General features: G+C 68.9%; 99 protein-coding genes and 6 pseudogenes (2 of these 105 running past the window's edge). 61 read left to right on the plus strand and 44 right to left on the minus strand.

The genetic code is table 11. From position 1 onward, the window contains the following. Positions 1-1,831: the 3' portion of a primosomal protein N' gene (locus tag ACJ512_RS11515; RefSeq protein ID WP_407688350.1), read on the plus strand. Its footprint begins 197 nt before the window's first position; 1,831 of the gene's 2,028 nt are visible here — the last part of the coding sequence; its start codon lies off the left edge, out of view; it ends in the stop codon at positions 1,829-1,831. 128 nt (positions 1,832-1,959) lie between these two features. Then, positions 1,960-2,448: a MarR family winged helix-turn-helix transcriptional regulator gene (locus ACJ512_RS11520; protein ID WP_407688349.1), complete on the plus strand. Its 489-nt coding sequence runs from the start codon at positions 1,960-1,962 to the stop codon at positions 2,446-2,448. A 16-nt stretch (positions 2,449-2,464) separates the two neighbouring features. On the opposite strand, the gene ACJ512_RS11525 is transcribed toward ACJ512_RS11520, so the two are convergent. Beyond that, complete coding sequence (locus ACJ512_RS11525) at positions 2,465-3,289, minus strand: class I SAM-dependent methyltransferase (RefSeq protein WP_407688348.1); 825 nt, start codon at positions 3,287-3,289, stop codon at positions 2,465-2,467. Positions 3,290-3,444: 155 nt separating this feature from the next. On the opposite strand from ACJ512_RS11525, the gene ACJ512_RS11530 reads away from it, so the two are divergent. The 5 genes from ACJ512_RS11530 to ribD all read left to right on the plus strand — a co-directional run bounded on the left by ACJ512_RS11530 (position 3,445) and on the right by ribD (position 9,605). After that, positions 3,445-5,220 (plus strand): IS1634 family transposase, encoded by a 1,776-nt coding sequence (locus ACJ512_RS11530; RefSeq protein ID WP_461479765.1) that lies wholly within the window; start codon positions 3,445-3,447, stop codon positions 5,218-5,220. 237 nt (positions 5,221-5,457) lie between these two features. After that, on the plus strand, positions 5,458-6,390 hold the full coding sequence (gene fmt / locus ACJ512_RS11535; RefSeq protein WP_407689276.1) for a methionyl-tRNA formyltransferase: 933 nt from the start codon (positions 5,458-5,460) through the stop codon (positions 6,388-6,390). Then, complete coding sequence (locus ACJ512_RS11540; protein WP_407689275.1) at positions 6,387-7,769, plus strand: RsmB/NOP family class I SAM-dependent RNA methyltransferase; 1,383 nt, start codon at positions 6,387-6,389, stop codon at positions 7,767-7,769. Before fmt ends, ACJ512_RS11540 begins: the two co-directional genes overlap by 4 nt. Before the next feature lie 103 nt (positions 7,770-7,872). Next, positions 7,873-8,583: a ribulose-phosphate 3-epimerase gene (gene rpe, locus ACJ512_RS11545; RefSeq protein WP_407689274.1), complete on the plus strand. Its 711-nt coding sequence runs from the start codon at positions 7,873-7,875 to the stop codon at positions 8,581-8,583. Next, positions 8,580-9,605: a bifunctional diaminohydroxyphosphoribosylaminopyrimidine deaminase/5-amino-6-(5-phosphoribosylamino)uracil reductase RibD gene (gene ribD / locus ACJ512_RS11550; protein ID WP_407689273.1), complete on the plus strand. Its 1,026-nt coding sequence runs from the start codon at positions 8,580-8,582 to the stop codon at positions 9,603-9,605. The genes rpe and ribD overlap by 4 nt, the downstream gene beginning before the upstream one ends. Before the next feature lie 5 nt (positions 9,606-9,610). Here the strand turns inward: ribD and ACJ512_RS11555 are convergent, their stop codons facing one another. Together ACJ512_RS11555 and ACJ512_RS11560 are read right to left on the minus strand one after the other, a co-directional pair. Next, complete coding sequence (locus ACJ512_RS11555; protein ID WP_407689272.1) at positions 9,611-11,167, minus strand: MFS transporter; 1,557 nt, start codon at positions 11,165-11,167, stop codon at positions 9,611-9,613. After that, positions 11,164-11,868: an LppX_LprAFG lipoprotein gene (locus ACJ512_RS11560; RefSeq protein ID WP_407689271.1), complete on the minus strand. Its 705-nt coding sequence runs from the start codon at positions 11,866-11,868 to the stop codon at positions 11,164-11,166. Before ACJ512_RS11560 ends, ACJ512_RS11555 begins: the two co-directional genes overlap by 4 nt. A gap of 84 nt (positions 11,869-11,952) precedes the next feature. On the opposite strand from ACJ512_RS11560, the gene ACJ512_RS11565 reads away from it, so the two are divergent. From ACJ512_RS11565 to ACJ512_RS11580, 4 genes are all read left to right on the plus strand, one after another. Further along, positions 11,953-12,552: a riboflavin synthase gene (locus tag ACJ512_RS11565; RefSeq protein WP_407689270.1), complete on the plus strand. Its 600-nt coding sequence runs from the start codon at positions 11,953-11,955 to the stop codon at positions 12,550-12,552. A 109-nt stretch (positions 12,553-12,661) separates the two neighbouring features. Beyond that, positions 12,662-13,942, plus strand: coding sequence for a bifunctional 3,4-dihydroxy-2-butanone-4-phosphate synthase/GTP cyclohydrolase II (locus ACJ512_RS11570; RefSeq protein ID WP_369739165.1), 1,281 nt, complete (start codon positions 12,662-12,664; stop codon positions 13,940-13,942). A gap of 7 nt (positions 13,943-13,949) precedes the next feature. Then, a complete protein-coding gene (gene ribH, locus ACJ512_RS11575; protein WP_407689269.1) occupies positions 13,950-14,432 on the plus strand; it encodes a 6,7-dimethyl-8-ribityllumazine synthase in 483 nt (160 codons plus the stop codon). Beyond that, on the plus strand, positions 14,429-14,890 hold the full coding sequence (locus tag ACJ512_RS11580) for a PH domain-containing protein (RefSeq protein WP_407689268.1): 462 nt from the start codon (positions 14,429-14,431) through the stop codon (positions 14,888-14,890). Before ribH ends, ACJ512_RS11580 begins: the two co-directional genes overlap by 4 nt. A 107-nt stretch (positions 14,891-14,997) precedes the next feature. Here the strand turns inward: ACJ512_RS11580 and ACJ512_RS11585 are convergent, their stop codons facing one another. Together ACJ512_RS11585 and ACJ512_RS11590 are read right to left on the minus strand one after the other, a co-directional pair. After that, entirely contained in the window at positions 14,998-16,416 is a 1,419-nt protein-coding gene (locus ACJ512_RS11585; RefSeq protein WP_461480116.1) for a PPE domain-containing protein, read from the minus strand. A 140-nt stretch (positions 16,417-16,556) separates the two neighbouring features. After that, positions 16,557-17,702, minus strand: a complete 1,146-nt coding sequence (locus ACJ512_RS11590) for a cupin domain-containing protein (RefSeq protein ID WP_407689415.1) — start codon at positions 17,700-17,702, stop codon at positions 16,557-16,559. An 884-nt stretch (positions 17,703-18,586) separates the two neighbouring features. On the opposite strand from ACJ512_RS11590, the gene ACJ512_RS11595 reads away from it, so the two are divergent. Both ACJ512_RS11595 and ACJ512_RS11600 read left to right on the plus strand, forming a co-directional pair. Further along, the gene (locus ACJ512_RS11595; RefSeq protein ID WP_407689416.1) at positions 18,587-19,900 is read left to right on the plus strand and encodes a PPE family protein; all 1,314 of its coding nucleotides are present in this window, start codon (positions 18,587-18,589) and stop codon (positions 19,898-19,900) included. A gap of 27 nt (positions 19,901-19,927) precedes the next feature. Next, positions 19,928-20,260 (plus strand): DUF732 domain-containing protein, encoded by a 333-nt coding sequence (locus ACJ512_RS11600; protein WP_407689417.1) that lies wholly within the window; start codon positions 19,928-19,930, stop codon positions 20,258-20,260. 119 nt (positions 20,261-20,379) lie between these two features. Here the strand turns inward: ACJ512_RS11600 and ACJ512_RS11605 are convergent, their stop codons facing one another. From ACJ512_RS11605 to ACJ512_RS11645, 9 genes are all read right to left on the minus strand, one after another. After that, positions 20,380-20,511 (minus strand): hypothetical protein, encoded by a 132-nt coding sequence (locus ACJ512_RS11605; protein ID WP_407689418.1) that lies wholly within the window; start codon positions 20,509-20,511, stop codon positions 20,380-20,382. A 24-nt stretch (positions 20,512-20,535) separates the two neighbouring features. After that, a complete protein-coding gene (locus ACJ512_RS11610; protein ID WP_407689419.1) occupies positions 20,536-20,952 on the minus strand; it encodes a hypothetical protein in 417 nt (138 codons plus the stop codon). Continuing rightward, entirely contained in the window at positions 20,949-21,233 is a 285-nt protein-coding gene (locus ACJ512_RS11615; protein WP_407689420.1) for a DUF211 domain-containing protein, read from the minus strand. Before ACJ512_RS11615 ends, ACJ512_RS11610 begins: the two co-directional genes overlap by 4 nt. Before the next feature lie 46 nt (positions 21,234-21,279). Continuing rightward, a complete protein-coding gene (locus ACJ512_RS11620) occupies positions 21,280-21,594 on the minus strand; it encodes a DUF6955 family protein (RefSeq protein WP_407689421.1) in 315 nt (104 codons plus the stop codon). Further along, positions 21,591-22,856 (minus strand): sulfate adenylyltransferase, encoded by a 1,266-nt coding sequence (gene sat, locus ACJ512_RS11625; RefSeq protein ID WP_407689422.1) that lies wholly within the window; start codon positions 22,854-22,856, stop codon positions 21,591-21,593. Before sat ends, ACJ512_RS11620 begins: the two co-directional genes overlap by 4 nt. Before the next feature lie 132 nt (positions 22,857-22,988). Further along, positions 22,989-23,411, minus strand: coding sequence for a PE family protein (locus ACJ512_RS11630; protein WP_407689423.1), 423 nt, complete (start codon positions 23,409-23,411; stop codon positions 22,989-22,991). A gap of 94 nt (positions 23,412-23,505) precedes the next feature. Then, positions 23,506-24,435: a sulfotransferase domain-containing protein gene (locus tag ACJ512_RS11635; RefSeq protein WP_461480058.1), complete on the minus strand. Its 930-nt coding sequence runs from the start codon at positions 24,433-24,435 to the stop codon at positions 23,506-23,508. 71 nt (positions 24,436-24,506) lie between these two features. After that, positions 24,507-25,178, minus strand: a complete 672-nt coding sequence (gene cysC / locus ACJ512_RS11640) for an adenylyl-sulfate kinase (RefSeq protein WP_407689695.1) — start codon at positions 25,176-25,178, stop codon at positions 24,507-24,509. Between the two features lie 21 nt (positions 25,179-25,199). Then, positions 25,200-25,550 carry a hypothetical protein gene (locus ACJ512_RS11645; RefSeq protein ID WP_407689694.1) on the minus strand — a complete coding sequence of 117 codons (351 nt, stop codon included), beginning with the start codon at positions 25,548-25,550 and terminating at the stop codon, positions 25,200-25,202. A gap of 881 nt (positions 25,551-26,431) precedes the next feature. Here ACJ512_RS11645 and ACJ512_RS11650 point away from each other — a divergent pair. Beyond that, positions 26,432-26,644, plus strand: a pseudogene (locus ACJ512_RS11650) (hypothetical protein); the annotation flags it as partial. A 288-nt stretch (positions 26,645-26,932) separates the two neighbouring features. Here the strand turns inward: ACJ512_RS11650 and ACJ512_RS11655 are convergent. The 6 genes and pseudogenes from ACJ512_RS11655 to ACJ512_RS11680 all read right to left on the minus strand — a co-directional run. After that, a pseudogene (locus ACJ512_RS11655) lies at positions 26,933-27,249 on the minus strand (FHA domain-containing protein); the annotation flags it as partial. 73 nt (positions 27,250-27,322) lie between these two features. Next, on the minus strand, positions 27,323-27,781 hold the full coding sequence (locus ACJ512_RS11660; protein ID WP_407689692.1) for a universal stress protein: 459 nt from the start codon (positions 27,779-27,781) through the stop codon (positions 27,323-27,325). Between the two features lie 842 nt (positions 27,782-28,623). Further along, positions 28,624-30,021, minus strand: coding sequence for an IS1380 family transposase (locus ACJ512_RS11665; protein ID WP_461479977.1), 1,398 nt, complete (start codon positions 30,019-30,021; stop codon positions 28,624-28,626). A gap of 128 nt (positions 30,022-30,149) precedes the next feature. Further along, positions 30,150-30,539, minus strand: coding sequence for a PE family protein (locus tag ACJ512_RS11670; RefSeq protein WP_407689446.1), 390 nt, complete (start codon positions 30,537-30,539; stop codon positions 30,150-30,152). Between the two features lie 32 nt (positions 30,540-30,571). After that, positions 30,572-31,498 carry a sulfotransferase domain-containing protein gene (locus ACJ512_RS11675; protein WP_407689447.1) on the minus strand — a complete coding sequence of 309 codons (927 nt, stop codon included), beginning with the start codon at positions 31,496-31,498 and terminating at the stop codon, positions 30,572-30,574. A gap of 315 nt (positions 31,499-31,813) precedes the next feature. Continuing rightward, positions 31,814-33,268: an MFS transporter gene (locus tag ACJ512_RS11680; RefSeq protein WP_407689448.1), complete on the minus strand. Its 1,455-nt coding sequence runs from the start codon at positions 33,266-33,268 to the stop codon at positions 31,814-31,816. A gap of 1,543 nt (positions 33,269-34,811) precedes the next feature. Here ACJ512_RS11680 and ACJ512_RS11685 point away from each other — a divergent pair. From ACJ512_RS11685 to ACJ512_RS11730, 10 genes are all read left to right on the plus strand, one after another. Continuing rightward, positions 34,812-36,242 (plus strand): MFS transporter, encoded by a 1,431-nt coding sequence (locus ACJ512_RS11685; RefSeq protein WP_407689451.1) that lies wholly within the window; start codon positions 34,812-34,814, stop codon positions 36,240-36,242. A 61-nt stretch (positions 36,243-36,303) separates the two neighbouring features. After that, positions 36,304-37,092: a 3'(2'),5'-bisphosphate nucleotidase CysQ gene (gene cysQ, locus ACJ512_RS11690; protein ID WP_407689449.1), complete on the plus strand. Its 789-nt coding sequence runs from the start codon at positions 36,304-36,306 to the stop codon at positions 37,090-37,092. Positions 37,093-37,146: 54 nt separating this feature from the next. Next, positions 37,147-37,803, plus strand: a complete 657-nt coding sequence (gene cysC, locus ACJ512_RS11695; RefSeq protein ID WP_407689450.1) for an adenylyl-sulfate kinase — start codon at positions 37,147-37,149, stop codon at positions 37,801-37,803. A 92-nt stretch (positions 37,804-37,895) separates the two neighbouring features. Beyond that, on the plus strand, positions 37,896-38,825 hold the full coding sequence (locus ACJ512_RS11700; protein ID WP_461480059.1) for a sulfotransferase domain-containing protein: 930 nt from the start codon (positions 37,896-37,898) through the stop codon (positions 38,823-38,825). An 87-nt stretch (positions 38,826-38,912) separates the two neighbouring features. Next, positions 38,913-39,485 (plus strand): histidine phosphatase family protein, encoded by a 573-nt coding sequence (locus tag ACJ512_RS11705; protein ID WP_407688695.1) that lies wholly within the window; start codon positions 38,913-38,915, stop codon positions 39,483-39,485. A 204-nt stretch (positions 39,486-39,689) separates the two neighbouring features. Beyond that, complete coding sequence (gene uvrC / locus ACJ512_RS11710; protein ID WP_407688696.1) at positions 39,690-41,633, plus strand: excinuclease ABC subunit UvrC; 1,944 nt, start codon at positions 39,690-39,692, stop codon at positions 41,631-41,633. Beyond that, complete coding sequence (gene rapZ, locus ACJ512_RS11715) at positions 41,630-42,553, plus strand: RNase adapter RapZ (RefSeq protein WP_407688697.1); 924 nt, start codon at positions 41,630-41,632, stop codon at positions 42,551-42,553. The genes uvrC and rapZ overlap by 4 nt, the downstream gene beginning before the upstream one ends. Further along, entirely contained in the window at positions 42,550-43,638 is a 1,089-nt protein-coding gene (locus ACJ512_RS11720) for a YvcK family protein (RefSeq protein ID WP_407688698.1), read from the plus strand. Before rapZ ends, ACJ512_RS11720 begins: the two co-directional genes overlap by 4 nt. Next, positions 43,635-44,612: a DNA-binding protein WhiA gene (gene whiA / locus ACJ512_RS11725; protein ID WP_407688699.1), complete on the plus strand. Its 978-nt coding sequence runs from the start codon at positions 43,635-43,637 to the stop codon at positions 44,610-44,612. Before ACJ512_RS11720 ends, whiA begins: the two co-directional genes overlap by 4 nt. Positions 44,613-44,688: 76 nt before the next feature. After that, the gene (locus ACJ512_RS11730) at positions 44,689-46,086 is read left to right on the plus strand and encodes a WS/DGAT/MGAT family O-acyltransferase (RefSeq protein WP_407688700.1); all 1,398 of its coding nucleotides are present in this window, start codon (positions 44,689-44,691) and stop codon (positions 46,084-46,086) included. A gap of 36 nt (positions 46,087-46,122) precedes the next feature. Here ACJ512_RS11730 and ACJ512_RS11735 read toward each other — a convergent pair whose 3' ends face one another. The 4 genes from ACJ512_RS11735 to ACJ512_RS11750 all read right to left on the minus strand — a co-directional run bounded on the left by ACJ512_RS11735 (position 46,123) and on the right by ACJ512_RS11750 (position 51,246). Next, positions 46,123-47,487 carry an HNH endonuclease signature motif containing protein gene (locus tag ACJ512_RS11735; protein ID WP_407688701.1) on the minus strand — a complete coding sequence of 455 codons (1,365 nt, stop codon included), beginning with the start codon at positions 47,485-47,487 and terminating at the stop codon, positions 46,123-46,125. 118 nt (positions 47,488-47,605) lie between these two features. Then, complete coding sequence (locus ACJ512_RS11740) at positions 47,606-48,874, minus strand: alpha/beta hydrolase (protein WP_407688702.1); 1,269 nt, start codon at positions 48,872-48,874, stop codon at positions 47,606-47,608. Continuing rightward, positions 48,871-50,424, minus strand: coding sequence for an acyl-CoA ligase FadD12 (fadD12, locus tag ACJ512_RS11745; RefSeq protein ID WP_461480117.1), 1,554 nt, complete (start codon positions 50,422-50,424; stop codon positions 48,871-48,873). The genes ACJ512_RS11740 and fadD12 overlap by 4 nt, the downstream gene beginning before the upstream one ends. A gap of 81 nt (positions 50,425-50,505) precedes the next feature. Continuing rightward, on the minus strand, positions 50,506-51,246 hold the full coding sequence (locus ACJ512_RS11750; RefSeq protein ID WP_407688708.1) for a lysophospholipid acyltransferase family protein: 741 nt from the start codon (positions 51,244-51,246) through the stop codon (positions 50,506-50,508). Positions 51,247-51,552: 306 nt separating this feature from the next. On the opposite strand from ACJ512_RS11750, the gene ACJ512_RS11755 reads away from it, so the two are divergent. The 6 genes and pseudogenes from ACJ512_RS11755 to ACJ512_RS11780 all read left to right on the plus strand — a co-directional run. Continuing rightward, the gene (locus tag ACJ512_RS11755) at positions 51,553-51,897 is read left to right on the plus strand and encodes a hypothetical protein (RefSeq protein WP_407688703.1); all 345 of its coding nucleotides are present in this window, start codon (positions 51,553-51,555) and stop codon (positions 51,895-51,897) included. Between the two features lie 13 nt (positions 51,898-51,910). Next, positions 51,911-53,668 (plus strand): DUF3556 domain-containing protein, encoded by a 1,758-nt coding sequence (locus ACJ512_RS11760; RefSeq protein ID WP_407688704.1) that lies wholly within the window; start codon positions 51,911-51,913, stop codon positions 53,666-53,668. 6 nt (positions 53,669-53,674) lie between these two features. Continuing rightward, entirely contained in the window at positions 53,675-55,096 is a 1,422-nt protein-coding gene (locus ACJ512_RS11765) for a phytoene desaturase family protein (RefSeq protein WP_407688705.1), read from the plus strand. Between the two features lie 127 nt (positions 55,097-55,223). Then, a complete protein-coding gene (locus ACJ512_RS11770) occupies positions 55,224-56,048 on the plus strand; it encodes a L,D-transpeptidase (protein ID WP_407688706.1) in 825 nt (274 codons plus the stop codon). Positions 56,049-56,206: 158 nt separating this feature from the next. Further along, positions 56,207-56,678, plus strand: a pseudogene (locus ACJ512_RS11775) (IS607 family transposase); the annotation flags it as partial. Then, positions 56,667-56,969: pseudogene (locus ACJ512_RS11780) on the plus strand (zinc ribbon domain-containing protein); the annotation flags it as partial. The pseudogenes ACJ512_RS11775 and ACJ512_RS11780, both read left to right, overlap by 12 nt. Positions 56,970-57,004: 35 nt before the next feature. Here the strand turns inward: ACJ512_RS11780 and ACJ512_RS11785 are convergent. Next, entirely contained in the window at positions 57,005-57,577 is a 573-nt protein-coding gene (locus ACJ512_RS11785) for a hypothetical protein (protein ID WP_461480060.1), read from the minus strand. 660 nt (positions 57,578-58,237) lie between these two features. Between ACJ512_RS11785 and gap the strand changes: the two genes are divergently transcribed. From gap to ppc, 5 genes are all read left to right on the plus strand, one after another. Then, entirely contained in the window at positions 58,238-59,269 is a 1,032-nt protein-coding gene (gene gap / locus ACJ512_RS11790) for a type I glyceraldehyde-3-phosphate dehydrogenase (RefSeq protein ID WP_407686317.1), read from the plus strand. 4 nt (positions 59,270-59,273) lie between these two features. Beyond that, positions 59,274-60,509, plus strand: coding sequence for a phosphoglycerate kinase (locus ACJ512_RS11795; protein WP_407686318.1), 1,236 nt, complete (start codon positions 59,274-59,276; stop codon positions 60,507-60,509). Beyond that, entirely contained in the window at positions 60,506-61,291 is a 786-nt protein-coding gene (gene tpiA, locus ACJ512_RS11800) for a triose-phosphate isomerase (protein ID WP_407686319.1), read from the plus strand. The genes ACJ512_RS11795 and tpiA overlap by 4 nt, the downstream gene beginning before the upstream one ends. 122 nt (positions 61,292-61,413) lie before the next feature. After that, a complete protein-coding gene (gene secG, locus ACJ512_RS11805) occupies positions 61,414-61,647 on the plus strand; it encodes a preprotein translocase subunit SecG (protein ID WP_407686320.1) in 234 nt (77 codons plus the stop codon). A 47-nt stretch (positions 61,648-61,694) separates the two neighbouring features. After that, positions 61,695-64,502, plus strand: a complete 2,808-nt coding sequence (gene ppc / locus ACJ512_RS11810) for a phosphoenolpyruvate carboxylase (RefSeq protein ID WP_407686321.1) — start codon at positions 61,695-61,697, stop codon at positions 64,500-64,502. Positions 64,503-64,604: 102 nt separating this feature from the next. On the opposite strand, the gene ACJ512_RS11815 is transcribed toward ppc, so the two are convergent. Genes ACJ512_RS11815 through tkt form a run of 6 tightly spaced genes read right to left on the minus strand, consistent with a single transcriptional unit; the run spans position 64,605 to position 71,501 of the window. Beyond that, on the minus strand, positions 64,605-65,006 hold the full coding sequence (locus tag ACJ512_RS11815) for an ATPase (RefSeq protein WP_407686355.1): 402 nt from the start codon (positions 65,004-65,006) through the stop codon (positions 64,605-64,607). Between the two features lie 16 nt (positions 65,007-65,022). Continuing rightward, the gene (gene pgl, locus ACJ512_RS11820) at positions 65,023-65,766 is read right to left on the minus strand and encodes a 6-phosphogluconolactonase (RefSeq protein WP_407686322.1); all 744 of its coding nucleotides are present in this window, start codon (positions 65,764-65,766) and stop codon (positions 65,023-65,025) included. Then, positions 65,763-66,674 carry a glucose-6-phosphate dehydrogenase assembly protein OpcA gene (opcA, locus tag ACJ512_RS11825; RefSeq protein ID WP_407686323.1) on the minus strand — a complete coding sequence of 304 codons (912 nt, stop codon included), beginning with the start codon at positions 66,672-66,674 and terminating at the stop codon, positions 65,763-65,765. The genes pgl and opcA overlap by 4 nt, the downstream gene beginning before the upstream one ends. 49 nt (positions 66,675-66,723) lie before the next feature. Next, the gene (gene zwf / locus ACJ512_RS11830) at positions 66,724-68,268 is read right to left on the minus strand and encodes a glucose-6-phosphate dehydrogenase (RefSeq protein WP_407686324.1); all 1,545 of its coding nucleotides are present in this window, start codon (positions 68,266-68,268) and stop codon (positions 66,724-66,726) included. After that, the gene (gene tal / locus ACJ512_RS11835) at positions 68,265-69,386 is read right to left on the minus strand and encodes a transaldolase (protein ID WP_407686325.1); all 1,122 of its coding nucleotides are present in this window, start codon (positions 69,384-69,386) and stop codon (positions 68,265-68,267) included. Before tal ends, zwf begins: the two co-directional genes overlap by 4 nt. A gap of 15 nt (positions 69,387-69,401) precedes the next feature. Further along, entirely contained in the window at positions 69,402-71,501 is a 2,100-nt protein-coding gene (gene tkt, locus ACJ512_RS11840; RefSeq protein ID WP_407686326.1) for a transketolase, read from the minus strand. Between the two features lie 371 nt (positions 71,502-71,872). On the opposite strand from tkt, the gene ACJ512_RS11845 reads away from it, so the two are divergent. Continuing rightward, positions 71,873-72,751: a heme o synthase gene (locus ACJ512_RS11845; RefSeq protein ID WP_461480118.1), complete on the plus strand. Its 879-nt coding sequence runs from the start codon at positions 71,873-71,875 to the stop codon at positions 72,749-72,751. Positions 72,752-72,762: 11 nt separating this feature from the next. Here the strand turns inward: ACJ512_RS11845 and ACJ512_RS11850 are convergent, their stop codons facing one another. Continuing rightward, positions 72,763-73,740 carry a quinone oxidoreductase family protein gene (locus ACJ512_RS11850; RefSeq protein ID WP_407686328.1) on the minus strand — a complete coding sequence of 326 codons (978 nt, stop codon included), beginning with the start codon at positions 73,738-73,740 and terminating at the stop codon, positions 72,763-72,765. Between the two features lie 19 nt (positions 73,741-73,759). Here ACJ512_RS11850 and ACJ512_RS11855 point away from each other — a divergent pair, with 19 nt between their 5' ends. Next, complete coding sequence (locus ACJ512_RS11855) at positions 73,760-74,617, plus strand: hypothetical protein (RefSeq protein ID WP_407686329.1); 858 nt, start codon at positions 73,760-73,762, stop codon at positions 74,615-74,617. On the opposite strand, the gene ACJ512_RS11860 is transcribed toward ACJ512_RS11855, so the two are convergent. From ACJ512_RS11860 to mptB, 4 genes are all read right to left on the minus strand, one after another. Then, a complete protein-coding gene (locus ACJ512_RS11860; protein WP_407686356.1) occupies positions 74,576-75,511 on the minus strand; it encodes a COX15/CtaA family protein in 936 nt (311 codons plus the stop codon). The genes ACJ512_RS11855 and ACJ512_RS11860 overlap by 42 nt on opposite strands. 141 nt (positions 75,512-75,652) lie before the next feature. Next, entirely contained in the window at positions 75,653-76,363 is a 711-nt protein-coding gene (locus tag ACJ512_RS11865) for an ABC transporter permease (protein ID WP_407686357.1), read from the minus strand. 62 nt (positions 76,364-76,425) lie between these two features. Next, positions 76,426-77,379: an ABC transporter ATP-binding protein gene (locus tag ACJ512_RS11870; protein ID WP_407686330.1), complete on the minus strand. Its 954-nt coding sequence runs from the start codon at positions 77,377-77,379 to the stop codon at positions 76,426-76,428. Beyond that, positions 77,376-79,082: a polyprenol phosphomannose-dependent alpha 1,6 mannosyltransferase MptB gene (gene mptB, locus ACJ512_RS11875; RefSeq protein WP_407686331.1), complete on the minus strand. Its 1,707-nt coding sequence runs from the start codon at positions 79,080-79,082 to the stop codon at positions 77,376-77,378. Before mptB ends, ACJ512_RS11870 begins: the two co-directional genes overlap by 4 nt. A gap of 128 nt (positions 79,083-79,210) precedes the next feature. Here mptB and ACJ512_RS11880 point away from each other — a divergent pair, with 128 nt between their 5' ends. From ACJ512_RS11880 to ACJ512_RS11910, 7 genes and pseudogenes are all read left to right on the plus strand, one after another. Next, a complete protein-coding gene (locus tag ACJ512_RS11880; protein WP_407686332.1) occupies positions 79,211-80,014 on the plus strand; it encodes a helix-turn-helix transcriptional regulator in 804 nt (267 codons plus the stop codon). Then, positions 80,011-82,584 carry a Fe-S cluster assembly protein SufB gene (gene sufB, locus ACJ512_RS11885; protein WP_407686333.1) on the plus strand — a complete coding sequence of 858 codons (2,574 nt, stop codon included), beginning with the start codon at positions 80,011-80,013 and terminating at the stop codon, positions 82,582-82,584. Before ACJ512_RS11880 ends, sufB begins: the two co-directional genes overlap by 4 nt. Further along, the gene (gene sufD / locus ACJ512_RS11890) at positions 82,581-83,750 is read left to right on the plus strand and encodes a Fe-S cluster assembly protein SufD (protein WP_407686334.1); all 1,170 of its coding nucleotides are present in this window, start codon (positions 82,581-82,583) and stop codon (positions 83,748-83,750) included. Before sufB ends, sufD begins: the two co-directional genes overlap by 4 nt. After that, the gene (gene sufC, locus ACJ512_RS11895; RefSeq protein WP_407686335.1) at positions 83,747-84,556 is read left to right on the plus strand and encodes a Fe-S cluster assembly ATPase SufC; all 810 of its coding nucleotides are present in this window, start codon (positions 83,747-83,749) and stop codon (positions 84,554-84,556) included. Before sufD ends, sufC begins: the two co-directional genes overlap by 4 nt. Before the next feature lie 69 nt (positions 84,557-84,625). Continuing rightward, the gene (locus tag ACJ512_RS11900; RefSeq protein ID WP_461480119.1) at positions 84,626-85,816 is read left to right on the plus strand and encodes a cysteine desulfurase; all 1,191 of its coding nucleotides are present in this window, start codon (positions 84,626-84,628) and stop codon (positions 85,814-85,816) included. After that, a pseudogene (sufU, locus tag ACJ512_RS11905) lies at positions 85,813-86,302 on the plus strand (Fe-S cluster assembly sulfur transfer protein SufU). The gene ACJ512_RS11900 and the pseudogene sufU overlap by 4 nt, the downstream one beginning before the upstream one ends. Next, complete coding sequence (locus ACJ512_RS11910; protein ID WP_407686337.1) at positions 86,277-86,627, plus strand: metal-sulfur cluster assembly factor; 351 nt, start codon at positions 86,277-86,279, stop codon at positions 86,625-86,627. Before sufU ends, ACJ512_RS11910 begins: the two are co-directional and overlap by 26 nt. 24 nt (positions 86,628-86,651) lie before the next feature. Here ACJ512_RS11910 and ACJ512_RS11915 read toward each other — a convergent pair. From ACJ512_RS11915 to ACJ512_RS11925, 3 genes and pseudogenes are all read right to left on the minus strand, one after another. Continuing rightward, positions 86,652-87,379, minus strand: a pseudogene (locus tag ACJ512_RS11915) (DUF5666 domain-containing protein). A gap of 124 nt (positions 87,380-87,503) precedes the next feature. After that, on the minus strand, positions 87,504-88,301 hold the full coding sequence (locus ACJ512_RS11920) for a DUF5666 domain-containing protein (protein ID WP_407686338.1): 798 nt from the start codon (positions 88,299-88,301) through the stop codon (positions 87,504-87,506). A gap of 77 nt (positions 88,302-88,378) precedes the next feature. Beyond that, positions 88,379-90,205: an acyl-CoA dehydrogenase gene (locus ACJ512_RS11925; RefSeq protein ID WP_407686358.1), complete on the minus strand. Its 1,827-nt coding sequence runs from the start codon at positions 90,203-90,205 to the stop codon at positions 88,379-88,381. A gap of 108 nt (positions 90,206-90,313) precedes the next feature. On the opposite strand from ACJ512_RS11925, the gene trxA reads away from it, so the two are divergent. The 4 genes from trxA to ACJ512_RS11945 all read left to right on the plus strand — a co-directional run bounded on the left by trxA (position 90,314) and on the right by ACJ512_RS11945 (position 93,492). After that, complete coding sequence (gene trxA / locus ACJ512_RS11930) at positions 90,314-90,673, plus strand: thioredoxin (RefSeq protein WP_407686339.1); 360 nt, start codon at positions 90,314-90,316, stop codon at positions 90,671-90,673. Next, complete coding sequence (locus ACJ512_RS11935; RefSeq protein WP_407686359.1) at positions 90,670-91,539, plus strand: enoyl-CoA hydratase; 870 nt, start codon at positions 90,670-90,672, stop codon at positions 91,537-91,539. Before trxA ends, ACJ512_RS11935 begins: the two co-directional genes overlap by 4 nt. Before the next feature lie 15 nt (positions 91,540-91,554). Then, the gene (locus ACJ512_RS11940) at positions 91,555-93,183 is read left to right on the plus strand and encodes an ABC-F family ATP-binding cassette domain-containing protein (protein ID WP_407686340.1); all 1,629 of its coding nucleotides are present in this window, start codon (positions 91,555-91,557) and stop codon (positions 93,181-93,183) included. 117 nt (positions 93,184-93,300) lie between these two features. Further along, positions 93,301-93,492: a helix-turn-helix domain-containing protein gene (locus ACJ512_RS11945; protein WP_407686360.1), complete on the plus strand. Its 192-nt coding sequence runs from the start codon at positions 93,301-93,303 to the stop codon at positions 93,490-93,492. 4 nt (positions 93,493-93,496) lie between these two features. Here the strand turns inward: ACJ512_RS11945 and ACJ512_RS11950 are convergent, their stop codons facing one another. Next, a complete protein-coding gene (locus ACJ512_RS11950) occupies positions 93,497-94,096 on the minus strand; it encodes a TetR/AcrR family transcriptional regulator (RefSeq protein ID WP_407686341.1) in 600 nt (199 codons plus the stop codon). Between the two features lie 13 nt (positions 94,097-94,109). After that, on the minus strand, positions 94,110-96,929 hold the full coding sequence (locus ACJ512_RS11955; protein WP_407686342.1) for an aconitate hydratase: 2,820 nt from the start codon (positions 96,927-96,929) through the stop codon (positions 94,110-94,112). Positions 96,930-97,169: 240 nt separating this feature from the next. On the opposite strand from ACJ512_RS11955, the gene ACJ512_RS11960 reads away from it, so the two are divergent. The 6 genes from ACJ512_RS11960 to ACJ512_RS11985 all read left to right on the plus strand — a co-directional run bounded on the left by ACJ512_RS11960 (position 97,170) and on the right by ACJ512_RS11985 (position 103,383). After that, positions 97,170-97,721, plus strand: a complete 552-nt coding sequence (locus ACJ512_RS11960; protein ID WP_407686343.1) for an Rv1476 family membrane protein — start codon at positions 97,170-97,172, stop codon at positions 97,719-97,721. Positions 97,722-97,952: 231 nt separating this feature from the next. Further along, positions 97,953-99,392 carry an NlpC/P60 family peptidoglycan endopeptidase RipA gene (gene ripA, locus ACJ512_RS11965; protein WP_407686344.1) on the plus strand — a complete coding sequence of 480 codons (1,440 nt, stop codon included), beginning with the start codon at positions 97,953-97,955 and terminating at the stop codon, positions 99,390-99,392. Positions 99,393-99,402: 10 nt separating this feature from the next. Beyond that, positions 99,403-100,131 carry an NlpC/P60 family peptidoglycan endopeptidase RipB gene (ripB, locus tag ACJ512_RS11970; RefSeq protein ID WP_407686345.1) on the plus strand — a complete coding sequence of 243 codons (729 nt, stop codon included), beginning with the start codon at positions 99,403-99,405 and terminating at the stop codon, positions 100,129-100,131. A 152-nt stretch (positions 100,132-100,283) separates the two neighbouring features. Next, positions 100,284-101,417 carry a chaperone MoxR1 gene (gene moxR1 / locus ACJ512_RS11975; RefSeq protein WP_407686346.1) on the plus strand — a complete coding sequence of 378 codons (1,134 nt, stop codon included), beginning with the start codon at positions 100,284-100,286 and terminating at the stop codon, positions 101,415-101,417. A 50-nt stretch (positions 101,418-101,467) separates the two neighbouring features. Further along, entirely contained in the window at positions 101,468-102,379 is a 912-nt protein-coding gene (locus ACJ512_RS11980) for a DUF58 domain-containing protein (RefSeq protein ID WP_407686361.1), read from the plus strand. After that, positions 102,376-103,383: a VWA domain-containing protein gene (locus ACJ512_RS11985; protein ID WP_407686347.1), complete on the plus strand. Its 1,008-nt coding sequence runs from the start codon at positions 102,376-102,378 to the stop codon at positions 103,381-103,383. The genes ACJ512_RS11980 and ACJ512_RS11985 overlap by 4 nt, the downstream gene beginning before the upstream one ends. 25 nt (positions 103,384-103,408) lie before the next feature. On the opposite strand, the gene qcrB is transcribed toward ACJ512_RS11985, so the two are convergent. Next, complete coding sequence (qcrB, locus tag ACJ512_RS11990) at positions 103,409-105,046, minus strand: cytochrome bc1 complex cytochrome b subunit (RefSeq protein WP_407686348.1); 1,638 nt, start codon at positions 105,044-105,046, stop codon at positions 103,409-103,411. Positions 105,047-105,217: 171 nt separating this feature from the next. On the opposite strand from qcrB, the gene ACJ512_RS11995 reads away from it, so the two are divergent. Genes ACJ512_RS11995 through ACJ512_RS12010 form a run of 4 tightly spaced genes read left to right on the plus strand, consistent with a single transcriptional unit; the run spans position 105,218 to position 108,494 of the window. Beyond that, a complete protein-coding gene (locus ACJ512_RS11995) occupies positions 105,218-105,787 on the plus strand; it encodes a TetR/AcrR family transcriptional regulator (protein ID WP_407686349.1) in 570 nt (189 codons plus the stop codon). A gap of 52 nt (positions 105,788-105,839) precedes the next feature. Further along, positions 105,840-106,607 (plus strand): 3-oxoacyl-ACP reductase FabG1, encoded by a 768-nt coding sequence (gene fabG1, locus ACJ512_RS12000; RefSeq protein ID WP_407686350.1) that lies wholly within the window; start codon positions 105,840-105,842, stop codon positions 106,605-106,607. A 51-nt stretch (positions 106,608-106,658) separates the two neighbouring features. Continuing rightward, positions 106,659-107,468: an NADH-dependent enoyl-ACP reductase InhA gene (inhA, locus tag ACJ512_RS12005; protein ID WP_407686362.1), complete on the plus strand. Its 810-nt coding sequence runs from the start codon at positions 106,659-106,661 to the stop codon at positions 107,466-107,468. 6 nt (positions 107,469-107,474) lie between these two features. Then, complete coding sequence (locus ACJ512_RS12010) at positions 107,475-108,494, plus strand: ferrochelatase (RefSeq protein ID WP_407686351.1); 1,020 nt, start codon at positions 107,475-107,477, stop codon at positions 108,492-108,494. 6 nt (positions 108,495-108,500) lie between these two features. On the opposite strand, the gene ACJ512_RS12015 is transcribed toward ACJ512_RS12010, so the two are convergent. Continuing rightward, positions 108,501-109,421: a hypothetical protein gene (locus tag ACJ512_RS12015; RefSeq protein WP_407686352.1), complete on the minus strand. Its 921-nt coding sequence runs from the start codon at positions 109,419-109,421 to the stop codon at positions 108,501-108,503. Positions 109,422-109,478: 57 nt separating this feature from the next. Between ACJ512_RS12015 and ACJ512_RS12020 the strand changes: the two genes are divergently transcribed. Further along, positions 109,479-109,910: an NfeD family protein gene (locus tag ACJ512_RS12020; RefSeq protein WP_407686353.1), complete on the plus strand. Its 432-nt coding sequence runs from the start codon at positions 109,479-109,481 to the stop codon at positions 109,908-109,910. A gap of 37 nt (positions 109,911-109,947) precedes the next feature. After that, on the plus strand, positions 109,948-111,081 hold the full coding sequence (locus ACJ512_RS12025; RefSeq protein WP_407686354.1) for an SPFH domain-containing protein: 1,134 nt from the start codon (positions 109,948-109,950) through the stop codon (positions 111,079-111,081). Between the two features lie 25 nt (positions 111,082-111,106). Here ACJ512_RS12025 and ACJ512_RS12030 read toward each other — a convergent pair whose 3' ends face one another. Then, a complete protein-coding gene (locus ACJ512_RS12030; RefSeq protein WP_461480061.1) occupies positions 111,107-113,566 on the minus strand; it encodes a PE family protein in 2,460 nt (819 codons plus the stop codon). A gap of 1,237 nt (positions 113,567-114,803) precedes the next feature. On the opposite strand from ACJ512_RS12030, the gene ACJ512_RS12035 reads away from it, so the two are divergent. Then, positions 114,804-115,343, plus strand: partial view of a PE family protein gene (locus ACJ512_RS12035; protein WP_461480062.1) — the start only. It continues 1,521 nt past the right edge of the window; only the first 540 of its 2,061 coding nucleotides appear in the window; it begins with the start codon at positions 114,804-114,806; its stop codon lies beyond the right edge, outside the window.

Raw genomic sequence — 115,343 nt, forward strand, 5'->3', positions numbered from 1 at the left:
CGACACCGATCACGCGGGCAAGCTCGGCTGGCTCGATCGGGTGGTGTCTCCCGAACAGGTGCTCACCCCCGAGACCCGTCGTCTGGTCGACGCCGTGGCCGCCCGCTACGCCGGCACCCGGCCGGACGTGTTGCGGCTGGCGGTGCCGGCGCGCCACGCCCGGGTGGAACGGGAGGCCCGCGAACTCCGGGCCGCCCCCGCCGCGCCGGCGCCGGTCGACCCGTCGGGCTGGGACACCTACGGCCGCGGCGCGCAGTTCCTGGGTGCCCTGGGCGAGGCGCGTGCCGCCCGTGCGGTGTGGCAGGCGCTCCCGGGGGAGGCGTGGGCGGACCGATTCGCCGAGGCCGCCGCGCAGAGCGTCCGCGCCGGCCGGGCGGTGCTGGCCATCGTCCCCGACCAGCGGGATCTGGACGCGCTCTGGGCGGCCGCGACGGCCCTGGTCGACGAGGCCAGCGTGGTGGCACTGTCGGCGGGCCTGGGGCCGGCCGCCCGGTACCGGCGCTGGCTGGCGGCGTTGCGGGGCACCGCGCGGCTGGTGATCGGCACCCGCAGCGCGGTGTTCGCGCCGCTGAGCGACCTGGGCCTGGTCATGGTGTGGGCCGACGCCGACGACAGCCTCGCCGAACCGCGCGCGCCCTACCCGCACGCCCGCGAGGTGGCGATGTTGCGGGCCCACCAGGCGCGTTGCGCGGCGCTGATCGGCGGCTACGCCCGCACCGCCGAAGCCCACGCGCTGGTGCGCAGCGGGTGGGCGCACGACGTCGTGGCGGCGCGGCCGGTGGTGCGGGCCCGCACCCCGCGGGTGGTCGCCCTCGACGACACCGGCTACCAGGACGAACGCGACCCCGCGGCACGCACCGCGCGCATTCCCTCGGTGGCGCTGCGCGCCGCCCGCTCGGCGCTGCAGGCCGGCGCTCCGGTGCTGGTACAGGTGCCGCGGCGGGGTTACGTCCCCTCGCTGGCCTGTGGCCGCTGCCGCGCCATCGCCCGGTGCCGGCACTGCACCGGCCCGCTGTCCCTGGCGGAGTCAGCGGGGGAGCCATGGCAGCAAGTCGGGCCGACTGCCGTGTGCCGCTGGTGCGGCCGCGCCGAGTCCGCGCTGCGGTGCGCGCGGTGCGGCTCGGTCTCGGTGCGCGCGGTGGTGATCGGCGCGCGGCGCACCGCCGAGGAACTCGGCCGCGCCTTCGCCGGCACGCCGGTCGTCACCTCGGCCGGCGACGCGATCGTGGCGGAGATCGGCGCCGGCCCGGCCCTCGTCGTGGCCACCCCGGGCGCCGAACCCGTCGCACCCGGTGGCTACGGGGCGGCGCTGCTGCTCGACACCTGGGCGTTGCTGGGCCGGCAGGACCTGCGCGCCGCGGAGGACGCCCTGTGGCGCTGGATGACGGCCGCCGCGCTGGTGCGCGCCCGCGGCGACGGCGGAGTGGTGGCGGTGGTCGCCGAGTCGTCCATCCCGACGGTGCAGTCGCTGATTCGCTGGGATCCGGTCGGCCACGCCGAGACCGAGCTCACGGCCAGGGCCGAAGTCGGTCTGCCGCCCAGCGTGCACATGGCCGCGATCGACGGCGCACCGGGCGCGGTCGCGGCGTTGCTCGACGAGGCCCGCCTGCCCGCGGGGGCCGATTTGCTCGGCCCGGTTGAGCTGCCGCCCGGTGTGCGCCGCCCCGCGGGCACCGCCGCCGACGCGCCGGTGACCAGGATGCTGGTGCGGGTGCCCCGCGAGCAGGGCCTGCAGCTGGCGGCGAGCCTGCGCCGCGGCGTCGGGGTGCTCAGTGCCCGGCAAACCCACGAGCCGGTGCGGGTGCAGATCGACCCGCTGCACATCGGCTAGCGCAAATAATGTCCCAGGGTGATAGTTCGATTAGGCAACAATGCGTGGGGACGATAGTGGGGGGCTGTTACACTTCTATTTCTTCAGCCCGCGGCGGCCCGTAGGAACAGTCGGAAGAGGGTGGCACGATGGCACAAGACGACATGACGACCGCCGAAGAGTCACTGGATGTGATCACCGACGCGTTGCTGACGGCGTCTCGCCTCCTGGTGGCCATATCGGCCCGATCGATCGGGCGCGTCGACGAGACCATCACCATCTCGCAGTTCCGCGCCCTGGTGATCCTGTCCAACCGGGGCCCGGTCAATCTGGCCACGCTGGCCGGCCTGCTCGGCGTGCAACCGTCGGCCACCGGCCGGATGGTCGACCGGCTCGTCGCCGCGGGGCTCATCGACCGGCTGCCGCACCCGACGTCGCGGCGCGAGCTGCTGGCCGCGCTGACCAAGCGTGGACGCGAGGTCGTGCGCCGGGTCACCGCCTACCGGCGCGCCGAGATCGCCGCCATCGTGGAGAAGATGCCGCCCCCGGAGCGCCACGGCCTGGTCCGGGCCCTGACGGCCTTCACCGCGGCCGGCGGGGAGCCCGACGCCCACCTCGACATCGAGATCGACCTGTAGGACGAACCGCCGCGACTCAGCGCTTTTCGGCGGTGACCAGCAGGTACTCCCACTGCATCGCGCCGTCGGCGAGGTATTGCCGTGCCAGTTCGACGAGCTGGGCGTCGAGTTCCTCGGTCAGCACCAGGTTGTGCCCGATGTTGGCGTAGGCCTCGATCGTCGGGCCGTAGTGGTTCTTGAAGTAGTCGTGCACCGACTCGGCACTGGTGAATCGCCTGACCTCCAGCAGTCCGCGCGTCGCCGTGACGCCCTGCACGCGGTCGCCGAGCAGCCCGCCGACGTAGCGTTCCCGTCCCCACAGCGCGGCGGGGAACACCGCCGGCGACAGGCACGGCCGGTATGGCCTGATCGTGGCCAGCATCCGGCCGAAGAAGCCTTCGGGGGTCCAGCTGATGACGCCGATCTTTCCGCCGGGCCGGCAGACGCGGACCATTTCGTCGGCGGCGCGCTGATGCTGCGGCGCGAACTGCACGCCGATCGCCGAGATCACCGCGTCGAAGGTGCTGTCACCGAAGGGCAGCGCGTGCGCGTTGGCCTCGCGATAGTCCAGCGTGAGGCCCTGGGCGGCGGCTATGGCCTGGGACCGCTGCAACAACTCGGGGGTCAGGTCGGTGGACATGACCGCGGCGCCGGACTTGGCGGCGGGCAGCGAGATGTTGCCCGCGCCGGCCGCGACGTCGAGGACACGGACGCCCGGTCCCAGACCGGTCGCGGCGACCAGGACGGGGCCCAGCGGGGCCATGACCTCCTCGGCCATCAGGGCGTAGTCGCCCAGGGCCCAGATCGCCCGGTGCGTGGACGCCAGTGCGTGGTCATTGGGGATGGTGGTGTCGAGAGTCATCAGACCTCCTTCAGAGTTAAGCCGAAGTTACTGCGGGTTTTGAGGTGGTTTGGTGGCTTGACATGCGGTATTGGGCTGTTTGACATTTTGAATGTAGTCAAAATACTGGTGTGTCGCACCTGGTAAGTGGACCGTGATCAGCTATATTGCTGATTATGTCGCGCGGTAGTGGGAAAGTTCACGTAGTCAAAGTTCGGCGGTCTCATGTGAATAAGCAAGGCCAGCAGCGTGATTACGAATCGGTGTATCTACGCCGCACGTTCCGTGACGGCGCTAAGGTCCGCAACGAGACGGTGGCCAACCTGTCGATGTTGCCCGCGGAGACGATCGCCGCGATCGAGGCCACCTTGAAAGGCCAAACACTGGTGGCGGCGGGCTCGGAGTTCGACACCGTCCGTAGCTTGCCGCATGGGGATGTGGCGGCGGTGGCGGCGATGGCGGCCAAGGTGGGTATGTCCGCCCTGCTGGGTCCGGCATGCCGGTCACGGGATCTGGTGTTGGGGTTGATCATCTCCCGGGTGGTTCGGCCGGCGTCCAAGCTGGACACTGTGTCGTGGTGGGCTGACACCACCTTGGGTGCTGATCTGGGTATCGCTGGCGCGTCCACCGACGAGATCTACGCCGCGATGGACTGGCTGGTCGGGCGCCAAGACGGGATCGAAAAGAAATTGGCCGCCAAACACCTTGACCCGCGCGTCAACCCCTCGAAGATGGCGTTGTTCGACCTGTCGAGCACGTGGATGACCGGCAGCCACTGCGAGCTGGCGGCACGCGGGTATTCCCGGGACGGCAAAAAAGGGTTGCCGCAGATCAACTTCGGGGTGCTCGGTGACCGGGAGGGCCGTCCGGTGGCGGTGCGGGTGTTCCCCGGCAACACCGCTGACCCCACAGCGTTCACCAAGATCGTGGCCGATCTGCAAGACACGTTCAAACTCGATGATCTGGTGATGGTCGGTGATCGGGGCATGATCACCACCGCCCGCATCAACGCCCTGCGTGAACTCAACGAAGCGGGTGCGAGTTTCGGGTGGATCACCGCTTTGCGCAACCCGGCGATCGCCGCGCTGGCCGCCGACCAAGGACCCTTGCAGATGAGCCTGTTCGATCAGCAGGACCTGGTCGAGATCGCTCACCCCGACTATCCCGGTGAACGCCTGATCGCCTGCCGCAACCCGGCATTGGCTGACCAGCGTGCCCGCAAACGTACCCAGCTGTTGGCCGCGACCGAGAAACTGCTAGAACCCCTCACCAAGCGGGTGGCAGCCGGCCGGCTCGCCGGGGCCGCTGACATCGGCAAGGCGGTGGGCAAGGTGTTGGGAAAATACAAGATGGCCAAGCATTTCCACACCACCATCACCGACAGCGGTTTCACCTACCACCGCAACCAACACAACATCGATGCTGAAGCCGCCCTCGATGGCATCTACGTGATCCGCACCAGCGTCGACGCCACGGAACTGACCCCAGCCCAGGTGGTGGAATCCTACAAAAACCTGGCCAACATCGAACGTGACTTCCGCAGCATCAAAACCGACGACCTGCAAGTGCGCCCCATCCGCCACCGGCTGCAAGACCGCGTCAAAGCCCATCTGCTGATCTGCATGCTGGCCCGCTACCTGCTCTGGCACCTGCGTAAAGCCTGGGCGCCACTAACATTCACCGACGAAAACCCGCCGGTCCGGGACAATCCCGTAGCCCCCGCACAGCGCAGCACCGACGCCGCGGCTAAAGCCGCCACCAAACAAGACGCCCACGGCCACCCCTTACGGAGTTTCGCTGGCTTACTCCAACACCTCAAGACTTTGACCCGCAACAGGATCCGCTACCACAACACCGACATCGAGATCGACAAACTCGCCGACCCCACCCCCGAACAACGCCGCGCATTCGACCTCATCGAAGCCACCATCCCCCTCACCATCGCCGCATAGCCAGGTAGACAAACACCACACCACCAAACCCGCCAAAACCCCAGCTCAAACCAGGAAAACCCCTACCAAAGCAGCAGTAACTTCGGGTTAAGGAAAGGGCTGCGTACTCGACTTCGTCGTCGCTAGCACCGCAGTGCGGTCATGCCGGTTGACGCTAACCGCTAGAAATAGTATGCCTCGGAAATAGTCTACGCGCGCAAGTGAAAGCGCCGGGGTGTTCTTCCCTACACTGTGCGCGTGCGCCTCGTCTTCGCCGGCACCCCCGAACCCGCGCTGCCCGCGCTGCGCCGCCTCCTCGACTCACCCCGGCACGAGGTGGCCGCCGTGCTGACCCGGCCCGACGCCGCGTCCGGCCGGCGCGGCAAACCGGAACCCTCGCCGGTGGCCCGCGAGGCGCTGGACCGGGGCATCCCGGTGCTGCGGCCCGCGCGGCCCAACTCCGCGGAGTTCGTCGCCGAGCTGGCCGAGCTGGCGCCGGAGTGTTGCCCGGTGGTGGCCTACGGCGCGCTGCTGCGCGAGGACCTGCTCGCGGTGCCCGCGCACGGGTGGGTCAACCTGCACTTCTCCCTGTTGCCCGCGTGGCGCGGCGCGGCGCCGGTGCAGGCCGCGATCGCCGCGGGCGACGCCATCACCGGCGCGACCACCTTTCGGATCGAGCCGAGCCTGGATTCCGGGCCGATCTACGGTGTCGTCACCGAGACGATCCGGCCGGCCGACACCGCCGGGGACTTGCTCGAACGCCTCGCCCTGTCGGGTGCGTCGCTGCTGTCGGCGACGCTGGACGGCATCGCCGACGGAACGCTGACGCCGCGGCCGCAGCCGGCCGAGGGGGTCAGCCTGGCGCCGAAGATCACCGTCGAGCAGGCCCGGGTGCGCTGGGATCTGCCGGCGCCGGTGGTGGAGCGGCGCATCCGCGCCGTCACACCCAGCCCGGGCGCCTGGACGCTGGTCGGCGACCTGCGCATCAAACTCGGTCCGGTGTTCCTCGCCGGCGACGCGCCGAAACCGTTGTCGCCGGGCGTCATTCACGTCGACCGTAAAAGTGTCTGGATCGGTACCGGCACCGAGCCGGTGCGGCTCGGCCGGATTCAGCCGCCCGGCAAGAAACTCATGGACGCGGTCGACTGGGCGCGGGGAGCCCATCTCGAGCCCGCCGCGCGGGCGTCATGAGCCCGCCCCCGCAACGGCGCCGGCCACGCCGCCGGCCGCTGGACCCGGCGCGTGCCGCCGCTTTCGAGGTGTTGCGCGCGGTGAGCCGGCGCGACGCGTACGCGAACCTGGCCCTGCCCGCGCTGCTGCGGGAACGCGGTATCACCGGGCGCGACGCCGCGTTCGCCACCGAGCTGACCTACGGCACCTGCCGCAGCCGGGGCCTGCTAGACGCGATCATCGGCGCGGCGGCCGGGCGTTCGCCGGACGCGATCGATCCGGTGCTGCTCGACCTGCTGCGCCTCGGCGCCTATCAGCTGCTGCGCACCCGCGTCGACGCGCACGCCGCGGTGTCCACCACCGTCGAGCAGGCGGGCATCGAATTCGATTCCCCGCGAGCGGGTTTCGTCAACGCCGTGCTGCGCACCATCTCCGGCCGCGACGAGAAGTCCTGGACCGACGAGCTGGCTCCCGACCCGGCCAAGGATCCGGTCGGGCATGCCGCGTTCGTGCACGCGCACCCCCGCTGGATCGCGCAGGCCTTCGCCGACGCGCTGGGCGCGGCCGCCGGGGAACTCGACGCGGTGCTGGCCAGCGACGACGAACGGCCCCAGGTGCACCTGGCGGCCCGCCCCGGGGTGCTGACCGCCGCCGAGCTCGCCGAGGCGGTGGGCGGCACCGTCGGGCGGTACTCGCCGTACGCGGTGTATCTGCCGGGCGGGGACCCCGGCGGGCTGGCGCCGGTGCGCGAGGGCGTCGCGCTGGTCCAGGACGAGGGCAGCCAGCTGGTGGCCCGCGCGCTGACGCTGGCGCCGGTCGACGGTGACACCGGCCGGTGGCTGGACCTGTGCGCGGGGCCGGGCGGCAAGACGGCGCTGCTGGCCGCGTTGGGCGCCTCCGGGGCGGGGGCCCGCGTGACGGCGGTGGAGCCGTCGCCGCGGCGCGCCGACCTGGTCGTCGAGAACACCCGCGGCCTGCCGGTGGATGTGGTGCGGGCCGACGGGCGGGAGAGCGGGCTCGAGCCGGGCTTCGACCGGGTGCTCCTCGACGCGCCCTGCACCGGGCTGGGTGCCCTGCGGCGCCGCCCGGAGGCGCGGTGGCGGCGGCAGCCGGCCGACGTGCCGGTCCTGGCCAAGCTGCAGCGCGAGCTGCTGGCCGCCGCGATCGCGCTGACCCGCCCCGGCGGCGTGGTCCTGTATGCGACGTGTTCGCCGCACCTGGCCGAAACCGTGGGCGTGGTCGCCGACGCGCTGCGCCGTCATCCGGTGAGCGCGGTGGACGCCCGGCCGCTGTTCGAGCCCGTCAGCGGGCTGGGGGACGGCCCCCATGTGCAGCTCTGGCCGCACCGGCACGGCACCGACGCGATGTTCGCGGCCGCGCTGCGCCGCGATGCGGGGTAGCGCGACCGCGACACGACAACCCGGCCGCGGCCGCGCTGCGCCGCGGCGCGGGGTAGCGCGGCCTGACGTGAGAGCGGGCGCGAGGCTGCGTAACCTGTCGCTCATGCCTCGCTTCACGGGACCGTCCGAAAGGCCCTGGATCGCGCCGTCGATCCTGGCCGCTGATTTCGCCCGGCTCGCCGACGAGGCGGCCGCCGTGCCGGGCGCCGACTGGTTGCACGTCGACGTGATGGACAACCACTTCGTGCCGAACCTCACGATCGGCCTGCCGGTCGTGGAACACCTGCTGGCCGCCACGACCATTCCGATGGACTGCCACCTGATGATCGACAATCCCGATCGCTGGGCGCCCCCGTACGCCGAAGCCGGTGCATACAACGTCACGTTCCACGCCGAGGCCACCGACAATCCGGTCGGGGTGGCCCGCGACATCCGCGCCGCCGGCGCCAGGGCGGGCATCGGCGTGAAGCCGAAAACCCCGCTGGACCCCTACCTGGAGATCCTGCCGCACTTCGACACCCTGCTCATCATGTCGGTGGAGCCGGGGTTCGGCGGGCAGCGGTTCATTCCCGAGGTGCTCGGGAAGGTGCGCGCGGTGCGCAAGATGGTCGACGCGGGGGAGTTGACGATCTTGCTCGAGATCGACGGCGGCATCAACGAGGACACGATCGAGCAGGCCGCCGAGGCCGGCGTCGACTGCTTCGTCGCGGGTTCGGCGGTGTACGGCGCGGACGACCCGGAGGCCGCGCTGGAGGCGCTGCGGCAGCAGGCCGGCGCGGCGTCCCGGCACCTGCGCGCGGCGAAGAGCTCATGAGCGGCGAACAGGTCAAGAACCTCGACGAGGCCATGCGGCTGGCCATCGAGCAGTCCTACCTGGTCAAGGGCAACACCTACCCGAACCCGCCGGTCGGGGCCGTGATCATCGACCGCGAGGGCCATGTCGTCGGCGCCGGCGCGACCGAGCCGGCCGGCGGCGACCACGCCGAGGTGGTGGCGTTGCGCCGGGCCGGCGGACTGGCGGCCGGCGGCATCGCCGTGGTGACGCTCGAGCCGTGCAACCACTTCGGGAAGACCCCGCCGTGCGTGAACGCCCTCGTCGAGGCGCGGGTGGGCGCGGTCGTCTACGCGGTCACCGATCCGAACGGGATCGCGGGGGGTGGTGCGGGCCGGCTGCAGGCGGCCGGCGTGCAGGTGCAGTCCGGCGTGCTGGCCGATCAGGTTGCGGGCGGGCCGCTGCGCGAATGGCTCTACAAGCAGCGCACCGGGTTGCCGCACGTGACGTGGAAGTACGCGAGCAGCGTCGACGGGCGCAGCGCCGCCGCCGACGGAACGAGCCGGTGGATCTCCAGCGACGCCTCGCGCCTGGACCTGCATCGCCGCCGCGCCACCGCCGACACGATCGTGGTCGGTACCGGCACGGTGCTGGCCGACGACCCCGCGCTCACCGCGCGGGCCCCCGACGGCTCGCTGGCGCGGCAGCAACCGCTGCGGGTGGTGGTGGGCATGCGCGACCTGCCGTCGGCGGCGAAGGTGCTCAACGACGACTCGCGCACCATGCTGATTCGCACCCATGACCCCATGGAGGTGCTCAAGGCGGTTTCGGACCGCACCGACGTGCTGCTGGAGGGGGGCCCCACGCTGGCCGGCGCGTTCCTGCGGGCCGGGCTGGTCAATCGGATCCTCGTCTACCTGGCGCCGATCCTGCTGGGTGGCCCCGTCACCGCGGTCGACGACGTGGGGGTGCCGAGCATCGCGCGGGCGCTGCGCTGGCAGTTCGACGGGATCGACCGGGCCGGACCCGATCTGCTGCTGAGTCTGGTGCCGCGCGGCGACTGACCGGGCTAACCCTTGGTGGGGGCGACGGCCTGTTCCTCGCTGACCGCGGGTTCCTCGGCGTGCTCGGTGCGGCCGCCGACCAGCAGGCCCAGCAGCGCGCCCACGACGCAGATGAACGCGGTGACCTGGAAGATGTCGCCGTACATCATCGCGAACGCCTTCAGGTACAGGGTGGCCTGCGCGGCGACCCGTTCGATCAGGGTGGCGTCGGGCGGGATCTTGGCCGTCAGCCCCGCCACGATCTGGTTGAACCGGTACAGGCCCCACGCGCTCAGTGCGGCGACGCCGATCAGCATGCCCGTCATCCGGGCCACCACCACCGCCGAGGAGGCGATGCCGTGCTGGGTGGGCGGCACGACGCGCAGGGCCGCCGAGGTGAGCGGTCCGATCACCAGGCCGAGACCCAGGCCGGCCACCAGCAGGTCGGCGTGCAGCGCGGGCACGCTGAACAGGCCGAGGATGTCGTGCCGCTGCTCCATCACGTCCTGGCGCCAGTAGTGGATCAGCCAGTAGCCGTAGGCGGCGATGAGCAGCCCCAGGAACGCGATGGCCCGGTCGCCGGTCCGGGTGGAGATCCAGCCGCCCAGCACCGCCCCGATCGGCAGCGCGATCAAAAACCACAGCAGCAACCCGGCCGCCTGGTTCTGGTCCATCTGCAGCACGCCCTGACCGAACAGTTCCACGTTGACCAGGGTCACCATCAGCGCGGCACCTGCGGTCACCCACGCGCCCAGTGACGCCAGGAACGGCCGGAAGTGCACGCCGGCGGGATCGATCAGGCGGGTGCGCGAGAAACGTTCCCAGGCCAGGAACGCCACCGCGGCCACGACCGCCGCGATCACCAGGGGTAACCCGTAGCTCGGCAACACGTGCAGGCCGTCGGGTTGGGGGTTGTACAGCCCGATGACCGCAAGGCCGAGCGCAAGCGCGAGCAGCACGCCGCCGACCAGGTCGATCTTCTCCGGCGCCTCGGTGCGTTTGCGCGACGGCAGGCTGAACTGGATCAGCACCATCGCGATCAGGGTCAGCGGCACGTTGATCCAGAACACGTAGCGCCAGTCGTGGAACAACCAGACGATGAAGATGCCGTAGAGGGGGCCCAGCACGCTGCCGAGTTCCTGGGCTGCGCCGATACCGCCCAGCACGCCTGCGCGGTTGCGCTCCGCCCACAGGTCGGCGCCCAGCGCCAGCGTGACGGGCAGCAGCGCACCGCTGGCCACGCCCTGGATGGTGCGGCCGGCGATCAGCATGTGGAAGTCGCCGAAATGCCCCGCCAGCGCCGTGACGACCGAGCCGACGATGAACAGCGCCAGGCTGACCTGCAGCAGCAGCTTGCGGCCGAACCGGTCGGACGCACGCCCCAGCAGCGGCATGGCGGCGATGTAGCCCAGCAGGTACATCGTGACGATCCAGGTGATGCGCTGCAGCTGGTTGATGGGGATGCCGACGTCACGCATGATGTCGCGCATGATGGTGACCACGACATAGGTGTCCAGGGCGCCCAGCAACACCGCCAGGCTGCCCGCGCCGATCGCGATCCGGCGCCCGGCCGCCGTGCTCATGAGCTCACCGGGGGCTTGCTGACCTGAACGGTCTCGCCCCACTTGGATAACGTCATCTGCACCGCGTTGCCCTTGCTCTTCTGCAGGTTGGCCCGCACCAGCTGGTGGTCGCCGTTCTCCTGGATCCAGACCGTCGCCGGGACCGGGCCCGACGCGCCGAACGGCGGTGCGATCTTGTTGACCGCGTCGGCTGTGACGTTGCCGCTGATCCGGATCGTGGTCTGCCCGTCGATGGTGTCGCGGCCCTCGGCCTTGGCGTCGCTGAAGTTCGACAGCGCGTTGGCCAGGCCGGAGTCCGGGTTGAGGATCACCGAGACGTCGTAGATGTCGGAGGCCTTGCCGAAATCGCTCCACTTGTTGGGCGTCAGCGTGGCGTACAGGGTCCCGTCGACGACGATGAAGTCGGCATTGATGTCCGAGCCGCCGAGCGTAATCGTCGTGTTTCCGCTGGCGGCGGTCGCCGGCGTGGTGGTGAGGTCACCGGTCAGGTTCTTGATCGGCATCCCCGGGACCTTGCCGGTCACGGTCAGCACCAGGTGGGCGCTCTTGACGTTCCTGGTGGTCTGCGCGGACTGCTTGATCAGGGTGTTCGCGTCCGGCAGTGGCCCGCCGCTCGGCTTGGATCCCGACGAACAGCCGGCGATCAGGGCGGCGGTGATGCTCAGGGATGCGAGGACGGCCAACAGGCGGCGGGTCTGCATACCCTGCATCGTAGAGGGTGGCGGTGTCGCGGCCGGTGCACCAGTCGGGTGTGGGCTCGCGTCCCCAGTCATTAGCCTGGGGCGATGTTCACCGGAATTGTCGAGGAACTCGGGGAGGTGACCGGCCGGGACGTCCTGTCCGACGCCGCGCGCCTGACCATCCGCGGGCCCGTCGTCACCGCCGACGCCGGGCACGGCGACTCGATCGCCGTCAACGGCGTGTGCCTGACGGTCGCCGAGCTGCTGGCCGACGGCCAGTTCACCGCCGACGTGATGGCCGAATCCCTGAACCGCTCCAATCTGGGCGAACTCGAGGTGGGCAGCCGCGTCAACCTGGAGCGGGCCGCCGCCCTGGGCAGCCGGCTCGGCGGCCACATCGTGCAGGGACATGTCGACGGCACCGGGCAGGTGGTGGCGCGCGCCCCCTCCGAGCACTGGGAGGTGGTCCGGATCGCGGTGCCCGCGGCGGTGGCCCGCTATGTCGTCGAGAAGGGGTCGATCACCGTCGACGGAATCTCCCTGACGGTCTCGGGCCTGGGCGCCCAACCGCAGGACTGGTTCGAGGTGTCCCTCATCCCCACGACCCGCGACCTGACCACGTTGGGCCGCGCACCGGTGGGGGCGCGGGTCAACCTCGAGGCCGACGTCATCGCCAAGTACGTCGAGCGGTTGATGTCCAGGTAGGGACGGACCCGCTGATCAAACCGCCGCAACAACGACGCGCGCGCGGTGGTTCATACTGAATGCAAGAATAGGGCTCCTCATGGGGCCGCACGACAGCAAGGTAGCAGCGATGACGAGGTTGGACTCCGTCGAAAGGGCGGTAGCCGACATTGCGGCCGGCAAGGCCGTCGTCGTCATCGACGACGAGGACCGCGAGAACGAGGGCGACCTGATCTTCGCCGCCGAGAAGGCGACTCCGGAGCTGGTGGCGTTCATGGTCCGCTACACCTCGGGCTACCTGTGCGTGCCGTTGGACGGCGCGATCTGCGACCGGCTCGGCCTGTTGCCGATGTACGCGGTGAACCAGGACAAGCACGGGACGGCCTATACCGTCACCGTCGACGCGAAAAACGGTGTCGGAACCGGGATTTCGGCATCGGATAGGGCCACCACCATGCGGCTGCTGGCCGACCCGGACAGCGCCGCCACCGACTTCACCCGCCCGGGACACGTTGTCCCGTTGCGCGCCAAGGATGGTGGCGTGTTGCGGCGGCCCGGCCACACGGAGGCCGCCGTCGACCTCGCCCGGATGGCCGGCCTGCGGCCCGCCGGCGCGATCTGCGAGATCGTCAGCCAGAAGGACGAGGGCGCGATGGCCCAGACCGACGAGCTGCGGGTCTTCGCCGACGAGCACAACCTCGCGCTGATCACGATCGCCGACCTGATCGAGTGGCGCCGCAAGCACGAGAAGCACATCGAACGCATCGCCGAGGCCCGGATCCCCACCCGGCACGGAGAGTTCCGCGCGATCGGCTACAGCAGCATCTACGAGGACGTCGAACACGTGGCGCTGGTCCGCGGCGAGATCGCCGGCCCCAACGCCGACGGCGACGACGTGCTGGTCCGCGTGCACTCCGAATGCCTGACCGGCGACGTGTTCGGCTCGCGCCGCTGCGACTGCGGCCCACAGCTCGACGCCGCGATGGCCATGGTCGCCCGCGAGGGTCGGGGTGTGGTGCTCTACATGCGCGGTCACGAGGGCCGCGGCATCGGCCTGATGCACAAGCTGCAGGCCTACCAGCTGCAGGACGCCGGCGAGGACACCGTGGACGCCAACCTCAAACTCGGGTTGCCGGCCGATGCAAGGGATTACGGCATCGGCGCGCAGATCCTGGTCGACCTCGGCGTGCGCTCGATGCGGCTGCTGACCAACAATCCCGCCAAACGGGTCGGCCTGGACGGGTACGGGTTGCACATCATCGAGCGGGTCCCCCTGCCGGTGCGGGCCAACGCCGAGAACATTCGCTACCTGATGACCAAGCGGGACCGGATGGGCCACGACCTGGCCGGCCTCGACGACTACTTCCACGAATCCGTGCATCTGCCGGGGGAATTCGGTGGCGCTCTGTGAGTCGCTTGTGAGCCCCGCAGCCGGTGTGCCGGAGGTGCCGGCGCTCGACGCGTCGGAGCTGCGGCTGGCGATCGTGGCCAGCACCTGGCACAGCACGATCTGCGATGCGCTGCTGGCGGGGGCCCGCAAGGTGGCCTCCGATTCCGGCATCGCCAGCCCGACGGTGGTTCGCGTGACCGGGGCCATCGAGATCCCGGTGGTGGCCCAGGAGCTTGCCCGCAACCACGACGCGGTGATCGCTCTGGGAGTCGTGATCCGTGGTGAGACACCGCATTTCGACTATGTGTGCGACGCGGTGACCCAGGGGTTGACCCGGGTCGCGCTGGACGCCTCGACCCCGATCGCCAACGGGGTGCTGACCACCAACACCGAGGCGCAGGCGCTCGACCGAGCCGGGCTGCCCACCTCGTCGGAGGACAAGGGCGCCCAGGCGACCGCGGCCGCGCTGACCACCGCCCTGACGCTGCGTGACCTGCGCGCCCGGTCGTGACCGACGCACCCGACCACGACGACTGGGACGTCGTACTGCGCCCGCATCGCACGCTGCCCTTCGTCTACGCCGCCGCGTTCGTGATCGCCGCGGCGCACATCGCGGTCGGCCTGCTGCTCAAGATCAGGTCGACCGGGGTGATCTTCCAGACGGCCGATCAGGTCGCGATGGCGGCGCTGGGCCTGGTCATCGGCGGCGTCGTGCTGTTGTTCGCGCGGCCGCGGCTGCGGGTGGGCGCGGCCGGGCTCTCGGTGCGTAACCTGTTGGGCGATCGGCTGATCCCGTGGCCGGAGGTGGTCGACGTGTCGTTTCCGCCGGGCAGTCGCTGGGCGCGGATCGACCTGCCCGACGACGAGTACGTCCCGGTGATGGCGATCCAGGCCGTCGACAAGGAGCGCGCCGTGGCGGCCATGGACACCGTGCGGTCCCTGGTGGCCCGGTACCAACCCGACCGGTGAGCCTAACGCAGGTACGGCACGCAGGCCGCGTTAGGCAGGCGTAAGCCGCGTCGCCGCAACGCATTTCGCCCCAGCACCGCAGCGCGCGGGCCGGCGCAGGCGCCGGGTCAGTCGTTGGCATCCCAGCTGCTGGGCAGCATCGGCATGTCCGGGCCGGCGCTCGGCGACTCGCCGGTCAGCGTGGCCAGTCCGGCCGCCTCGGCGGCGTCGGCCCGCCGCGAGGTGCCGGCGAATCCCATGGCGCCCGCGCCCGAAGCCGACGCCAGCGCCGCGGCGGCGGACTCCAATTCCGGGTATTCGTGGCGGAATCCGCGGTCGATCAGCCGCGCTCCTGGCCGACCGCGTCGCCGTACCCGTTCGGGCGTGTCCGCGGCCGCGGCCGCCGCGGCCGCGGGTTCGGCCGCCCTGGCGGCGGCGGGGGACCGGGCCCTCATCGGCGCACCCGCAGCGTCCCCGGGCGGGCCGACCACGTAGGGGGGGCTGAACGCGTGGACGGTGGGTGGCGGCGCCGGCGGCGGCGCCGGCGCCGGCGCCGCGCCGGGTGTGGGGGTCGGTGCCGGCACAGTAGCGGGCGCCGGGGCGGGTGTGGGGGCGGCCGAGGCCACACCGACCACCGGGGCCGGCGTCGTGGGGGCCGGCGCGCCCACCGGCGCGGGGGCGACGACGGCCGGGGCGGCGGGGGCCGGCTGAGCCAGCCCGGCCAGCCCCGCCAGCCCGGCGAACGCCGGGGCCGGCAGCGGTGCGATGCCCAGTCCCTCCACCACCTGGGTCAACTGCTGCAGCTGGGGCGCGAAGGTGTTGACCGCTTCGCCCGCCCAGTGCGGAAGTTCGCTGACCAGTAGGGGATCGGTCTCCAGGCGGGTGATCGCCGCGGCCGGATTGGACGGGAACCCCGACAAATCCTGCCCGATGGCGTTGGCCACCTCCTGGGCCCGGGTCGTCCACCAGCTCAACTGGTTGGGCCGTGGCCCGCTGTCCTGGTTCGACGGAGAGCTGTTGGCGGCGGACTTCTGTATCTGCGGTGCCGGGGCGGTGTGCGGCGTCGACGCCACCGCGGCGTCCGACACCGCCTGGTAGGTCGTCATGGTGGTGGCCGCCTGGACCCACATCCGCACATAGTCGGCCTCGTTGAGCGCGATCGGAATGGCGTTGACACCGAAGAAGTTCGTCGCCACCAGGACCGCGTGGACGGCGTGGTTGGCGGCCAGCTCGCCCAGGGAGGGCATGGCCGTCAGGGCGGCGGTGTAGGCCGCGGCCGCGGCCTCGTGCTTGGCGGCCGCCGCCGCGCTGTCGGCACTGGCCTGCAGCAACCACGCCAGGTACGGCACGTGCGCGGCCACGTAGGACTCCGCGCTGGGACCCTGCCACGCCCCGGCCTGCACCGCCGCCAGCGCGGCGCCGAGTTCGTCGGCCGCCGAGGCGTATTCGGCGCTGAGCGAGTGCCACGCCGCGGCTGCCGCGATCAACGACACCGGCCCCGGTCCGCCGCTCAACAGCGCCGAGTGCACTTCCGGCGGCGAGGCCATCCAGATCGGCGTGACCGTCACTGAGCCGATCTTGCCCCTGCCCGAGCAAATCCGCAATATCGACTTATCTATGTAATTGGCTCCGCATTTGCGGGACCGGTAGCCGGTGCCTTCGAGCGCCTGCGGTTTTCGGCTCCGAGTCAGTCGTCGGGTTGGCGGACGAGGAATCCGGTCACGATCAGCGTGCGTGCGAGCTCCGTTTGCTGCGCCGCGGTGAGTCCGGGCAGGTCGCCGACCTGGAACGGCCCGGTGCTGTCGGCCAGGTACCGCAGGGCGGCTTCGTGGTCGGCGCCGACGCTGATCAGCAGCTGGGCGAACTGCAGGGCGACGCCGCCGGCGCCGGTCAGCACCCGCGAGTAGAGCGGTTGATGCCTCACCACCCGCGTGTGTCCGTCGATCCCGGCGGCGGTCGCGCCCTGTCCGACCGGTGGGCACCGGCCGCGCCGGACGAGAAGGTCCTCCATCGCGCCGAGCCCTTCGGGGACGACGTCCGGGCCCGCGACGATGTCGCGCACGAGGGCACCCAGGCTCGCGCGCACGTCGGCGTCGCGCAGATGCCGCGGCGGGAGCCGGTCGTGGATACGGTCGTCGCGGAAGCTGAGCATGTGCAGCGCATGGGTGATCAGCGTGAGCACGGTCGGCGCGTGGATTCCGACGGTCAAGTGCACGGAGGTCTCGGAGCGCGTCTGTGCCGCGTGGATCTGTCCGCGCGGCAGGTACAGCGTGTCCCCGGCGTCCATGCGCAGGCGGGCCGGCGGCGGCAGGTCGTCCGCGGCGACCGCCTTGCGCTGCTGCATCTCGTGCGGCGGCACCGGCGCGTCGCCGTAGAGATCCCAGGCCTTGGACCCCTGGACCTGCAGGATCAACACGTCGTGGTGGTCGTAATGCGGGACGAATCCCCGCGATTCGGGCGGCGTGACGTAGCCGTTGACCTGGGTCGGGAAGTTCAGTTCCACCTCGATCGCGTGGGCCAGCGACCCGAGCGTGCGCACGTAGCGCTCGAGGTTGTCGGCGACGATCGTGTAACCGGCGGCGTGGCCGTCGCGGACACCGGCGGGATCCAGGCTGCCGTCGGGGCGCCGGTAGGTGTGGGGGTCCCTGTTCTCCTCGCCCTTGACCAGGCGCAGCACCGACGGCTCCGCCCGAAGGTGATCGAGGAGCCCCTCGACCACCGGGGGGCCGGGCAGCAGGCCGTCGAAGTAGCCCGGGCAGTCCCGCTTGACGTGGTAGCGCGTGGCTCCCCAGATGTCGTCGAGGAAGGTCTGCACCGGCAGCGGTGAGAGCAACCAGGCTAGCGACGATTCGACGATGACCCCTCCGCAAAACTCCGTGGTGACGTCCGGGTGGCTTTCGGGTGGCTTTCGGGTGGCTTTGTCAGCATCGCATACGTCGGTGACCGCGCGTCGGGTGCCGACGGTCTTCGTTGCCGCGGAAGCCGAGTCGGCATGGAATATGTGGTCGAAAGCCGACAGCTGGGCTGCGGTCGCAGCCGTCCTGCGCGTCAGTCGGGCGATGGGATCGAGTTGGCGGCGGATCTCCCATGCTCAGGCAACGGCTTCCGATTCCCGGTGTGTTCGGTGGTATCCGCTTGCCCGGACTGTCCGAATCTGGCGAATACTGTGGTAGACCTGGGTAACAGAGCACTGCGGTCGACGGCGCTATAGCGATGGTGCGCCGTCGGCAAACGACGCTGCGACGCGAAAGATATTGGTAAATATGGCATACCCGGCTTGACGGCGTCCACGGCTGATGGAGGTGTCGAATGAGTTCCGATGGCCGGCCACCCTCGCGCCGGTGGCGTCGATTCCGCGCCCGGGCGGAGCATGGAGCAGCGGTCGGTGCTGTTTGCCGAGCACGCGGTGCGGCCATTACGCGCGTTGACCGCGGAGTTGGCACAGCCGGATCCGTCTCTGCAACGGGTGAGGCAACGAACAGTGTGCTGGAATCAGCTGAGTCCAGTGGACGGCTTCCGGCAGGCCGACGATGGCGACCGGGTCGCCATCCAACTCTGGACAGCGCCGCCTTGCCGGAAGACGCCCGCGGTGCACGTTCGGCGCCAAAGCGTGGTTTCTGGGTCAACACGCAAACGTCGGAGCTGAAGATACGGTAGGCATAGGAAATAATGACCATAAACTTTGGAATGCTACCGCCGGAGATCAATTCCGCCCGAATGTATTCCGGGCCGGGTGCTGCCTCGCTGGTCACTTCTGCCGCCCACTGGGCCGGCCTCGCGACTGAGTTGCGCTCTGCGGCGCGGTCGTTCGAATCGGTGATTGCCGGGCTCACCAGCGGAGTGTGGTTGGGCCCCGCATCGTCGTCGATGGCACGTGCCGCGGCTCCTTATGTGATGTGGCTCAACACGACCGCGGCGGCGGCCGACGAGACCGCTGTGCAAGCGGTGGCAGCCGCAACGGCCTATGACACCGCGTTCACCCTGACAGTGCCGCCGCCGCTCATCGCAGCCAATCGTGCACAGCTCGCAGCACTGATCGCGACGAATCTGTTGGGGCAGAACACGTCGGCGATCGCGGCCAACGAGGCGCTCTACAGTGAAATGTGGGCCCAAGATGCGGTCGCGATGTATGGCTACGCCAGCTCTTCGGCAGCGGCGTCGCGGTTGAGTCCCTTCACCTCTCCGCCGCCCACCACCATCCCCGGGGGGCTCGCCGGCCAGGCCGTCGCCGCTACTGCAGGGGGAAGCCACGCGTCGATGGTCATCTCAGCACTGCCGCAGGCACTGCAATCGCTGGCTTCGCCTGCCGCGTCGACATCGTCGGCATCCGGCCTGACGTTGCCGGCCTTGGGATCCGCGCTGACAGCCTTGATCGGCTCGACGCCCGCCAAAGCGCTGCTCGAGTTTCCGTCGGTGACCAGTACTGCCGCGTCGTCGACGAGCGCGTCGGCGTCGTCGGCATCGGTGGGCGTCGGTACCCGAGGCCTGGCAGCGACGCAGGACCTCGCGACTTCGGAAGAGGCCCGCGGGATCATCCGCGGGGGTGCGCTCGGGTCACCAACCGGACCGGGGCCTGCGCCGGCCGGGTCCGTCGCGGCATATGCTCCCTCGCCGGTGACCGCGGGCCTGGGTCGCGCGCCCATGATCGGGTCGTTGTCGGTCCCGCAGGGCTGGGCCATCGCGGCGCCCGAAACCAGACTCGTTGCGACACAGCTGGTGTCGACCAGCCTTGGCGCGGCCCCGGCCGTCGCAGAATCCGGCGCCGCAAACCTGTTCAGCGAGATGGCCCTGGCGAGTATGACGGGTCGCGCGCTCGGTGGTGCCGTCGGTCCAGGCAGCCGGGAACGCCTGGCGGCCATCACCGCTCACGGTGACCAAGCAGATTCGCCGCAGAAACCGGCCGGCGTTCCGGGGACCGGGATAGCAGCCGAGCTGCGTCAACTCGTCGAGTTACGCGACGGCGGTCACCTCACTGAGCGGGAATTCGGTGAGCTCAAAGGTGCACTGATCAAACGATTGTCGAGCTCTTAGAAACCCCACGGGAAAGGGGTTCGCCGAGTGTTGAAGTTCTCAGCCGCGTTTGCCGGACTCGCATTGGCCGCGACCTGCTTTTCGCCGTCCGCCTTCGCCGACGAGTCGGAATACCTCGCCCGCCTGGATAAGGCGCAGGTCAGCCACATGTCGGCGCGGGACGCTCTGAGCTGGGGGTACACCGTGTGTGACAAGTTGCGCGCAGGCGACTCGGTGCCCGAGGTCTTGACGGTTCTCGAAGACGCTGGGGGCTTCAGACGTCGGCACGCCGGCGTCATCATCGGGGCGGCCGCCCATGAACTTTGCCCCGACCAGTACCAGACTGTGATGGATTGGGCACACGAGCAGACCCATTTGTAGTCCACGCAGGCTGCCCGGCCACGAAAGTATCGGCACCCCGTGCCGCCGGCGCACCCGCCAACGGCCGCTTGCGCGGGCATCGTCACGGCTGCGCTGAAACGCCGGCCTTGAATCCGAGGTCAGGGCACCAGGTCGACTTTCAGCCCGATCAGCGTCCCGGCAACGCCGGTGCCGACAAGGCCCAGCACCCAGACGGACCGCCGACCACCGACATGCCCGGCCAGCACCGCGCCGAGACCACCCAGAATCACCGCGGAAGCCAGAACCGCAACCCATTACACGTCCGGAAGCAACGTGCCGATGACCAACGGCAGCGCGGCTCCGGCGAAACTCGCCAACCCCGCGACCGCTGCTGTGGCGGCTGATTCGCTGAACACCAGCCGCCCCAGGGCCGTTGCCGCAAGCCGACCAGACTTGGTGAACATCAACTGCTTCTCGGCGCGCATCAGTTCACTGCGGTTCTGGGTGTATTCGGCGACGAAGACCGTGAGCACCGACGATGTGAAGGCGACGATGCCGACCCGGATGCTGATGCCGAGGTTCAAGCCCCCGCCGCGCAGAACCGCAGCGGCTGCCAGGGTGAGCGCATTGAGAATGCCGTCCGAGACGCCCAGCGCAGTCGCGAATACGAACCTGCCCGATGAGCGCAGGTTTTCCTTTTTCAAAGTTTCAACCGCACGCGCGACGATCACCGGGCTCTGGGTACGCGCTCGACGATCCGATCTCCGACCACGATCTCGTCGATGCTGTGCACTGCCGCACCGGCCTTCTCTATCATCCGGATCAACTGTTTCGCGTCGATGGAGCCGCCTTCCACGGTGACTTGGAGTCCGACTGTCTCCAGATCGATTTCCGACACAGTGATGTTGCATGCCTCCACGCCGGTGACGCCGTCGATCGCGGCGGCCAACTCCACCAGATCGGGTCGAGCGATGGCCTTGTCGACGTCTAACTGCATGCGGCGAATGTTCATCGGCTCAGGTTCTCTGCGGCCGTTGATCTTTGATGGCTCAACGGGCTTATTCGGCTTCCGCGAGGAAGCGGTCGACTATTTCTGGCCCGTTCGAGTGCATGTCGATGGACAGCCGCAGCAACCTGTCTTTGGCGTCTTTGGGGAGCAACTCGATGGAGCGAGTGGTGGCCGAGTCGTATTTGGCCGATTTGTACTGCCCCAGGATGCGGTCTTTTTGCCCCTGGGTGGCGTAGATGGGCATGACTTTCATCCCGGCGAAGGCCTCCTCCGCCAACGACGCCAGTCCGGCTTGTTCCAGTGCATTCAGGCGTTCGTCGTTGATCCAGACGTTGATCTTCACGGTGGCGTCGGTGGTGCTCATGCGTCAAGTTCCTCCAGTGGTGACAGGTTGAAGATGGGCAAGCGTTTCTTGAGGTATTCGTCGTTGACGAACGGCGAACCCTGGCCGTATTTCGCGGCGGCTTCCATGACGACATCGAAAACCTCTGGGCGCATGACCATCCGCGTGGGCTTGACCTCGTCGGTCAGGATGCTTCTGATCAGACTTCCGCTGAAGCTTTGAGCGGTGTCGGAAAAGCCGCACAAGGAGGAACTTTGGATGTCTCCGCACTCGGGGCTGTACCAGTTCTCGCGCAGGAAGACCGGCTTCAGCGAGAGTTTGTCCCGGTACTTCGTCAGAAGGTTCTGCGCGTCATAGGGACCGTAGAAATCGCCGACGCCCGCGTGATCGCGGCCGAACATGTGGTGGGAACATCCCAGATTGGTTCTCAAGATGGCGTGAAAAATGGCCTCGCGCGGGCCGGCGTACCGCATGTCCCACAGCGTGAAGGACACCATGTGCACGTCCTCGCGGAAATATCCGCTTGTGCGCAGCGCATTCTGCGCCAGCAGGATCGCCTCGTCGACATAGTCCCCGACCCGCTTTTGCCCCATGATCGCGTTGACCAGAACGCCGGTCTTCAACGTGTCGACGGGGAGATCCTCATTGGCGGCGAACCACGCCTGTTTCATCAGCGCTTCGTGGCCGGTATGGGGCACATTGCGGGTCTGGTGCGCCACTACGTGCTGCCATCCGTTTCGCTGCGCGGCCTGACGGTGGCCCTTGGGAGTCAACCAGAAACGCTTGAACGGCTCGTTGAACACCGGCTCGTTGATCAGTGTGATGTCACCGCCGAGGAACCTGTCCTGATATGCCAACATCTTTTTGACACCAGGATGCCGCGAATCGGTAGTACCGTAAGTCTTTTGGGCCATCTCCTCGCGGTCATACTCATAGATCTCGGCGACCTCGAGGATGGCCATCGGCGCGTCCATATAGTCCAGGACCACGGCGATGCCCTCGCTGATGTCGAATCTGTCGATGTCCTCGCTGGACATGTCGAACACGATCGGAATGCTCCACAATGTGCCATCGGGCAGCGCCATGTCGTTCAAAGTGCCGTCCACCTCGCTGCGACGCATGAAACCGGTCAGCGGGGTGAAGAATCCGTACGACAGGCTTATCACTTCGTGAGCAAGCGCTTTCGGGATCGGAACGCGCCGCAGCCCCCTGATCCGGGCAGCCGCGTCCGCTGTCGATACGCGATCAACGATCGGTTTGCCGTTGTGGCCAACAAAATCCATAAAAATCACCTTTTCTCGAGAACCTACTGAGACAAGCGTAATGACACGGCTGTGCGTCGTGCGGCGACCCGATCCCGCCGCGCGGGTCTGAAAACTGCCGCAGGAGCATGGCAAGTCTGATGCACACGATGCTTATGCATTGGTGCGCTCCCCGTCCGAATCGGCTTCCTCCCCCGGATTTCCGAGATTGGCAAAGCGTTGTAGTAAGGCCTGTTGCTGCGCCGCGAATTGTTTGCTCACGGCTTCGAGCATCTCGGCGTGTGTACCGAAACGAGCCGCGGTCTGGATCGAGATCACGTCTCCGGCAGCGGGATCGACTCGTGTCGGAGCGGCCACGGCACCAAGTGCCTGCCCATAGTTTTCCAGCTGCAGAGCAGTCAGCGTAGCCATGAGATCATCCAGGGAGCGTTCCGTCCCTTGGCCGCCATGGCCGGGGTTTGGCGGGCTTTCGGGCGCATCCGGCCCCGACGTGTTCGCGCCGGCGGCGGATTTTTCGGCATCAGGCGGCGACGACACGCGCGTTCCCCGTTCGAGCACGAGTTGATGTTGCTGCAAATGCGGACACCTTGCTTCGGGGATGACTCCGATCGGCTTCGCCCGCGTCGAGCATGCCCGCGTGACCGAGAGTGATCGCGATGAGGGTGCGCACTTATTGGCCTCCCGCGCCGCTTTCCAGCCACCGGGCGCATTCGTCGCCGAGTTTGTCGAGGGCTTTGCGGTCGAAGCGCTCGATCTGCTCGTCGCTCAACTCGGTGCGGAAGTCGCGCTTGGGCCCCTTGTCGAAGAAAGCCTTGGCGCTGGACATGTGCTCCCCACCGAAGGGCGCCATCTTCTCGGCCCGCCCGCTCATGTACTCGAACGAGCAGTGCTCGACGATGGCGTCCATGCGCAGCGACGCGGGGTCGACGGACAAGAACTCCGCGATCCGCGCAATCTGGCCCCGCAAATCGTTTTTGAGATCGTTGTAGTGCACCAGCAGGACGTTCGGTTCGTCCTTGAGCCGCCACCACGACGCCATGACGTCGAACAGGTCACAGCACTGGTACCCGTCGGTGTCCAGCCACACATCGAAGAACTCCCGCATGTCCGGCGGGATCACCAGCGGAGTCGGGTCACCGGACCACTCGGCGTGAATCCGGTTGATCTGCTCCATGGTCGCCGGGGAGAAGTTGTACAGATAGTTGTGGAAGCTGATCCCCAGGTCTTTCCCGTTGCGCCCGACGAACACGTAGTGCGCTTCCGGCGCGATCGGCAGGGCATCCGCGGGCAGGTGCGACTTCATGACCCGGCGCGTGCCGGTCGCCCGCTGTTCCTTGAGCGTCGCGAGCATCTCGGCATGGTCGCCCCAGCTGGAATCCAGCCACGGAGAAGTGTCGGAGAGCCCGGCGTCGTGCTCCTCACCGTTGCTCAAAATCTGCTGCAGGATCCGCTGGGTCCAGGTGGTGCCGGCCTTGAACGGGTCGGCAACCACGACATCCCTGTCGACGAAGCCGCCCTGGTCCAGAAAGTCCTGCCACACCCGGGAATCCGACAGGTAGTCCCTCAGCACCCGGGTGGGCGCGATCAGCTGCTTGCTCACGATAATCCGCCTTTCTGTTGGACCTCGAGGAGTGAAATCCGGGATGCTTTGCTCATTGCGGCACCCCCTTCCTAGTGGCTTCCACTCCGCGTCAGCACCGGAATGACACCGACCTTTTCGAGGTGAGCGATGACCTCATCGGCCAACGTGTCGGCCGACTTGGCGCCGCCGTCGAGGCGGAGTTCGGGATTCGCGGGGGCCTCGTAGGGATCGTCGATGCCCGTGAATCCCTTGATCTCTCCCGCCCGGACTTTTTTGTAGAGTCCCTTCGGGTCGCGCTGTTCGCAGATCTCTATCGGGGTGTCGACGAATATTTCGATGAAATCGCCCTCATTGAGGGTGGCGCGTACCCGGTCGCGATCGCGCCGGTAGGGGCTGATGAATGCGGTCAACGTGATGATGCCCGCGTCGCAGAACAACTTCGCGACCGCCCCGATGCGCCGGATATTCTCTTCGCGGTCCTGCGCGGAGAACCCCAGCCCGAAACGTTCGGAAAAATGGTCGCCGTGCAGCTTCTTCAATATGTCCGGACCGGCATTCAGTCCGTAACGGACGTTGTCGCCGTCGAGCAAGTAGCTGCTCATGCGGCGCTGGTACAGTTTGCGATCCACCGTATTGGCCACCGTGCTTTTGCCGCTGGCGCTCAATCCGGTGAACCAGATCACACAGCCCTTGTGGCCATTGAGTTTCTCGCGCTCACTTCGAGAAACGCTCTGGTCGTGCCAAGTGATGTTCGTGCCCACGTCGAATTTCCTTTCTGTCCGTCATACGGCATCCCCTGGCCGTCGGGCCTTCACCCAATAGGGCGTCTCGTGCTCGACGGTCACCAGCACGAGAAGGCCGACCAGGTGGATCGTCGCCGATCCGAGGTTGGCCGTCCCGCCGGTGAACCCCAGAGCAAAACCCCTGCGCCGCTGCGGATACAAACCGTCGGCCTTCGTCAACGCTGACGAGTGATTGCCGGCCCCCCGGCCCGTCAACGCCGCGCACAACACAAGCGGCCACAGCGGTAAACCGGGATGCGCCAACACGACGATGGCATCCGCGGTCGGCATCGGAAGTACCGAAGACGAGATCGTCATCCGTGTCCGGCGGCCAAACCAGTTGGCGGCCAATGCATACGGGATACGGCATGAACAGCACCATCACCGACCACAAAGGCCAAACTGAAGACGCGCCATGCACATTCACGACCGGACAGAACGGGTTGCGACGCGTGATCGCGTTGTTACCACGTGCCCACGTGGCGGTGTCTTCTGGATTCCACTCCGATATGCGCGAACGCGCCATGCGGTAGGCATCTTTCGTAGTCGATGTTGGACGGTCGGTCGGTCGTCAATAACCTGACGACAACGGGGCAAGCACGGCCGTTGGTCATTGGGCCGCTGGTCGCGACACAGGGTCGCGGGAGGTAAAACCACTGGCTACCAACCGAAGTGGGCACCGTCGGAGTACGCTTTTGAATGTCGGTCGATGTCGTGACGTCCATCCCGGCGATCGACTGCCGGACGGTGCACGTACTCGTTTAGTGAAGAATGTCCACGGCCTGTTCAGAATCCCTTCGTGTCGTCTTCGGCCGGGCGATCGCCCAGCCAAGCACTGAACTCCTACGAAGGGACCGTTGGCCGCCGATGAACGACGAGCGATTGTGGCGAGCCCCACCGCCAAGACGTGTGACCGATATCGGCCGACACAGTCATTCGTCCAGGTTAAAATTTCGCTGAACGAATACCTTGACAATACCGATCAGCTGCGGGTCGAGGCAAGGCATTTCGTCTATGCACAGGAAGTTTCCAGCTTCCCGCGGGAAGTCGCGCTCGACGTGGCAGCGCGTGGCTTCCGCTCCCCAGGTGTACGTCGCGGACACCGGCAGCGGGGGAAGTTACGTCCAGGGGCGTGGTGTATGAGCCGGTAGGTCCGGTGGGGGCGTGTCGTAACCCGGTAGAGGGCGGTCACCGCGTGATCCTTCGAACGATCAGCAAAGTCAATCGAAGGAGACAACGAGGTGCTCGCCGAAGGCGAGCGGGTACTCGTCGCTGATCCGGCCCGGTTCGACGCGTATCGGCGTCGATCTGAAGTTGTTCCATGACAGGCGTTTCGGGCTGCAAAAGTGCCGCTGCGGAAGAGCTGCCCGAGGCGGCAACGGCGATGGATGGACCCCGTCCACGTGGTCAATCTGGCCGGCAACGCCCTCGATGGGTGGCGGCGTACCCTCACCACGCTGAGCGCAGAAATTTCCAGCCCCCGCAGGAACTGATCACCGTCGGACGGAAGTGCCGCATGCGCCATGCCCTGATTGCGCCCACCCGGCGCCGTCCAGTCATGCGGAAAGTCGAGTGGCGGTGTGTCTTCGGGCGCTGACGGTTCTGGCCATGGTCCGTTCGACGTCGGCGCGGGAAGTCCTGAATGTGCGGATTGCTGCCCGGGCGGGCCGGAATGGGGCCGCCATGCCGGCGACCCATGTTCTGGTGAGTATTCGTATGATCCCTGCGCCTGGACCTTGATGGCGCCCAACCTCGAACCGCAGTATGGGCCCGTTGACGGCTCCCAGGTTGATGCGCTGTCCGTCCTGGATCTCGACAACCGTCGACCGCCGCCCGTCGACGAAAGTCCCGTTCAGTGAATCGTTGTCGATCGCCACCCATCTGCCATGGCTGAAGCGCAGCACCAAATGCGCCCGCGATTATCAGCGGGTCCGTTAGGCGCATATCCGCCCGAAGATCCCGCCCGACGACGACATCGTGACCGGGGGGCGAATGTAGCCTTGGCCGCGCCGGAGCACACGGTCAATATGGGTCCGGCCTGCACTGTCATCGCGCCCCCGGCGTGAAGGCAAGCGACCCGGGAAAGGGGAGCGCGGCGGCAGGCGCGCGCACGTGACGCGTTGTCACTCAGTGCCCTGCCGCGTGTCCGTCTTCTGGAGGGGTCGGACCACCACGACGGTGCAGGCCGCGTGTTGCACACAGTGTTGGCTGACGGACCCCAACAGCATTGCGGTGAACGCGCCGCGCCCGCGACTGCCCACGACAAGCAACTCGGCTGATCGAGAGGCCTCGACGAGTACCTCGGCAGGCTGCCCCTTCACCACGCTGGTAACGACAGGTACCGAAGGAGGAGTGCCGAGCGACTTGCTGATCACCTGTTCGAGTGTCTTTTGCGCCTCGGCGGCCGCGTCGGCGTCGGAATAGTCGACGTAATAGCCGTACGCGGATGGCGTTTGCCAACTTGTGATGGCGTGCAGTTCGGCACCAGTGAGTTGGGCCTGTTTGGCCGCCCATCGCAGCGCGCCCTCGCTGCCCGGTGATCCGTCGACGCCAACCACGATGGCTGAGCGGGCTTGGTTCATTGATCGACTCCTTTTCGGTGGAGATATTCCTGATCGCATGCTCGGCCAATGCGGCCAGAGATGCCTTCGGTACCCGATCGTAGGTGTCTGCCCGCCGCACTCCACCGGCCGGACCGACCTGAGTGCAACGTGCTGCCGCCTTCCAGAATGTTAAAGCAATTGGCCCCGAGATGAATTGAGGCAGCACTCCGAAGGCCCTACGGCCGTGCCGGCTCTCGAACCCGTGGCGGACAACCGCAGTACCAGGTCCATGATCGCGGCCGCCGGGCCCGTCATCGACGGTGGCGGTACAGATCGCTCGCGCGGCCGCCACCGTCCGGCCGGGGCGGGTTGAGGGGCACTTTCCCGGGATGTCGATTTGCCGGCGCCTCGTCGAGGCGACCGACCGGGCGATGTTCACACCGTCCGGTTGTGGACAGCCCCGGTCGCGCCGTCGACCATGGGCGTCGAGGTTTCGTCGGGTGTCGGTGGCGCCGAGGCGGCTGAGGCTGTCCGAGCGGGTTTGCGGCACTGCCGGCTCAGCCCGCGCGGGCCCGGCGCGGGTGAGGTGTGCAGCACTGGATGCGTTCACCCCGCAAAATCGCCTGCTCGTTGAGACGTTTCTGGCCTGGGATGCATCCGGGTGGCGCTGAACGCCGAAAGTAAGGATCGGAAATACACGGCCTTGTTCCCTAACCTCGATTTTTCGCACTGGTGGGGTTCGGGGGTGCTGAGCCATGAAGATCGCTGAGCGATAGCGCATTTTGGACTTGGGGTGTGTTTGGCCGTCCCGTGTCGCCGGGGTGGGCGGGCTTTCCTATGGCCGGTGGGTCTTTCGGGTCGTCGGGGCGGGTTTGCGGTGGTCAGGGGAAGGCGGCGCGGATGCGTTGCCAGGCGGTTGCGATGGCGCCGGCCCAGCGCCAGGTCGCGTCGATGCGCAGCCGTAGTTGGCGGGCGCTGCGGGTGATGCGGGCCGCGACGTGTAGGACCCGGTAGCGGAAGGCGGTGATCTCGCAGCGGGCCAGCTGCGGGGCGTCGGTGAATCCGATCAGTTGGGCCCAGGCGACCAGATCGGCGGCGGCCAGGACGATTTCGAGCCAGGCGGCGTTGGACTGGAAATCATGACAGGGCAGGTTGGCCAGGCCGGCGGCTTTGGCTTCGCGGATGCGGTCCTCGACGCGGGCGTGTTGGCGGTGGCGCAGTTCCAGACCGGCCAGCTGCCCGGGAACCATCCCCGGTGGGGTGTCGGTGATGAAGGCGGTCACCCGCATGCCGTCGATGTCGGTGAAGCGCAGCTGCGCCCCGGGGTGTGGGCGTTCTTTGCGCAGCACCAGCCGGGTCCCGGCAGGCCAGCTCGACAGCGTGACCAGGCCGGTGGCCTCGGCCACCCACGCCCCGTCACGGATCTGCCCATCGGAGTCGATCCCCGGATACCAGCCATCGCCGAGGTTGAGGGTGTCCACGGCGTCCTGGACCCGGGCATCGACGGGAAACCCGAAGGAGAACCCGACCCCGTGATCGCGGCAGGCCTGGGCAAACTTGTGGGTGGCTCCGGCGGAATCTGAGCGCACCACCACCGCCGGCGCGGCCGGGTTCTGCGGGCCGGGACGCCAATCTGCCGGCAGCGAATCCAAAGCCTGCTGAAGGACCGTGATGTGATCGGCGGCGGTGTTGGATCCGGCGTTGCCTTTGCGCAGCAGCCCGGCCAGGGCCTCACCGCCGGCGATCTGCGGGCGGTCCAGAAACGCCAGCAGCGGGTGATGGCCGAACGACTTCTTCCACGTCGGGGCCGCCTGCGCCTTGTTGTCGGAATGGTCGATGACCAGCGTGGCGTCGATGTCGATGTACAGCGGCACACCCGCCGGGGGCGCGGCCCCGGCCGCCCAGGCCGCCGCCCGCGCCGATGCCCGCGCGGTGCGAACCTTCGGCAGGTGCGCGGCATCGATGCGATGGTCAACGAGCCGCCACATCGTCGTTGTCGAGGCCTTGGCCCCGAACGCATGCTCGCGATCTCCACACAACTGGCCGACCCCGTCGATGCAGTCCGCCCCGTCGGCTACCGCCGCGGCAAGATCGGCGAACACCGCACCCGGGGCATAGGTCCACGGCCCCTTGTAAGTATCGGCCAACACCGCCGTGACCTGCGCGGATAACCCGGTCAGATCGGCCAGTTCCCGCAACAGCCCCATCCCGGCGTGCGACACCACCCCGCGACCGTCCGCCGATACTTTCACCCGCCGCGCCACCGCGATACCCTTCACGTGCGAAGTGCCTTCCGCTCGCCATATGGAAACCTAGAGAATTCCCATTATGCGTTGCAGGACAGGCACTTTCGCGCATCAACACACAGCTACGTCGGCATTCCGCGAAAAATCCGGGCTAAGGTTCCCTAAGTCGTCGGGCCGGTGTCGCCGGGACTATCGGCAGTGCCAGAATTGGCAATTTCTGCAAGGCTTTTGAGCAAGGCTTCGTGCGCTTCGGCGAACCGGGTGCTGATCGCCTCCAGCATCTGTGCGTGGGCGCCGAACCGTGCTGCGGTCAGTGCCGATACGTGGTCTCCGGCTGGCGGTGGCACGATTTTCGGAGCGTGAAGCGCCCGGACGGTCTGCGCGTAGGTGTCCAATTGTATTGCGGCCAAGCGCGACAACACCTGGTCTGCGGTCGGGGATTGCTGGATGGGTGGGGGCTTGTCGCCGGCTTCCTGGGTGCAGTCGGTGGTGCTGTTCGCCGGGTCACCCGGCGCAGCCCCCGGCATTCCGGTTTGTGGCGTTTGTGACATCTGCACTCCTAACCTCGGTAGCGCTTTTGAGTTCAACCATTTCGGCCTGCTTCCAACCACTGCGCACACTCGGTGCCCAGCTTCTGCAACGCGATGCGATCGAAACGTTCGATGAGCGGCGGGGGCAATTCGGCGCCAGAGGGCCGCCTGGCGTGGTCGCCAGGAATACGGGTAGTGCTGGATATGCGTTCGGCACCGACCATGGCCGTCTTCTCGACGCGGCCACTCACGCGTCCGAACGAGCAATTTTGAACAATGGCGTTCATCCGTGTCGACTCGAGGTCGAGAGAAAGAAAATCCGCCACCCGCTTGATTTGTCCGGGCAAATCTTCCGTGAGGTTCTGGTAGTGGATCAGGAGTACGTTGGGCGTGTCCTTCAGCTTCCACCATGAGGACATGATGTCGAAAATGTCGCAGCAGCCGTACCCGTTGGTGTCCAGCCACAGGCCGAAGAACTGCTGTGCATAGTGAGGAATAACCAAGGGGGTCGGGTGGGCGGACCAGGTGGCATAGATCCTATTGATGTCCTCGATTGTCGATGCGGAAAATTTGGAGAGGTAGTCATGAAAACTGACTCCCACGTCTTTGCCGTTACGGCCGACGAAGATGTAGCGGGCTTCGGCTGCGATCGGAAGCGCGTCGGCGGGCAGGTGTGATTTGATGATGCGTTGGTAACCGGCGGTGCGGCGCTGTCGAAGAACACCGAGCATCCGCGCGTGGTTGCCCCAGCTTGAGTCGAGCCACGGCGTCGTCTCGAAGAGCCTGTCATCTTTTTTCCGTGCGTCGCTGAGTATCTGCTGCACGATCCGTTGGATCCACAGGGAACCCGCCTTGAATGGGCCGGCGACCACGATGTCGCCTTCAACAAAACCGCCCTGGCCGAGGAAATCGTTCCAGACCGGCGAATAATTGAGGTAATCTCGCACAATTTTAGTGGGAGCAACAAGATCCGGCATCATTGTTGCTCGGCTTTGGCTTCGTGACGCAGCGGACTACGAGTTATCGACGACAACATCGAAAATTGTAGAAAATTTTGCGCACAATCAGCTGGAAAATACTTGATGGTTGACGCTCCTGGGTCCTTGTCATTTCTGGTATCGTGCCGATTGCTCCGATATGTGTCTTTCACGCCGGCCGATGGTTTCGCTCATGACGATTTTAAGTGTGTGTTCGTGGGCTCCCTTCTCATGGCGAATGTGGTGATGGTTACGTGTGCTTACGGGGTCGGATTATGGTTGTCGATGACAATTGGGAGGGCGTAAGCCAGCCGCAAGTCAATGTTGCGCCGCCTCGTCGAACGCCGGCGACGAGCCCTGCTCGATGGCGGCGGCGCGCGGCGCCTTGCCGGCATGGGTTTGCGGTACGGGTGGATTCTGCGGCCGCACATACCGCACCCACGCCACGGCGGCGGCGATGACGTAGCAGAGCACGAAGAACCACAACGCGGGTGTTGCCGTGCCGGTGCTCGCATACGATTGCCTCAGGGTCACGTTGATTCCCATGCCGCCGAGTGCGCCGAAGGCACCGGCGAACCCGATCAACGATGACGACCGCACCCGCGCCCAGTTGTGCCGGTCCTCCTCGTCGAGGCCCAGTTTTCGGCTCCGCGCTTCGAACACGGTCGGGATGAGTTGGTAGACCGGCCCTTTGCCCGCGCCGCAGAAGATGAAGAGCGCGATGAAGCTGACCGCATAGCCGATCATCGTCGGCCCGGTCGCGGCACTGCGCCCATCGGTGAGATCGGCGTGGGTGCTGATTGCCACCAAAGCGCCGCCAGCGCCGATCGCGCCGACAAATACGCTGAACGCAACGCGGCCGCCCCCGTAACGGTCGCTCAGCCGCCCCCCGGCGATGCGCGCGACCGAACCCAACAACGGACCGATGAAAGCGATCTGGGCGGCATGCAACGACGCCTGCGCGTGACTTTGGCCGCCCGCGACAAAGTTGTGCTCCAGCACCTGGCCGAACGCGAATGCGAAGCCCAGAAACGAGCCCGAAGCGCAGAGGTAGAGAAATGAGAGTAACCACGTGTCGGGGACCGGCAGAATTGCGCGCAAGTTCGCCGGGGATATGCCGGCGCGATGTGCGACAACATCATCCATGAAGATGGCCGCACCGACGCCGGCAACGGCCAGCAACACCAGGTATATCGCGCAGATCCAGTACGGCGCGCGGTGGCCGGCGACCGCCAACGCGATCAACCCCAACATCTGGACGGTTGCCGACCCGAGGTTGGCCATCCCGCCGGCCAACCCCAGCGCAAAACCTTTGAGCCGCCGCGGATATAAGCCGTCGGCTTTGGCCAGCGACGCCGAGTAGTTACCGCCGCCCAAGCCGGTGAACGCGGCGCATACAAGATATGGCCACAACGGCAGACCGGGATGGGCCAACAGCACGACGGCCCCGCCGGTGGGAACCAGCAGTATCAGCGAGGAGAACGTCGTCCAGGTGCGCCCGCCAAACCAATTGGCAGCCAACGCATACGGGATGCGCGCCAGCGCCCCGACCAGTGATGCGACGGCGTCGATCGTCAGCTTGTCGGCGGTCGAGAACCCGTAGACAGACTGCGGCATCAACAGCACCATCACCGACCAGAGGTACCAGACTGAGAATGCGACATGCACGTTCACTGTCAGCCAGAGCAGATTGCGGCGTGCTATCGCGTTGTTTCCCGCCGCCCACGCGACAGCGTCGTCCGGGTTCCAATCAGCGATGCGGGACCTTGGCACGGGTCACATACCTTCCCGAGATACGCGGGCGTGCTTGTCGCGCAGGACGTTGTGCGCAGGCAAACCCTGGACGCAGGGATCGCCCTGGGCGCGAATTGCCCGGGCAAAAGCCTCCAGGACAAGCATCGATACAAGGTGAACAGCCACGTGCGTTCCTCCGCGTCGGCCCTTGCCGGACGCTCGTCCAGCAAAGATCTGTCCGATTTACGCAGGGACCGTTGGCCATCACTCACGCGATGGACGGTTGTGGCGAGCCCCACCGCCAGGGCGAGTTAAGGTTTGGTGAAAACGCCCTTAATAGTTCCACTTCGCTATGAACTTACGGTAGGGCTCAAGTGCGCTGTTTGACAAGCCCGACGCCAACGACTTACAGCGAGTTGCCAGGTTACGGTCCCCGGCACAGGGGTTCGCCCGGTCGACGAAAGCGGACCTGCGATCGGACGATCCCCGGCGCAGCTGTGCCCCTGTTGCGCGGACGAGGGCGGCGGCGACGTGATCGATCCGCATGGACCGAAACCGGTTGCAAGCCGGGCAGATGCGGTTCGCAACCGAGGAAGCCTGCGCCGCAATTGCGTGTCCGCGGCGTGCGGGTTGTGCCCGGGGTCGGTGCGGGGCGGGTGATCGCCCAGCTGGCCCGTGGGCTGGCCAAGCAACCGGAAATCCTTGGACGCGCCAGGACCGGGTAGGCCGCGGGCACGGGCGGAACTGCGCCGCGAGCCGACGACCTCGTGGGACAACGGATCGCGCACGCCGGCCGGCCGCAACACGCTCCCCCGGTGAGGATGTGGGTCAAGATTCTGGCGGCGGGGTCCGACACGGACGTGCAGCGCCTGCAAAACAGAGGTGCCGCGTCGGCCGCGTCGGCGAGCATCCCGACAGGGCAGGCTGGACATCCGCTGTATATCGCCGAGAATCTCTCGGAGTGCCGGCGTGGAGATGCTACGGTCAAGTAATAGGTTCAGAGTGATTTTAAGTGGGCGCGCACGCTTGGCGTCGAAGCTCACGGGCGGTGGGACCCGCCTTAACTGCACGTCTTAACAAGACGGCCAATGGTTCCTGCGAAACAGATAGTGCTCGGCAGCCGCGACCGGAGCCGAGGGCGACGCAGAGGAGACTACATGGCCGTTCGACATCTCTTCGCCCGCAGCGTGTTTCGGCACAGGCATGGCCTCGCGCTGTTGCGACGTTCGAGGAAGAGCCGCGCCGACGCGCGCCCGTGGTATGGAGGAGGGCGTTGTCCGGGTCTCGTGCTGCCGGCGCTGCACGTCAGCCCGCGGGGCGGAGCGGCGCCCGGTGGCAAGGGCGCTGAGCCGCTCAGCGCGTCCTCGGGGCGGGTGCTGAAGCCGGGCTAGTTCCTCGGCGCGGGCGGCGCTAACCGCTTGCGGGCAAGCGTAGTTGACTATTGCCCGATTTGGCTGCGGCGTTCCCGGGTATGCGTGTGACAAGTGAGCCAGAGGTCCGGCGCGGCCGGCGCAGGTGTCTGTCGGCACAGCGCGATGAGCTGTTCGCCCCTCAGGTAGTTCTCAAGAAAGGTGCAATGGCGATGGTGCGTTCGCGCATCTCCGAATGGAACCCCCAGGACGAAGCGGCCTGGGATGCCGGCAACCATGCCATCGCTCGGCGAAATCTGTTCTGGCTCGTCGTCAACGTGCACGTCACATTTTCGGTCTGGTATCTGTGGTCGGTGATGGTGCTTTTTATGCCGGTCTCCGTCTACGGGTTCTCGACCGGAGACAAGCTCCTCATAGCCGCGGCGGCCTCGTTGGTCGGCGCTGTGGTGCGTATCCCTTATTCCATGGCGGCCAATTGGTTCGGGGGGCGCACCTGGACGACGTTTTCGTCGTTTGTGCTCGTGATCCCCACCGCCGGAACTATCTGGTTGCTGGCGCACCCGGGCCTGCCGCTGTGGCCGTACCTCGCGTGCGCGGCCTTGACCGGGTTGGGCGGCGGCAACTACTCGGCATCGCTGGCCAAGGTCGACGGCCTGTATCCCCAACGGCTCAAGGGTGCGGTGCTGGGCCTGACGGGCGGCATGGCCAATCTCGGGTCGGCGGCCATCCAAATGGTCGGGCTGGTGGTCCTGGCCGTGGCAGGCCATATGGCGCCCTACTGGGTGTGCGCGATCTATCTTTGTCTGCTGGCCGTCGGCGGTGCCGGTGCGGCGCTCTTCATGGACAACTTCGTCGCGCACCGCTCCGGACTGTCGTTGAACAACTTGCGCGCGATTCTTCCGGTGTCCGACACCTGGATCCTCTGTTTCCTCTACTTGTGCGCGTCGGGCTCATTTCTGGGTTTCGCGTTCGCCTTCGGGCAACTGCTGAACCACAACTTCCTGGCGGCCGGGCAAAGTCCCGGGCAGGCATCCCTGCATGCTGCCGAGATCGCGTTCATCGGGCCTTTGTTGGGGTCCTTGGCGCGCATCGCCGGCGGCAAGATCAGCGACCGCTTCGGTGGCGGCCGCGTCGCACTGACCGTCTTCCTCGGCGCTATCGTGGCCGGCGGTTGGCTGGCTGCCATCAGCACCCACCAGGACCTCGCGCACGGTGCCGGTGCGCCCGCGACCGGGCTGACGATGGTCGGTTACATCATCGGTTTCATTGCGCTGTTCATCTTCTGCGGTGCCGGCAAAGGGCCTGTTTACCAGCTCATTCCCCTGGTCTTCGCGGAACGTAGTCGCGGGTTGGGCCTCCCGGAGAGTGATCGCCGCGATTGGGCCCGGGTCCGGTCGTCGGCGCTGATCGGGTTTGCGGGCGCATTCGGTGCGCTCGGCGGGATGGGGATCAACGTGGTGCTACGGCAATCCTATGAGCTGGCCGGCACCGCCGCCCCGGCCCTGTGGATCTTCACGCTGAGCTATGTCGTCGCGGCGTTCTTGGCGTGGGCGCGCTACGTGCGTCCACGCCTGGGGCTGCTGGGCGCCGCCGCGGCGGACGCGGATCAAGGCGTCGTCGCACCGGCCGGCCAGGACAGCTGACAGGGGCATTCCCGATATGCCCCGCGGCTGCTAGCACCGAAAAGAAAGGATCGTCAATCCAATGAGTCAACGAGAAGCCGCCGACTCCGCGATGCCGTCCCTCGACGAGGTGATCGCCATCGCGGTTGAGGCCGGGAAAGTCATCCTCAAGCACCGCCAGCACCCGCACGTGAAAGAAAAAGGCGACCACGGCGACGACACCTCGCCGGTCACAGATGCAGATTTGGCGGCCAATCGGCACATCACCGAACACCTGAAGAAGCTGAATCCGAATATTCCGATCATTTCCGAGGAAATCCGGTCCGTCGATTACGAGGCGAGGAAACATTGGCGGCGTTTCTGGGTGGTAGACCCTCTGGATGGCACCAAAGAATTCATCAAAGGCAGCGATGAGTTTACCGTTAATATCGCGCTCGTGGACGAACTGGAGCCTGCGCTGGGTGTGATATATACGCCGGCGAAAGACTTGCTGTACTACGCAGAACAAGGACAGGGGAGCTGGAAACGGGACGGCGAACACGCTCCGGTGCGGATTTATTCAGAAGTTCCGGATCTCGCCAAGGGGCTGGTTGTCGTCGAGAGTGCTTCTCACCCTTCCGCCGAACTGGAAAACTACCTGAAAGACCTGCCCGTCAAGAAGCGGATCCATGCAGGAAGCTCGCTCAAGTTCTGCCTGGTGGCCGAGGGGGTCGCTGACATCTACCCGCGGATGGGCCCGACAATGGAGTGGGATGTGGCGGCCGGTGATTGCATTTATCGCAACTCGGCTCGTCTTGGCCGGCGCAGCACATCGTTCACCTACAACAAGCCGTCGTTGAGAAACGAGACCTTCGTCATCGGCTTCAAATGAACGCTGCATCATCCCACTTGTCGGCTTGGCTGTTCCGAGAAAGGACTCGCTTCAATGGGCAATGACATTACCTGGCACGAGCACAGTGTGAGTCGGGGTGAACGGGAAAAACTGAATGGCCACCGGGGTTGTGTGATCTGGCTCACCGGATTGAGTGCCAGCGGCAAGAGCACAATCGCAAATCTGGTGGACCGTAAATTGTACGAACGCGCTGCACGAAGCTACATGCTCGACGGAGATAATGTGCGCTACGGACTCAACGCCGGTCCGGATATCCTCGAGAAAATGCACGGCAAAGAATTTGCCGCGCGCTTCGGCTTGGGCTTCTCGGCCGACGACCGCGAGGAGAATATTCGCAGGATCGGCGCCGTTGCGAAACTGTTCTGCGGAGCCGGAATCATCACCTTGACCGCGTTCATCAGCCCGTATCGGCGTGATCGCGACCGCGTCCGCGCGACTCTCGACGAAAACGACTTCATCGAGATTTTCGTCGACACCCCGATCGAGGTATGTGAACAGCGCGATCCGAAAGGGTTGTACAAGAAGGTTCGGGCCGGCCAGATCAAAGGCTTCACCGGAATCGACGACCCCTACGAGGCCCCACTCAAGCCCGAACTGAGGCTCGACGGCGCCGTCAAGAGTGCCGATGCGCTGGCCGAGGAAGTGATCGCATATCTCGAAAAGGTGGGCGTCATACCGGCACAGGCATGACGTGAAGTGGTCGGGGTGAGGGCTGCAATGGAAAGCCAGGCGTGTCTCAGCAGAGACCCCGCGGGCGATGACGACAAGAAAGGCGGACTTCCGTGACAAACGAATTGCTCGCACCGACCAGGGTGCTGCGCGACTATCTGTCGGATTCGACGGTGTGGCAAGACTTTTTGGACCAGGGCGGTTTCGTCGACAGGGATGTCGTGGTTGCCGACCCGTTCAAGGCCGGCACCACCTGGACCCAGCGGATCCTGCAGCAGATTTTGAGCAACGGTGAGGAGCACGACGCCGGGCTCTCCGACACTTCTCCGTGGCTGGATTCCAGCTGGGGCGACCATGCCGAGATGCTCAAGACGCTCAAGGAACAGCGGGCGACCGGCACGCGCCGGGTCATGAAGTCGCACCTGCCCGCGGACGCCCTGCCGATCGCCCCGGAAGCCCACTACGTGTTCGTCGGGCGCAACGGGAAAGACCTGGGGATCAGCTTCCACAACTATCTGTACAACTTCTCCCCGGCGACCATGGAGCAGATCAACCGGATTCACGCCGAGTGGTCCGGTGACCCGACTCCGCTGGTGATCCCGCCGGACATGCGGGAGTTCTTCGATGTGTGGCTGGACACCGACGGGTACCAGTGCTGTGACCTGTTCGACGTCATGGCGTCGTGGTGGCGGCTCAAGGACGAACCGAACGTCCTGCTGGTGCACTACAACGATCTCAAAAACGATTTGCGGGGCCAGATTGCGCGGATCGCGGAGTTCTTGTCCGTCGACCCCGCGTCGCTGCGCATGGACGCCATCGTCGAGCACTGCTCGTTCGAGTACATGAGCGGGCGGGCCGAGAAGATGGCGCCCTTCGGTGGGGAGCACATGTCCAGCGCCAAGGCCTTCTTCGACAAGGGGCCCAAGCGCGACTTCCGCACCGAGTTGAGCGACGAGCAGATCGAGCGCTTCGACCGCAAAGCCCTCGACAAACTCGGCGACGAATGCGCCCGGTGGCTGGAGGTCGGCAGCGCCCACAAGTGAGCTACTCCGCGAATTTCGGGTAATGCAGGCCCAGGGCCCGGCGGCTCCACGACGCCGCCACGGCCAACATCTCTGGACGGAGGAGAAATGACCGGAGCAAAGATGACGCGCGTTTACCTCGCTCGCCACGGCCGCACTGCTTTCAACGCCGAGGGGCGACTGCGTGGGCTGAGCGATCCGCCACTGGACGAAGTCGGCCTTGCCGAGGTGGCGCGGCTGGCGCAGGTGCTGGCCGCCAAAGGTCCCACGGCGGTCGTGTCCAGCCCGCTGCAGCGAGCGGTGTCCACGGCTGAGGCGATCGCTGCGGCCGCAGGTGTCCCGGCCAGCGTCGATCTGCGGCTGAACGACCGCGACTACGGACCCATGACCGGGCACCCTCGCGCCGAAGTCGAAGAGCAGTACGGCAGCGTCGATTCGGCGCCGGGAGTCGAGCCGCGTGCGGCGGTGGCCGAGCGCGCCAAGAAGGCGTTCTTCGAACTCGTCGACGAACTTGCCCCCGGCCCGATCGTCCTGGTTTCCCACGACGCGTTCAATCAGGCCTTGCTCGAACAGCTGGATCCCTCCCTTGTTCGAGTTCGCCAGCGGACCGCTTGTTGGAATCAGCTCAGCCTGGTTGACGGAACGTGGCGCGTCGACGCCTACGACCAGGTGGCTGAGTGAGGGTCGGTCGAGACGTCCGGGTGGGCGGATCAGGTGTTCCGGGATGTCGCGTGGGCCAGCGACGCTGACGCGGTCCTCACCCGGTTCGTCGATCCGAGTGGCCCGCCCGACCGCACTTCGATTGACGGTTGCCGGCGCCCGCCCCTGATGCCGACGGGGCCCTGCCGTGCCGGAAGCAGTCCCGACGGCTACTAGCCTGGACACGTGCCCGATCCCGCCACGTATCGCCCCGCACCGGGGTCCATCCCGGTCGAGCCGGGTGTCTACCGGTTCCGGGACCCGCACGGGCGAGTCATCTACGTCGGCAAGGCCAAGAGCCTGCGGAGCCGGCTGACGTCGTACTTCGCCGACGTCGCCGGCCTGCATCCGCGCACCCGTCAGATGGTGACCACCGCGGCCAAGGTCGAGTGGACGGTGGTCACCACCGAAGTCGAGGCGCTGCAGCTCGAATACAACTGGATCAAGGAGTTCGATCCGCGCTTCAACGTGCGCTACCGGGACGACAAGTCCTACCCGGTGCTGGCGGTCACCCTGGGCGAGGAGTTTCCCCGACTGATGGTGTATCGCGGCCCGCGGCGCAAAGGGGTGCGCTACTTCGGGCCGTACTCGCATGCCTGGGCCATCCGGGAGACGCTGGATCTGCTCACCCGGGTCTTCCCGGCACGCACCTGCTCGGGCGGGGTGTTCAAGCGGCACAAGCAGATTGACCGGCCGTGCCTGCTCGGCTACATCGACAAGTGCTCGGCGCCCTGTATCGGCAGGGTCAGTGCCGAAGAGCATCGCCGCATCGTGGACGATTTCTGCGACTTCCTGTCCGGGAAGACCGACCGGTTCGCCCGCGAGCTGGAGCAGCAGATGAACGTTGCGGCCGAGCGGCTCGACTTCGAGCGGGCCGCCCGGCTGCGGGACGACCTGGCCGCGCTGAGGCGGGCCATGGAGAAGCAGGCGGTGGTCTTCGGCGACGGCACCGACGCCGACGTCATCGCTTTCGCCGACGACGAGCTGGAAGCCGCGGTGCAGGTGTTCCACGTCCGCGGCGGACGGGTGCGGGGCCAGCGCGGCTGGATCGTCGAAAAGTCGGGCGATCCAAACGATTCCGGCGAGGAGCAGCTGGTGGAGCAGTTCCTGACGCAGTTCTACGGCGAGCAGGCCGAACTGGGTGGCGCCGCCGACGAGGCCGTCAACCCGGTGCCGCGCGAGGTGCTGGTGCCGTGCCTGCCGTCCAACGCCGACGAGCTGTCCAGCTGGCTGTCCGGGCTGCGCGGCTCCCGGGTCAACCTGCGGGTGCCGCGCCGCGGCGACAAGAAGGCGCTGGCCGAAACGGTGCAGCGCAACGCCAAAGAAGCACTGGAGCAACACAAGCTGAAACGGGCCGGCGACTTCAACGCCAGATCCGCTGCGCTGCAGAACATCCAGGATGCCCTGGGCCTGGCGGACGCGCCGCTGCGCATCGAGTGCGTCGACGTCAGCCACGTGCAGGGCACCGACGTGGTGGCCTCGTTGGTGGTGTTCGAGGACGGGCTGCCACGCAAGTCGGACTACCGCCACTTCGCGGTCCGGGAAGCGGCCGGGCAGGTCCGCTCCGACGACGTCGCCTCCATCGCCGAGGTGACCCGCCGCCGGTTCCTGCGCCACCTGAACGACCAGCAGGACCCGAATATGCTTTCGCCGGAAGGCAAATCGCGCCGATTCGCCTACCCGCCCAATCTGTACGTCGTCGACGGCGGCGCGCCGCAGGTCAATGCGGCCAGCGCCGTGCTCGAGGAGCTGGGTGTCACCGACGTGGCGGTGATCGGCCTGGCCAAGCGCCTGGAAGAGGTGTGGGTGCCCTCCGAGCCGGACCCGATCATCCTGCCGCGCAACAGCGAGGGCCTCTACCTGCTGCAGCGGGTCCGCGACGAGGCGCACCGGTTCGCCATCGCTTACCATCGCAGCAAGCGATCCAAGCGAATGACCGCATCGGTGCTGGATTCGGTGCCAGGATTGGGGGAGCACCGCCGTAAGGCGCTGGTAACGCATTTCGGATCCATCGCCCGCCTCAAGGAGGCCACCGTCGACCAGATCACCGCCGTCCCGGGTATCGGCGTGGCCACCGCCACCGCCGTTCTCGCGGCGCTGCGGCCGGCGCAACCGGAGGAGTCGGGATGAGCGGGCAGGGTGAGCTGGCCCAGAGCCCCCCGGGGCCCCACAGCGAAGGATCCGCCGACGCCATCGACGTCGTCCTGGTGACCGGGTTGTCCGGGGCCGGGCGGGGCACCGCGGCCAAGGTGCTCGAGGACCTCGGCTGGTACGTGGCCGACAACCTGCCGCCGCAGCTGATCACCCGGATGGTCGATTTCGGGCTTGCCGCCGGGTCGCGGATCACCCAGCTGGCGGTCGTGATGGACGTCCGGTCGCGCGGGTTCACCGGGGACCTGGATTCGGTGCGCACCGAGCTGGCCACCCGCAACATCGCCCCGCGGGTGGTCTTCCTGGAGGCGTCCGACGCCACCCTGGTGCGCCGCTACGAGCAGAACCGCCGCAGCCACCCGCTGCAGGGCGAGCAGACCCTGGCCGAGGGCATCGCCGCCGAACGCAAGATGCTGGCCCCGGTGCGCGCCGGCGCCGACCTGATCATCGACACCTCGACGCTGTCGGTGCGCGGTTTGCGGGAAAGCATCGAGCGGGCGTTCGGCGGCGTCACCACCGCGTCCATCAGCGTCACCGTCGAGTCGTTCGGCTTCAAGTACGGCCTGCCCATGGACGCCGACATGGTGATGGACGTGCGGTTCCTGCCCAACCCGCACTGGGTCGACGAGTTGCGTCCCCACACCGGCCAACACCCGGCGGTGCGCGACTACGTGTTGGCCCAGCCCGGCGCGGTTGAGTTCCTCGAGGCCTACCATCAGCTGCTGAACCTGGTCGTCGACGGCTACCGCCGGGAGGGCAAGCGCTACATGACGGTCGCGATCGGCTGCACCGGCGGCAAGCATCGCAGCGTCGCGATCGCCGAGGCGCTGATGCAGCTGCTGCGGGGTAACGCCCAACTGTCGGTCCGGGTGCTGCACCGGGACCTGGGTCGCGAATGAGCCCGGCAGGAAGCCCGCCGGGCAGTCAGAGCATCGTCGCGCTGGGCGGCGGACACGGTTTGTATGCGACGCTGTCCGCGGCCCGCCGGCTGAGCCCGCACGTCACCGCGGTGGTCACCGTCGCCGACGACGGCGGCTCGTCGGGCCGGCTGCGCAACGAACTGGACATCGTGCCGCCGGGTGACCTGCGGATGGCGTTGGCGGCGTTGGCATCTGACAGCCCGCACGGCCGGCTGTGGGCGACCATCCTGCAGCATCGCTTCGGCGGCAGCGGCGCCCTGGCCGGGCACCCCATCGGCAACCTGATGCTCGCCGGCCTGTCCGAGGTGCTGGGCGACCCGGTCGCGGCCCTCGACGAGCTCGGCCGCATCCTCGGCGTCAAGGGCAGGGTGCTGCCGATGTGCCCGATCGCGCTGCAGATCGAGGCCGACGTGTCCGGCCTGGAGGCCGACCCGCGCATGTTCCGGCTGATCCGCGGGCAGGTGGCGATCGCGACGACGCCGGGCAAGGTGCGGCGGGTCCGGCTGCTGCCCGGCAATCCGCCGGCGACCCGGCAGGCCGTCGATGCGATCATGGCCGCCGACCTGGTGGTGCTGGGGCCCGGGTCGTGGTTCACCAGCGTGATCCCCCATGTGCTGGTGCCGGAGCTGGCCGCGGCGCTGCGCTCCACCAGCGCCCGCCGCGCGCTGGTGCTCAACCTGGTGGCCGAGCCGGGGGAGACGGCCGGCTTCTCGGTGGAGCGCCACCTGCACGTGCTGGCCCAGCACGCGCCCGATTTCACCGTCCACGACGTCATCATCGACGCCGATCGGGTACCCAGTGAGCGGGAACGCGACCAGCTGCGCCGCACGGCGACAGTGCTGCAAGCCCAGGTGCACTTCGCCGACGTGTCCAGACCTGGTACACCTTTACATGACCCGGGCAAGCTTGCGGCCGCCCTGGACGGCGTGCGAGTGGGCAACAAGGACTCGTCGGCGCACAGCGCGACAGCCACCGAAGAGATTCCGATCGACGGTGAACGCCCGCAGACCGGGGCGGATGGACCGGCTGGCAACGGACCGAGGGGTGACGACGCGTGGCGATGACGACCGAAGTCAAGGACGAGTTGAGCCGCCTGGTCGTGCAGTCGGTCAGCGCCCGACGCGCCGAGGTCACGTCCCTGCTGAGGTTTGCCGGTGGGCTGCACATCGTGGGCGGCCGGGTGATCGTCGAGGCCGAGGTGGACCTGGGCAACATCGCGCGGCGCCTGCGCAAGGACATCTTCGACCTGTACGGGTACAACGCCGTCGTGCATGTGTTGTCGGCCAGCGGGATTCGCAAGACCACCCGCTACGTGCTGCGGGTGGCCAACGACGGCGAGGCGCTGGCGCGCCAGACCGGCCTGCTCGACAACCGGGGGCGGCCGGTGCGCGGGCTGCCGGCCCAGGTGGTCGGCGGCAGCGTCGCCGACGCCGAAGCGGCGTGGCGCGGGGCGTTCCTGGCGCACGGTTCGCTGACCGAGCCGGGACGCTCGTCGGCGCTGGAGGTCAGCTGCCCCGGACCGGAGGCCGCGCTGGCGCTGGTGGGTGCGGCGCGCCGGCTCGGGGTCAGCGCGAAGGCGCGCGAGGTGCGCGGCGCCGACCGGGTGGTGGTGCGCGACGGCGAGGCGATCGGCGCGCTGCTGACCCGGATGGGCGCCCAGGACACCCGGCTGGTGTGGGAGGAGCGCCGGATGCGGCGCGAGGTCCGCGCGACGGCCAACCGGCTGGCCAACTTCGACGACGCCAACCTGCGCCGCTCGGCGCGCGCGGCGGTCGCCGCGGCCGCCCGGGTGGAGCGCGCGCTGGAGATCCTGGGCGACACCGTGCCCGACCATCTGGCCTCGGCCGGCAAGCTGCGGGTGGAGCACCGGCAGGCCTCGCTGGAGGAGCTCGGCCGGCTGGCCGACCCTCCGATGACGAAAGACGCTGTGGCGGGCCGTATCCGGCGTCTGCTGTCGATGGCCGACCGCAAGGCCAAGGTCGACGGCATCCCGGACACGGAGTCGGCGGTGACGCCGGACCTCTTGGAAGACGCCTGATGTGCGAGGGCCGGCCCCGCACGAATTGTCGAAAATAGCTGTTTAGTTTTCGGCGCCGAGGGCTACGGTCGGAAGAATGAAGCGGCTTTCGAGTGTGGACGCGGCGTTCTGGTCTGCCGAGACCGCGGGCTGGCACATGCACGTGGGCGCGCTGGCGATCTGCGATCCCGGCGGCGCGCCGGAGTACAGCTTTGCGCGGCTGCGTCAGCTGATCATCGAGCGCCTGCCCGAGCTGCCGCAGCTGCGCTGGCGCGTCACCGGTGCGCCGCTGGGCCTGGACCGGCCCTGGTTCGTCGAGGACGAGGACCTCGACATCGACTTCCACGTCCGTCGCATCGGCGTCCCCGCGCCGGGCGGGCGCCGCGAACTCGAGGAGCTGGTGGGCAGGCTGATGTCCTACAAGCTGGACCGCGCGCGGCCGCTGTGGGAGCTGTGGGTGATCGAGGGCGTCGAGGGCGGCCGGATCGCCTCGCTGACCAAGATGCACCACGCCATCGTCGACGGGGTGTCCGGCGCCGGGCTGGGCGAGATCCTGCTGGACGTGACGCCCGAACCCCGGCCGCCGCAGCAGGAGACGGTCGGATCGCTGGTGGGTTTCCAGCTGCCGGGCTTCGAACGGCGTGCGGTGGGCGCCCTGATCAACGTCGGTGTCATGACGCCCTTCCGCATCGCCCGGCTGGTGGAGCAGACGCTGCGTCAGCAGATCGCCGCGCTCGGGGTCCGCAGCCGGCCGCCGCGCTTCTTCGAGGCACCCAAAACCCGGTTCAACGCGACGGTGTCGCCGCACCGGCGGATCACCGGGTGCCGCGTGGAGCTGTCCCGGGCCAAGGCCGTCAAGGACGCCTTCGGCGTCAAGCTCAACGACGTCGTGCTGGCGCTGGTGGCCGGTGCCGCCCGGGAGTATCTGCAAAAGCGTGGCGAGCTGCCGGCCAAGCCGCTGATCGCGCAGATCCCGGTGTCGACGCGCACCGACGACAGCAAGGACGACGTCGGCAACAAGATCAGCTCGATGACGGCGTCGCTGGCCACCGACGTCGAGGACCCCGCCGAGCGGCTGCGAATCATCCACGAAAGCACGCAGAGCGCCAAGCTGATGGCCAAGGCGCTCTCGGCGCATCAGATCATGGGGCTGACCGAGACCACGCCGCCCGGGCTGCTGCACCTGGCCGCGCGGGCCTACACCGTCAGCGGGCTGTCGCGAAACCTGGCCCCCATCAACCTGGTCGTGTCCAACGTGCCGGGGCCGCCCTGCCCGCTGTACATGGCCGGCGCCAAGCTGGATTCGCTGGTGCCGCTGGGCCCGCCGGTGATGGATGTCGCCCTGAACATCACCTGTTTCTCCTACGAGGACTACCTGGATTTCGGTTTCGTGACCACGCCGGAGGTGGCCAACGACATCGATGACATGGCCGACCGCATCGAGTCGGCGCTCACCGAGCTGGAGAAGGCGGCCGCCCCGGGAATGAGCGGCTAGCGATCCCAGCCGGCGCGCCAGTCGTGGCTCGTCGAGTCAAACGGGTTCGGCGTCGTCATCGTCGCGAATCAGCCTCTCGGGGTGGTGGTAGCTGTTGGTCCGCGGCTGCCCGTGGTCGAGGTGTGGTGGTGGTAGCCATTCGGTCTCGCCCCGGGCGTTGGTCCGGGTGGTCCAGCCGTTCTCCGCGAGCCGGTTGTGGGGACCGCAGGCCAGGGTGAGGTCGTCGATGTCGGTGCGGCGGGCGGCTTGCCAGCCTGTGACGTGGTGGACTTGGCTGTGGTAGGCGGGTGCGTCGCAACCCGGCATGGTACACCCACGATCCTTGGCGTACAGCATGATTCGCTGCGCCGGTGAGGCCAATCGCTTGGTGTGATACAGCGCCAGCGACCTGCCCTTGGCGAAAATCGCCAGGTAATGGTGGGCGTGTCCGGCCCAGCGGATGACGTCCGACATGGGCACCAGGGTGCCGCCGGCGGTCAGGGCCTTGCCGGCGGCGGACTCCAAGTCCGTCAACGTGGTGGTCACCACGATCGAGACGGGCAAGCCGTTGTGCCGGCCCAGTTCGCCGGAGGCAAGCAGCCCGCGCAGCCCGGCCAGGAGTGCGTCATGGTTGCGCTGCGCTGCCGACCGGGTGTCGCGGCGCACCGCGGCTTCCTCGGGTGGCGCATCGACCACCGGGTTCTCGTCGTCGGGGTTGCACACCCCGGGGGCGGCCAGCTTGGCCAGCGCGGCCTCGAGGGCCGCGCGCAACTCCGGGGTCACCAGGCCGCTGAGGCGTGACATGCCGTCGAATTCCTGCTTGCCCAGCGTGATTCCGCGCTTGCGGGCCCGCCCGACGTCGCTGAATTCCCCGTCGGGGTCCAGCCAATCCATGATCCGCTGGGCGTATTTCGCCAGTTGGTCAGGGCGATACCCGGCGGCCTTTCCGGCGAGGTCAGCTTCGGCCGCGCGCCGGGTGGACACGTCGATCTCGGCGGGCAGCTGGGAGAAGAAGCCACGGATCACCTTGACATGCCCGTCACCGATCAGCCCTTCGCGCTGGCCCGCCGCGGTCTCGCTCAGCCGCGGCGCCAACGGTTCACCGCTCAGCGCCCGGCGCTCCCCGAGGTCCTGGGCTTCCTCGATCCGCCGGCCGGCCTCCGCCGTGGTGATGCGCAACCGGTCGGCCAGCCCCGAGCGCAGCGAGCCGCCCAACTCTTCGGGACTGGCTTGGGCGTCGAGCTGGTTGATCAACGCGTGCTCGGGTGCACGCAGCCGGCGGGCCACGCGTTCCAGGCGCTCCAGGGCGCGCAACCGCTCCGGGGTGGTCAACACGTCAAAGGACACCTCGCACAGGCGGTCCACGCCGTCATCGAGCGCGTCGAAGACTTCGACGATCTCCCCACGACTATTCGCACCCATACCTCAAACTCTAGAAACGCCCACCGACAGAAATCGCTGTGTTGTGGCCGTTGGAGCTGAGGTGGCACAAGGGATTACAGAGTCCCGACGGCAGGGGCCCGACGGCAGACGGGGGACACTAGTCGCTCGCGATCGGGGCTTTCGTCGCGTACACCCAGGACAGGAACCGCGCCACCGCCTCGGCGGAGCGGTGCGCCCGCGGGGAGCCGAAGATGTCGAAAGCGTGCTGGGCGTTGGGTAATTCGGCGTAGGCGACCGGCGACTTCGACACCGCCCGCAGTTCTTCGACGAACTCCCGCGCCTCGCCCACCGGGATGAGCGAGTCGTCACTGCCGTGCAGGACGAAGAACGGCGGCGCCTCCGGCCCCACGTATCGGATCGGCGAGGCATCCAGATAGATGTGTCGGTGCGTGTCGAGTTTGCGTTTGACCACCAGCCTTTCGAGCACCTCGACGAACTCGGCGCGCCCGTCCGCATCGGTGGAATACCAGTCGTAGCGCCCGTAATACGGGACGGCTGCCACCACCGACGTGTCGGCATCCTCGAAGCCCGGCTGGAATTTGGGATCGTTGGGGGTCAGCGCGGCCAGCGCGCACAGATGGCCGCCGGCGGACCCGCCGCTGATCGCGACGAAATCGGGGTCGCCGCCGTAGCGGGCGATGTTCTCCTTGACCCAGGCCAGCGCCCGCTTGACGTCGACGATGTGGTCGGGCCAGGTGTGCCACGGGGAAACGCGGTAGTTCATCGAGACGCACACCCAGCCGCGCGAAACCAGGTGGCTCATCAGCGGATACGCCTGCGGGCGGCGCCACCCGATCATCCACGCGCCGCCGGGTACCTGCAGCAGGACCGGCGCCTTGCCATCGCGCGGCAGGTCGCTGCGCCGCCAGATGTCGGCCAGGTTCGCGCGCCCGTGCGGGCCGTAGGACACGATGTTCTGCTTGTCGACGAAGCGCCGCCGGGCCACGGTGGTGCGCAGCGGCAGGTTGCGCCGCCCCCTGCGGGTCGGCTCGGTGGGCAGCGCGGCCAGTTTGTCGGCGTAGTCGGATCCGAGTTGTTCGGTCAGCCCGGCTTCCAGCACCGGGCCCGGGGTGGTCACAGCGCGATAGCGGATCATCGCCAGCATCGGCCAGGACGCGGCCGTCAGGGCCAGCGCCAACTTTCCCTTGCGCCCGGCGAAGTCGCCGTGCCGGCCGCGGCGCACGGCGTCCAGCATGGAGGCGCCTGCGTACAGGGCGGGCACCTCGGAGGTGGGCCAGCCAAACCAGAACACCGGCACCGAGGCGTAGGGATTGCGGCTGATGGGATGCAATCCGTTGGCTGCGTTGATGAATTCCAGGGTCGCGCGCAGCAGCGGCCGGGGCTTGCGCAGCCGCGCGAACCTCATGAGCCGGTGGTTCGGGCTTGCAGTTCGTTGCGCAGGATCTTGCCGGTGCTGCCGCGGGGGAGTTCCTCGACGATCGCGATCTCGCGGGGCACCTTGTAGTTGGCCAGGCTCTCGCGGACGTGTTGCTTGAGGTCCTCGGGGGTTGTCGACTCGCCGGGGTTCAGCACCACGAATGCCGCCAGCCGCTGGCCGTACTCCTTGTCGTCGACGCCGATCACCGCGGCCTCGGCCACGCCGGGGTGTGCGGCCAGGGTCTTCTCCACCTCGATGGGGTAGACGTTCTCGCCGCCGGAGACGATCATCTCGTCGTCGCGGCCCACGACGAACAGCCGTCCGGCGGCGTCGAGGTATCCGACGTCGCCCGACGACATGAACCCGGCGTGGAAGTCTTTCGTGGTGCCCGAGGTGTAGCCCTCGAACTGGGTGTCGTTGCGGACGTAGATGGTGCCCACCTCGCCGGTGGGCAGCTCGTTGAATTCGGAGTCCAGGATCCGGATCTCGGTTCCGCCGGCCGGCCGACCGGCGGTGTCGGGCGCGGCGCGCAGGTCCTGCGGGGTGGCGGTGGCGATCATGCCGGCCTCGGTGGCGTTGTAGTTGTTGTAGATGACGTCGCCGAACTGGTCCATGAACGCGATGACGACGTCGGGCCGCATCCGGGACCCGGATGCCGCCGCGAACCGTAACGACCTGCCGCTGTAGCGGTTTCGCACCTCGTCGGGCAGCTCCATGATGCGGTCGAACATCACCGGCACCACCGCCAGGCCCGTCGCCCGGTGACGGTCGACGAGCTCGAGGGTGGCCTCCGGGTCGAACTTGCGCCGGGTGACCACCGTGCAGGCCATCGACGCGGCGAAGATCAGCTGCGAGAAGCCCCAGGCGTGGAACATCGGCGCCACGATCACCACGGTCTCCTCGGCGCGCCACGGCGTGCGGTCCAGGATCGCCTTGAGCGTGCCCACGCCGGCGTTGCCGCCGGTCTGCTTGGCCCCCTTGGGTGTTCCGGTGGTGCCGGAGGTGAGCAGGATCATCCGGCCCTTGCCGCCGGTGCGCCGGGGCTGTTGCCCGGCGTGCTCGGCGATGAGCTTCTCGACGGTGAGCTCGTGCGGGGAGTCGGTCCGGGCCAGGACTCGCGCGGCGTCCGGCTGGTCGGCCAGCGCGCGGTCCACCGTGTCGGTGAACTCCTCGTCGTAGACGACCGCGTCGACGCCCTCACGGTTGACCACCTCGGCCAGCGCCGGCCCGGCGAACGACGTGTTGAGCAGCACGACGTCGGAGCCGATCCGGTTGGCGGCCACCACCGCCTCGACGAAGCCGCGGTGGTTGCGGCACATGACCCCGACGACCTTAGGCTGGCCGGAGGGCAGGCCCTGCAGCGCCGCGGCGAACGCGTTGATCCGCTCGTCGAGCTGCCGCCAGGTGAGCGTGCCGAGTTCGTCGATCAGGCCGGGGCGGTCCGGGCAGCGCTGCGCCGCGCTGGCGAAGCCCACGGTCATGCCCATCCCTTCGCGGCTCATGGCGGCGGCGATCTTCAGGTAGCGGTCGGGCCGCATCGGCGCGAGCAGTCCGGCGCGGCGCAGGGTGGCGATGAGGCCGAGGGTCTGGTCGATGCGACCGATGAGAGAAGCCACGGCTCAGCCCAGGATCGGGAAACGGCGCTTGGCGGCGAGCTCGTCGAGACCCTGCTGCATGACCGAGCGCACGTGCTGGTCGACCTCGTCGACGTCGGGGTCCTCGCCGAAGCGCGCCGCGATGTCGATCGGCTCCAGCGCCCGCGTCACGATCTTGGTGGGCAGCGGCACGTTGGGCGGGATCACGGCGCTCAGGCCGAACGGGAAGCCGAACGACAGCGGCAGGATGGCGCTGCGCAGCAGGCGCTTCACCCCGAGCCGCTCGGCCAGCCAGGTGCCGCGGGACAGGTAGAGCTGGGTCTCCTGCCCGCCGATCGACACCGCGGGCACGATGGGTACCCCGGCCTCGAGCGCCGTGCGCACGTAGCCCTTGCGGCCGTTGAAGTCGATGACGTTCTCCGACAAGGTGGGCCGGTAGGCGTCGTAGTCGCCGCCGGGAAACACGATCACGACACCGCCGGAGCGCAGGGCGCGGGCCGCGTTCTCCCGGCTGGCCCGGATGTAGCCGGTGCGCCGCAAGAACTGCCCGGTGGGCCCCGTCATGAGGATGTCGTGGCTCAGCGTGTAGACGGGCCGGTCGTAACCGAACTTCGCGTAGAAGTCGGCGCTGAAGATCGGGACGTCCATCGGGAACATGCCGCCGGAATGGTTGCCGACCACCAGCGCCCCGCCGGGCGGGAACGAATCCAGGCCGTGCACCTGGCAGCGGAAGTACGTCTTGAGCACCGGGCGCATGACGCCCATGACGCGCTGCGTCAGCTCGGGATCCCACTTGTCGATGTCGCCGGTATCCGGGCTGTCGTCGGTCACGTCGCTCCTGAGGTTCCCTCGGGGCCTGGCCGCGTTGCGGCCACGGTGATTTCCTCGATCGTAACGGGCCGGTGTCAGGCAGTTTTCTCCGCATTTTCCGGCGGATTCCGCCGGGGCGGGCGTAGCGGCGGCGGTACTTTGTCGTCCACACGTATGGTGCCGGTCGTATCCGGCGCGCTATTGTTACGCACGCCCGACGGTAAACCCCCAGTTGAGAGGGACAGAATGGACCTCGCCGGCTTGGCTGACACGCCCGAACGGGTCGGCGCCACCGGGATGACGCCCGAAGAATCCGCCGCCGCCGCCGCCGCGGCCGACTACCGTCAGGCCGAGTACTTTCTGGGGCTGCTGATGCAGCGCCGGCTCCTCATCGATCACCGGGTCGAGCAATACCGCAAGGCGGTCGTTGCCGCGGAGAGCGGCGGCGACGCCGAACGCGCCTACGGCTTGCGGCGGATGGCCCACGCCGAAGAGCAGGACCGGCGGACTCTCGAAGATCTGACCCAGAACCTGCAGCGGCGCTTCCCACGTCAGGATCCGGGCGGCGTCCCCGGCGGTGCGCAGGCGCGGTTCGCGGTCCGGTAGGCGTAGTCGGCCGATGGGATTCATGACACCGGAGTTTCCCGACGTCGACCCCGCGACCTGGCCCGGCCTGCCGCGGGCCGAGCGGCGCCAGATCATGGCCCGGCATTGGGTCGAGCACGGCTTCGGCTCCCCGCATGCGGTGTACCTGTTCTACATCGTCAAGGTCGCGCTCTATGTCGCCGGCGCCGCCGCGGTGATCTCCCTGACCCCGGGACTGGGCGGGCTCGGGCGCATCGCCGACTGGTGGACCCAGCCGATCGTGTACCAGAAGGTGGTCGTCTTCACGCTGCTGTTCGAGATCCTCGGCCTGGGCTGCGGGTCGGGGCCGCTGACCGCGCGCTTCTGGCCGCCGTTCGGCGGCTTTCTATATTGGTTGCGGCCCAATACAATTCGGCTTCCGCCCTGGCCGGGCAAGGTGCCGTTGACCGCCGGCGACAACCGCACCGTCGTCGACGTGGCGCTCTACGTCATCGTGCTCGGGTCCGGGGTGTGGGCCCTGCTCTCGCCGGGGACCGGCGGGCCGGTCACCGCCGCCGGTGATGTCGGCCTGATCGATCCCGTGCGGGTGGTGCCGGCCATCGTCGCGCTGGCGCTGCTCGGCCTGCGCGACAAGACGATCTTCCTGGCCGCGCGGGGCGAGCACTACGGGCTGACGCTGCTGGTGTTCTTCTTCGGCTTCACCGACCAGATCGCCGCCTTCAAGATCATCATGCTGGCGCTGTGGTGGGGGGCGGCGACCTCCAAACTCAACCACCACTTCCCCTACGTGGTGGCGGTCATGATGAGCAACAGCCCGCTGCTGCGCAGCAAGGCGTTCAACTGGTTCAAGCGCAGGCTCTACCTCGACCCCGTCGACGACCTGCGCCCGTCGTGGGTCCCGAAGGTCATGGCCCACGTCGGCGGCACCACCGCCGAATTCCTGGTGCCCACGGTTCTGGTCTTCTTCGCCGACGGCCACCGGTGGGCCTGGTTTCTCATCGGGTTCATGGTGCTGTTCCACCTCAACATCACCTCGACCATTCCGATGGGAGTCCCGTTGGAATGGAACGTGTTCTTCATCTTCTCGCTGTTCTACCTGTTCGGGCACTACGCCGGGGTCACGGCGTTGGGCCTGAGCTCGCCGCTGCTGCTGGCCATCCTGATCGCGGCGCTGGCGGTGGTGCCGATCGTGGGAAACCTTTTCCCCAAACAGATCTCGTTCCTGCCCGCGATGCGCTACTACGCCGGAAACTGGGCCACCAGCACCTGGTGCCTGCGCAAGGGCGCCGAGGACAAGATCGAGGCGAGCATCACCAAGGCGTCGGCCCTGCCCCCGAATCAGCTTGCCCGCCTTTACGGTCCGGAAACCTCCGAACTGATGATCGACAAGCTGATGGCATGGCGGTCGATGCACACCCACGGGCGAACGCTCAACGGCCTGGTGCCCCGCGCCCTGTCCGGGGCCGACGAGGCGGACTATCGCCTGCGGGACGGGGAGATCATGGCCGGGCCGCTGATCGGCTGGAACTTCGGGGAGGGCCACCTGCACAACGAGCAGTTGCTCGCCGCCGTGCAGCGGCGCTGCCGGTTCGACGACGGCGACGTGCGGGTGATCATCCTGGAAAGCCAGCCGATCCATACCCAGCGGCAGGCATATCGCATCGTCGACGCCAAGGCCGGCCTGATCGAAGAGGGCTACGTCGACGTCGCGGACATGCTGACCCGCCAGCCGTGGCCGGAGCCCGGTGACGACTATCCGGTGCACGTCACCGCGCAGCGCACCCCGCGATGACCGTCGATGTCTAGGGCGGTCGTCGTCGGCGCCGGCCCCAACGGCCTGGCCGCCGCGATCCAGCTGGCCCGCCACGGTGTCGACGTGCAGGTGCTCGAGGCCCGGGACAGCGTCGGCGGGGGAGCGCGCTCGGGGGAGCTGGCGGTGCCCGGGGTCGTCCACGACCACTGCTCGGCGTTCCACCCCCTCGGCGTCGGGTCCCCGTTCTGGCACGAGATCGACCTGCAGCGCCACGGGCTGGTGTGGAAGTGGCCCGAGGTCGACTGCGCCCACCCGCTCGACGACGGCACGGCCGGCGTGCTGTACCGGTCGATCGAGGCGACCACGGAGGGCATGGGGCCCGACGCGACGCGATGGCGGCGTGCCGTCGGGGACCTCGCGGCGGGGTTCGACGCGCTGGCCGAGGATCTGCTCCGCCCGGTGCTCAACGTCCCGCGACACCCGCTGCGGCTGGCCGGCTTCGGGCCGCGCGCGCTGCTGCCGGCCACCACGATGGCCCGCTGGTTTCGCACCGAACAGGCGCGTGCGCTGTTCGGCGGCACCGCCGCGCACGTCTACACCAGACTCGACCGGCCGCTGACCGCGTCGCTCGGGCTGATGATCCTGGCCAGCGGGCACCGCTACGGCTGGCCCGTGGCCGAAGGCGGATCCGGTGCGATCACCCGCGCCCTGGCCGCCGCGCTGGCCGAGCACGGCGGCGCCGTGGCCACCGGGGTGACCGTCACCGCCCGCCGCGACATCCCCGACGCCGACATCGTCATGCTCGATCTCAGCCCCGCGCTGGCCTTCGACCTCTACGGCGACCTCATGCCCGCCCGGATCGGGCGCGCCTACCGGCGCTACCGCGAGGGCGCGTCGGCGTTCAAGGTCGACTTCGTCATCGAGGGCGACATCCCGTGGACGAACCCCGATTGCGGGCGCGCCGGCACCGTCCACCTGGGCGGCTCGTTCGCCGAGGTCGCCGACACCGAACGCCAACGCGCACAAGGCAGGATGGTGCGCCGCCCGTTCGTGCTCGTGGGGCAGCAGTACCTGGCGGACCCGTCGCGCAGCGCGGGCAACCTCAACCCGGTGTGGGCCTACGCGCACGTGCCCTTCGGCTACGACGGCGACGCCACGGCCGCGGTCGTCGACCAGATCGAGCGGTTCGCCCCGGGCTTTCGCGACCGCGTCGTCGCCACCGTCAGCAAGGGCACCGCCGACCTGCAGGCCTACAACCCCAACTTCGTCGGCGGGGACATCATCGGCGGCGCCAACGACGGGCTGCAGGTCCTCTTCCGCCCGCGGATCGCCGTCAACCCGTATGCGACCGGCGTACCGGGGGTGTTCCTGTGTTCGCAGTCCACGCCGCCGGGCGCCGGCGTTCACGGGCTGTGCGGGTACCACGCCGCCGACGCGGCGCTGCGCTGGGTGCGCACCCGGCGCTGAGCCGTCCGCCGTAGCCGAAACGTGACCCAGGCTTGACCGAATCGCTCATGCGCCCTTGCGGTTCCACTCGCCACGGCACCCCTACGATCACTATTGCAACGATGTCAGTTACAAGGGAATTGGAGCCATGCGGACGGCTGTTCGGGGTGTTCTCACGGTCATCGGGGTTGTTGCGAGCGTGGTTGCGGGGCCGTCCGGCGTCGGCCTGGCGGCGGCCGCCCAGCCCGACCGGTTCGCCGTCGCGTCGGTGCTGCCGACCCGCGGCGAGGTGGTGGGGATCGCGCACCCGGTCGTGGTGACCTTCCGCGCGCCCGTCACCGGCTCGGCCGCGCGGCACGCGGCCGAGCGCGCCGTGGACGTCACCTCCTCGCCCGCGCGGACCGGCAGGTTCGAATGGCTCGACAACAACGTCGTGCAGTGGGTTCCGAGCCGGTACTGGCCGGCGCACAGCACGGTGGCGCTGTCGGTGGGCGGCCCGCGCGGCCTTGCCGTGGACTTCCGGACCGGTCCCGCCGTCGTCGGCGTCGCCAGCATCTCGGACCACACGTTCACCGTGAGCATCGATGGAGCCGAGGCCGATCCGCCGCCTCCGCTGCCGGCGCCGCACCACCGGCCCCACTGGGGGCAGGAGGGCGTGCTGCCGGCCTCGATGGGCAGGCCGGAGTTTGCGACGCCCACCGGCTCCTACACCGTCCTGTCCAAGGAACGCACGGTGATCATGGACTCGAGCAGCGTCGGCATCCCCGTCGACGATCCCGACGGTTACCGCATCCCGGTCGACTACGCCGTCCGTATCACCAGCCGCGGCCTCTTCGTGCACTCGGCGCCGTGGGCCATCAACTCGCTCGGGCTGGACAACGTCAGCCACGGCTGCATCAGCCTGAGCCCGGCCGACGCGGAGTGGTACTACAACACCGTGCACGTCGGCGACCCCGTCATCGTGCAGGAATAGCAGGCCACTCAGGAATCGCGGGCCACTCAGGAACAACAAGCCACAGAACAACGGACCCGCTGGTCGCAACCAGCGGGTCCGTTTCGTTCGGAGGGGTTGCCAGCTGTTGCGGGTCGAGTGGTCGTTGGTTGTCGGTGGTGCGCTGTAGGAACAGGAGCATGGATCTTGCGGCGTGGGCTGAGCGCAACGGTGTTGCGCGGGTGACCGCGTATCGCTGGTTTCGCTCAGGGCGCTTGCCTGTTCCGGCGCAACGAGTGGGTCGGCTGATCCTGGTGAGCGATGCAGCAGCCGAGCCGGTCCAACGTCGGCGGGTGGCGGTGTATGCGCGGGTCTGGTCGGCAGACCGGAAGGCTGACCTGGATCGGCAGGTGGCGCGGGTGACCACGTGGGCCACTGACGAAAAGATCCCGGTCGAGAAGGTGGTGACCGAGATCGGTTCCGCTTTGAACAGGCACCGCCGCAAGTTCCTTGCCTTGCTGCACGACCAGTCTGTGGGCCGGATCGGGGTGGGGCATCGGGATCGGTTCTGCGGCTTTGGCTCGGAGTACGTCGAAGCCGCACTCGCCACCCAAGGCCGGGAGCTTGGTAGTGGTGGATTCGGCCGAGGTCGACGACGACTTGGTCGCCGACCGCTGGTTTCCGTCGTCGAAAACCTGCCAGTGTGGGCATGTTCAAGACATCGGTTGGGCTGAACACTGGCAATCCGACTCGTGTTCAGCTACTCACCAGCGTGACGATTGCGCTGCGGTGAACCTCGCACGCTACGAGAAACCAGATAGCGTCGTCGGCCCAGTCGGGGCCGCCGTCAAGCGTGGAGCCGACCTTAAGACCGGGCCTGGCCCGGCTGGTGGCTGTGAAGCGCGGAAGGGACGCAGCCGCAAGGTTGCCGAACAACCCCGAGACGGGGTGCAAGTCGCGTGAACACTAAAGATCACTCACTTGCAACGGGATCGGCCTCAGCCTCCCGAAGGGCCGGGCAGGGCCGGCTGACCGGCAACCGGGCCGCCGGTCGGCACCGAACCGGTCGGCGCGTCCTTGGCCCCGGCCATGTCGATGATGGGAGCGGCCGCGACCCCACCCACGGGAGCCCCGGCCAACGCCGGGCCGAGCGCGATCAGCGGTGCGCCGGCCGGGACCACCGGCAGCGGGGCACCCACCGGCAGCGGGGCACCCAGCGGCAGCGGGGCACCCAGCGGCAGCGGGGCGCCCGCCGGTATCGGCGGCCCGAGCGCGATCAGCGGGGCGCCGACCGGAACCACCGGCCCCGGCGCGATCACCGGAACACCGGCCATGTCGGTGAGCGGAGCGCATGCCGGCGCACCGGCCGCTGCCGCCGCGCCGGCCCCGGCAGCGGCCGCGGGTGCGCCGGCCGCTGCCGGGGCCGCGGCGTCGCCCGCCTGATCCTGGACGCACGCATAGCCGCCGGTTTTCAGCGGGGCGGCCGCCGCTTCGGGGCTCAACGCCATCGCAGCCCCGCACAACCCCACGCCGGCAACTATCTTGACGTTGAACCGATCAAAGACCGTCATCAAGTCGACTCCTTTATGAGCGCTCAGTATTTCGCAATCAAGTGGTGCAGCAGAACCGCATTAGCCGTACCGCAGAGGTGTCTAGCCGACCGCCACGATTATTAGCAGCGGAGGCGCGACATGCACCGCGCCGCACCGCGCTGTTTCCAAATGGTGACGTAGCCGATTCCTGTCGGGCGAAAGTGGCGCGAATTCGTCGGAAAAGGGGGGGCGCGCGGGTGCCGCCTTCCGGCGGCGCCGACCTTATCTGACGCGTTTCCGCTGGTAGACCCTGAAGTACGGGTGTCCGGACTTCTCCGGCGGCACGGGCTCCCGGCCGGGCACGCCCAAATGCGGGGCCGGATATTCATTATTTTCCGGCCGACGATTTCGGGGGCTATAAAATCGATGCGGAGGAGTGATTATTCGGTTACCCCGGATATTTTGGAATGTGGTAATGGGCGGTGTCGTCACGTCGGCCGGAATGATTTGGGAAAGCATCCCCCGTGGGCCTTTTCGGAAGCGCGGGACGCCGCGCCCGCCGGGCGGCCGGGCGCGGCGAAGGCTCCGCCGCTTCCACCGGTGGGACGGCGGCGCGCGTCGCTGATCTAGGCTGGCGGCAAAGCGCACTTCAGCGGGGCACAGCGCTCATCAGCGGACACAGAAGACAGGGAGAGAAAAGTGACGGTCCGAGTAGGCATCAACGGCTTCGGTCGAATCGGGCGCAACTTCTACCGGGCTTTGCTGGCGCAGCAGGCGCAGGGCCCAGCCAGTTCAGGGGCGGACATGGAAGTGGTCGCCGTCAACGACATCACCGACAACCACACGCTGGCGCACCTGCTCAAGTTCGACTCGATCCTGGGCCGGCTGCCCTACGAGGTCGGCCTGGAGGGCGAGGACACCATCGTCGTGGGCGACCGCAAGATCAAGGCGCTCGAGGTCCGGGAGGGCCCGGCCGCGCTGCCGTGGAGCGATCTCGGCGTCGACGTCGTCGTCGAATCCACCGGTCTGTTCACCAATGCGGCCAAGGCGAAGGAGCACCTGGACGCCGGCGCGAAGAAGGTCATCATCTCCGCGCCCGCCACCGACCCCGACATCACGATCGTGCTCGGCGTCAACGACGACAAGTACGACGGCAGCCAGAACATCATCTCCAACGCCTCGTGCACCACGAACTGCCTTGCGCCGGTGACCAAGGTGCTCCAGGACGAGTTCGGCATCGTGCGGGGCCTGATGACCACCATCCACGCCTACACCCAGGACCAGAACCTGCAGGACGGGCCGCACAAGGACCTGCGCCGGGCCCGCGCCGCCGCGCTGAACATCGTGCCCACCTCCACCGGGGCGGCCAAGGCGATCGGGCTGGTGATGCCGGAGTTGAAGGGCAAGCTCGACGGGTACGCGCTGCGGGTGCCCATCCCCACCGGCTCGGTCACCGACCTGACCGTCGAGCTGGCCAAGGCGGCCGGCGCCGAGGAGATCAACGCCGCGTTCAAGGCCGCCGCCGAGGGCAGGCTCAAGGGCATCCTGAAGTACTGCGACGCGCCGATCGTGTCCAGCGACATCGTCACCGACCCGCACAGCTCGATCTTCGACTCCGGCCTGACCAAGGTGATCGACAACCAGGCCAAGGTGGTGTCGTGGTACGACAACGAGTGGGGCTACTCCAACCGCCTCATCGACCTGGTCGCCCTGGTCGGCAAGTCGCTGTAAACCCGTGACCGTCCCTACTCTCGGAAGCCTTCTGGCGGAAGGTGTTTCGGGTCGCGCCGTGCTGGTGCGCTCCGACCTGAACGTGCCGCTCGACGAGGGCGGCGCCATCACCGATCCCGGCCGGATCACCGCTTCGGTGCCCACCCTGACGGCGCTGCTCGACGCCGGCGCCAAGCTGGTGGTCGCCGCCCACCTGGGCCGGCCCAAGGGCGGTCCGGACCCGAAGCTGTCGCTGGCACCGGTCGCCGCGGCCCTGGGCGACCAGCTGGGCCGGCACGTGCAGCTGGCCGGCGATGTCGTCGGCGCCGACGCGCTGGCCCGCGCCGAGGGCCTCACCGACGGCGACGTCCTGCTGCTGGAGAACGTCCGCTTCGACGCCCGGGAAACCAGCAAGGACGACGGCGAACGACTCGCGCTGGCCCGCGAGCTAGCCGAACTGGTCGGGCCCACCGGGGCTTTCGTCTCCGACGGCTTTGGCGTGGTGCACCGCAAGCAGGCCTCGGTGTACGACGTGGCCACCTTGCTGCCGCACTACGCCGGCACGCTGGTGGCCGAGGAGATCCGGGTGCTCGAGCAGCTGACCAGCTCCACCAACCGGCCCTACGCGGTGGTGCTCGGCGGGTCGAAGGTGTCCGACAAGCTCGGGGTGATCGAGTCGCTGGCCACCAAGGCTGACAGCATCGTCATCGGCGGCGGGATGTGCTTCACTTTCCTTGCCGCGCAGGGTCTTTCGGTGGGCAAGTCGTTGCTGGAAGAAGAGATGGTGCAGACCTGCCGCAGGCTGCTCGACGACTATCACGACGTGCTGCGCCTGCCGGTGGACATCGTGGTGGGCGAGAAGTTCGCCGCCGAGGCGACCCCGCGGACCGTGCCCGCCGACGCCATCCCGGACGACGCGATGGGGCTGGACATCGGGCCGGGCTCGGTCAAACGGTTCGCGACGTTGCTGTCCAACGCCAGCACCGTCTTCTGGAACGGCCCGATGGGCGTGTTCGAGTTCCCGGCGTTCGCCGCGGGCACCAAGGGGGTCGCCGAGGCGATCGCCGCGGCGACCGGCAAGGGCGCCTTCAGCGTCGTCGGTGGCGGCGACTCGGCGGCCGCGGTGCGGGCGCTGGGCATCCCGGAGGGCGACTTCTCGCACATCTCCACCGGCGGCGGCGCGTCGCTGGAATACCTGGAGGGCAAGACGCTGCCGGGCATCGAGGTGCTCGGGCGGCCCCAGCCTGGAGGACAGTCATGAGCCGCAAGCCGCTGATCGCCGGCAACTGGAAGATGAACCTCAACCACTTCGAGGCCATCGCGCTGGTGCAGAAGATCGCCTTCGCCCTGCCGGACAAGTACTACGACAAGGTCGACGTCACGGTCATCCCGCCGTTCACCGACCTGCGCAGCGTGCAGACGCTGGTCGACGGCGACAAGCTGCGGCTGACCTACGGCGCCCAGGACCTCTCCCAGCACGACGCGGGCGCCTACACCGGCGACATCAGCGGCGCCTTCCTGGCCAAGCTGGGCTGCACCTTCGTCGTCGTCGGGCACTCCGAGCGGCGCACCTACCACCACGAGGACGACGCGCTGGTGGCCGCCAAGGCCGCCGCAGCGCTCAAGAACGAGCTCACTCCGATCGTGTGCATCGGCGAGCATCTCGACGTCCGCGAGGCCGGAAACCACGTCGCCCACAACGTCGAGCAGCTGCGCGGCTCGCTGGCCGGGCTCTCGGCCGAGCAGATCGGCAAGGTCGTCATCGCCTACGAGCCGGTGTGGGCGATCGGCACCGGGCGGGTGGCCAGCGCCGCCGACGCGCAGGAGGTGTGCGCGGCGATCCGCAATGAGTTGGCCTCGCTGGCGTCGCCGGGGGTCGCCGACAGCGTGCGCGTCCTCTACGGGGGCTCGGTGAACGCCAAGAACGTCGGCGAGCTCGTCGCCCGCGACGACATCGACGGTGGCCTGGTCGGTGGGGCGTCGCTGGACGGCGAGCAGTTCGCGACGCTGGCGGCGATCGCCGCCGGCGGGCCCCTTCCCTAGCGGGGCCCCTGACCGCGGCGGCGGCCCCGCGCGCCGACCCGCAGGTGGGCGGTCAGCACGACGCACCGCCGTCGGACAAGGGCAAGGGCGGCCCCCGGTCCCGACCCGCTAGACTCCCCGTCATGGAGTTGGCCCTGCAGATCACCCTGGTCGTCACCAGCATCCTGGTGGTGTTGCTGGTGCTGCTGCACCGTGCCAAGGGCGGCGGCCTGTCGACGCTGTTCGGCGGGGGTGTGCAGTCCAGCCTGTCCGGTTCGACGGTGGTGGAGAAGAACCTCGACCGGTTGACGCTGTTCATCGTCGGCATCTGGCTGGTGTGCATCGTCGGGGTGGCCCTGCTCATCAAGTACCGCTGACCTTTCTCGGCGGGCGTACCCGGTGGTCTCCACCGATACTGGAACCCATGGTTGAGGTATCCGATACCGCGCTGGCCCCGATCGGCGCCGTGCGGCGGACTCAGGTCGGCCGCGAGGCGACCGAGCCGATGCGCGCCGACATCCGCCTGCTGGGCGCCATCCTCGGCGACACCGTGCGCGAACAGAACGGCGACGAGGTGTTCGACCTCGTGGAACGCGCCCGGGTGGAGTCGTTTCGGGTGCGGCGCTCGGAGATCGACCGGGCCGACATGTCGCGCATGTTCTCCGGGCTGGACATCCACCGGGCGATCCCGGTCATCCGGGCCTTCAGCCATTTCGCGCTGCTGGCCAACGTCGCCGAGGACATCCACCGGGAGCGCCGGCGCGCGGTCCACGTGGCCGCCGGGGAGCCGCCGCAGGACAGCAGTCTTGCCGCCACCTATGCGAAACTCGAAGCCGCCGAGCTGGATTCGCGTACCGTCGCCGGCGCGCTGCGGGGCGCGCTGGTCTCCCCGGTGATCACCGCCCATCCGACCGAGACGCGGCGCCGCACCGTGTTCGTCACCCAGCACCGGATCACCGAGCTGATGCGGCTGCACGCCGACGGGCGCGCCGAGACCGCCGACGGGCGCAGCATCGAACGCGAACTGCGCCGGCACGTCCTCACGCTGTGGCAGACCGCGCTCATCCGCTTGTCGCGGCTGCAGATCTCCGACGAGATCGAGGTGGGGCTGCGGTATTACCCGGCGGCGTTGTTCACGGTGATCCCGCAGGTCAACGCGGAGGTTCGGGACGCGCTGCGCGCCCGCTGGCCCGACACCGACCTGCTGTCCGGGCCCATCCTGCAACCCGGGACCTGGATCGGCGGCGACCGCGACGGCAATCCCAACGTGACCGGCGACGTCGTGCGCCTGGCCACCGGCAGCGCCGCGTTCACCGCGCTGGCCCACTACCTGTCCGAGCTGACGCACCTCGAGCAGGAGCTGTCGATGTCGGCGCGGCTGGTGCCGGTGACCGACGCGCTGGCCGCGCTGGCCGACGGCTGCCGCGAACAGGCGCGCGCCGACGAGCCCTACCGGCGGGCGCTGCGGGTGATCCGCGGGCGGCTCACCGCCACCGCCGCCGACATTCTGGACCGGCGCCCGCAACACGAGCTCGACCTGGGGCTGGCGCCGTACGGCACGCCGGCCGAATTGCGGGCCGACCTGGACACCGTCGACGCCTCGCTGCGGTCCCACGGCAGCGCGCTGCTGGCCGACGACCGCCTTGCGCTGCTGCGGGAAGGCGTGCACGCCTTCGGTTTTCACCTGTGCGGCCTGGACCTGCGGCAGAACTCCGACGTGCACGAAGAGGTGGTCGCCGAGCTGCTGGCGTGGGCGGGGGTGCACCCCGACTACGGTTCGTTGCCCGAAGCGGGGCGGGTCGCGCTGCTGGCCGGCGAACTCGCCACCCGCCGGCCGCTGGTCAGTGACCGCGCGCAACTGTCCGACCTGGCCCGCGGCGAGCTGGGGGTCGTCGCGGCCGCCGCCCACGCGATCCGGACCTACGGCCCCGCCGCGGTGCCCAACTACGTCATCTCGATGTGCCGGTCGGTCTCGGACGTCCTGGAGGCCGCGATCCTGCTCAAGGAGGCCGGCCTGCTGGACGCCTCCGGGGCGCACCCGTACTGCCCGGTGGCGATCTCGCCGCTGTTCGAGACGATCGACGACCTGCACAACGGCGCGGCGACCCTGCACGCCATGCTCGAGCTGCCCCTCTACCGGGCGCTGGTGGCCGCGCGGGAAGACTGCCAGGAGGTGATGCTCGGCTACTCCGACTCCAACAAGGACGGCGGCTATCTGGCCGCCAACTGGGCGGTGTACCGCGCCGAGCTCGCGCTGGTGGAGGTGGCGCGCGAGGCCGGAATCCGGTTGCGGCTCTTCCATGGTCGCGGCGGCACCGTCGGCCGCGGCGGCGGTCCGAGCTACCAGGCCATCCTGGCGCAGCCGCCGGGCGCGGTGAGCGGTTCGCTGCGGCTCACCGAGCAAGGCGAGGTCATCGCCGCCAAATACGCGGAACCCGAGACCGCGCGGCGCAACCTGGAGAGCCTGGTGGCGGCGACGCTCGAGTCGACGCTGCTCGACGTCGAGGGCCTCGGTGACACCGCGGAGCCGGCGTACGCGCTGCTCGACGAGGTGGCCGCGCTGGCGCGGCGCGCCTACGCCGAATTAGTGCACGTGACACCGGGTTTCGTGGAGTACTTCATGTCCTCGACCCCGGTCAGCGAGATCGGGTCGCTGAACATCGGCAGCCGCCCGACCTCGCGGAAGCCCACCTCGTCGATCGCCGACCTGCGCGCCATCCCGTGGGTGCTGGCCTGGAGCCAGTCCCGGGTGATGTTGCCCGGCTGGTACGGCACCGGAACCGCGTTCGAGCAGTGGATCTCGGCGGGCCCGGAAAGTGAGGCCGAGCGGGTGGAGACGTTGCACGACCTGTACCGCCGGTGGCCGTTCTTCCGCAGCGTGCTGTCGAACATGGCGCAGGTGCTGGCCAAGAGCGACCTGGGCCTGGCGGCCCGCTACGCCGAGCTGGTGGACGACGAGTCGTTGCGGCACCGGGTGTTCGACAAGATCGTCGCCGAGCACGACCGAACCATCGCGATGTACAAGCTCATCACGGGGCAGGACGACCTGCTGGCCGACAACCCGTCGCTGGCGCGCTCGGTGTTCAACCGCTTCCCGTACCTGGAGCCGCTGAACCACCTGCAGGTGGAGTTGCTGCGCCGCTACCGCTCCGGCGACGACGACGAGTTGGTGCAGCGCGGCATCCTGTTGACGATGAACGGGCTGGCCAGCGCGCTGCGCAACAGCGGATGAGACTAGCGGACCACACCGAACGTGCACTCAGCGCGAAAAATCGCGCGAAAGTTCGCAGTGGATGCACGTTGGGCGATACCGCCCGAACCGCCAGCGCGAAAGCTAGCGCACCGTCCGGTTGCGCAGCCGGTCCAGCACGCCACGCACGGCGTGCTCGGTGACCGAGAGGGGCGAGATCAGCGTCTCACCGACTTTGACCATGTCGTCGATCCGGTCGACGATCGCCTCCACGGGTTCGACCAGCCCGAGCAGCCGCTTGGCCAGGTCGTCGAGGCTGGACAGCGTGCCGTCCAGGTGGTCCAGGCCGGTTTCCATGCGTTCGACGGTGGCGTTCAGCGCCGACAGTGAGCTATTGAGCTCCGTCATGGTCCTGCTCAGGCTGTCGAGGACGTCTTCGACCTGCTCCACCGTCTTGTCGGCGTTGAGCGCCGCCTGGGTGAGCGTCTTGATCCGGTTTCGCTCCGGGGGCCCGCCGCGCACCGTCTTGTCTGCCATGACGGTGATTATCCGTCGTCCGTCGTCAGCCCGGAAGTTTGGACGCGGCCGCCTCGTCGAGCAACCACAGGGTGGTTTCGAGGCCGACGGCCCCGGCGGCCGGGACCGAGGCGGGCGGGGCGCCGCCGACGGCGGCGGCCACCGCATCTGCCTTGGCCTCCCCGGAGACGATCAGCCAGACCTCACGGGAGCGCTGAACCGCGGGCAGGGTCAAGGTGATTCGTTGCGGCGGGGGTTTGGGGGAGTTGTCGACCGGGACCACCATGCGGGTGGTCTCGCGCACTGCCGCGGTATCGGGGAACAGCGAGTTGACGTGGCCCTCGGGCCCCATGCCCAGCAGGTGGACGTCGAAGTTGGGCACCGCCTGCCCGGGTTCGGCGTTGGCCGCCAGCAACTGCTCGTAGGCCAGTGCCGCGGCGGCCATGTCGTCGCCGAACTCCCCGTCGCTGGCCGGCATGGGATGGATGTTGCTGCAAGGGATGTCGATGTGGTCGAGCAGTGCCTCGCGCGCCTGTTTGTCGTTGCGCTCGTCGTCGCTTTCGGGCACGTAGCGTTCGTCGCCCCAGAACAGGTGCACGTTGGGCCAGTCGATCCGGTCCGCTTCCGCGCCGAGCCGCCGCAGCAGGTCGATGCCGTTGCTGCCGCCGGTGAGCACCAGCAGGGCCCGCCCCCGGGCCATCATGGCGTTCTGGACGGAGTCGACGAGCCGCCTGACGGCGGCCTCGATCAGCTCCTGGGTCTGCGGGAAAACCTCGACGACGGTATTCATGCGTACTGCACCTTGCCTATTCCCTCCAACGCGGCGAAATAGATCTCGTCCGGGTCCAACCGGCGCATGTCTTCCGCGAGGCACTCGCGGGTTTCCCGGCGCGCCAACGGAACCAGGGCGTCCGGGCGGCCGGTCCGGCTCAGGGTGGCCGTCGTGCCCTCCTGGGGACGGCTCAGGGTGATGGTCTCGGTCGGGCGCCGCAACTCGACCTTGAGGTCGCCGACGACACGGTGCACCGGCCCCTCGATCCGGCTGGCCAGCCACCCCGCCAGGACGTCCAGCGCGGGTTCGGTGCGCAGACCCGAGACCAGGGCCGACTCGATTGGCTCGTACGGCGGCTGGTCGAGGGCCGAGGTCAGCAGCGCCCGCCAGTAGGTGATCCGCGCCCACGCCAGGTCGGTGTCGCCGGCGGTGTAGCCGGGCAGCCGGCTCTTGATCGCCGACAGGGGGTCCCGCCCGTTGGTCGCGTCGGTGATGCGCCGAATCGCCAACTTGCCCAACGGGTCCTGGGCCGGCACCGCCGGCGCGATGTCGGGCCACCACACCACCACCGGGATGTCGGGCAGCAGGAAGGGGGTGACGACGCTGTCGGCGTGGCCGGCCAGCGGTCCGGACAGCCGCAGCACCACCGTTTCGCCGGCGGTTGAGTCGCCGCCGGCCCGCAGCTGGGCGTCCAGCCGGGCGTCGGAGGCCTCCGCGTCGCCGGCCATCACCACGAGCACCCGCATCGGGTGCTCGTGGCTGGCGTCGTTGGCGGCCTCGATGCACTCCTCGAGCAGGGCCTCGTTCTGCGAGGCGATGATCAGGGTGCCGACCCGGCCCATCGTCACGGCGCCGACCTGCTCGCGCAGCTCGTCGAGTTTCTTGTTGACCGCGTTGGTGCTGGTGTCGAGCAGGTCGACAATCATCTGCGCCACTCCTCAGCATCGCTGCGCTCTGCACCGTCGCCGGCGCGAATCATGGCCGCCGCCATTCCCGGCCGGTCCGGCGCAGCATCTCGAAGGCCGACTCCGGGCCCCAGGTGCCCGCCTGGTACGGGTCGGGCTTGCCGTGGGCGGCCCAATAGTCCAGCACGGGATCCAGGATGCGCCAAGCCAATTCGACTTCGTCGTTCACCGGGAACAGGGACGGCTCACCGAGCAGCACGTCCAGGATCAGCCGCTCGTAGGCCTCGGGCGAGTCCTCGGCGAACGCCGAGCCGTAGGAGAAGTCCATGTTGACGTCGCGCACTTCCATCGCGCTGCCCGGCACCTTGGAGCCGAACCGCAGGGTGATCCCCTCGTCGGGCTGGACCCGGATCACCATGGCGTTGGTGCCCAGTTCGTCGGTCATGGTCGCGTCGAACGGCAGGTGCGGCGCACGCTTGAACACCAGCGCGATCTCGGTCACCCTGCGGCCCAGGCGTTTTCCGGTGCGCAGGTAGAACGGCACACCGGCCCAGCGGCGGGTGTCGACCTCGAGGGTGATCGCGGCGAACGTCTCGGTGGGGGAGTCCGCGGAGAAGCCCTCCTCGTCGAGCAGGCCGACCACCTGCTCGCCGCCCTGCCAGCCCGCCGCGTACTGGCCGCGGCTGCTCGTCTCGTGCAGCGGCTGCGCGAGCTGGGTCGCCGAGAGCACCTTGATCTTCTCGGTCTGCAGCGCCACCGGGTTGAAGCTGACCGGCTCCTCCATCGCGGTCAGCGCCAGCAGCTGCATCAGGTGGTTCTGGATGACGTCGCGGGCGGCGCCGATGCCGTCGTAGTAGCCGGCGCGCCCGCCCAGCCCGATGTCCTCGGCCATGGTGATCTGAACGTGGTCGACGTAGTGGGAGTTCCACACGGGGTCCCAGAGCTGGTTGGCGAACCGCAGCGCCAGGATGTTCTGCACCGTCTCCTTGCCCAGGTAGTGGTCGATACGGAACACCGACTCCTCCGGGAAGACGGCGTTGACCACGTGGTTGAGTTCCTGCGCGCTGTGCAGGTCGTGGCCGAAGGGCTTCTCGATGACCACCCGGCTCCAGCTGCCGTCCTGGGCGTTGGCCAGCCCGGACTTGCGCAGCTGGTCACAGACCACCGGAAAGGACTTGGGCGGGATCGCCAGGTAGAAGGCGTGGTTGCCGCCGATGCCGCGTTCGACGTCGAGCTTCTCCAGCGTCACGGCCAGTCGCCCGAAGGCGACGGCGTCGTCGAATTCACCTCGCACGAAACGCAATCCGTCGGCCAGCCGCTCCCATATCGACTGGCGGAACGGGGTGCGGCAGTGCTGCTTGACCGAATCGTGGACCACCTGCGCGAAATCGTCGTGATCCCAGTTGCGGCGGGCGAAGCCCACCAGCGAGAAGGTCGGGGGCAGCAGGCCGCGGTTGGCCAGGTCGTAGATGGCCGGCACGACCTTCTTGTGGGCCAGGTCCCCGGTGACGCCGAAGAGCACCATGGCGCACGGGCCCGCGATCCTGGGCAGACGTTTGTCGTCCTTGTCCCGTAACGGATTACGCCACTGTGCTGCTTCGGCGCCACGGCTCATTTGTCGGCGGAACCCAGTTGGTTCTGCGTCTCGTCGAGCAACTGGTTCCAGGAGTCCACGAACTTCTCGACCCCTTCGTTCTCCAGGACCACGAACACGTCGGTCAGGTCGATGCCGACCTGCTCCAAATCGTCGAACACCTGCTGGGCGGCCGCGGCGGTGCCGCTGACCGTGTCGCCCTTGACCTCCCCGTGGTCGGCGACGGCGTCGATCGTGGGCTCCGGCATGGTGTTCACCGTGTGGGGCGCCACCAGTTCGGTCACGTAGAGGGTGTCGGGGTAGTCGGGGTTCTTGACACCGGTGGACGCCCACAGCGGACGCTGCACGCGGGCGCCGGCGGACTTGAGCGCCCCGTAGCGCTCGCCGCCCTCGAAGACCTCCTGGTAGGCCGCATAGGCCAGCCGGGCGTTGGCGACCCCGGCCTTGCCGCGCAGCCCCTGCGCCTGCTCGGAGCCGATCTTGTCCAGCCTCTTGTCGATCTCGGTGTCCACGCGGGACACGAAAAACGATGCCACGGAATGAATCTTGGACAGGTCGTGGCCGGCTTCGCGGGCCTTCTCCAGCCCCGCCAGGTAGGCGTCCATCACCTCGCGGTGCCGCTCGACGGAGAAGATCAGCGTGACGTTGACCGAGATCCCTTCCGCCAGAACGGCGGTGATGGCCGGGATGCCGGCCTTGGTGGCGGGAATCTTGATGAGCAGGTTGGGCCGGTCGACGATCTTCCACAGCTCGACGGCCTGCGCGATGGTCTTGTCGGTCTCGTTGGCCAGCCGCGGGTCGACCTCGATCGACACCCGGCCGTCGACACCGTCACTGGTCTCCCACACCGGGGTGAAGACCTCGCAGGCGTTGCGCACGTCGTCGGTGGTGACGGTGCGGATCGTGGCGTCCACGTCGGCGCCGCGTTCGGCCAGCTCGGCGATCTGGCCGTCGTAGGCGTCGCCCTCGGCCAGCGCCTTCTGGAAGATCGACGGGTTGGTGGTCACGCCGACGACGCTGCGGGTGTCGATCAGCTCCTGCAGGTTGCCGGACTGCAGCCGGTCCCGCGAGAGGTCATCGAGCCAGACGGATACGCCGGCGGCGGACAGGGCCGCGAGGTTCGGGTTCTGAGTGGTCATGGGAATCGCCCTTTCTCAGTTGTCGACTACCTGTTCCGCGGCGGCGGCGACGGCCTCAGCGGTGAAGCCGAACTCACGGAACAAAGTCTTGTAATCGGCGGACTCGCCGTAGTGTTCGATCGAGACGATCTTGCCGGTGTCGCCGACCAGCTTGTGCCAGCTCTGCGCGACGCCGGCCTCGACGGCCACCCGCGCCGACACCGACGGCGGCAGCACGCTGTCGCGGTAGTCCGAGGGTTGCGACTCGAACCACTCCACGCACGGCATCGACACTACCCGCGCGACGATGTCTTTGTCCGCCAACAACTTCTGGGCCGCGACGGCGAGCTGGACCTCCGAGCCGGTGGCGATCAGCACGACGTCGGGCTCCTCGCCGTCCTCGGCGCCGCCGTCGCTCAGGACGTAGCCGCCGCGGGCGACGCCCTCGGCGCTGGTGCCCTCGAGCACCGGCACGCCCTGGCGGGTCAGGATCAGGCCCACCGGGCCACTGCCGTTGCCGCGGGCCAGGATCGAGCGCCACGCGTAGGCCGTCTCGTTGGCGTCGGCCGGGCGCACCACCGACAGCCGCGGGATCGCCCGCAGCGCCGCCAGGTGCTCGATCGGCTGGTGGGTGGGGCCGTCCTCGCCCAGCCCGATCGAGTCGTGCGTCCAGACGTAGATGGTGTCGATGTCCATCAGCGACGCCAGCCGCACCGCCGGGCGCATGTAGTCGGAGAACTGCAGGAACGTCCCGCCGTAGGCCCGGGTCGGGCCGTGCAGCACGATCCCGGACAGGATGGCGCCCATGGCGTGCTCGCGAACACCGAAGTGCAGCGTGCGGCCGTACCAGCCGGCGTTGTATTCCTTGGTCGAAATAGCGGGCGGCCCAAAGGAAGTCGCGCCCTTCATGGTGGTGTCGTTGCTGCCGGCCAGGTCGGCCGAACCGCCCCACAACTCGGGCAGTTTGGGGCCCACGGCCGACAGCACCGCCCCGGACGCCTTACGGGTGGCCACCGCGTCCCCGCCGGGCTCCCAGTGCGGCATGTCCGCGTCCCAGCCGTCGGGCAGCTGCTCGGCGGTCAGCCGGTCCAGCAGCGCCTTGCGTTCCGGCTCGCGCCGGGCCCAGGCCTCGAAGTCGGCCTGCCAGCGTTCGTGCGCCTCCTTGCCCCGGCCCACCAGCCCGCGGGTATGGGTGATGACGTCTTCGCGCACCTCGAACTTCTTGTCCGGGTCGAAGCCGAGGGCCTCCTTGACGGCCGCCACCTCCTCGTCGCCGAGGGCGGCGCCGTGCGCCTTGCCGGTGTTCATCAGGTTGGGGGCGGGGTAGCCGATGATGGTGCGCAGCGAGATGAACGACGGCCGGTCGGTGACGGCCTTCGCGTTGGCGATGGCCTCTTCGATGGCGACGACGTTCTCGCCGCCCTCCACCTCCTGGACGTGCCAGCCGTAGGCGCGATAACGGGCCGCGGTGTCCTCGCACAGCGCGATGTCGGTGTCGTCCTCGATCGAGATCTGGTTGTGGTCGTAGAACACGATCAGGTTGCCCAGCTGCTGCACGGCCGCCAGCGACGACGCCTCCGAGGTGACGCCCTCCTCGATGTCCCCGTCGGAGGCGATCACGTAGATGAAGTGGTCGAACGGGCTGGTACCCGGTTCGGCGTCGGGGTCGAAGAGGCCACGCTCGTAGCGGGCCGCCATCGCCATCCCGACCGCCGAGGCCAGCCCCTGGCCGAGCGGGCCGGTGGTGATCTCCACGCCCCGGGTGTGCCGGAACTCCGGATGCCCCGGGGTCTTGGACCCCCAGGTGCGCAGGGACTCGATGTCGGAGAGCTCCAGCCCGAAACCGCCCAGGTAGAGCTGGATGTAGAGGGTCAGGCTGCTGTGTCCGCAGGACAGGATGAACCGGTCGCGGCCCAGCCAGGTGGTGTCGCTGGGGTCGTGCCGCATCACCCGCTGGAACAGGGTGTAGGCCAGGGGCGCCAGGCTCATCGCCGTCCCCGGGTGGCCGTTGCCGACCTTCTGGACCGCATCGGCGGCCAGGACCCGCGCGGTGTCGACGGCGACCGAGTCGATCTCGGCCCAGTCGTCGGGATGGTGTGGTCGGGTCAGCGCAGAGATCTCTTCGAGTGTGGTCACAGACTCAGTCCTTGGGGTCATCGAGCTGATCAATCTCAACCCTAGTGCGGGAGAGGCGGCTCTTGCAGTGCAAGATTTTGGGGTACCCACGGCCGGGCGTTGTGAAAATTACGCGCCGGCCGAACGCGCGGTGCAACCAGTCCCGCAATCGAGGGAGAAACATCAGTGAAGGGACCCTGCGGGCTCGCCGCCGAGGGTGTGCGGTCTACCATCGTCTGTAGTAGATGCTGCGCGCCGCTGGGAACCCGAGGAGTTATTGCGTGAGCGTTCGCGGGCGCGTCGCGCCAAGCCAAAAAGCCGAGACCGCCCGGCCCGGGCCGTCGTCCGAGCCGACGTCCGAGCCGTCCAAGGACCCGGCGCGGAACCGGGTCGTGGCCACGCTGCTGGCCTACCTGGCGCTGACCAAGCCGCGGGTCATCGAACTGCTGCTGGTCACCGCGATCCCCGCGATGCTGCTCGCCGCTCGCGGCACCGTGAACCCGCTGCTGATCCTCAACACGCTGGTCGGGGGGATGCTGGCGGCCGGTGGTGCCAACACGCTCAACTGCGTCGCCGACGCCGACATCGACAAGGTGATGAAGCGGACCGCGCGCCGGCCCCTGGCGCGGGACGCGGTGCCCACGCGAAACGCCCTGGTGTTCGGGCTGGTGCTCAGCGTGGGCTCGTTCTTCTGGCTGTGGTCGACCACGAACCTGCTGTCTGGGCTGCTGGCCGTCGCCACGATTGCGTTCTATGTGTTCGTCTACACGCTGCTGCTCAAGCGGCGGACGTCGCAGAACGTCGTGTGGGGCGGCGCGGCCGGCTGCATGCCGGTGATGATCGGGTGGTCGGCGGTCACCGGCACCATCGGGTGGCCGGCGCTGGTGATGTTCGCCATCATCTTCTTCTGGACGCCGCCGCACACCTGGGCGCTGGCGATGCGCTACAAGGACGACTACAAGCAGGCCGGCGTGCCGATGCTGCCGGCCGTGGCGACCGAGCGTCAGGTCACCAAGCAGATCCTGATCTACACCTGGCTGACGGTGCTGACCACGCTGGCGCTGGCGCCGGCGGCGGGGTGGCTGTACGCGGCGGTGGCCGTGGCCGCCGGGGTGTGGTTCCTGGCGATGGCCCACCGGCTGTACGCCGGGGTCCGCGCCGGCCAGCCCGTCAAACCGCTGCGGCTGTTCCTGCAGTCCAACAACTACCTGGCGGTGGTGTTCTGCGCGCTGGCGGTCGACTCGGCCCTCGCGCTGCCGACGCTGTTCTAGCGCGATGGCGGCTAGGGCAGTAGCACGATAGAGCCCGTGGTGCGGCGGCCCTGCAGATCCTCGTGGGCGCGGGCCGCCTCGGCGAGGGGGTACCGGCCCCCGACCTGCACGGAGATGGCCCCGCTGCCGATCGCATCGAACAGTTCGGTGGCCCGCCGGGCGAACTCGTCGCGGGTGCGGATGAAGTGGACCAGCGAGGGGCGGGTGAGGTACACCGACCCGGCGGCGTTGAGCCGCTGCGGATCGACGGGCGGAACCGGTCCGCTGGCGGCACCGAACAGCGCCAGCGTGCCGCGCGCGGCCAGGCTGGCCAGGCTGGCGTCGAACGTGCTCGCGCCCACGCCGTCGTAGACCGCCGCCACCCCCGCGCCGCCGGTCAGCTCGCGGATCCGCTGGCCGAACCCGGCGGCGTCGTCGCCGGGATAGGAGAGCACCTCGGCGGCCCCGGCGTCCCTCGACATCCGCTCCTTCTCCGGCGTCGAGACCGTGGTGATCACCCGGGCGCCCAGCAGGCGCGCCCACTGCGTCAGGAGCAGCCCGACCCCGCCGGCGCCCGCGTGCACCAGCACGGTGTCGCCGCTTTGCACGGGATACACCGACTTGAGCAGGTAATGGGCGGTCAGGCCCTTCAGCAACACCGAGGCCGCCACGTCGGATGCCACCCCGTCCGGCACCTTCGCGGTCAGCGCGGCCGGCGCGGTGGAGTATTCGGCGTAGCCACCGGACACCGCGGCGCTGACCACCCGATCGCCGTCGCTGAAACCGTCGACCCCGTCGTCGGCGCCGACGACCGTGCCGCACATCTCCTGGCCGAGGATGAACGGCAACTCGCGCGGGTACTGGCCCGAGCGGAAGTAGGTGTCGATGTAGTTGACGCCGATGGCCTCGGCCTCGATCAGCAGCTCGCCGGGACCCGGGTCGGGCCGTGGGGCGTCGACGTAACGCAGGACCTCGGGGCCGCCCGTGTCGGCGACTTCTATTGCGTGCATGCGCCTATCATGCCGGGAGATGAAGCTCGCCCGGCCGGACCTCTTCCATCCGCGCATCGTGCTGGCGGGCTGTCCGCGGCACGCCACCGGCGACGGCGACGACGCGGGGCTTGTCGCCGCGCTGCGCCACCGCGGTCTGCACGCGCGCTGGCTGTCCTGGGACAACCCCGAAACGGGTCTGGCGGACCTGGTGATCCTGCGCGCCACCGCCGACTACGCCGAGCGGCTCGAGGACTTTCTGGCCTGGCTGAGCGTCATGGCCAACGTGCTGAACCCGCCCGCCGTGGTGGCCTGGAATGCCGACCGCCACTATCTGGCCGACCTGGCGCACGCGGGGGTGCCGACGGTGCCGGGGGAGTTCTTCGCGCCCGGGGAACCTATCCGGGTGCCGCCCCGCGGGCACGTCTTCGTCGGCCCGGCTGTCGGCACCGGAAGCCGCCGCTGCGCCGACCGCGTCTCGGCCGTGGTGGACGCGGGCGAACTGCACAGGGCGGGCCGCACCGTGCTGCTGCAAGCCTGTGACGCGGCCCCCGAGTCGGTGCTGGTCTTTCTCGGCGGCGAGCCGTCGCACGCGTTCACGATGCGGGAACGCCGGCTGGTCCAGGCCGAACCCGACCCGGAGATCTGGGCGGTCGGCGCCGCCGCGCTGGCCGCCGCGGCCGCCCGGACGGGCGTCGCGCGACGCGAGTTGCTCTACGCGCGCGCCCACGTCGTCGGCGGGCACGGTGATCCGCGCCTGCTGGAGCTGCAACTGGTGGAGCCGTCGCTGGGCTGGCGTCGGTTGGACGCCGGCGCCCGTAACCTGGCCGAGCGCGAGTTTGCGCTGGCCGTGGAGTCAGCCTGCGACCGGCTGGGGCTCGGCCCGCTGTCGCATTGACGCCCACAGCGCCGCGGTGGCCGCCGTGCACGCCGCGGCGCCCGCCACGTGCAGCGCGACCAGGGCGGCGGGGATCCCGGTGTAGTACTGCGCGGTGCCGACGGCCGCCTGCGCGCACACCAGGGCGAGCAGCACGCCGAGCCGCAGCAGGATGGGTCGCGCCGCGCCGACGGCCAGCAGGCCGAAGCCCAGGCCGACCACCAGCGCCAGGTAGGCGACCAGCAGCGAGGAGTGCGCGTGCACCAGGGTGTCGATCTCGATCTTCAGCCGCGGCACCGTCCGGCTGGGGCTGCGGTCGCCGGCGTGCGGGCCGGCCGCCGTCACCAGCGTGCCGGTAACCAGCACCGCGGCCAGATTCGCCCCGATCAGGGCGGTCAGCGCGCGCAGCGGCCGGGCCACCCGCCGGCGCGGCACCCCGTCGTCCGGCTCGCCGATCTTGACGTAGAGCAGCACCGACAGCCACACCATCGTCATGGAGGTGAGCAGGTGGATGGCCACCGTCCACCACAACAGGCCGGTCCGCACGGTGATGCCCCCGATGACCGCCTGCACCACGGTCGACACCGGCATCAGCCACGCGTACACCAGGACCTCGCGGCGCCGGCGCGCCCGGGTCACCGCCAGCACGGCCAGCACCGCGGCGATGACCACCGCGAACGTGATCATCCGGTTGCCGAACTCGACCGCCTGGTGGATGCGCGGGACCTCGGCGTGGGCCACCGGGGTGAAGCTGCCCGGGAAGCACTGCGGCCAGGTGGGGCAGCCGAGCCCGGAGGCGGTGACGCGCACGATCGCGCCGGTGACGGCGATGCCGCCCTGGGTGAGGATCACGATCGCGGCGATGACGCGCTGGGCGCGCAGGCTGGGACGCGGAAGTAGATCCACCAGGCGCATCAGCACGTGTCCGATCGTAAGGCACCGAAAACTACAGCCTGTAGTACGCCCGGGAGTTCCGCGAGACATAAACCACGCACACCGGTGCCGGCGTGTCCTCGCAGACGTTTATGTGTCGCGAGCCGGACAGCCGCGCACGCGTCAGGTGAAGCGGAACCAGCGCAGCGCCGCCAGCGCCGCCACCGAACACCACACCGCCAGGACGGCGACGCCGAACCAGTCCACCGACAGGGTCAACGCCTGCGACAGCGCCTCGGTGAGCGCGCCCGACGGCGTCAGCCGCGAGAGCCATTTGACCGCCGCCGGGATCATCCGCGTCTCGATGGTCAGCGCGCCGAGCCCGGCGAAGACGAACCACAGGAGATTGGCGAGCGCGAGGACGATCTCGGCCCGCAGCGTGCCGCCCAGCAGCAGGCCCAGGGCGGCGAAGCCGGCGGTGCCCAGCGCGATGATCGCCCCGCCGAGCAGCAGCCCGGCCGGGGCGGGTCGCCAGCCCAGCGCCAACCCGATGGCGCCCAGGATGAGCGACTGCAGGAACACCACCGCGACCACCGCCAGCGACTTGCCCGCGATGATTCCCCACACCGGCAGCGGGGTGGCCCCCAGCCGTTTGAGGGCCCCGTAGCGGCGGTCGAACGCGACCGCGATCGCCTGGCCGGTGAACGCGGTGGAGACCACCGCGAGCGCCATGATGACCGGGACGAAGGTGGCGGCCCGGTTGGCGCCGAAGGAGCCCAGCGGCAGCAGCGTGAGCCCGACCAACAGCGTGATCGGGATGAACATGGTCAGCAGCAGCTGCTCGCCGTTGCGCAGCAGCAGCTTCAACTCCAGGCCGAACTGCGCGCCCAGCATCCGCGGCACGGTGTTGGGCCGCGGGTTCGGGGTGAAAGTGCCTGCGGGAAAAGGGGATTCGCTCACGACCGCAGCTCCCTGCCGGTGAGATCCAAGAACACGTCCTCGAGGCTGCGTTGCTCGACCCGCATGTCGGTGGCGAGCACGTCGATCTGCGCGCACCACGCCGTGACGGTCGCCAGCACCTGCGGGTCGACGGCACCCTCGACCAGGTACTCGCCCGGCGTCGCCTCGCTGACCCGGTAGCCCTCCGGCAAGGCGGAGGCCAGCAGCGACAGGTCGAGCCGCGGCGGCGCGGTGAACCGCAACTGGCCCTGGGCGCCGCTGCGCATCAGCTCCGCCGGCGTGCCCGCGGCCACCGGCACGCCGTGGTCGATGATGACCAGCCGGTCGGCGAGTTCCTCGGCTTCCTTGAGTTGGTGGGTGGTCAGCACCACCGTCACGCCGTCGCGGCGCAGCGCGTCGATCAGCTCCCAGACCAGCAGCCGGGCGTGCGCGTCCAGCCCGGCGGTGGGTTCGTCGAGGAACACCAGTTCGGGGCGGCCCACCAGCGCGCACGCCAGCGCGAGGCGCTGCTGCTGACCGCCGGAGAGCCGCCGGTAGGTGGTGCGGGCCGCCTCGGTCAGGCCCAGGGTGTCCAGCAGCCATCCGGGGTCGAGGGGATCGGCGGCGTAGGAGGCCACCAGGTTGAGCATCTCCCCGGCGCGGGCGGCGGGGTAGCCACCGCCCCCCTGCAGCATCACCCCGATGCGCGCGCGCAGGCGCGCGTTGTCGGTGACCGGGTCCAGGCCCAGCACCTGGATCGACCCGGCGTCCGGGTGTGCGAAGCCCTCGCACATCTCGACCGTCGTCGTCTTCCCGGCGCCGTTGGGGCCCAGCAACGCGAACACCTCGGCGGCGTGCACGTCCAGATCGAGGTTGGAGACGGCCGCCACGGCGGTCGCGCCGGAGCCGTACCGTTTGCTCACCCCGCGCAGCCGTACCACTGTGTCGGGGCTTTGTGCGGGCGCGCTCACGTGGAATCAGCGTAGGCGTCCGGCGCCGCGGCCTGCCGCGGGGTCTCGGCAGACTCGGGGGCCGGCGCGGTCGGCGCCGCGCCGGCCGGTTCGCGGGCCTCGGGCGGCAGTCCCCGCCAAGGCAGCCGGGTATAGGTCACCGCGATCAGCCCCAGCACGATGACGGTGCTGGCGACCGTCGCGTCGACGATCTGGAACAGCGCGAAGCGATCCCCGTTGGCCGTCGGCCCGAAGATGCCCACGACCAGGGTGATGACGATGGCGGCCATCCGGAAGCCGGCCCGGGTCGCCCAGGCCGCCAGGGGGATGATGGCCCACAGCAGATACCAGGGCTGCACGACGGGGAACAGCAGCACCGTCACACCCAGCGCGACGCCCAGCCCGCCGATCGGGTGCAGCCGGCCGCGCAGGACCGACACCAGCAGCCAGCCCACCATCACCGTGATGATCAGCACACCGATGGCGCGGGTGAGCGCCAGGACCGCGGTGGTGTGGTCGCCCAGCCCCAGCAGGATGCCCACCTGCCCGGTGCCCAGGGCCAGCAGCGTCGGAGGCGACATCCAGCTGCGCACCACGTTGGCGGTGCCCAGCGTGTAGATCCAGCCGAACCCCAGCCCGCTGGCCCAACCGACCAGGGCCATCACCGCCAGCGACAACCCCGCCATCGCGCCGCCGGAGAGCAGCAGCGCGCGCAGGCTGCCGCCGCAGCGGTTGGCCAGCGCCATGGTGACGAACCCGAGCGCGAGCAGCGAGGGCAGCTTCACCTGCGACGACAGTGTGATCAGGACCGCCCCGGCCAGCAGCAACCCCAGCGGCTCCCAGGCGGCGGGGTGGCGCCAGGAGGTGGGCAGCAGCCGCGGGAAGCGGGACGGGTCCAGGCCGCGCAGCGCGAACTCGGCGCCGGTCAGCATCAGCCCGAGCATCAGCGCCTCGTTGTGGATGCCGGCGACCAGATGCATGATCAGCAGCGGGTTCGCCGCGCCCAGCCACAACGCGCTGACCTCGGCCACGCCGCAGCGCCGCGCCAGCCGCGGCGTCGCCCACACGATCAGGCCCACCCCGAGCAGCACGACGACCCGGTGGCAGAGCACGGCGGCGACGATGTTCTGCCCGGTCAGCGACGAGATTCCGCGCCCGATCCACAGGAACAACGGGCCGTACGGCGCCGGAGTCTCCCGCCACAGGCTGGGCACCGACAGGGTGAACACCTGCGACAGCCCCAGCCCGGAGGCCGGGCCCACGCGGTAGGGGTCGAGCCCTTCCAGGGAGATCTGGCTCTGGGCGAGGTAGGAGTAGACGTCCTTGCTGTACATCGGCGGCGCGGGGAGCAGCGGCAGGACCCACAGCAGCAGGGTGCGGTCCAGGTCGCCGCGCGACATCCGCCTGCTGCCCAGCGCGAACCGGCCCAGCATCAGCCAGGCCAGCGCCATCATCACCGCCCCGGTCGTGGTCATCGTCAGCGACACGGTCTGGATCCGGGACGGCAGGTTCAGCAGCCGCACCCCGAACGTCGGGTCCTGGATGACGGGCCGCGCGCCGGCGCCCAGCGCGCCGATCGCCATCACGACGGTGCCGGTGGCCCCGAACAATCGCGTGCGTTGCAGCGCGGTCAGCTCGGTGTCGTTCAGCGGCGAACCCACCGTCAGCTCGTCGCCGTGCAGACTGGCGATCGACGAGCTCAGCGTGTGGTGGCGAGCCGACATCCTCAGCAGCGTAGCCCCGCCGACGATGCGGGCCGCATGATGCGGCCGGTTGAGGAGCGGGGCAGTCGGCTGCGGCCTTGCCCGCGCACGCGGTGTGAGCAGTGCAACTCTCCCAGGGGGGACCCGCGGTGGACCGACGCCCGGAATTGCGTCACACTGGTGTTGTGAAAATCCGAACCGGCCACGAGGCCGCCGCGTGCGCCGCAGCGGTGTCCGCGGCGTCGCAGGATGGTCACACCCGCCGGGCGATCGTTCGGTTGCTGGTGGAATCCGGATCGATCACCGCTGGCGAGATCGGCGAGCGGCTCGGCCTGGCGGCGGCCGGCGTGCGGCGTCATCTCGACGCGCTGATCGAAGCCGGTGACGCCGAGTCCGTCCCCGCCGCGGCATGGCAGCAGGCCGGGCGGGGGCGCCCCGCCAAGCGCTACCGGCTGACCGGGGCGGGCCGGGCCAAGCTGGAGCACGCCTACGACGACCTGGCGGCCGCGGCGATGCGGCAACTGCGCGAGGTCGGGGGCGAGGCGGCGATCCAGACGTTCGCCCGTCGCCGCATCGATGCCATCCTGACCGGCGTCGAGGCGGCGGGCAGCTTGGAGGACGCCGAGGTCGAGGCGGCCGCCGCGCGCGTCGCCGGCGCGCTCACCAAGGCCGGCTACGTCGCCACCACCGCGCGGGTGGGCGGGCCGATCCACGGCGTGCAGATCTGCCAGCACCACTGCCCGGTGTCGCATGTCGCCGAGGAGTTCCCGGAGCTGTGCGAGGCCGAGCAGCAGGCGATGGCCGAAGTGCTCGGGACCCACGTGCAGCGGCTGGCGACCATCGTCAACGGCGACTGCGCCTGCACCACGCACGTACCCCTGACCCAGTCACCGAGCAAGGCGCACAGCCCGCGCCGTGCCGACACCACGAGCATCAAAGGAGCGTCCGTATGACCCTCGAGGCCGACAAGACCGTCGCACCGCTCACCCAGGAGGAGACCATCGCCTCGCTGGGCCGCTACGGCTACGGCTGGGCGGACTCCGACGTCGCGGGGGCCAGCGCGCAGCGCGGCCTGTCCGAGGCGGTGGTGCGCGACATCTCGGCGAAGAAGAACGAGCCCGAGTGGATGCTTCAGACGCGGCTCAAGGCGCTGCGCATCTTCGACCGCAAGCCCATGCCGTCGTGGGGGTCGAACCTGGAGGGCATCGACTTCGACAACATCAAGTACTTCGTGCGCTCCACCGAGAAGCAGGCCGCGAGCTGGGACGACCTGCCCGCGGACATCCGCAACACCTACGACCGGCTGGGGATTCCGGAGGCGGAGAAGCAGCGACTGGTCGCCGGGGTGGCCGCCCAGTACGAATGCCTGGCAGGTGAGACCTTGGTCTGGACCGCGAACCGGGGCCAGATTCCGATCAAGGAGATCGAGTTCGGCGATTACGTATTCGCGTACGACGAGGGCGCCGAACGATTCGTCGTGGCCCCGGTCAAGGCCGCCGCACAGACGGACACCCGGCTCACCTACACGGTGCAGACGACGCGCCGCAGTGTCCGCGCGACCGGTAACCACCCCATGCTGGTATTGCGGGACGAGCGCAAGGACGGGCGGCAGCGCGCCCGCTTCGCCCGGCGATGGGTGACGGTGGATGAGATCAAGCCGGGCGACTTCATCGGCGTGCCGCGGCGTATTCCCGAGTTCGGCGTCACCGCGGAACTTCCTGGCGTGGCCGGGTTGGATGTCCCTCGGGTCAGCTCTGTCGACTTGATGTGGCTGCTTGGTCTTTACATCGGCGACGGCAACCTGCACCTCTCACCGAAGACCTATCGAGTGCAGTTCGCGGTTCCCGCCACCGACGTCCGATTGCGGGCCGAGGTGACTCGCGTCGTCGGGGAGCTATTCGGACTCCGTTGTATCGAGGCAGACGACTACCGGATCGTCGTCAACTCAAAGGCCTTGACGGAGTGGATCGTTGCATTAGGGTTCGGCGGGGTGTCGCTGACCAAGCGGGTGCCCGACTGGGTCTATGGCTTGCCGGTTGAGCAGCGGCTGGCCTTTCTCGGCGGCTGGGTCGACGCCGACGGGTACGTCGGCCCGGCGAGCGGCGACTCAGTGTTGCTGACTTGTGCCAATGAAGCGTTGCTCGGACAAGCGCGCGAACTGGCCGAATTGTCCGGTCTGCGCGCGGGTGGTCCGTGGGCGTTCAGTCAACCGTATCGGCATGCCCCGGAGCGCACCCAGACTGCCTGGCGCCTCGGTATTTCCGGTGACTTCGAGCGGCTCGGCTGTCGCAACCCGAAGCGGACGGACCGCTTCGGCCGTCGCCGCTACTTGCATTCCTCGAACGGCGCACACGGGACGACGATCCGGGCGCACACCAACGACTGGCTCGGGTTCGAGCGGGTCAAGTCGATCGAGCCGCACACCGTCGAGCCGGTCTTCGACGTCGAGGTGGACGGACCGCACAACTTCGTGGCCGAAGGTCTCGTGGTGCACAACTCCGAGGTGGTCTACCACCAGATCCGCGAGGACCTCGAGGCCCAGGGCGTCATCTTCATGGACACCGACACGGGCCTGCGGGAGCGCCCCGAGATCTTCCAGCAGTACTTCGGCACCGTGATCCCGGCGGGGGACAACAAGTTCTCGGCGCTCAACACCGCGGTGTGGAGCGGTGGCTCGTTCATCTACGTGCCGCCGGGCGTGCACGTCGACATCCCGCTGCAGGCCTACTTCCGGATCAACACCGAGAACATGGGCCAGTTCGAGCGGACGCTGATCATCGTCGACGAGGGCGCCTACGTGCACTACGTCGAGGGCTGCACCGCGCCGATCTACAAGTCGGACTCGCTGCACTCCGCGGTGGTCGAGATCATCGTCAAGCCCGGTGGCCGCTGCCGGTACACCACGATCCAGAACTGGTCGAACAACGTCTACAACCTGGTCACCAAGCGGGCCCGCGCCGAGGCCGGCGCCACCATGGAGTGGGTCGACGGCAACATCGGCTCCAAGGTCACGATGAAGTACCCGGCGGTGTGGATGACCGGCGAGCACGCCAAGGGCGAGGTCCTGTCGGTGGCGTTCGCCGGTGAGGGTCAGCACCAGGACACCGGCGCCAAGATGCTGCACCTGGCGCCCAACACGTCGAGCAACATCGTGTCCAAGTCGGTGGCCCGCGGCGGTGGACGCGCCTCCTACCGCGGCCTGGTGCAGGTCAACAAGGGGGCGCACGGCTCCAAGTCCAGCGTGAAATGCGATGCGCTGCTGGTCGACACGATCAGCCGCAGCGACACCTATCCGTACGTCGACATCCGCGAGGACGACGTCACGATGGGTCATGAGGCCACCGTGTCCAAGGTCGGCGATAACCAGTTGTTCTACCTGATGAGCCGCGGGATGACCGAGGACGAGGCGATGGCGATGGTGGTGCGCGGCTTCGTCGAGCCGATCGCCAAGGAGCTCCCGATGGAGTACGCCCTGGAGCTCAACCGGCTGATCGAGCTGCAGATGGAGGGTGCGGTCGGATGACCGCCACAGGAACGACGGGCGCGCTCACCAAGGGTGAGCTGTTCGCCTCCTTCGACGTCGACGCCTTCGAGGTCCCGCACGGCCGCGACGAGCTGTGGCGGTTCACCCCGCTGCGGCGGCTGCGCGGCCTGCACGACGGCTCGGCGCCCGCCACCGGCGGCGCGCGGATCGACGTCGACGAACGGCCGGGCGTGCGGACCGAGACCGTCCGCCGCGACGACCAACGCCTGGGCCAGGCCGGGGTTCCCACCGACCGCGTTGCCGCGCAAGCCTTTTCGTCGTTCAACTCCGCGACGCTGATCACCGTCGGGCGGGACATGCAGATCGCCGATCCGGTCAACGTCACGGTGACCGGGCCAGGCCAGGGCGCGGTGGCTTACGGGCATCTGCAGGTCCGGGTCGACGAACTCGGCGAGGCGGTCGTGGTGATCGACCACCGGGGCAGCGGAACCTACGCCGACAACGTCGAATTCGTGGTCGGCGACGCGGCCCGGCTCACCGTCGTCTGGATCGCCGACTGGGCCGACGACGCGGTGCACGTGTCCGCCCACCACGCCAGGCTGGGCAAGGACGCGGTGCTGCGCCACGTCGCCGTCACCCTGGGCGGGGAGCTCGTGCGGATGTCGGCCACCGTGCGCTTCGCCGGTCCCGGCGGCGACGCCGAGCTGCTGGGCCTGTACTTCGCCGACGACGGCCAGCACCTGGAGTCGCGCCTGCTGGTGGACCACGCCCAGCCGGACTGCAAGTCCAACGTCCTGTACAAGGGTGCGCTGCAAGGGGATCCGGACTCCGCGCTGCCCGACGCGCACACCGTCTGGGTGGGCGACGTGCTGATCCGCGCCGAGGCCACCGGCACCGACACCTTCGAGGCCAACCGCAACCTGGTGCTCACCGACGGGGCGCGCGCCGACTCGGTGCCCGACCTGGAGATCCAGACCGGCGAGATCGTCGGCGCCGGGCACGCCAGTGCCACCGGGCGTTTCGACGACGAGCAGCTGTTCTACCTGCGCTCCCGCGGCATCCCGGAGGAGCAGGCGCGCCGGTTGGTGATCCGCGGGTTCTTCGGCGAGATCATCTCCAAGATCGCCGTGCCGGACATCCGGGAACGCCTGACCACCGCCATCGAACACGAACTCGAACTCACGGAGAAGACGAAAGCTTCATGACGACACTGGAAATCAAGGGCCTGCACGTCAGCGTCGACAACCCCGACGCCCCCGAGGGGGAGCGCGAGATCCCCATCCTCAACGGTGTGGACCTCACGGTGAGATCCGGCGAGACGCACGCGTTGATGGGCCCCAACGGCTCGGGCAAGTCGACGTTGTCCTACGCGATCGCGGGTCACCCGAAGTACCGCGTGACCTCGGGATCGATCACGCTGGACGGCGAAGACGTGCTGGCGATGAGCGTCGACGAGCGCGCCCGGGCCGGCATCTTTTTGGCCATGCAGTATCCCGTCGAGGTGCCGGGGGTGTCGGTGTCGAACTTCCTGCGCTCGGCGGCCACCGCCGTGCGCGGCGAGGCCCCCAAGCTGCGGCACTGGGTCAAAGAGGTCAAGGCGGCGATGGGTTCGCTCGAGATCGACCCCGCGTTCGCCGAGCGCAGCGTCAACGAGGGCTTCTCCGGCGGCGAGAAGAAGCGCCACGAGATCCTGCAACTCGAGCTGCTCAGGCCCAAGATCGCCATCCTCGACGAGACCGACTCCGGGCTGGACGTCGACGCGCTGCGCGTGGTCAGCGAGGGAGTGAACCGCTACGCCGAAACCGGCTGGGACGATGGCACCGGCCAGTCGGTGCGGGGGGGCGTTCTGCTCATCACCCACTACACCCGCATCCTGCGCTACATCCGCCCGCAGTTCGTCCACGTGTTCGTCGGCGGCCGCATCGCCGAGTCCGGCGGCCCGGAGCTGGCCGACGAACTCGAGCGCAGCGGCTACGTGCGCTTCACCGAAGCGGCCGCAGCGGGGGCCTGACCCGTGGCGACCCCGACGCGGCTGGACGTCGCGGCCATCCGCGCCGACTTCCCGATCCTGCAGCGCGTCATGCGCGGCGGGAACCAGTTGGCCTACCTGGATTCCGGGGCGACCTCGCAGCGTCCGCTGCCGGTGCTCGACGCCGAGCGGGAGTTCGTGCTCACCTCCAACGGCGCGGTGCACCGCGGCGCGCACCAGCTGATGGAGGAGGCCACCGACGCCTACGAGCAGGGCCGCGCCGACGTCGCGGCGTTCGTCGGCGCCGACCCCGACGAGCTGGTCTTCACCCGCAACGCCACCGAGGCGCTCAACCTGGTGTCCTACGTGCTGGGCGACAACCGGTTCGAGCGCGCAGTCGGTGGCGACGACGGTGATGTCATTGTCACCACCGAGCTCGAGCACCACGCCAACCTGGTGCCGTGGCAGGAGCTGGCCCGCCGCACCGGCGCCACCCTGCGCTGGTACGGCGTCACCGACGACGGCCGTATCGACCTGGATTCGCTGCGGCTCGATGATCGCGTGAAAGTCGTTGCCTTCAGCCATCATTCGAACGTGACCGGCGCGGTGGCTCCGGTGGCCGAAATCGTCGCCCGGGCCAGGGCGGTGGGCGCGCTGACCGTGCTGGACGCCTGCCAGTCGGTGCCGCACCAGCCGGTCGACCTGCACGCGCTGGGCGTCGACTTCGCGGCGTTCTCCGGGCACAAGATGCTGGGCCCCAACGGGATCGGCGCGCTGTATGCCCGCCGCGAGCTGCTGTCGACGATGCCGCCGTTTCTCACCGGCGGCTCGATGATCGAGACCGTGACGATGGAGAGCTCCACCTACGCGCCCGCACCGCAACGCTTCGAGGCGGGCACCCCGATGACCTCCCAGGTCGTCGGGCTGGGCGCGGCCGCGCGGTACCTGGGTGCGATCGGCATGGACGCCGTCGAAGCCCACGAGCGTGAGCTGGTCGCCGCGGCCCTCGAGGGCCTGTCGGGGATCGGGGGTGTGCGCATCATCGGGCCCACCGCCATGGCGGACCGCGGCTCCCCGGTCTCGTTCGTCGTGGACGGGGTGCACGCGCACGACGTCGGGCAGGTGCTCGACGACGAGGGCGTCGCGGTGCGCGTCGGGCACCACTGCGCGATGCCGCTGCACCGCCGGTTCGGGGTGGCGGCCACCGCGCGCGCGTCGTTCGCGGTGTACAACACCGTCGAGGAGGTCGACCGTTTGGTGGCCGGCGTGCGGCGGGCGCTCGATTTCTTCGGGGGTGAATGACGTTGCGGCTCGAGCAGATGTATCAGGAAGTGATCCTCGATCACTACAAGCATCCGCAGCACCGGGGCCTGCGGGAGCCGTTCGGCGCGGAGGTCTTCCACGTCAACCCGACGTGCGGTGACGAGGTGACCCTGCGGGTCGCGCTGTCCGAGGACGGCGAGCGCGTCGCCGACGTCTCCTATGACGGGCAGGGGTGTTCGATCAGCCAGGCGGCGACCTCGGTGCTCACCCAGCAGGTGATCGGCCAGAGCGTCCCGGAGGCCCTCGAGACGATCGCCGCGTTCACCGAGATGGTGTCCTCCCGCGGCACCGTCGAGGGCGACGAGGACGTGTTGGGTGACGGGATCGCCTTCGCCGGCGTCGCCAAGTACCCGGCGCGGGTGAAGTGCGCGCTGCTGGGGTGGATGGCCTGCAAGGACGCGCTGGTCCAAGCCAGCGAAACTGTCAAGGAGGTTGGGTGATGAGCGAGACCACCGCGCCGGATGACGAACTGCTCGCCGACCTCGAGGAGGCGATGCGCGACGTCGTCGACCCCGAGCTGGGCATCAACGTCGTCGACCTGGGCCTGGTCTACGGCCTCAACGTCGTCGACGAGGGCGACGAGGGAACCGTCGCCGTCATCGACATGACGTTGACGTCGGCGGCCTGCCCGCTGACCGACGTCATCGAGGACCAGTCGCGCATGGCGCTGGTCGGCAGCGGCCTGGTCAACGAGCTGCGGATCAACTGGGTCTGGAACCCGCCGTGGGGCCCGGACAAGATCACCGACGACGGCCGGGAACAGCTGCGGGCCCTCGGCTTCACGGTCTGAGCCGGCCACGCCCCGAGCAGCCCCCTACAGGTGGAAGGGGAAGTGGGGCAGGTGCAGGTGGTGATGATGGTGGCCGCCCATCGGCGGGCACGCCTGCAGGCTGATGGTCGTCGCCCGCAGCACGCCGTCGCTGTCGGCGCCCTGGGCGCCCAGGCAGCGGCCGTTGGCGATCGCCGCGGTGTTGGCCACCGTCTGCTTGCGGTAGGAGGTCGCGTTCACGACGGTCACCGTGGTGGGTGGCCTGCCGCCGGGGCCGCCCGCAACCGAGATGGTGTTGCCTGACACCGAGGCGACGCTGCCGTAGAAGCCGGCGGGCGGTGGGCAGGTGCCGGCCCCGTCGACGGCCGGGGTGATCGTCACGGATTCCGCGTGACGGCGCCACCGGACGCGGCGCTTTGCGGGGTGGCGCGCACGTTGACGCAGCTGCCGGGGGTGACGTCGGCCAGCCGGGCGGGGGTGACCTCGACGACGCGCGTCGCCGGCGCGAAGTCGACCCTTGCGCTGCCCGTTCGGGTCCGCAGGGCTATCACGTTGCCCGACACCGACTCGACCAGGCCCTCGACGTAGTCCCTGTCGGCCGGCGGTGGCGGCGGTGCCGCGCTCGGCGGGGCAGCCGGCGGGGCGGTCGCAGTCACGCTGCGCTTCGCGGCCTTGCCGCCCGCCGGGTGTGTGGTGCCGCACATGGCGAGGCACACCGCGACGACGACGCCGAGGACGGCGACGATCGCGAGGTGGGCCACTCGGGGTTTCACCGGGATGGTGGGCACCGACGTCTCTCCGTTCGCACGTCGATACCCGGTGCGGGCGCGGCACTTGCTATCGCGCCCGCACCGGGCGGGACGAATCTCAGGCGGCTGCGGCCTGCGTGTGCCGCGGCTATCCGCCCTGGCCGGGCTGCGCGGCCTTGCCGCACTTGCCGTCGACGGCCTCGCGCAGCTTGATGCTGGTCGCCTGCAGCGTGCCGGCGCTGTCCTTGGTGCCGCGCGCCTTGATGCACTTGCCCTGCGTGATCGCGTCGCTGGTGGCTTCCGCCTGCTTGGAGTACTTGGTCTTGTCGTCGACCGTCACGGCCGTCTGCACGGGATTGCCGGCGGCGTCGTTGGTCGTGACGTTGATCGTGTTGTTGGCCACCGACGCCACCGTGCCCCGGACCGGCATCGGCTTGGTGGGCGCCGGCGTCGCCGAGCCGGACGGCGCCGGGGCGCCGGAGGCGGGTGCGGACTTCGGGCGCTGCGGGCATTTGCCGTCGACGGCGGGCTTGACGCGCACCGACGCCGCGGTGACCGGCTGCCCGGCCTCGGCCTCGGCCTTGGTGGGCCGCACGGTGACGCAGCTGCCGGTGGTGACGTCGGTCAGGGCCGCCGGGGTGATCTCGGTGATCTTGGTGGTCGGCGTGTAGTCCACGGTGGCGTTGGAGTCGTCCTTCTGGGTGACCTGGACCGCGTTGCCCGCCACCGACGCGACCAGCCCGCTGACCCTGGCCTGACCCTCGGCCGGCGGGGCGGTGGTCGTGGAGGTCTCGGTGGACGTGGAGGTGGAGGTCGACGTCGATGTCGACGTCGAGCTCGACTTGTTCGACGAGGTGCAGGCGGCGATGGAGAGCGCGGTGGCTCCGGTGACAGCGAGGACAGCGAACCGGGTGAGTCGAGGGGACTGTGGGCTGACAGATATCAACGTTTCTCCAATCGTGGTTTTGGCACCAACGTTTGGGGTGTACCCGTTGAAGCTGAAAGTAACCTGTGCGTAACAACTCAGAAGGCGTCTTCGGCAACGCGCATGAGGTCGCCGTCGAGGGAGTCGACGACGCTGCGCAGGGCACTCAGCCTGGGCAGCATGTTCCTGGCGAAGAAACCCGCGGTGGCGATTTTGCCGCGATAGAAAGCCGCGTCAGTAGCGTCGGCCCGGTCGAGCGCGGCGCGCGCCGCCCCCGCCTGCACCAACAGGCGCCACCCGATCAGCAGGTCGCCCACCGCCAGCAGGTAGCGCACCGAGGCGAGTCCCACCTTGTAGATCTCGGTGGGGTGCTCCGCGGCCGCCATCAGGTACCCGGTCAGCGCGCCGGTCATCGCCGTGACGTCCTCGAGCGCGGTCTGCAGCAGCCGCGCGTCCGGTTTGAGCGCCTCGTCGCAGGTGTCGATGGTCGCAGCGATGCGGGCGGTGACGAAGCGCAGCGCCTCGCCCCGGTCGCGGACGATCTTGCGGAAGAAGAAGTCCAGCGCCTGGATGGCGGTAGTGCCCTCGTAGAGCGAGTCGATCTTGGAGTCGCGGATGTACTGCTCGAGCGGGTAGTCCTGCAGGAAGCCCGATCCGCCCAGCGTCTGCAGCGACTCGGTCAGGACCTCGTAGGCGCGTTCGGAGCTCACCCCCTTGACCACCGGCAGCAGCAGATCGTCCACGCGGTGGGCCATCTGGTGATCCGCTCCCGAAACATGTTGTGCCACAGCATCATCCTGGTGCGCAGCGGCATACATGTACAGCGCGCGCAGGCCTTCGGCGTGGGCCTTCTGCGTCATCAGGCTGCGCCGCACGTCGGGGTGGTGGATGATCGTGACCCGCGGCGCGGTCTTGTCGGACATCTGGGTGAGATCGGCGCCCTGCACCCGCTCCTTGGCGAAGGCCAGCGCGTTCAGGTAACCGGTGGACAGGGTGCCCGCGGCCTTGACGCCGATCGTCATGCGCGCGTGCTCGATCACGGTGAACATCTGCGCGATCCCGTTGTGCACGCCGCCCACCAGGTAGCCGACGGCGGGCACATCCGTGGCGCCGAACGTCATCTCGCACGTCGGGGACGCCTTGATGCCCATCTTGTGTTCCAGCCCGGTGGCGTAGACCCCGTTGCGGGGACCGAGCGCGAAGGTGTCCGGGTCGAACAGGAACTCCGGCACGTAGAACAGGCTCAGCCCCTTGGTGCCCGGGCCGGCGCCCTCGGGCCGGGCCAGCACGAGGTGGAAGACGTTCTCGGCGGTGTCGCCGACGTCCCCGCCGGAGATGAACCGCTTGACGCCCTCGATGTGCCAGGTGCCGTCGGGCTGCTCGACGGCCCTGGTGCGGCCCGCGCCGACGTCGGAGCCCGCGTCGGGCTCGGTGAGCACCATGGTGCCCTCCCAGCCGCGCGCCAACCCCTCGGCCGCCCACCGGCGCTGCTCGTCGGTGCCCACCTCGTACAGGGCCTGGGCCATCAGCGAGCCGAGGCAGAAGAAGGTGACGGCGGGGTTGGCGCAGATCATCATCTCGTTCACCGCCCAGGTCAGCGGCGGCGGGGCGGGCGTGCCGCCGATCTCTTCGGCCAGGCCCAGCCGCCACCAGCCGGCCTCTTTGATCGCGTCGATCGACTTGGTCAGCTCGGCGGGCACGCGGATGGTGTGGCGCTGCGGGTCGAACACCGGCGGGTGACGGTCGGCGGAGGCAAACGACTCGGCGAGGGGCCCCTCGGCCAGGCGGGCGGCCTCGGTCAGGATCGTCCGGACGGTGTCCTCGTCGAGGTCGACGTAGCTCCCGGCGCCGAGGACGGCGCCCACCTCGAGCACCTCGAACAGGTTGAACTCGAGATCACGGACGTTCGCGATGTAGTGGCCCAAGGTGGTTCCCTTCACCGGCGGACACCGGCCCAGTGTCTCCGAGCACGCAAAGGTACGCAACCGTAACCGCGCGGGAACACAACCTCCACCGGCCGCGTTGGGCCGGGTGTGACAACTATGGAACTCACTGCCGAGAAATTCAACGAAACGATCGAGGGCAACGACATCGTGCTCGTCGACTTCTGGGCCTCGTGGTGCGGGCCGTGCCGCCAGTTCGCGCCGACGTTCGAGGCGTCGTCGGAGAAGCACCCCGACATCGTGCACGCCAAGGTCGACACCGAGGCCCAGCAGGAGCTGGCGGCGGCCGCCCAGATCCGGTCCATCCCCACCCTGATGGCCTTCAAGAAGGGCATGCTGCTGTTCAACCAGCCCGGGGCCCTGCCGCCGGCGGCGCTGGAGGACCTGGTGCAGCAGGTCAAGGCCTTCGACGTCGAGGCCGCTCAGGCGGCCCAGCCCGAGCAGAGCTGAGCCGCCCGGCGCGCCGGGTCGCGGCCGGGTGCCGGGGTCCGCGCTACCGTTCACGGGTGAGTTTGGTTCTGGTGGAGCAACCGCGGCCGGGCGTCGCGCTGGTAACCCTCAATCGGCCCGAGCGGATGAACTCCATGGCGTTCGACGTCATGGTGCCGCTCAAAAAGGCCCTCGAGCAGGTCAGGTACGACAATTCCGTGCGCGTGGTCGTGCTGACCGGGGCGGGCCGGGGCTTCTCCTCGGGCGCCGACCACAAGTCCGCGGGCACGGTGCCCCACGTCGACGGGCTGACCCGCCCGACCTACGCGCTGCGCTCGATGGAGGTCCTCGACGAGGTCATCCTGGCCCTGCGCCGGCTGCACCAACCGGTGATCGCCGCGGTCAACGGCCCGGCCATCGGCGGCGGCCTGTGCCTGGCCCTGGCCGCCGACATCCGCGTGGCCTCCACCGGCGCGTACTTCCGCGCCGCGGGCATCAACAACGGTCTGACCGCCAGCGAACTGGGGTTGAGCTACCTGCTGCCCAGGGCGATCGGGTCCTCGCGTGCCTTCGAGATCATGCTGACCGGCCGCGACGTCACCGCCGAGGAGGCCGAGCGGATCGGCCTGGTGTCCTGTCAGGTACCCCAGGACCAGCTGTTGGACACCTGCTATGCCATCGCCGGGCGGATCGCGGCGTTTTCCCGGCCGGGGACGGAGTTGACCAAGCGCACACTGTGGAGCGGGCTCGACGCCGGTAGCCTGGAGGGGCACATGCAGGCCGAGGGTTTGGGACAGCTGTTCGTCCGCCTGCTCACCGCGAACTTCGAAGAAGCGGTCGCCGCGCGCAAAGAGCGCCGGCCGGCGGTTTTCACCGACGACAAATAGGCAAGGGGCACGATCGTGATCACGGCCACGGACCTCGAGGTCCGCGCTGGCGCGCGCATCCTGGTCTCGCCCGACGGCCCGGACCTTCGCGTGCAGCCCGGCGACCGCATCGGGCTCGTCGGGCGCAACGGCGCGGGCAAGACCACCACCCTGCGGATCCTGGCGGGGGAGGGGCAGCCCTACGCCGGCTCGGTCACCGCCACCGGTGAAATCGGTTACCTGCCACAGGATCCCAAACAGGGGGACCTGGAGGTGCTGGCGCGTGACCGGGTGCTCTCGGCCCGTGGGCTCGACGTGCTGGTCAGCGATCTCGAGAAGCAGCAGGTGCTGATGGCCGAGGTCGCCGACGACGAGGCGCGCGACCGCGCGATCCGCCGCTACGGGCAGTTGGAGGAGCGGTTCGTCGCGCTGGGCGGCTACGGCGCCGAAAGCGAGGCCGGCCGCATCTGCGCGAGTCTCGGGCTGCCCGACCGGGTGCTGACGCAGAAGCTGCGGACCCTCTCCGGTGGGCAGCGCCGCCGGGTGGAGTTGGCCCGCATCCTGTTCGCCGCGTCCGACAGCGGCTCGGGTTCGGACACCACGCTGCTGCTCGACGAGCCCACCAACCACCTCGACGCGGACTCGCTCGGCTGGCTGCGCGACTTCCTGCGGGCGCACACCGGCGGCCTGGTCGTCATCAGCCACAACGTCGAATTGCTCGACGACGTCGTCAACCGGGTGTGGTTCCTGGACGCGGTGCGCAGCGAGGTCGACATCTACAACATGGGCTGGAAGAAATACCTCGACGCCCGGGCCACCGACGAGCAGCGTCGCCGCCGGGAACGCGCCAACGCCGAACGGAAATCCACGGCGTTGCGCGAGCAGGCCGCCAAGTTGGGCGCCAAGGCGACCAAAGCCGCTGCGGCACAGAACATGTTGCGCCGCGCCGATCGGATGATGGCCGCCCTCGACGACGAACGGGTCGCCGACAAGGTGGCCCGCATCAAGTTCCCGACCCCGGCCCCGTGCGGACGGACGCCGCTGGTGGTCAAGGGGCTGAGCAAGACCTACGGCTCGCTCGAGGTGTTCACCGGCCTGGACCTGGCCATCGACCGCGGCTCGCGGGTGGTGGTGCTGGGACTCAACGGTGCCGGAAAGACCACGCTGCTGCGGCTGCTGGCGGGGGTGGAGATTCCCGACACCGGCGGTCTCGAACCCGGACACGGCTTGCGGATCGGCTATTTCGCGCAGGAGCACGACACGCTCGACGACGACGCGACCGTGTGGGAGAACGTCCGGCACGCCGCACCCGAATCCGGCGAACAGGACTTGCGCGGTCTGCTCGGGGCGTTCATGTTCAGCGGCCCGCGGCTCGACCAGCCGGCGGGCACGCTGTCGGGCGGTGAGAAGACCCGGCTGGCGCTGGCCGGCCTGGTGGCCTCCACCGCCAACGTGTTGTTGCTCGACGAGCCGACCAACAACCTCGATCCCGCGTCGCGCGAGCAGGTGCTCGATGCGCTGCGCAGCTACGCCGGCGCGGTGGTGCTGGTGACGCACGACCCCGGTGCCGCCGAGGCGCTCGACCCGCAGCGGGTGCTGCTGCTGCCCGACGGCACCGAGGACTACTGGTCCGCCGACTACCGCGATCTCATCGAGCTGGCCTAGCTCGGACTTTTTGCCGCAGGCGTTTTCGGTCAATCCGGGCCACGCTTGACGGCGGGTTTCTACTCTGGGTGCTTGGATCGTGTCCGAGCGTGGGGAGAGGGGCCAGTGAGGAAGCCGGTGCAGAAGTCGAACAAGACGCGCGAACAACTGCTGGGGGAGTTGCGCAGCGCCTACGAGCAGGGGGCCAGCATCCGCAATCTGGCGGCCACCGTCGGCAGATCGTACGGATCGGTGCACAGCATGCTGCGCGAGTCCGGCACCACGATGCGCGGCCGCGGCGGCCCCAACCACACGGCGCGGTCGCGCTGAGTTCCTAGGTCGCGCCGGGTTTCTGGGTCGCGCTCCCGGAACGGTTGCGGCGCATCGACTTCTCCGCCAGGTCCAGCACCGCGGCCAGCCGCCGCGGATCCTCCCCGGACGCCAGCCGTGCCACCAGGCCGTCCAGGACCAGTTCCAGATAGCACTGCAACACGTCGGCGGGGACGTCGTCGCGCACCCGCTGCGCCTCCTTCTGCCGGCGCAGGCGTTCGGTCGTCGCCGCCGCCAGGTCCGCGGACCGTTCCGCCCACCCGCGACTGAAGGCGGGGTCGTTGCGCAGCTTGCGCGCGATCTCCAGCCGGGTGGCCAGCCAGTCGAACTGCTCGGGCGCAGCGAGCATGTCGCGCATCACCTGGATGAGGCCCTCGCGGGACGCCACGTCGGCCATCCGTTCGGCGTCCTCGTGCGCCAGGGCGAAGAACAGCGCGTCCTTGTCGCGGAAGTGGTGGAAGATCGCGCCGCGCGACATCCCGATCGCCTGTTCGAGCCGGCGGACGGTGGCCTTGTCATAGCCGTACTCGGCGAAGCAATGACGGGCGCCGTCCAGGATCTGGCGGCGGCGAGCCGCCAGATGGTCCTGGCTGACTTTGGGCACGGGCGCTTCAGCGCTAACCCGATTTGAGCATGTTGCGCAACACGTACTGCAGGATGCCGCCGTTGCGGTAGTAGTCCGCCTCCCCGGGGGTGTCGATGCGCACCACGGCGTCGAACTCGACCGGGTCGCCTCCGTCTTTCCTGGCCCTGACGTGAACGGTTTTGGGTGTCTTACCGGCGTTGAGCGCACCGATCCCGGTGATGTCGAAGACCTCGGTGCCGTCGAGCCCGAGCGAACCGGCCGACTTGCCCTCGGGGAACTGCAGTGGGATGACGCCCATGCCGATCAGGTTGGACCGGTGGATGCGTTCGAACGACTCGGCGATCACCGCGCGCACGCCCAGCAGCAGCGTGCCCTTGGCCGCCCAGTCCCGCGACGAACCGGAGCCGTATTCCTTGCCGCCCAGCACCACCAGCGGAATGTTCTGTGCCGCATAGTTTTGCGCGGCGTCGTAGATGAACGCCTGCGGGCCCCCGTCCTGGGTGAAGTCACGGGTGTACCCGCCCGCCACATCATCGAGCAGCATATTGCGCAGCCGGATGTTGGCGAACGTACCGCGGATCATCACCTCGTGGTTGCCGCGCCGCGAACCGAAGGAGTTGTAGTCCCTGCGGTCCACGCCGTGCTCGTCGAGGTACTGCGCCGCCGGGGTGCCCGGCTTGATCGCGCCGGCGGGGGAGATGTGGTCGGTGGTCACCGAGTCGCCGAGCAGCGCGAGCACCCGGGCGCCGGTGATGTCGCCGACCGGTTCGGGGTCCGCCGCCATGCCCTCGAAGTAGGGTGGCTTGCGCACGTACGTCGAGTCGGGATCCCACTCGAAGGTCTTGCCGCTCGGGGTCGGCAGGTTGCGCCAGCGCTCGTCGCCCTTGAACACGTCGGCGTAGTTCCTGGTGAACATCTCGGAGTTGATCGCCGAGGCGATGGTGTCCGAGACGTCCTTCTGCGACGGCCAGATGTCTTTCAGATAGACAGCCTCGCCGTTTTTGCCGGTGCCGAGCGGCTCCTTCTCGAAGTCGAAGTCCATGGTCCCGGCCAGCGCGTAGGCGATGACCAGCGGCGGCGACGCCAGGTAGTTCATTTTCACGTCGGGGTTGATGCGGCCCTCGAAGTTCCGGTTGCCCGACAAGACGGCGGCCACCGAGAGATCGTTGTCGTTGATCGCCTTGGAGACATCCTCGGGCAGCGGGCCGGAGTTGCCGATGCAGGTGGTGCAGCCGTAGCCCACGAGGTAGAAGCCGAGCTTCTCCAAATACGGCCACAGGCCGGCTTTGTCGTAGTAGTCGTGGACCACCTGGGAGCCCGGGGCCATCGTGGTCTTCACCCACGGCTTGGACGACAGGCCCTTTTCCACGGCGTTGCGGGCCAGCAGCGCCGCGCCCAGCATCACCTCGGGGTTGGAGGTGTTGGTGCACGACGTGACCGCGGCGATCACCACGGCGCCGTGGTCGAGCACGAACTCGCCGTATTCGTCGGACTTCACCGTCACCGGTTTGCTCACCCGGCCGTTGGCGTGCGCGGCCGCCGAGTGCACCGGCGGGGCGTCGTCGGCGTGTCCGTTCTCCAGTGCGCCAGGATCACTGGCCGGGAACGACTCGTCGACGGACTCGTCGAGCTTGGAGTACTCCTTCTTGTCCGGGTCGTCACCGACGTAGCCGGGCAGCTGGTTGCGGAATGTCGTCTTGGCTTGTGACAACGGGATTCGGTCCTGCGGACGCTTGGGCCCGGCAATCGAGGGCACCACGTCGGCGAGGTCGAGCTCGAGGTACTCGGAGAAGGCGGGCGCGTGGTCGGGGTCGTGCCACATGCCCTGCGCCTTGGCGTAGGCCTCGACCAGCGCCAGCTGCTCCTCGTTGCGCCCGGTGAACCGCAGGTAGGAGATCGTCTCCTCGTCGACCGGGAAAATGGCTGCGGTGGAACCGAATTCGGGACTCATGTTGCCCAGCGTGGCCCGGTTGGCCAGCGGCACCTCGGCGACGCCCTTGCCGTAGAACTCGACGAACTTGCCGACCACGCCGTGCTCGCGCAGCATCTGGGTGACGGTCAGCACCACGTCGGTGGCGGTGACGCCCGGCCGGATCTCGCCGGTCAGCTTGAAGCCGACCACCCGTGGGATCAGCATCGACACCGGCTGGCCGAGCATCGCGGCCTCGGCCTCGATGCCGCCCACGCCCCAGCCCAGGACGCCGAGGCCGTTGACCATCGTGGTGTGCGAGTCGGTGCCCACGCAGGTGTCGGGGTAGGCGACCCCGTCGCGTTCCATGACCACGCTGGCCAGGTATTCGATGTTGACCTGGTGCACGATGCCGGTGCCCGGGGGCACCACCTTGAAGTCGCGGAACGCTCCCTGGCCCCAACGCAGGAACTGGTAGCGCTCCCCGTTGCGCTGGTACTCGATCTCGACGTTGCGCTCGAACGCGTCGGCCCGGCCGAACACGTCGGCGATCACCGAGTGGTCGATCACCAGGTCGGCGGGTGCGAGCGGGTTGACCTTGTCCGGGTTGCCGCCCAAATCGCCGATGGCCTCCCGCATGGTGGCCAGGTCGACGATGCAGGGCACGCCGGTGAAGTCCTGCATGATCACGCGGGCGGGCGTGTACTGGATCTCGATGCTGGGCTCGGCCTCGGGGTCCCAGTTCGCGATGGCTTCGATGTGGTCCTTGGTGATGTTGGCGCCATCCTCGTTGCGCAGCAGGTTCTCGGCGAGCACTTTGAGGCTGTACGGGAGCTTCTCGGTGTTGGGGACGGCGTCCAGGCGATAGATCTGGTAACTCTTGTCGCCGACCTTCAGGTCGTTGCGGGCTCCGAACGAGTTCACAGGATCCTTGCTAGTCACATCAACTCCCGGGGATTGAGTTCTTGCGCCGACGGGCCGTGCCGGCGGAGCCACTTTAACAGTACGGTTGTCCTGCATTGCGGCCGCACGTGTACCTCCTCAGTCTTGTCGCCTCAGGCGCGGGTTTAAACCCCCGTTACCGCTCGATCGCCCGCCCTCTCCGCGCGCCGGCGCCCGTGCGGCGTGGCCGGCCCGGGAGGTCGCGTACCGTTCCTGTAGCCGTGCGGAAGGAGCGATGCGATGACGGGCCACGATTCCTTCGGCCTCCTGCCCACCTACATTCCGCAGGACGTCGACATGACCGTGGTCAAGGCCCAGGTGGCGGCGGACGGGGTCAGCGCCCCGCCGGCGGCGGTGCCGGGACTGCTGGATGTGGTCAACCAGGCACACGCCGAGGGCATCGACCTCAAGATCGTGCTGCTCGACCACAATCCGCCCAACGACACGCCCCTGCGCGACATCTCCACCGTGGTGGGCGCCGACTATCCGGGCGCCACGGTCCTCACGCTCAGCCCCAGCTATGTCGGCAGCTACAGCACGCAGTTCCCGCGTGTGACGCTCGAGGCCGGCGAGGACCACTCCAAGACGGGCAACCCGGTGGTCTCGGCCCAGAACTTCCTGCACGCGCTGGAGACCCCCGAGTTCCCCTGGACCGGGCTGACCATAGTGCTGTTGGTCGGAGTGCTCGCCGCGGCCGTCGGCACCCGTTTCCTGCAGCTGCGGGGCCGGCGTGCGGCAACGTCTTCCGTCGCTGCCGACGCTTCGGCGGCCGAGCCCGCCGAAGGCTCCTGACGAGGGTATTCGGCCCGAATCGTCGCCGGGGCGCAACCCCGATGATCACGACTGGCAAAGGCGACAGGTAACCGTTCGGTCACATTAAACGCACGTCCAGAATGCAGTTTGTGACCACCGTTTCCACAGCGTCCCATGTGACGTACGGTGCAAATGATGCTCGTGTTATCTATGGCGCCTTACGTCCCGACCTGCGCCGTCCGCCCGCGTTAGACGTAGGAGACCTGTCGAATGAGAGGCACCATCCGGGGCTTTTCTGCGCGACCGGCCGCAAGGCTGGGCCGGCCGATCATCCCGGCGGTCCTGGGCTCGCTCGTCAGCGCGGCGCTGCTGGTGAGCACGCCCGGGCTCGCGCACGGCGATCCCGTCGCCGACAAACTGGCCGCGGCGATCGCCAACGTCGCCAAGGCCAACCAGCGCCTGGAGGACTTGAACGCCGAGATCCAGACGGAACTCGAAAGCGTCAACAAGGCCATGGTCGACGTCGAGACCGCGCGGGACGACGCCGCCGCGGCCGAACACGACGTCGAGACCAGCCGGGGCGCCGTCAAGGACGCCGATGCGGCGATCGCCGGGGCGCAGCGCCGCTTCGACCACTTCGCGGCGGCGATGTACATGAACGGGCCGTCGGGCAGCTACCTGACCGCGACCAGCCCCGAAGACATCCTCGCCACCGCGGCGACCGCCCAGGCCCTGACCGCCAGTTCGCAGTCGGCGATGGACAAGCTGCAGCGCGCCCGCACCGAGCAGGTGAACCGGGAGTCGGCGGCCCGGCTCGCCAAGCAGAAGGCCGACAAGGCGGCCGCCGAGGCCAAGGCCAGCCAGGATGCGGCCGTCGCCGCGCTGGTGGACTCCAAGAACAAGTTCGTCCGGCAACGCGAAGAGGTCACCCGCCTGGCCGCCGAGCGCGACGAGGCCCAGGCCACGCTCGAGGCCGCGCAACGCGAGGCCGCGCGCAAGTGGTCGGCGGGCGGCGGCGGATCCGGCGCCCCGCCGTCGGGTGACCGCTGGGAATCCGGCGGTTCCGCCGCGCCGGCGACCGGGGGGCGCAAGTGGGACGGCGCCTGGGACCCGACGCTGCCGATGATCCCCAGCGCCAACGTCCCCGGCGACCCGGTCGCGGTGGTCAACCAGGTGCTGGGATACTCGGCGACCTCGGCTCAGGTCACCGCCAGCATGGGGCGAAAGTTCCTGCAGGGCCTGGGCATTCTCAAACCGGACGACACCGGCTTCACCAACGCCCCGGGCCGGATCCCGCGGGTCTACGGTCGGCAGGCCTCCGAGTACGTGATCCGGCGTGGGATGTCGCAGATCGGGGTCCCGTACTCCTGGGGTGGCGGCAACGCGGCCGGCCCCAGCAAGGGCATCGATTCGGGTGCCGGCACCACCGGCTTCGACTGTTCGGGACTGGTGCTGTATTCGTTCGCGGGGGTGGGCATCAAGCTGCCGCACTACTCGGGGGCGCAGTACAAGCTGGGCCGCAAGATCCCGTCGGCGCAGATGCGCCGCGGCGACGTCATCTTCTACGGACCGGGCGGCAGCCAGCACGTGACGATCTATCTCGGCAACGGGCAGATGCTCGAGGCCCCCGACGTAGGGCTGAAGGTGCGCGTCGCGCCCGTGCGCACCAGCGGCATGACCCCCTACGTGGTCCGCTACATCGAGTACTGAGCGAGGAGCCATGCGCCGCAATCGGTTTCGCCTCACCAATTTCGCCTGGGTCGCCACCGTGGTGACCGGGCTCATATTCTCCGCGGCCGGCCGGGCCCCCGTGGCCACGGCCGACCCCGGCGGCTGGGACCCCACGCTGCCGGCCACGATCAGCGCGGGCGCGCCGGGGGACCCGCTCGCGGTCGCCACCGCCTCGCTGCAGGCGACCGCGCAGGCCACCCAGACCACTTTCGATCTGGGCAGGCAGTTCCTGGGCGGTCTGGGCATCAACCTGCCCGGCGGCGAGCCCCCGGCCGCCGCCACCAATCCCGGCGGGAAGATCCCGCGCGTCTACGGCCGCCAGGCCATCGAGTACGTGATCAAGCGGGGCGGTTCCCAGATGGGCGTGCCCTACTCCTGGGGCGGCGGCTCGCTGCAGGGGCCCAGCAAGGGCGTCGGCGACGGCGCCAACATCACCGGCTTCGACTGCTCGGGGTTGATGCGGTACGCCTTCGCGGGGGTCGGTGTGCTGATCCCGCGGTTCTCCGGTGACCAGTACAACGCCGGCCGCCACATCCCGCCCAGCCAGGCCCGCCGCGGCGACCTGATCTTCTACGGCCCCGGCGGCGGCCAGCACGTGACCATGTACCTGGGCAACGGCCAGATGCTCGAGGCCTCCGGAAGCGCCGGCAAGGTCACCGTCAGCGCGGTGCGCAAGCCCGGTATGACGCCCTACCTGACTAGGATCATCGAGTACTGAGCCAGGCGCGGGTCGCCCGGGTGATTGCCGGGCGGCAGCCGCGGCGTCGACGGAATCCGGCGGGCCTGGAATAGTTGGACGCGGGCACGTGGCTGCCCCACGATTTCGGTCGTGTCGGCAGATGTGTCCGATTGAGCTGTGGAGGGTTGCTAATGACATCAGCAGGCGGGCCGCCCCAGGGCGCCAGCGGTTACTCGGGCCCGGGCGCGCACGTCGCCCCGCCGGCCCAGGACGCGCCCTCCGGTGGCGGTGACGGGCTGGCAGCCGAGGTCCACACGCTGGAGCGGGCTATCTTCGAGGTCAAGCGGATCATCGTCGGCCAGGACCAGCTGGTGGAGCGGATGCTCGTCGGCCTGCTGTCCAGGGGGCACGTGCTGCTCGAGGGCGTTCCCGGCGTGGCCAAGACGCTGGCCGTGGAAACCTTCGCCAAGGTCGTCGGCGGCACCTTCGCGCGCATCCAGTTCACGCCCGACCTGGTGCCCACCGACATCATCGGTACCCGCATCTACCGGCAGGGCCGCGAGGAGTTCGACACCGAGCTCGGCCCCGTGGTGGTCAACTTCCTGCTCGCCGACGAGATCAACCGCGCCCCGGCCAAGGTGCAGTCCGCGCTGCTGGAGGTCATGCAGGAACGCCAGGTGTCGATCGGGGGAAAGCGGTTCCCGCTGCCCAACCCGTTCCTGGTGATGGCCACGCAGAACCCCATCGAGCACGAGGGGGTCTACCCGCTGCCCGAGGCGCAGCGGGACCGCTTCCTGTTCAAGATCAACGTCGGCTACCCCTCGCCCGAGGAGGAGCGCGAGATCATCTACCGGATGGGTGTGAAGCCGCCGCAGCCCAAGCAGATCATGAACCCCGGCGACCTGCTGCGCCTGCAGGACATCGCGGCCAACAACTTCGTCCACCATGCGCTGGTCGACTACGTGGTGCGCGTGGTCACCGCCACCCGCCATCCCGAGCAGCTCGGCATGAACGACGTCAAGGCGTGGATCTCCTTCGGGGCGTCCCCGCGCGCCTCGCTGGGCATCATCGCCGCGTCCCGCTCACTGGCGCTGGTGCGCGGCCGCGACTACGTGATCCCGCAGGACATCGTCGAGGTGATCCCCGACGTGCTGCGCCACCGGCTGGTGCTGACCTACGACGCGCTGGCCGACGAGATCACCTCCGAGGTCGTCATCAACCGGGTGCTGCAGACGGTTGCCCTGCCGCAGGTGAATGCCGTTCCGCAGCAAGGCCAATCGGTGCCGCCGGTGATGCAGGCCGCGGGCGCGGCCAGCGGTCGGTGACCGACACCGACCCCGCCGCGGTGCCCGCGGCTGCTCGCCATCCACCGTCGATGCAGCGCGGGCAGATCAACGACCCGAAGCTGTCGGCGGCGCTGCGCACCCTCGAGCTCACCGTGCGGCGCAAGCTGGACGGCGTGCTGCACGGCAATCACCTCGGGCTGATCCCCGGGCCGGGCAGCGAACCGGGGGAGTCGCGGGAGTACCAGCCCGGTGACGACGTCCGCCGGATGGACTGGGCGGTCACCGCGCGCACCACGCATCCCCACGTGCGCCAGATGATCGCCGACCGGGAGCTCGAGACCTGGCTGGTGGTCGACATGTCGGCCAGCCTGGACTTCGGCACCGTGGGATGCGAGAAGCGCGACCTGGCGGTGGCGGCGGCGGCCGCGATCACCTACCTCAACAGCGGGGGCGGCAACCGACTCGGCGCACTGATCACCAACGGCGAGAGGATGATCCGCGTGCCCGCGCGGTCCGGACGCCAGCACGAGCAGACGCTGCTGCGCACCATCGCCACCACCCCGCGGGCGCCGGTCGGGGTGCGCGGGAATCTGGCCACGGCCATCGACGCGCTGCGCCGACCCGAACGCCGTCGCGGTATGGCGGTCATCATCAGCGACTTCCTGGGGCCGATCAACTGGATGCGCCCGCTGCGGGCGATCTCGGCCCGCCACGAGGTGCTGGCCATCGAGGTGCTCGACCCCCGCGACGTCGAACTGCCCGACGTCGGCGACGTCGTGCTGCAGGACGCCGAGTCCGGGGTGACCCGCGAGTTCACCATCGACGCCCAGCTGCGCGACGACTTCGCCAAGGCCGCGGCGGCGCACCGCGCCGAGGTCGCGCGCACGATCCGCGGTTGCGGCGCACCGGTTTTGACGCTGCGCACCGACCGGGACTGGCTCGCCGACATCGTGCGTTTCGTGGAGTCCCGGCGGCGCGGGGCACTGGCGGGGCGGCAGTGACGTTGCCGTTGCTCGGTCCGATGTCGTTGTCCGGCTTCGAACACGCGTGGTTCTTCCTGTTCCTGCTGGTGGTCGCCGGGCTGGCCGTGCTGTACGTGCTGATGCAGTTGGCCCGGCAGCGGCGGATCCTGCGGTTCGCCAACATGGAGCTGCTGGAAAGCGTCGCGCCCAAGCGGCCGGCCAAGTGGCGGCACGTGCCGGCGATCCTGCTGGTGGCCGCGCTGGTGCTGCTCACGGTCGCGATGGCCGGCCCCACCCGCGACGTGCGGATCCCGCGCAACCGCGCGGTGGTGATGCTGGTAATCGACGTGTCGCAGTCGATGCGCGCCACCGACGTCCAGCCCAACCGGATGGTCGCCGCGCAGGATGCCGCCAAGCAGTTCGCCGACGAGCTGACCCCGGGCATCAACCTCGGGCTGATCTCCTACGCGGGCACCGCGACGGTGCTGGTGTCGCCGACCACCAACCGGGATGCGACCAAGAACGCGCTCGGCAAGCTGCAGTTCGCCGACCGGACCGCCACGGGCGAGGCCATTTTCACCGCCCTGCAGGCGATCGCGACGGTCGGCGCGGTGATCGGCGGCGGCGACACCCCGCCGCCGGCGCGCATCGTGTTGTTCTCCGACGGCAAGGAGACGATGCCGACCAACCCGGACAACCCCAAGGGCGCCTTCACCGCCGCGCGCACCGCCAAGGACCAGGGGGTGCCGATCTCGACGATCTCGTTCGGCACGCCCTACGGCTTCGTCGAGATCAACGACCAGCGCCAGCCGGTGCCCGTCGACGACGAGACGCTCAAGAAGGTGGCCCAGCTCTCGGGCGGGAACTCGTACAGCGCGTCGAACCTGCAGGAGCTCAAGGCCGTCTACGCGTCGCTGCAGCAGCAGATCGGCTACGAGACCATCAAGGGCGACGCCAGCGCCGGCTGGCTGCGGCTGGGGGCGCTGGTGCTGGCGCTGGCCGCGCTGGCGGCGCTGCTGATCAACCGCCGGCTGCCGGCCTGACGGCCCTGCCCCGCTCGGCGCGTCGTTACGACTCCGGATCGTGGCCGTTGGCGCCGTTCTGGCGCCCGCGCAGCGCCGTCAGGGCGCGCCGTTCGCCGGCGTGGGCCGCCTCGCGCAGGGCCGCCGCTTCGGCGGGTGGATCGGCGAACAGGAGGCTGCCCGCGCCCGGTCGGCCGCCCGCGCCGAGTTTGTTCACGCGCTTGGGCACCGGGGCGCCCTGATAGGGCAGCGGGATGGGGTGGCCGTGTTCGTCGACCGGGCCCAGCGGCTGGTGCACTTCGATGTAGGCGCCGTGTGGCAGGCGCTTGATGATGCCGGTTTCGATGCCGTGCTCGAGCACCGCGCGGTCGCTGCGCTGCAGACTCACACACCAGCGGTAGGTGACGAAGTAGACGATCGGCGGGAGCACCACCATGCCGATGCGCCCGATCCACGTCGTCGCGTTCAGCGAGATGTCGAACTTGTAGGCGATGAGGTCGTTGAACGACGAGAAGGTCAGCACGAGGTAGAACGCGATCGCCATGGCCCCGATCGACGTGCGCACCGGGACGTCGCGGGGACGCTGCAGCAGGTTGTGGTGGGCGGCATCGCCGCTGAACCGTCTTTCCAGGAACGGGTAGGCGATCAGGACGGCGAAGATCGCGCCCATCAGCACCGCGACGGCCACGGCGGCCGGAACGGTGTGGTGCCAGAAGTACAACTCCCAGGCCGGCCACAGCCGCACCAGCCCGTCGGTCCACATCAGGTAGAAGTCGGGCTGCGAGCCGGCCGAGACGTGGGACGGCTTGTAGGGGCCCAGGTTCCAGATCGGGTTGATCTGCATCAGGCCACCCATCAGGCCCAGCACGCCGACGATGGCCCCGAAGAACGCGCCGGACTTCACCGCGAACACCGGCATCACCCGCACGCCGACCACGTTGCGCTCGGTGCGGCCCGGCCCGGGGAACTGGGTGTGCTTCTGGAACCACACCAACGCCAGGTGCAGCCCGATCAGCGCCAGCATGATGCCCGGGAAGATCAGGATGTGGATCGCATACAGCCGCGGGATCAGGACGTCGCCGGGGAAATCCCCACCGAACAACGCCCAGTGCAGCCAGGTGCCGATCACGGGGATTCCCAAGGTGATCGACGACAGGGCGGCCCGCAGGCCGGTGCCCGAGAGCAGGTCGTCGGGCAGCGAGTAGCCGAAGAAGCCCTCGAACATGGCCAGGATCAGCAGCAGCGACCCGATCACCCAGTTGGCCTCGCGCGGCCGCCGGAACGCGCCGGTGAAAAAGACGCGAGCGAGGTGCACCATGATCGCGGCGGCGAACATCAGCGCGGCCCAGTGATGGATCTGGCGCATGAACAGCCCGCCGCGCACCTCGAAGGAGATGTCGACGGTCGAGGCGTAGGCCTTCGACATCTCGATCCCGCGCAGCGGCTGATAGACGCCGTTGTAGGTGACCTCGGTCATCGACGGGTCGAAGAACAGGGTCAGGTAGACGCCGGTGATCAGCAGCACGACGAAGCTGTACAGCGCGATCTCGCCGAGCAGGAACGACCAGTGCGTCGGGAACACCTTGTTGAGCTGGCGGCGCAGCGCCGCGGCGGGGTGGTAGCGGGTATCGATCTCGTCGGCTCTGCGGGCCGGCTGAGCACCCGCGTCGGTCTTCCGGTCCATGCGGTTCACTCCCAGGACGACGGTGCTGGATACACCAACCGTACAGTAATGAACTACGTGACCACTAGTGACCAGTCCGTATGATTCTGGTCTCCTCGTTCATCGGATAGTTTTCTTTGCGGACCACCCATGAACCGCTCGAGCGCTCGCCGCGGGAAAGGAAGCGCACCGATGACCGACCGCGGCCGCCCACCGAGCGCACCGGGCGAAGACGCCCGGATCACCCGAACCCGGGCGGACGTCGCGCGCACGGCCTTCGACGTGCTCGTCGAGGAGGGCTCCGAGGCGCTCACGCACGCTCGCGTCGCCGAGAAGGCCGGCTATTCCAAGACCACGCTCTACAAGCACTGGCCATCGCGCCCCGACCTCGCCGCACTGGCGTTGGAGTCCCTGCGGAACTTCGAACACCACGATCCCACCGGCGATCTGCGCGCCGATCTGATCGGGGAGCTCAAGACGTTCCGGCAGGCGGTGCTCGACCTGCGCCTGGACCGGGTTCTCGCCGCGATGGCCGAGTGGGCGATGGTCGACGCGATGAACCGGGTCAGGGACGAGATCAATTCCGAAGGCCAGCGACCGATCCGCACCATCCTCGGCCAAGCCTTCGAGGAGGGGCCGGAGCTGGAGGCGGCGGTCTCCATGCTCTCCGGTGTGGTCGCCTGCCCGTCGCTGATGTTCGGCACGGTGCCCGGCGACGACGTCATCGAGGCGGCCGTCGACATCGTCCTGCGCCGTCGTTGAGCCGCGGCGAGCCGATTGCAGTCCCCGCCCGGCAAGGCGCTAGGTTGACGGAGTGACTGACACAGCCACCGACCCCACCACCGAGAACGCCGCGGAAGCGGTCAGGCCCCCGTTCGTGTCCCGTTCCGTCCTGGTCACCGGCGGCAACCGGGGGATCGGTCTCGCGATCGCGCGGCGGCTGGCCGCCGACGGGCACAAGGTGGCCGTCACCCACCGCGGATCCGGGGTGCCCGAGGGGCTGTTCGGCGTCGAGTGCGACGTCACCGACGAGGCCGCCGTCGACCGCGCCTTCAAGGACGTCGAGGAACACCAGGGCCCGGTCGAGGTGTTGGTGTCCAACGCCGGCGTGTCCGCGGACGCCTTCCTCATCCGGATGACCGTGGAAAAGTTCCAGAAGGTCATCGACGCCAATCTCACCGGGGCTTTCCGGGTGGCGCAGCGGGCGTCGCGCAGCATGCAGAAAAAGCGGTTCGGCCGGATGATCTTCATCGGTTCGGTCTCCGGCACCTGGGGCATCGGCAACCAGGCCAACTACGCGGCCTCCAAGGCCGGCGTGATCGGTATGGCCCGCTCGATCTCCCGGGAGCTGTCGAAGGCCAACGTGACCGCGAACGTGGTTGCCCCGGGCTACATCGACACCGACATGACCCGCGCGCTCGACGAGCGCATCCAGGAGGGCGCACTGCAATTCATCCCGGCGAAGCGGGTCGGCACCGCCGCCGAGGTCGCCGGGGTGGTCAGCTTCCTGGCGTCCGAGGACGCCAGTTACATCTCCGGTGCGGTCATCCCGGTCGACGGCGGCATGGGCATGGGCCACTGAGCCACTGAGCCACTGGGGCCACCACTGAGCCAGAAGGAAACAAGGATGGACATGGCAGGACTGCTCGAAGGCAAACGAATCCTGGTCAGCGGGATCATCACCGACTCGTCGATCGCGTTCCACATCGCCAAGGTGGCCCAGGAGGCGGGGGCGCAGTTGGTGCTGACCGGGTTCGACCGGCTGCGGCTGATCCAGCGCATCGCCGACCGGCTTCCCGAGAAGGCACCGCTGATCGAGCTCGACGTGCAGAACGAGCAGCACCTGAACACGCTCGCCGACCGGGTGAGCGAGGTGATCGGGCAGGACAACAAGCTCGACGGCGTGGTGCACTCGATCGGCTTCATGCCGCAGACCGGGATGGGCATCAACCCGTTCTTCGACGCGCCCTACGAAGACGTCTCCAAGGGCATCCACATCTCGGCGTTCTCGTACGCGTCCCTGGCAAAGGCGTTGTTGCCCATCATGAATCCCGGCGGCAGCATCGTCGGCATGGATTTCGACCCGAGCCGTGCGATGCCCGCCTACAACTGGATGACCGTGGCCAAGAGCGCACTGGAGTCGGTGAACCGGTTCGTGGCCCGCGAGGCGGGCAAGTACGGTGTTCGCTCCAATCTCGTTGCCGCCGGTCCGATCCGGACGCTGGCCATGAGCGCGATCGTCGGCGGCGCGCTGGGCGACGAAGCCGGCGCCCAGATGCAGCTGCTCGAGCAGGGCTGGGACCAGCGCGCGCCCATCGGCTGGAACATGAAGGACCCCACGCCGGTCGCCAAGACCGTGTGTGCGGTGCTCTCCGACTGGCTGCCGGCCACGACCGGGACCATCATCTTCGCCGACGGCGGCGCCAGCACCCAATTGCTGTAGGCCCCAATGTCATTCGATGCCGTCCTGGTGTTGTCGTTCGGCGGGCCGGAGGGCCCGGAGCAGGTGCGGCCGTTCCTGGAGAACGTCACCCGCGGCCGTGGCGTGCCGCCCGAACGCCTCGACGAGGTCGCGCAACACTACCTGCACTTCGGCGGGGTGTCGCCGATCAACGGGATCAACCGCGCGCTGATCGCCGAGCTGCGGGCGGAGCTGGGTCTACCGGTGTACTTCGGCAACCGCAACTGGGAGCCCTACATCGAGGAAACCGTTGCGACGATGCGCGACAACGGTGTTCGTCGGGCAGCGGTGTTCACCACGTCGGCGTGGAGTGGGTATTCCAGCTGCACCCAGTACGTCGAGGACATCGCCCGCGCCCGGCGGGTGACCGGGCCGGGCGCGCCCGAGCTGGTCAAGCTGCGGCCCTACTTCGACCACCCGCTGTTCGTCGAGATGTTCGCCGAGTCGATCGCCGCGGCCGCCGGCGGCCTGCCCCCCGGGCAGCGCGATGCCGCGCGGCTGGTGTTCACCGCGCATTCGGTGCCGGTGGCCGCCGACCGGCGCTGCGGCCCGAACCTCTACAGCCGCCAAGTCGGTTATGCCGCAAGGCTGGTCGCGGCGGCCGCCGGCTACGCCGAGCACGACGTGGTGTGGCAGTCGCGTTCGGGCCCCCCACAGGTGCCCTGGCTGGAACCCGACGTCGCCGACCACCTGGCGGCGCTGGCGAAGAGCGGCACCGACGCCGTCGTCGTGTGCCCGATCGGCTTCGTCGCCGACCACATCGAAGTGGTGTGGGACCTCGACCACGAGTTGCGCCTGCAGGCCGAGGCGGCGGGCATCGCGTTGGCCCGCGCCGCAACACCCAACGCCGACAGGCGATTCGCCCGGCTGGCCGCCGGTTTGATCGACGAACTGCGCGACGACCGCACGCCGCTGCGGGTGACCGGCCGGGACCCGGTGCCCGGCTGCCTGGCCAGCGTCAACGGCGAGCCGTGCCGCCCGCCGCACTGCGTGGCGCCGGAACAGTAGCGACGCTCACTCCGCCCACGCCGAGTGCAGGATCGCGGTGACGGCGGCCATCCGCGCCGAACGCACCACCGCGCTCAGCGGCCGCAACGCGTCGTTGGCGATGCGGGACTCGGAGGAGGATTGCGCCGCGATCGGTTCCGGCCCGGCGAACCCACCACGGGGGGCGTCCGATAATCGGCTGAGCCCGGCGCTGACCGCGATGATCGCGTCGACGTGCGCCGCGTTCTCGAGCACGCGCAGTGCGCGTGACGGTGCATGGTCGGGAATCCGGTGCTGCTGTGTGGATTCCAGTAGCTGCTCGACGAGCCCGCGCGGGTCGTCGACGTCGGACGACGCCGACTCGAGACCGAGGGTGCCCAGCGCGTCGGCGGCCGACCGCACGGCCGAGCGCAGGGAGTACTCGGCGTCGCCGAGTTCGTGGTGATGCGGCACCGGCGCACCGGGCAGGGAGTAGGCCGTCCATGACAGCGTGGACGATTCGGGCAGGCCCGCGTCGTCAATGGCGTCCTCGAAGCCGTCGTAGCCGAACTCGGGCACCAGTCCGACGGCGCTGTCGGGAGCGCCGGGGCCGGCGACGATGATCGCCTCGCCCGCGGCCAGGGCGTCGCGCTGAAACTGGGTTCCGGCGGCCAGCCCCCGCACGTCGCCGGGCACCGGCAGCAGCACGTTGATGCTGCCGCGCAGATCGCCGGGGCCGCCCGCCGGGCGTCCCACCGCCGTGCGCAGGGTCTGCAACAGCGACACCGCCCCGGCGTCGTTGACGTCGGGCCACGGCAGCCCGGTGTGGCCCGCGGCGACCGCATCATACGCGGTGACGGATTGCTTTGGCGCCCAAAGGGATAACGCGTCCAGGACGTCATCGGGCGCGGCCTTGCCCGCGAGCCAGGCGTTGGCCCACAGGGACAGCGAAACACTGGGACACCACACGATGTCGCAGTGTAGTTGCATTGTCCCGCGTCGGCCGATCACGCGTATTCTGGCCGCATGCCCGCCGCGGCGCTCTGGCTGATCTTCGCACTGGTGCTGGCCAGCGCGGAGGCCCTCACCGGCGACATGTTCCTGCTCATGCTCGGCGGCGGCGCGCTGGCCGCGTCGGCGGTGACCTGGCTGGCGGCCTGGCCGGTCTGGGCCGACGGGCTGGTGTTCCTGATCGTCTCGGTGCTGCTGCTGGTGCTGGTCCGGCCGGCGCTGCGGCGCAGGCTGACGCCCCGGGCGCCCCAGCTGGGCATCCAGGCGCTGGAGGGCAAGAATGCGCTGGTGCTCGACCGGGTCGCCCGCGACGCGGGCCAGGTCAAGCTCGACGGCCAGGTGTGGACGGCCCGGCCGCTGAACGACGGCGACATTTACGAACCGGGGGAGTCGGTCACCGTCGTGCACATCGACGGCGCCACCGCGGTGGTGTTCAGGACCGCGTGACGGCTTTCGACAGACGCTGCGAGAGAAAGGAACTCCGGTGCAAGGAGCGGTAGCCGGCGTGGTGTTGCTGGTAGTTTTGGTGATCTTCGCCATCGTCGTGGTGGCCAAATCGGTCGCCCTCATCCCGCAGGCCGAGGCGGCGGTGATCGAACGGCTGGGCCGGTACAGCCGCACGGTCAGCGGTCAGCTGACCCTGCTGGTGCCGTTCATCGACCGCGTGCGCGCGCGGGTGGACCTGCGCGAGCGGGTGGTGTCGTTCCCGCCGCAGCCGGTGATCACCGAGGACAACCTGACCCTCAACATCGACACCGTGGTCTACTTTCAGGTCACCAGTCCGCAGGCGGCCGTGTACGAGATAAGCAACTACATCGTCGGGGTCGAGCAGCTCACCACGACCACGCTGCGCAACGTCGTCGGCGGCATGACGCTGGAGGAGACGCTGACCTCGCGCGAGGTGATCAACGCCCAACTCCGCGGCGTGCTCGACGAGGCCACCAACCGGTGGGGTCTGCGGGTGGCGCGGGTCGAGTTGCGCAGCATCGACCCACCGCCGTCGATCCAGGCCTCGATGGAGAAGCAGATGAAGGCCGACCGCGAGAAGCGGGCCATGATCCTGACCGCCGAAGGTATGCGCGAGTCCTCGATCAAGGAGGCCGAGGGGCAGAAGCAGGCCCAGATCCTGGCCGCCGAGGGCGCCAAGCAGGCCGCGATCCTGGCCGCCGAGGCCGACCGGCAGTCCCGCATGCTGCGCGCCCAGGGCGAGCGGGCCGCGGCCTACCTGCAGGCGCAGGGGCAGGCCAAGGCCATCGAGAAGACGTTCGCCGCGATCAAGGCCGCGCGACCCACCCCGGAGTTGCTGGCCTATCAGTACCTGCAGACGCTGCCGGAGATGGCGCGCGGTGACGCCAACAAGGTGTGGGTGGTGCCCAGCGACTTCAACGCGGCGCTGCAGGGCTTCACCCGGATGCTGGGCAAGCCGGGCGAGGACGGGGTGTTCCGGTTCGAGCCGTCGCCGGTCGACGAGGCGCCGCAGCGCGAGACTGATGACGCCGAGGTCGCCGACTGGTTCTCCACCGAGACCGACCCGGCGATCGCGCGGGCGGTGGCCAAGGCCGAGGCGATCGCCCAGAAGCCGGTGGAGGTTCACCCGCCGCCGGAATTGGGCCACTAGCCGATAGGTGGGTGTCAGTCGGCGCTCAGAGCAGGCCGCCGCCGTTGCCGCCGGCGCCGCCGCTGCCGCCGGCGCCGCTGAGGGGGCTGGTGCCGGTGGATCCGGATTCGCCGCTCGTGCCGCCACCGGAGCCGCCGGTGCCGCCGCTGCCGCCGTTGCCGCCGACGGTGCCGTTGCCGCCGGAGCCGCCGGAGCCGCCGGTGCCGCCGGTGCCGAGCGGGCTTGCGTTGCCTCCGGTGCCGCCGCTGCCGCCGGTGCCGGTGTTGGCGTTGTCTGCGGTGCCGCCGGTGCCTCCGGTGCCGCCGTCGCCGCCGGTGCCGATCAGTCCGGCGTTGCCGCCGGCGCCGCCGGGGCCGCCGTTGTTGCCGGTGGTGCTGGGGAGTTGGGCGCCGGCGCCGCCGGCGCCGCCGTTGCCGCCGTTGCCGAACAGGGTGCCCGCGTTGCCGCCGTCGCCGCCGGGTGCGCCGTTGGTGCCGGCGCCGCCTTTGCCCAGGAAGGTGGTGCCGCTGTTGCCGCCGGCGCCGCCGGCGCCGCCGTTGCCGCCGATCGGGCCGCCGTGGCCGCCGTGGCCGCCGTGGCCGCCGGTGGCGGGGCCGCTGTTGCCGCCGGCGCCGCCGGCGCCGCCGTTGCCGATCCCGATGGTGCTGCCGGCGCCGCCGTTGCCGCCGTCGCCGCCGATGCCGGAGGCACCGTAGCCGCCGGTGCCGCCTGATCCGCCCAGGCCGAGTAGTTCGCCGCCGCTTCCGCCGGTTCCGCCGGCGCCGCCGGAGCCGAAGCCCGCCGAGCCGCCGGCGCCGCCGGCGCCGCCGGCGCCGATCAGTCCGGCCGCGCCGCCGGTGCCGCCGTTGCCGCCGACTCCGCCGCCGGTGAACGGTCCGCTGAAGCCGCCGTTGCCGCCGGCGCCACCGACACCGAGTAGTGCGCCGCCGGCGCCGCCGGCGCCGCCGTCGCCACCGACCACTCCGACGCCCAGTACGGTGCCGTTGGAGCCCGTGCCGGTGCCGCCGGTGCCCCCGCCGCCGCCGATGCCGATCAGTCCGGCGTTGCCGCCGGTGCCGCCGGTGCCGCCGTCGCCGCCGACGCCGGTGCCGCCGACGCCGCCGTGTCCGCCGTCACCGATGAGGATTCCCTGGCCGCCGGCGCCGCCGTTGCCGCCGCGGCCCAGCCCGCCTTGGCCGCCTTGGCCGCCGGATCCGCCGATTCCGGCCAGCAGGCCGGCTTGGCCGCCGGCGCCGCCGGTGGCACCGTCGCCGAGGTATCCGGTGCCGCCGATGCCGCCCGTGCCGCCGCTGCCGAACAGTCCGGCGTTGCCGCCGGCCCCGCCGACGCCGCCCAGTGTGCCGGAGGCAAAGCCGCCGTGTCCTCCGTTGCCGCCGTCGCCGAACACCGCGCCGCCGGCGCCGCCGGCGCCGCCAGCGCCGCCGATGCCGTTGGCGGTGGTGGCGGTGCCGCCGTAGCCGCCGATGCCGCCGGTGCCGATCAGTCCGGCGTTGCCGCCGGCGCCGCCGGCGCCGCCGTAGAGGTCCCCGGAGCCGCCGGCGCCGCCGGCGGCCCCGCTGGTCACCGACAGGATGCCGGCATTGCCGCCGTTTCCGCCCGCGCCGCCGGTGCCCAGTCCCGAGCCTCCGGCGCCGCCGGTGCCGCCGGCGCCGAACAGGCCACCGTGGCCACCGGCACCGCCGGCGCCGCCCAAGCCGTAGGAGGCGTTGCCGCCGGCCCCGCCGGCGCCGCCGTGTCCGAACAGCCAGGCCGCACCACCGGCGCCGCCGGCACCGGCTGCGGTTCCCGGGCTGGCTGCGGCGCCGCCGGCTCCGCCGGCGCCGCCGTTGCCCAGCAGCAGTCCTCCGGTTCCCCCGGCACCACCGGCGCCGCCGCCGGCAGCCCCGGCCCCGCCGGTGCCGCCGGTGCCGAACAGGCCCGCCGAGCCCCCCACGCCGCCGGCGCCGTGGTTGACTCCGGCCACACCGGCGGCCCCGGTACCGCCGTTACCGATCAAAAACCCGCCGTCACCGAGGTTGCCGAACACTCCCGACCCCCCCAACAACGACTGGTTGGGGCCGGTGAAACCGTTGACGCCGTTACCGATCAAGTCCCGGCCGAACAAAAACACCGTCGGGGCATTGATCACCTGATCGACGGCCTGCCCGAACCCACTGGTGATATACACCTGCGCCGGATTGGCCGCCGCAGTGGCCGCGGCGTTGGCGGCCTCCTGGGCCGCATACAACCCACCACCCGAAACCAGCGACTGCACAAACTGATCATGAAACAGACCCGCCCGATCGATCAGCGCCTCGAACTGCTGACCATGCGCCCCGAACAATGCCGCCACCGCCGCCGACACCTCATCCTGAGCCGCGACCATCACCGACGTCGTCGACGGCGAAGCCACCACACTGGCAGCCCGAATCGACGAACCAATACCGGTCAAATCCGCAGACGCCGCAACAAAAGCCTCAGGCGCCGCGATCAAGAAAGAGGACATCCATGGTTCCCATCGTGTTCGGGGCAGTGACACAAATGCACAAGCTCAAGACGACCTAGCCGGTCCGGTCACGGATACTACGCGAACCTAACGAGTTTTCGGAACAGATTTCGACAAACTCGGAAGGAATCGGATTTTCCCGCCCACACATCGACGAAACACCCAGCCCGCCATGGGCACCAACCACCAGCCACCCACACGAAAACCCCCGACACGCCCCGGCTTTCCACCAACCACACCCCATCCCATCCCCCTGCCGCGCACCAATGCCCGAACGGCGAACCGCCGCAGTTATTGAGGTGCTACCTGTCGGTACGGGCGAACGTTGGCGATACGTTTCGTCCGGCGGCTGAGCCGAGGCAGGGATTCTCCTGTGGGGCGGCGGCCCGACGGGATCGCCGATCGAGTTGGGCGAGTGTGGTTTCCACTGTGCGGCGCGGATGATCCCGGTCGGAAAGTTCGGCGCGGCGGTCGGCGGCGGGCTGCCGGATCGGAGCGTGATTTTTCCGGCTGGTGCGGGAGGTCGCCGTGCCGTGGCGCGGGAACACCCCATGCAAGACGAGGTACGAATGCCCGCAATGCCGTGCGGCCGAACGGCGTTGGATTCAGCTCGACGGCCGGTGGTTGCACGCGGTCAGTACCGGGCGTGTGCGCAGAACGGCTCGGCGCACGTCTGAATAGAGCCCACCACGGACTGCGCTGTGGTGGCCATTCCCGCCTGCCCACGGCGGGCGGGCGGGAAACGACTGCGTCTACGATTCGGCCACGCCAAATACACGCCGAGGCCTGTGCCGCAGCGCCAGTACACATCCGGGCTTTACCGGGCGTTCGTCGACGTCGCCGAAACCGGCTTGCGCGGCCTCTCGGGCTCGTCGCTGGGCACCCGTCAACGGCCCCAACGTATCCCAACGGACTGCCTACCACCGATCCGATCGTCAGACAAGACCATTGTCGGTCCGGCGAAGAATCGGCAGCGGGAATTGGTGCATGGGGTGGGGCTGTGGTTGGTGGAAAGCCGGGGCGTGTCGGGGGTTTTCGTGTGGGTGGCTGGTGGTTGGTGCCCATGGCGGGCTGGGTGTTTCGTCGATGTGTGGGCGGGAAAATCCGATTCCTTCCGAGTTTGTCGAAATCTGTTCCGAAAACTCGTTAGGTTCGCGTAGTATCCGTGACCGGACCGGCTAGGTCGTCTTGAGCTTGTGCATTTGTGTCACTGCCCCGAACACGATGGGAACCATGGATGTCCTCTTTCTTGATCGCGGCGCCTGAGGCTTTTGTTGCGGCGTCTGCGGATTTGACCGGTATTGGTTCGTCGATTCGGGCTGCCAGTGTGGTGGCTTCGCCGTCGACGACGTCGGTGATGGTCGCGGCTCAGGATGAGGTGTCGGCGGCGGTGGCGGCATTGTTCGGGGCGCATGGTCAGCAGTTCGAGGCGCTGATCGATCGGGCGGGTCTGTTTCATGATCAGTTTGTGCAGTCGCTGGTTTCGGGTGGTGGGTTGTATGCGGCCCAGGAGGCCGCCAACGCCGCGGCCACTGCGGCGGCCAATCCGGGGGCATCGTTGGATGCGGCGTTGGTGGGTGCGGTCGGCACGTTGAACAACACCGTCAACGGGGCCGCGCAGGTGTATATCACCAGTGGGTTCGGGCAGGCCGTCGATCAGGTGATCAATGCCCCGACGGTGTTTTTGTTCGGCCGGGACTTGATCGGTAACGGCGTCAACGGTTTCACCGGCCCCAACCAGTCGTTGTTGGGGGGGTCGGGAGTGTTCGGCAACCTC

The organism is Mycobacterium cajalii (genome assembly GCF_045809005.2).
Lineage (GTDB): Bacteria > Actinomycetota > Actinomycetes > Mycobacteriales > Mycobacteriaceae > Mycobacterium.

What these genes read in the sequence shown, in the direction of transcription:
- ACJ512_RS11525 (WP_407688348.1), bottom strand. Translation starts at nt 3,289, where the DNA reads ATGACTCTCGACACCACCATCCCCAATGACCACGCACTGGCGTCCACG.
- ACJ512_RS11620 (WP_407689421.1), bottom strand. Translation starts at nt 21,594, where the DNA reads ATGAGCACCACCGACGCCACCGTGAAGATCAACGTCTGGATCAACGAC.
- moxR1 (WP_407686346.1), top strand. Translation starts at nt 100,284, where the DNA reads ATGACATCAGCAGGCGGGCCGCCCCAGGGCGCCAGCGGTTACTCGGGC.
- ACJ512_RS11765 (WP_407688705.1), top strand. Translation starts at nt 53,675, where the DNA reads ATGTCTAGGGCGGTCGTCGTCGGCGCCGGCCCCAACGGCCTGGCCGCC.
- ribD (WP_407689273.1), top strand. Translation starts at nt 8,580, where the DNA reads ATGAGCGGCGAACAGGTCAAGAACCTCGACGAGGCCATGCGGCTGGCC.
- ACJ512_RS11850 (WP_407686328.1), bottom strand. Translation starts at nt 73,740, where the DNA reads ATGCACGCAATAGAAGTCGCCGACACGGGCGGCCCCGAGGTCCTGCGT.
- ACJ512_RS11770 (WP_407688706.1), top strand. Translation starts at nt 55,224, where the DNA reads ATGCGGACGGCTGTTCGGGGTGTTCTCACGGTCATCGGGGTTGTTGCG.
- ACJ512_RS11670 (WP_407689446.1), bottom strand. Translation starts at nt 30,539, where the DNA reads ATGTCACAAACGCCACAAACCGGAATGCCGGGGGCTGCGCCGGGTGAC.
- tpiA (WP_407686319.1), top strand. Translation starts at nt 60,506, where the DNA reads ATGAGCCGCAAGCCGCTGATCGCCGGCAACTGGAAGATGAACCTCAAC.
- ACJ512_RS11730 (WP_407688700.1), top strand. Translation starts at nt 44,689, where the DNA reads ATGAAGCGGCTTTCGAGTGTGGACGCGGCGTTCTGGTCTGCCGAGACC.
- cysQ (WP_407689449.1), top strand. Translation starts at nt 36,304, where the DNA reads ATGAGTCAACGAGAAGCCGCCGACTCCGCGATGCCGTCCCTCGACGAG.
- tal (WP_407686325.1), bottom strand. Translation starts at nt 69,386, where the DNA reads ATGACCACTCAGAACCCGAACCTCGCGGCCCTGTCCGCCGCCGGCGTA.
- ACJ512_RS11530 (WP_461479765.1), top strand. Translation starts at nt 3,445, where the DNA reads ATGTCGCGCGGTAGTGGGAAAGTTCACGTAGTCAAAGTTCGGCGGTCT.
- ACJ512_RS11675 (WP_407689447.1), bottom strand. Translation starts at nt 31,498, where the DNA reads ATGATGCCGGATCTTGTTGCTCCCACTAAAATTGTGCGAGATTACCTC.
- rapZ (WP_407688697.1), top strand. Translation starts at nt 41,630, where the DNA reads ATGAGCGGGCAGGGTGAGCTGGCCCAGAGCCCCCCGGGGCCCCACAGC.
- ACJ512_RS11565 (WP_407689270.1), top strand. Translation starts at nt 11,953, where the DNA reads ATGTTCACCGGAATTGTCGAGGAACTCGGGGAGGTGACCGGCCGGGAC.
- ACJ512_RS11705 (WP_407688695.1), top strand. Translation starts at nt 38,913, where the DNA reads ATGACCGGAGCAAAGATGACGCGCGTTTACCTCGCTCGCCACGGCCGC.
- ACJ512_RS11570 (WP_369739165.1), top strand. Translation starts at nt 12,662, where the DNA reads ATGACGAGGTTGGACTCCGTCGAAAGGGCGGTAGCCGACATTGCGGCC.
- ACJ512_RS11735 (WP_407688701.1), bottom strand. Translation starts at nt 47,487, where the DNA reads ATGGGTGCGAATAGTCGTGGGGAGATCGTCGAAGTCTTCGACGCGCTC.
- ACJ512_RS11720 (WP_407688698.1), top strand. Translation starts at nt 42,550, where the DNA reads ATGAGCCCGGCAGGAAGCCCGCCGGGCAGTCAGAGCATCGTCGCGCTG.
- ACJ512_RS11760 (WP_407688704.1), top strand. Translation starts at nt 51,911, where the DNA reads ATGGGATTCATGACACCGGAGTTTCCCGACGTCGACCCCGCGACCTGG.
- cysC (WP_407689450.1), top strand. Translation starts at nt 37,147, where the DNA reads ATGGGCAATGACATTACCTGGCACGAGCACAGTGTGAGTCGGGGTGAA.
- ACJ512_RS11865 (WP_407686357.1), bottom strand. Translation starts at nt 76,363, where the DNA reads ATGCTGGGCGCGCAGTTCGGCCTGGAGTTGAAGCTGCTGCTGCGCAAC.
- ACJ512_RS11740 (WP_407688702.1), bottom strand. Translation starts at nt 48,874, where the DNA reads ATGAGGTTCGCGCGGCTGCGCAAGCCCCGGCCGCTGCTGCGCGCGACC.
- ACJ512_RS11750 (WP_407688708.1), bottom strand. Translation starts at nt 51,246, where the DNA reads ATGGGCGTCATGCGCCCGGTGCTCAAGACGTACTTCCGCTGCCAGGTG.
- sufD (WP_407686334.1), top strand. Translation starts at nt 82,581, where the DNA reads ATGACCGCCACAGGAACGACGGGCGCGCTCACCAAGGGTGAGCTGTTC.
- ppc (WP_407686321.1), top strand. Translation starts at nt 61,695, where the DNA reads ATGGTTGAGGTATCCGATACCGCGCTGGCCCCGATCGGCGCCGTGCGG.
- ACJ512_RS11960 (WP_407686343.1), top strand. Translation starts at nt 97,170, where the DNA reads ATGACGGGCCACGATTCCTTCGGCCTCCTGCCCACCTACATTCCGCAG.
- ACJ512_RS11520 (WP_407688349.1), top strand. Translation starts at nt 1,960, where the DNA reads ATGGCACAAGACGACATGACGACCGCCGAAGAGTCACTGGATGTGATC.
- ACJ512_RS11685 (WP_407689451.1), top strand. Translation starts at nt 34,812, where the DNA reads ATGGTGCGTTCGCGCATCTCCGAATGGAACCCCCAGGACGAAGCGGCC.
- ACJ512_RS11585 (WP_461480116.1), bottom strand. Translation starts at nt 16,416, where the DNA reads ATGGCCTCGCCGCCGGAAGTGCACTCGGCGCTGTTGAGCGGCGGACCG.
- ACJ512_RS11555 (WP_407689272.1), bottom strand. Translation starts at nt 11,167, where the DNA reads ATGAGCACGGCGGCCGGGCGCCGGATCGCGATCGGCGCGGGCAGCCTG.
- opcA (WP_407686323.1), bottom strand. Translation starts at nt 66,674, where the DNA reads ATGATTGTCGACCTGCTCGACACCAGCACCAACGCGGTCAACAAGAAA.
- ACJ512_RS11560 (WP_407689271.1), bottom strand. Translation starts at nt 11,868, where the DNA reads ATGCAGACCCGCCGCCTGTTGGCCGTCCTCGCATCCCTGAGCATCACC.
- sufB (WP_407686333.1), top strand. Translation starts at nt 80,011, where the DNA reads ATGACCCTCGAGGCCGACAAGACCGTCGCACCGCTCACCCAGGAGGAG.
- ACJ512_RS12020 (WP_407686353.1), top strand. Translation starts at nt 109,479, where the DNA reads ATGCCCGCCGCGGCGCTCTGGCTGATCTTCGCACTGGTGCTGGCCAGC.
- ACJ512_RS11785 (WP_461480060.1), bottom strand. Translation starts at nt 57,577, where the DNA reads ATGACGGTCTTTGATCGGTTCAACGTCAAGATAGTTGCCGGCGTGGGG.
- ACJ512_RS12030 (WP_461480061.1), bottom strand. Translation starts at nt 113,566, where the DNA reads ATGTCCTCTTTCTTGATCGCGGCGCCTGAGGCTTTTGTTGCGGCGTCT.
- ACJ512_RS11910 (WP_407686337.1), top strand. Translation starts at nt 86,277, where the DNA reads ATGAGCGAGACCACCGCGCCGGATGACGAACTGCTCGCCGACCTCGAG.
- ripB (WP_407686345.1), top strand. Translation starts at nt 99,403, where the DNA reads ATGCGCCGCAATCGGTTTCGCCTCACCAATTTCGCCTGGGTCGCCACC.
- ACJ512_RS11540 (WP_407689275.1), top strand. Translation starts at nt 6,387, where the DNA reads ATGAGCCCGCCCCCGCAACGGCGCCGGCCACGCCGCCGGCCGCTGGAC.
- inhA (WP_407686362.1), top strand. Translation starts at nt 106,659, where the DNA reads ATGGCAGGACTGCTCGAAGGCAAACGAATCCTGGTCAGCGGGATCATC.
- ACJ512_RS12010 (WP_407686351.1), top strand. Translation starts at nt 107,475, where the DNA reads ATGTCATTCGATGCCGTCCTGGTGTTGTCGTTCGGCGGGCCGGAGGGC.
- mptB (WP_407686331.1), bottom strand. Translation starts at nt 79,082, where the DNA reads ATGTCGGCTCGCCACCACACGCTGAGCTCGTCGATCGCCAGTCTGCAC.
- ACJ512_RS11980 (WP_407686361.1), top strand. Translation starts at nt 101,468, where the DNA reads ATGCAGCGCGGGCAGATCAACGACCCGAAGCTGTCGGCGGCGCTGCGC.
- zwf (WP_407686324.1), bottom strand. Translation starts at nt 68,268, where the DNA reads ATGAGCCGTGGCGCCGAAGCAGCACAGTGGCGTAATCCGTTACGGGAC.
- rpe (WP_407689274.1), top strand. Translation starts at nt 7,873, where the DNA reads ATGCCTCGCTTCACGGGACCGTCCGAAAGGCCCTGGATCGCGCCGTCG.
- pgl (WP_407686322.1), bottom strand. Translation starts at nt 65,766, where the DNA reads ATGAATACCGTCGTCGAGGTTTTCCCGCAGACCCAGGAGCTGATCGAG.
- ACJ512_RS11995 (WP_407686349.1), top strand. Translation starts at nt 105,218, where the DNA reads ATGACCGACCGCGGCCGCCCACCGAGCGCACCGGGCGAAGACGCCCGG.
- sat (WP_407689422.1), bottom strand. Translation starts at nt 22,856, where the DNA reads ATGGATTTTGTTGGCCACAACGGCAAACCGATCGTTGATCGCGTATCG.
- ACJ512_RS11860 (WP_407686356.1), bottom strand. Translation starts at nt 75,511, where the DNA reads ATGCGCCTGGTGGATCTACTTCCGCGTCCCAGCCTGCGCGCCCAGCGC.
- ACJ512_RS11595 (WP_407689416.1), top strand. Translation starts at nt 18,587, where the DNA reads ATGTATTCCGGGCCGGGTGCTGCCTCGCTGGTCACTTCTGCCGCCCAC.
- ACJ512_RS11615 (WP_407689420.1), bottom strand. Translation starts at nt 21,233, where the DNA reads ATGAACATTCGCCGCATGCAGTTAGACGTCGACAAGGCCATCGCTCGA.
- ACJ512_RS11900 (WP_461480119.1), top strand. Translation starts at nt 84,626, where the DNA reads ATGCGCGGCGGGAACCAGTTGGCCTACCTGGATTCCGGGGCGACCTCG.
- secG (WP_407686320.1), top strand. Translation starts at nt 61,414, where the DNA reads ATGGAGTTGGCCCTGCAGATCACCCTGGTCGTCACCAGCATCCTGGTG.
- ripA (WP_407686344.1), top strand. Translation starts at nt 97,953, where the DNA reads ATGAGAGGCACCATCCGGGGCTTTTCTGCGCGACCGGCCGCAAGGCTG.
- sufC (WP_407686335.1), top strand. Translation starts at nt 83,747, where the DNA reads ATGACGACACTGGAAATCAAGGGCCTGCACGTCAGCGTCGACAACCCC.
- qcrB (WP_407686348.1), bottom strand. Translation starts at nt 105,046, where the DNA reads ATGGACCGGAAGACCGACGCGGGTGCTCAGCCGGCCCGCAGAGCCGAC.
- ACJ512_RS11660 (WP_407689692.1), bottom strand. Translation starts at nt 27,781, where the DNA reads ATGAACCAAGCCCGCTCAGCCATCGTGGTTGGCGTCGACGGATCACCG.
- ACJ512_RS11855 (WP_407686329.1), top strand. Translation starts at nt 73,760, where the DNA reads ATGAAGCTCGCCCGGCCGGACCTCTTCCATCCGCGCATCGTGCTGGCG.
- fadD12 (WP_461480117.1), bottom strand. Translation starts at nt 50,424, where the DNA reads ATGCGGCCCGACCGCTACCTGAAGATCGCCGCCGCCATGAGCCGCGAA.
- whiA (WP_407688699.1), top strand. Translation starts at nt 43,635, where the DNA reads ATGACGACCGAAGTCAAGGACGAGTTGAGCCGCCTGGTCGTGCAGTCG.